This window comes from Mesorhizobium sp. WSM4814, assembly GCF_055811595.1.
The window spans coordinates 1-114,154 of record NZ_JBVVQT010000021.1; the positions used below are offsets into that span (position 1 = coordinate 1).

The 114,154-nt window shown below is 61.7% G+C and carries 104 protein-coding genes and 4 pseudogenes; 66 read left to right on the plus strand and 42 right to left on the minus strand.

The window, feature by feature from the left end; genetic code table 11:
* Positions 1 to 129 precede the first annotated feature (129 nt).
* Positions 130 to 1,173 (plus strand): DNA polymerase III subunit delta, encoded by a 1,044-nt coding sequence (holA, locus tag AC0L2V_RS25195; protein ID WP_473521497.1) that lies wholly within the window; start codon positions 130 to 132, stop codon positions 1,171 to 1,173.
* Between the two features lie 266 nt (positions 1,174 to 1,439).
* Here holA and AC0L2V_RS25200 read toward each other — a convergent pair whose 3' ends face one another.
* The 5 genes from AC0L2V_RS25200 to mnmE all read right to left on the minus strand — a co-directional run bounded on the left by AC0L2V_RS25200 (position 1,440) and on the right by mnmE (position 7,374).
* Positions 1,440 to 2,324, minus strand: coding sequence for a ParB/RepB/Spo0J family partition protein (locus tag AC0L2V_RS25200; RefSeq protein WP_473521498.1), 885 nt, complete (start codon positions 2,322 to 2,324; stop codon positions 1,440 to 1,442).
* Between the two features lie 35 nt (positions 2,325 to 2,359).
* Entirely contained in the window at positions 2,360 to 3,160 is an 801-nt protein-coding gene (locus AC0L2V_RS25205; protein ID WP_473521499.1) for a ParA family protein, read from the minus strand.
* A 36-nt stretch (positions 3,161 to 3,196) separates the two neighbouring features.
* Complete coding sequence (gene rsmG, locus AC0L2V_RS25210) at positions 3,197 to 3,832, minus strand: 16S rRNA (guanine(527)-N(7))-methyltransferase RsmG (RefSeq protein WP_473521500.1); 636 nt, start codon at positions 3,830 to 3,832, stop codon at positions 3,197 to 3,199.
* Entirely contained in the window at positions 3,829 to 5,703 is a 1,875-nt protein-coding gene (mnmG, locus tag AC0L2V_RS25215) for a tRNA uridine-5-carboxymethylaminomethyl(34) synthesis enzyme MnmG (RefSeq protein ID WP_473521501.1), read from the minus strand. Before mnmG ends, rsmG begins: the two co-directional genes overlap by 4 nt.
* A gap of 348 nt (positions 5,704 to 6,051) precedes the next feature.
* Positions 6,052 to 7,374 carry a tRNA uridine-5-carboxymethylaminomethyl(34) synthesis GTPase MnmE gene (gene mnmE / locus AC0L2V_RS25220; RefSeq protein ID WP_473521502.1) on the minus strand — a complete coding sequence of 441 codons (1,323 nt, stop codon included), beginning with the start codon at positions 7,372 to 7,374 and terminating at the stop codon, positions 6,052 to 6,054.
* 64 nt (positions 7,375 to 7,438) lie between these two features.
* On the opposite strand from mnmE, the gene AC0L2V_RS25225 reads away from it, so the two are divergent.
* Positions 7,439 to 9,457: a thioredoxin domain-containing protein gene (locus AC0L2V_RS25225; protein ID WP_473521503.1), complete on the plus strand. Its 2,019-nt coding sequence runs from the start codon at positions 7,439 to 7,441 to the stop codon at positions 9,455 to 9,457.
* A gap of 74 nt (positions 9,458 to 9,531) precedes the next feature.
* Here the strand turns inward: AC0L2V_RS25225 and rho are convergent, their stop codons facing one another.
* From rho to hemE, 3 genes are all read right to left on the minus strand, one after another.
* On the minus strand, positions 9,532 to 10,797 hold the full coding sequence (gene rho / locus AC0L2V_RS25230; RefSeq protein ID WP_027153631.1) for a transcription termination factor Rho: 1,266 nt from the start codon (positions 10,795 to 10,797) through the stop codon (positions 9,532 to 9,534).
* 382 nt (positions 10,798 to 11,179) lie between these two features.
* Positions 11,180 to 11,731: a protoporphyrinogen oxidase HemJ gene (hemJ, locus tag AC0L2V_RS25235; RefSeq protein ID WP_128176574.1), complete on the minus strand. Its 552-nt coding sequence runs from the start codon at positions 11,729 to 11,731 to the stop codon at positions 11,180 to 11,182.
* The gene (gene hemE, locus AC0L2V_RS25240) at positions 11,728 to 12,756 is read right to left on the minus strand and encodes a uroporphyrinogen decarboxylase (protein ID WP_473521504.1); all 1,029 of its coding nucleotides are present in this window, start codon (positions 12,754 to 12,756) and stop codon (positions 11,728 to 11,730) included. Before hemE ends, hemJ begins: the two co-directional genes overlap by 4 nt.
* Positions 12,757 to 13,159: 403 nt before the next feature.
* On the opposite strand from hemE, the gene AC0L2V_RS25245 reads away from it, so the two are divergent.
* From AC0L2V_RS25245 to dnaQ, 5 genes are all read left to right on the plus strand, one after another.
* Positions 13,160 to 13,981 (plus strand): pyruvate, water dikinase regulatory protein, encoded by an 822-nt coding sequence (locus tag AC0L2V_RS25245; RefSeq protein WP_023802686.1) that lies wholly within the window; start codon positions 13,160 to 13,162, stop codon positions 13,979 to 13,981.
* Positions 13,982 to 14,177: 196 nt separating this feature from the next.
* Entirely contained in the window at positions 14,178 to 14,777 is a 600-nt protein-coding gene (locus AC0L2V_RS25250; protein WP_473521505.1) for a Maf-like protein, read from the plus strand.
* Entirely contained in the window at positions 14,770 to 15,612 is an 843-nt protein-coding gene (locus AC0L2V_RS25255) for a shikimate dehydrogenase (protein ID WP_473521506.1), read from the plus strand. Before AC0L2V_RS25250 ends, AC0L2V_RS25255 begins: the two co-directional genes overlap by 8 nt.
* 6 nt (positions 15,613 to 15,618) lie before the next feature.
* Positions 15,619 to 16,221, plus strand: a complete 603-nt coding sequence (gene coaE / locus AC0L2V_RS25260) for a dephospho-CoA kinase (protein ID WP_473521507.1) — start codon at positions 15,619 to 15,621, stop codon at positions 16,219 to 16,221.
* 86 nt (positions 16,222 to 16,307) lie between these two features.
* A complete protein-coding gene (gene dnaQ / locus AC0L2V_RS25265; RefSeq protein WP_473521508.1) occupies positions 16,308 to 17,027 on the plus strand; it encodes a DNA polymerase III subunit epsilon in 720 nt (239 codons plus the stop codon).
* Between the two features lie 253 nt (positions 17,028 to 17,280).
* Here the strand turns inward: dnaQ and secB are convergent, their stop codons facing one another.
* Together secB and AC0L2V_RS25275 are read right to left on the minus strand one after the other, a co-directional pair.
* A complete protein-coding gene (gene secB, locus AC0L2V_RS25270; RefSeq protein WP_023802681.1) occupies positions 17,281 to 17,781 on the minus strand; it encodes a protein-export chaperone SecB in 501 nt (166 codons plus the stop codon).
* 141 nt (positions 17,782 to 17,922) lie between these two features.
* The gene (locus tag AC0L2V_RS25275; RefSeq protein ID WP_473521509.1) at positions 17,923 to 18,417 is read right to left on the minus strand and encodes an FxsA family protein; all 495 of its coding nucleotides are present in this window, start codon (positions 18,415 to 18,417) and stop codon (positions 17,923 to 17,925) included.
* A gap of 199 nt (positions 18,418 to 18,616) precedes the next feature.
* On the opposite strand from AC0L2V_RS25275, the gene AC0L2V_RS25280 reads away from it, so the two are divergent.
* The 4 genes from AC0L2V_RS25280 to AC0L2V_RS25295 are packed head-to-tail and all read left to right on the plus strand — an operon-like array spanning position 18,617 to position 21,414.
* Positions 18,617 to 19,318, plus strand: a complete 702-nt coding sequence (locus tag AC0L2V_RS25280; RefSeq protein WP_023802679.1) for a Tim44/TimA family putative adaptor protein — start codon at positions 18,617 to 18,619, stop codon at positions 19,316 to 19,318.
* A gap of 24 nt (positions 19,319 to 19,342) precedes the next feature.
* Entirely contained in the window at positions 19,343 to 20,479 is a 1,137-nt protein-coding gene (mltA, locus tag AC0L2V_RS25285) for a murein transglycosylase A (protein ID WP_473521510.1), read from the plus strand.
* Positions 20,476 to 21,006, plus strand: coding sequence for a Smr/MutS family protein (locus AC0L2V_RS25290; protein WP_473521511.1), 531 nt, complete (start codon positions 20,476 to 20,478; stop codon positions 21,004 to 21,006). The genes mltA and AC0L2V_RS25290 overlap by 4 nt, the downstream gene beginning before the upstream one ends.
* A 42-nt stretch (positions 21,007 to 21,048) precedes the next feature.
* The gene (locus AC0L2V_RS25295) at positions 21,049 to 21,414 is read left to right on the plus strand and encodes a helix-turn-helix domain-containing protein (protein ID WP_023802676.1); all 366 of its coding nucleotides are present in this window, start codon (positions 21,049 to 21,051) and stop codon (positions 21,412 to 21,414) included.
* 268 nt (positions 21,415 to 21,682) lie between these two features.
* On the opposite strand, the gene AC0L2V_RS25300 is transcribed toward AC0L2V_RS25295, so the two are convergent.
* The 3 genes from AC0L2V_RS25300 to AC0L2V_RS25310 all read right to left on the minus strand — a co-directional run bounded on the left by AC0L2V_RS25300 (position 21,683) and on the right by AC0L2V_RS25310 (position 24,365).
* Positions 21,683 to 22,300, minus strand: coding sequence for a transglutaminase-like cysteine peptidase (locus AC0L2V_RS25300; RefSeq protein WP_091592049.1), 618 nt, complete (start codon positions 22,298 to 22,300; stop codon positions 21,683 to 21,685).
* Positions 22,301 to 22,460: 160 nt separating this feature from the next.
* The gene (locus AC0L2V_RS25305; RefSeq protein ID WP_128171021.1) at positions 22,461 to 23,738 is read right to left on the minus strand and encodes a polyhydroxyalkanoate depolymerase; all 1,278 of its coding nucleotides are present in this window, start codon (positions 23,736 to 23,738) and stop codon (positions 22,461 to 22,463) included.
* Positions 23,739 to 24,005: 267 nt separating this feature from the next.
* A complete protein-coding gene (locus tag AC0L2V_RS25310) occupies positions 24,006 to 24,365 on the minus strand; it encodes a septal ring lytic transglycosylase RlpA family protein (protein WP_473521512.1) in 360 nt (119 codons plus the stop codon).
* A 305-nt stretch (positions 24,366 to 24,670) separates the two neighbouring features.
* Between AC0L2V_RS25310 and AC0L2V_RS25315 the strand changes: the two genes are divergently transcribed.
* The 9 genes from AC0L2V_RS25315 (at position 24,671) to AC0L2V_RS25355 (ending at position 35,662) form a co-directional block, all read left to right on the plus strand.
* Positions 24,671 to 24,856: a hypothetical protein gene (locus AC0L2V_RS25315; protein ID WP_023802672.1), complete on the plus strand. Its 186-nt coding sequence runs from the start codon at positions 24,671 to 24,673 to the stop codon at positions 24,854 to 24,856.
* Positions 24,857 to 25,315: 459 nt separating this feature from the next.
* A complete protein-coding gene (locus AC0L2V_RS25320; protein WP_023802671.1) occupies positions 25,316 to 25,768 on the plus strand; it encodes an RrF2 family transcriptional regulator in 453 nt (150 codons plus the stop codon).
* Positions 25,769 to 25,805: 37 nt separating this feature from the next.
* Positions 25,806 to 27,155 carry an FAD/NAD(P)-binding protein gene (locus AC0L2V_RS25325; RefSeq protein WP_473521513.1) on the plus strand — a complete coding sequence of 450 codons (1,350 nt, stop codon included), beginning with the start codon at positions 25,806 to 25,808 and terminating at the stop codon, positions 27,153 to 27,155.
* 192 nt (positions 27,156 to 27,347) lie between these two features.
* Complete coding sequence (locus AC0L2V_RS25330; RefSeq protein WP_473521514.1) at positions 27,348 to 28,775, plus strand: pyridoxal-phosphate dependent enzyme; 1,428 nt, start codon at positions 27,348 to 27,350, stop codon at positions 28,773 to 28,775.
* Positions 28,772 to 29,950, plus strand: a complete 1,179-nt coding sequence (locus tag AC0L2V_RS25335; RefSeq protein ID WP_473521515.1) for a cystathionine gamma-synthase — start codon at positions 28,772 to 28,774, stop codon at positions 29,948 to 29,950. The genes AC0L2V_RS25330 and AC0L2V_RS25335 overlap by 4 nt, the downstream gene beginning before the upstream one ends.
* A 184-nt stretch (positions 29,951 to 30,134) precedes the next feature.
* Entirely contained in the window at positions 30,135 to 31,112 is a 978-nt protein-coding gene (locus AC0L2V_RS25340; protein ID WP_473521516.1) for a GlxA family transcriptional regulator, read from the plus strand.
* A gap of 299 nt (positions 31,113 to 31,411) precedes the next feature.
* Positions 31,412 to 32,716, plus strand: a complete 1,305-nt coding sequence (locus AC0L2V_RS25345) for a M24 family metallopeptidase (protein ID WP_473521517.1) — start codon at positions 31,412 to 31,414, stop codon at positions 32,714 to 32,716.
* A gap of 85 nt (positions 32,717 to 32,801) precedes the next feature.
* Positions 32,802 to 33,482, plus strand: coding sequence for an isochorismatase family protein (locus tag AC0L2V_RS25350; RefSeq protein WP_473521518.1), 681 nt, complete (start codon positions 32,802 to 32,804; stop codon positions 33,480 to 33,482).
* A 539-nt stretch (positions 33,483 to 34,021) separates the two neighbouring features.
* Positions 34,022 to 35,662 carry an ABC transporter substrate-binding protein gene (locus AC0L2V_RS25355; protein ID WP_473521519.1) on the plus strand — a complete coding sequence of 547 codons (1,641 nt, stop codon included), beginning with the start codon at positions 34,022 to 34,024 and terminating at the stop codon, positions 35,660 to 35,662.
* 107 nt (positions 35,663 to 35,769) lie between these two features.
* Here AC0L2V_RS25355 and AC0L2V_RS25360 read toward each other — a convergent pair whose 3' ends face one another.
* Both AC0L2V_RS25360 and AC0L2V_RS25365 read right to left on the minus strand, forming a co-directional pair.
* Complete coding sequence (locus AC0L2V_RS25360; protein ID WP_473511803.1) at positions 35,770 to 37,308, minus strand: pyridoxal phosphate-dependent decarboxylase family protein; 1,539 nt, start codon at positions 37,306 to 37,308, stop codon at positions 35,770 to 35,772.
* Positions 37,309 to 37,330: 22 nt separating this feature from the next.
* Positions 37,331 to 38,419 (minus strand): PLP-dependent cysteine synthase family protein, encoded by a 1,089-nt coding sequence (locus AC0L2V_RS25365; RefSeq protein WP_473521520.1) that lies wholly within the window; start codon positions 38,417 to 38,419, stop codon positions 37,331 to 37,333.
* Positions 38,420 to 38,663: 244 nt separating this feature from the next.
* Here AC0L2V_RS25365 and AC0L2V_RS25370 point away from each other — a divergent pair, with 244 nt between their 5' ends.
* The gene (locus AC0L2V_RS25370) at positions 38,664 to 40,706 is read left to right on the plus strand and encodes a BTAD domain-containing putative transcriptional regulator (RefSeq protein WP_473521521.1); all 2,043 of its coding nucleotides are present in this window, start codon (positions 38,664 to 38,666) and stop codon (positions 40,704 to 40,706) included.
* 200 nt (positions 40,707 to 40,906) lie between these two features.
* Here the strand turns inward: AC0L2V_RS25370 and AC0L2V_RS25375 are convergent, their stop codons facing one another.
* From AC0L2V_RS25375 to AC0L2V_RS25395, 5 genes are all read right to left on the minus strand, one after another.
* Complete coding sequence (locus tag AC0L2V_RS25375; RefSeq protein WP_023803696.1) at positions 40,907 to 41,146, minus strand: hypothetical protein; 240 nt, start codon at positions 41,144 to 41,146, stop codon at positions 40,907 to 40,909.
* Positions 41,147 to 41,387: 241 nt separating this feature from the next.
* Positions 41,388 to 41,606: a hypothetical protein gene (locus AC0L2V_RS25380; protein WP_036263676.1), complete on the minus strand. Its 219-nt coding sequence runs from the start codon at positions 41,604 to 41,606 to the stop codon at positions 41,388 to 41,390.
* 166 nt (positions 41,607 to 41,772) lie between these two features.
* Positions 41,773 to 42,465, minus strand: coding sequence for a L,D-transpeptidase (locus tag AC0L2V_RS25385; protein WP_287065731.1), 693 nt, complete (start codon positions 42,463 to 42,465; stop codon positions 41,773 to 41,775).
* Positions 42,462 to 43,427 (minus strand): ABC transporter substrate-binding protein, encoded by a 966-nt coding sequence (locus tag AC0L2V_RS25390; protein ID WP_473521522.1) that lies wholly within the window; start codon positions 43,425 to 43,427, stop codon positions 42,462 to 42,464. The genes AC0L2V_RS25385 and AC0L2V_RS25390 overlap by 4 nt, the downstream gene beginning before the upstream one ends.
* A gap of 515 nt (positions 43,428 to 43,942) precedes the next feature.
* Complete coding sequence (locus tag AC0L2V_RS25395; protein WP_473521523.1) at positions 43,943 to 44,293, minus strand: hypothetical protein; 351 nt, start codon at positions 44,291 to 44,293, stop codon at positions 43,943 to 43,945.
* 93 nt (positions 44,294 to 44,386) lie between these two features.
* Here AC0L2V_RS25395 and AC0L2V_RS25400 point away from each other — a divergent pair, with 93 nt between their 5' ends.
* The 4 genes from AC0L2V_RS25400 to AC0L2V_RS25415 all read left to right on the plus strand — a co-directional run bounded on the left by AC0L2V_RS25400 (position 44,387) and on the right by AC0L2V_RS25415 (position 47,350).
* Positions 44,387 to 44,743 (plus strand): SAM domain-containing protein, encoded by a 357-nt coding sequence (locus AC0L2V_RS25400; RefSeq protein WP_473511797.1) that lies wholly within the window; start codon positions 44,387 to 44,389, stop codon positions 44,741 to 44,743.
* Between the two features lie 600 nt (positions 44,744 to 45,343).
* Positions 45,344 to 45,649, plus strand: a complete 306-nt coding sequence (locus AC0L2V_RS25405) for a DUF4238 domain-containing protein (RefSeq protein WP_473511795.1) — start codon at positions 45,344 to 45,346, stop codon at positions 45,647 to 45,649.
* Positions 45,649 to 46,299 carry a DUF4238 domain-containing protein gene (locus AC0L2V_RS25410; RefSeq protein WP_473511793.1) on the plus strand — a complete coding sequence of 217 codons (651 nt, stop codon included), beginning with the start codon at positions 45,649 to 45,651 and terminating at the stop codon, positions 46,297 to 46,299. The genes AC0L2V_RS25405 and AC0L2V_RS25410 overlap by 1 nt, the downstream gene beginning before the upstream one ends.
* A 307-nt stretch (positions 46,300 to 46,606) precedes the next feature.
* A complete protein-coding gene (locus AC0L2V_RS25415; RefSeq protein ID WP_473511792.1) occupies positions 46,607 to 47,350 on the plus strand; it encodes a hypothetical protein in 744 nt (247 codons plus the stop codon).
* 311 nt (positions 47,351 to 47,661) lie between these two features.
* Here AC0L2V_RS25415 and AC0L2V_RS25420 read toward each other — a convergent pair whose 3' ends face one another.
* On the minus strand, positions 47,662 to 48,141 hold the full coding sequence (locus AC0L2V_RS25420; protein WP_473521524.1) for a hypothetical protein: 480 nt from the start codon (positions 48,139 to 48,141) through the stop codon (positions 47,662 to 47,664).
* An 862-nt stretch (positions 48,142 to 49,003) separates the two neighbouring features.
* Here AC0L2V_RS25420 and AC0L2V_RS25425 point away from each other — a divergent pair.
* The 3 genes from AC0L2V_RS25425 (at position 49,004) to AC0L2V_RS25435 (ending at position 50,617) form a co-directional block, all read left to right on the plus strand.
* Complete coding sequence (locus tag AC0L2V_RS25425) at positions 49,004 to 49,189, plus strand: hypothetical protein (RefSeq protein ID WP_473511788.1); 186 nt, start codon at positions 49,004 to 49,006, stop codon at positions 49,187 to 49,189.
* A gap of 327 nt (positions 49,190 to 49,516) precedes the next feature.
* Complete coding sequence (locus tag AC0L2V_RS25430) at positions 49,517 to 49,675, plus strand: hypothetical protein (RefSeq protein WP_473511787.1); 159 nt, start codon at positions 49,517 to 49,519, stop codon at positions 49,673 to 49,675.
* 54 nt (positions 49,676 to 49,729) lie between these two features.
* A complete protein-coding gene (locus AC0L2V_RS25435) occupies positions 49,730 to 50,617 on the plus strand; it encodes a hypothetical protein (RefSeq protein ID WP_473521525.1) in 888 nt (295 codons plus the stop codon).
* A 448-nt stretch (positions 50,618 to 51,065) separates the two neighbouring features.
* On the opposite strand, the gene AC0L2V_RS25440 is transcribed toward AC0L2V_RS25435, so the two are convergent.
* Positions 51,066 to 51,836, minus strand: a complete 771-nt coding sequence (locus AC0L2V_RS25440; protein WP_473511784.1) for a helix-turn-helix transcriptional regulator — start codon at positions 51,834 to 51,836, stop codon at positions 51,066 to 51,068.
* A gap of 449 nt (positions 51,837 to 52,285) precedes the next feature.
* On the opposite strand from AC0L2V_RS25440, the gene AC0L2V_RS25445 reads away from it, so the two are divergent.
* Genes AC0L2V_RS25445 through AC0L2V_RS25480 form a run of 8 tightly spaced genes read left to right on the plus strand, consistent with a single transcriptional unit; the run spans position 52,286 to position 60,220 of the window.
* Positions 52,286 to 53,674 carry an extracellular solute-binding protein gene (locus AC0L2V_RS25445; protein ID WP_473511782.1) on the plus strand — a complete coding sequence of 463 codons (1,389 nt, stop codon included), beginning with the start codon at positions 52,286 to 52,288 and terminating at the stop codon, positions 53,672 to 53,674.
* A 54-nt stretch (positions 53,675 to 53,728) separates the two neighbouring features.
* Positions 53,729 to 54,658, plus strand: coding sequence for a carbohydrate ABC transporter permease (locus AC0L2V_RS25450; protein WP_473511780.1), 930 nt, complete (start codon positions 53,729 to 53,731; stop codon positions 54,656 to 54,658).
* A complete protein-coding gene (locus AC0L2V_RS25455; protein WP_473521526.1) occupies positions 54,655 to 55,473 on the plus strand; it encodes a carbohydrate ABC transporter permease in 819 nt (272 codons plus the stop codon). The genes AC0L2V_RS25450 and AC0L2V_RS25455 overlap by 4 nt, the downstream gene beginning before the upstream one ends.
* Before the next feature lie 18 nt (positions 55,474 to 55,491).
* Positions 55,492 to 56,547 carry an ABC transporter ATP-binding protein gene (locus AC0L2V_RS25460; protein ID WP_473511776.1) on the plus strand — a complete coding sequence of 352 codons (1,056 nt, stop codon included), beginning with the start codon at positions 55,492 to 55,494 and terminating at the stop codon, positions 56,545 to 56,547.
* Entirely contained in the window at positions 56,544 to 56,705 is a 162-nt protein-coding gene (locus AC0L2V_RS25465; protein ID WP_473511774.1) for a hypothetical protein, read from the plus strand. The genes AC0L2V_RS25460 and AC0L2V_RS25465 overlap by 4 nt, the downstream gene beginning before the upstream one ends.
* 25 nt (positions 56,706 to 56,730) lie before the next feature.
* Positions 56,731 to 58,998, plus strand: a complete 2,268-nt coding sequence (locus AC0L2V_RS25470; RefSeq protein WP_473511773.1) for a propanediol/glycerol family dehydratase large subunit — start codon at positions 56,731 to 56,733, stop codon at positions 58,996 to 58,998.
* Positions 58,995 to 59,414: a diol dehydratase small subunit gene (locus AC0L2V_RS25475; protein ID WP_473511772.1), complete on the plus strand. Its 420-nt coding sequence runs from the start codon at positions 58,995 to 58,997 to the stop codon at positions 59,412 to 59,414. Before AC0L2V_RS25470 ends, AC0L2V_RS25475 begins: the two co-directional genes overlap by 4 nt.
* A gap of 11 nt (positions 59,415 to 59,425) precedes the next feature.
* Complete coding sequence (locus AC0L2V_RS25480; protein WP_473521527.1) at positions 59,426 to 60,220, plus strand: SDR family NAD(P)-dependent oxidoreductase; 795 nt, start codon at positions 59,426 to 59,428, stop codon at positions 60,218 to 60,220.
* A 616-nt stretch (positions 60,221 to 60,836) separates the two neighbouring features.
* Here the strand turns inward: AC0L2V_RS25480 and AC0L2V_RS25485 are convergent.
* Positions 60,837 to 61,353, minus strand: a pseudogene (locus tag AC0L2V_RS25485) (S41 family peptidase); the annotation flags it as partial.
* A gap of 853 nt (positions 61,354 to 62,206) precedes the next feature.
* Positions 62,207 to 62,404: pseudogene (locus AC0L2V_RS25490) on the minus strand (IS630 family transposase); the annotation flags it as partial.
* Between the two features lie 370 nt (positions 62,405 to 62,774).
* Between AC0L2V_RS25490 and AC0L2V_RS25495 the strand changes: the two are divergent.
* Positions 62,775 to 63,107, plus strand: coding sequence for an nSTAND1 domain-containing NTPase (locus AC0L2V_RS25495; protein WP_473521554.1), 333 nt, complete (start codon positions 62,775 to 62,777; stop codon positions 63,105 to 63,107).
* Positions 63,108 to 63,228: 121 nt separating this feature from the next.
* On the opposite strand, the gene gmd is transcribed toward AC0L2V_RS25495, so the two are convergent.
* From gmd to AC0L2V_RS25540, 9 genes are all read right to left on the minus strand, one after another.
* Positions 63,229 to 64,299 carry a GDP-mannose 4,6-dehydratase gene (gmd, locus tag AC0L2V_RS25500; protein WP_473521528.1) on the minus strand — a complete coding sequence of 357 codons (1,071 nt, stop codon included), beginning with the start codon at positions 64,297 to 64,299 and terminating at the stop codon, positions 63,229 to 63,231.
* A gap of 146 nt (positions 64,300 to 64,445) precedes the next feature.
* Positions 64,446 to 64,583 (minus strand): hypothetical protein, encoded by a 138-nt coding sequence (locus AC0L2V_RS25505; protein ID WP_473521529.1) that lies wholly within the window; start codon positions 64,581 to 64,583, stop codon positions 64,446 to 64,448.
* A gap of 92 nt (positions 64,584 to 64,675) precedes the next feature.
* Positions 64,676 to 65,248: an FkbM family methyltransferase gene (locus tag AC0L2V_RS25510; RefSeq protein ID WP_473521530.1), complete on the minus strand. Its 573-nt coding sequence runs from the start codon at positions 65,246 to 65,248 to the stop codon at positions 64,676 to 64,678.
* Between the two features lie 498 nt (positions 65,249 to 65,746).
* Positions 65,747 to 67,084, minus strand: coding sequence for an NAD(P)H-dependent oxidoreductase (locus AC0L2V_RS25515; RefSeq protein ID WP_473521531.1), 1,338 nt, complete (start codon positions 67,082 to 67,084; stop codon positions 65,747 to 65,749).
* A gap of 45 nt (positions 67,085 to 67,129) precedes the next feature.
* Positions 67,130 to 67,663, minus strand: a complete 534-nt coding sequence (gene rfbC, locus AC0L2V_RS25520) for a dTDP-4-dehydrorhamnose 3,5-epimerase (RefSeq protein WP_473511760.1) — start codon at positions 67,661 to 67,663, stop codon at positions 67,130 to 67,132.
* A 102-nt stretch (positions 67,664 to 67,765) separates the two neighbouring features.
* A complete protein-coding gene (locus AC0L2V_RS25525) occupies positions 67,766 to 68,848 on the minus strand; it encodes a GHMP family kinase ATP-binding protein (protein WP_473511758.1) in 1,083 nt (360 codons plus the stop codon).
* A 33-nt stretch (positions 68,849 to 68,881) separates the two neighbouring features.
* On the minus strand, positions 68,882 to 69,937 hold the full coding sequence (locus AC0L2V_RS25530; protein WP_473511756.1) for an NAD-dependent epimerase/dehydratase family protein: 1,056 nt from the start codon (positions 69,935 to 69,937) through the stop codon (positions 68,882 to 68,884).
* The gene (locus AC0L2V_RS25535; RefSeq protein WP_473511754.1) at positions 69,930 to 71,198 is read right to left on the minus strand and encodes an HAD-IIIA family hydrolase; all 1,269 of its coding nucleotides are present in this window, start codon (positions 71,196 to 71,198) and stop codon (positions 69,930 to 69,932) included. The genes AC0L2V_RS25530 and AC0L2V_RS25535 overlap by 8 nt, the downstream gene beginning before the upstream one ends.
* Complete coding sequence (locus AC0L2V_RS25540) at positions 71,195 to 71,803, minus strand: SIS domain-containing protein (RefSeq protein ID WP_473511752.1); 609 nt, start codon at positions 71,801 to 71,803, stop codon at positions 71,195 to 71,197. Before AC0L2V_RS25540 ends, AC0L2V_RS25535 begins: the two co-directional genes overlap by 4 nt.
* Positions 71,804 to 71,982: 179 nt before the next feature.
* Between AC0L2V_RS25540 and AC0L2V_RS25545 the strand changes: the two are divergent.
* The 9 genes and pseudogenes from AC0L2V_RS25545 to AC0L2V_RS25585 all read left to right on the plus strand — a co-directional run.
* Positions 71,983 to 72,108, plus strand: a pseudogene (locus AC0L2V_RS25545) (bifunctional Delta(1)-pyrroline-2-carboxylate/Delta(1)-piperideine-2-carboxylate reductase); the annotation flags it as partial.
* Positions 72,109 to 72,278: 170 nt separating this feature from the next.
* The gene (locus AC0L2V_RS25550; protein WP_473511751.1) at positions 72,279 to 73,085 is read left to right on the plus strand and encodes a WecB/TagA/CpsF family glycosyltransferase; all 807 of its coding nucleotides are present in this window, start codon (positions 72,279 to 72,281) and stop codon (positions 73,083 to 73,085) included.
* Between the two features lie 163 nt (positions 73,086 to 73,248).
* Positions 73,249 to 74,568: an oligosaccharide flippase family protein gene (locus tag AC0L2V_RS25555; RefSeq protein ID WP_473521532.1), complete on the plus strand. Its 1,320-nt coding sequence runs from the start codon at positions 73,249 to 73,251 to the stop codon at positions 74,566 to 74,568.
* A gap of 11 nt (positions 74,569 to 74,579) precedes the next feature.
* Positions 74,580 to 76,349, plus strand: a complete 1,770-nt coding sequence (locus AC0L2V_RS25560) for a Wzz/FepE/Etk N-terminal domain-containing protein (RefSeq protein WP_473511748.1) — start codon at positions 74,580 to 74,582, stop codon at positions 76,347 to 76,349.
* Positions 76,346 to 77,656, plus strand: coding sequence for an O-antigen ligase family protein (locus tag AC0L2V_RS25565; RefSeq protein ID WP_473521533.1), 1,311 nt, complete (start codon positions 76,346 to 76,348; stop codon positions 77,654 to 77,656). Before AC0L2V_RS25560 ends, AC0L2V_RS25565 begins: the two co-directional genes overlap by 4 nt.
* 307 nt (positions 77,657 to 77,963) lie before the next feature.
* Positions 77,964 to 79,262 (plus strand): polysaccharide biosynthesis/export family protein, encoded by a 1,299-nt coding sequence (locus AC0L2V_RS25570; protein ID WP_473521534.1) that lies wholly within the window; start codon positions 77,964 to 77,966, stop codon positions 79,260 to 79,262.
* Positions 79,168 to 80,466, plus strand: a complete 1,299-nt coding sequence (locus AC0L2V_RS25575) for a glycosyltransferase family 4 protein (RefSeq protein WP_473511743.1) — start codon at positions 79,168 to 79,170, stop codon at positions 80,464 to 80,466. Before AC0L2V_RS25570 ends, AC0L2V_RS25575 begins: the two co-directional genes overlap by 95 nt.
* A 244-nt stretch (positions 80,467 to 80,710) precedes the next feature.
* The gene (locus AC0L2V_RS25580) at positions 80,711 to 81,898 is read left to right on the plus strand and encodes a glycosyltransferase family 4 protein (RefSeq protein ID WP_473521535.1); all 1,188 of its coding nucleotides are present in this window, start codon (positions 80,711 to 80,713) and stop codon (positions 81,896 to 81,898) included.
* Between the two features lie 14 nt (positions 81,899 to 81,912).
* On the plus strand, positions 81,913 to 82,317 hold the full coding sequence (locus tag AC0L2V_RS25585) for a recombinase family protein (RefSeq protein ID WP_473511740.1): 405 nt from the start codon (positions 81,913 to 81,915) through the stop codon (positions 82,315 to 82,317).
* Between the two features lie 34 nt (positions 82,318 to 82,351).
* On the opposite strand, the gene AC0L2V_RS25590 is transcribed toward AC0L2V_RS25585, so the two are convergent.
* Complete coding sequence (locus tag AC0L2V_RS25590) at positions 82,352 to 83,443, minus strand: hypothetical protein (RefSeq protein ID WP_473511739.1); 1,092 nt, start codon at positions 83,441 to 83,443, stop codon at positions 82,352 to 82,354.
* A gap of 332 nt (positions 83,444 to 83,775) precedes the next feature.
* On the opposite strand from AC0L2V_RS25590, the gene AC0L2V_RS25595 reads away from it, so the two are divergent.
* The 6 genes from AC0L2V_RS25595 to AC0L2V_RS25620 all read left to right on the plus strand — a co-directional run bounded on the left by AC0L2V_RS25595 (position 83,776) and on the right by AC0L2V_RS25620 (position 91,430).
* The gene (locus tag AC0L2V_RS25595) at positions 83,776 to 85,434 is read left to right on the plus strand and encodes a GMC family oxidoreductase (RefSeq protein ID WP_473511737.1); all 1,659 of its coding nucleotides are present in this window, start codon (positions 83,776 to 83,778) and stop codon (positions 85,432 to 85,434) included.
* A 34-nt stretch (positions 85,435 to 85,468) separates the two neighbouring features.
* Complete coding sequence (locus tag AC0L2V_RS25600) at positions 85,469 to 86,629, plus strand: glycosyltransferase (protein ID WP_473511735.1); 1,161 nt, start codon at positions 85,469 to 85,471, stop codon at positions 86,627 to 86,629.
* Between the two features lie 444 nt (positions 86,630 to 87,073).
* The gene (locus AC0L2V_RS25605; RefSeq protein ID WP_473511734.1) at positions 87,074 to 88,513 is read left to right on the plus strand and encodes an undecaprenyl-phosphate glucose phosphotransferase; all 1,440 of its coding nucleotides are present in this window, start codon (positions 87,074 to 87,076) and stop codon (positions 88,511 to 88,513) included.
* A gap of 389 nt (positions 88,514 to 88,902) precedes the next feature.
* Positions 88,903 to 90,075, plus strand: a complete 1,173-nt coding sequence (locus tag AC0L2V_RS25610) for a PqqD family peptide modification chaperone (protein ID WP_473511732.1) — start codon at positions 88,903 to 88,905, stop codon at positions 90,073 to 90,075.
* Positions 90,072 to 91,073 (plus strand): nucleotidyltransferase family protein, encoded by a 1,002-nt coding sequence (locus AC0L2V_RS25615; RefSeq protein WP_473511730.1) that lies wholly within the window; start codon positions 90,072 to 90,074, stop codon positions 91,071 to 91,073. Before AC0L2V_RS25610 ends, AC0L2V_RS25615 begins: the two co-directional genes overlap by 4 nt.
* 117 nt (positions 91,074 to 91,190) lie before the next feature.
* Complete coding sequence (locus AC0L2V_RS25620) at positions 91,191 to 91,430, plus strand: hypothetical protein (protein WP_473511728.1); 240 nt, start codon at positions 91,191 to 91,193, stop codon at positions 91,428 to 91,430.
* Positions 91,431 to 91,633: 203 nt separating this feature from the next.
* Here the strand turns inward: AC0L2V_RS25620 and AC0L2V_RS25625 are convergent, their stop codons facing one another.
* From AC0L2V_RS25625 to AC0L2V_RS25635, 3 genes are all read right to left on the minus strand, one after another.
* Positions 91,634 to 92,887 (minus strand): HlyD family type I secretion periplasmic adaptor subunit, encoded by a 1,254-nt coding sequence (locus tag AC0L2V_RS25625; RefSeq protein ID WP_473521555.1) that lies wholly within the window; start codon positions 92,885 to 92,887, stop codon positions 91,634 to 91,636.
* Positions 92,888 to 93,152: 265 nt separating this feature from the next.
* Positions 93,153 to 94,940, minus strand: coding sequence for a type I secretion system permease/ATPase (locus AC0L2V_RS25630; RefSeq protein ID WP_473511725.1), 1,788 nt, complete (start codon positions 94,938 to 94,940; stop codon positions 93,153 to 93,155).
* A gap of 217 nt (positions 94,941 to 95,157) precedes the next feature.
* Positions 95,158 to 96,321, minus strand: a complete 1,164-nt coding sequence (locus AC0L2V_RS25635; RefSeq protein WP_473511723.1) for a right-handed parallel beta-helix repeat-containing protein — start codon at positions 96,319 to 96,321, stop codon at positions 95,158 to 95,160.
* Positions 96,322 to 96,567: 246 nt separating this feature from the next.
* Here AC0L2V_RS25635 and AC0L2V_RS25640 point away from each other — a divergent pair, with 246 nt between their 5' ends.
* Entirely contained in the window at positions 96,568 to 96,795 is a 228-nt protein-coding gene (locus AC0L2V_RS25640; RefSeq protein ID WP_473511877.1) for a DegT/DnrJ/EryC1/StrS family aminotransferase, read from the plus strand.
* A gap of 106 nt (positions 96,796 to 96,901) precedes the next feature.
* Positions 96,902 to 97,132: pseudogene (locus tag AC0L2V_RS25645) on the plus strand (transposase); the annotation flags it as partial.
* 476 nt (positions 97,133 to 97,608) lie between these two features.
* Here the strand turns inward: AC0L2V_RS25645 and AC0L2V_RS25650 are convergent.
* The 3 genes from AC0L2V_RS25650 to AC0L2V_RS25660 all read right to left on the minus strand — a co-directional run bounded on the left by AC0L2V_RS25650 (position 97,609) and on the right by AC0L2V_RS25660 (position 99,637).
* A complete protein-coding gene (locus AC0L2V_RS25650; RefSeq protein WP_473511722.1) occupies positions 97,609 to 97,887 on the minus strand; it encodes a hypothetical protein in 279 nt (92 codons plus the stop codon).
* A gap of 183 nt (positions 97,888 to 98,070) precedes the next feature.
* Positions 98,071 to 98,832: a LuxR C-terminal-related transcriptional regulator gene (locus AC0L2V_RS25655; protein WP_473511720.1), complete on the minus strand. Its 762-nt coding sequence runs from the start codon at positions 98,830 to 98,832 to the stop codon at positions 98,071 to 98,073.
* Positions 98,833 to 99,496: 664 nt separating this feature from the next.
* Positions 99,497 to 99,637: a helix-turn-helix domain-containing protein gene (locus tag AC0L2V_RS25660; RefSeq protein ID WP_473511719.1), complete on the minus strand. Its 141-nt coding sequence runs from the start codon at positions 99,635 to 99,637 to the stop codon at positions 99,497 to 99,499.
* Between the two features lie 1,117 nt (positions 99,638 to 100,754).
* Here AC0L2V_RS25660 and AC0L2V_RS25665 point away from each other — a divergent pair.
* The 5 genes from AC0L2V_RS25665 to AC0L2V_RS25685 all read left to right on the plus strand — a co-directional run bounded on the left by AC0L2V_RS25665 (position 100,755) and on the right by AC0L2V_RS25685 (position 106,082).
* Entirely contained in the window at positions 100,755 to 101,738 is a 984-nt protein-coding gene (locus tag AC0L2V_RS25665) for a dienelactone hydrolase family protein (RefSeq protein WP_473521536.1), read from the plus strand.
* Between the two features lie 636 nt (positions 101,739 to 102,374).
* Positions 102,375 to 102,560, plus strand: a complete 186-nt coding sequence (locus AC0L2V_RS25670; RefSeq protein ID WP_473521537.1) for a hypothetical protein — start codon at positions 102,375 to 102,377, stop codon at positions 102,558 to 102,560.
* Between the two features lie 101 nt (positions 102,561 to 102,661).
* Complete coding sequence (locus AC0L2V_RS25675) at positions 102,662 to 102,925, plus strand: hypothetical protein (protein WP_473521538.1); 264 nt, start codon at positions 102,662 to 102,664, stop codon at positions 102,923 to 102,925.
* Positions 102,922 to 103,911 (plus strand): beta-barrel domain-containing protein, encoded by a 990-nt coding sequence (locus AC0L2V_RS25680; RefSeq protein ID WP_473521539.1) that lies wholly within the window; start codon positions 102,922 to 102,924, stop codon positions 103,909 to 103,911. The genes AC0L2V_RS25675 and AC0L2V_RS25680 overlap by 4 nt, the downstream gene beginning before the upstream one ends.
* Entirely contained in the window at positions 103,908 to 106,082 is a 2,175-nt protein-coding gene (locus tag AC0L2V_RS25685; protein ID WP_473521540.1) for a peptidase domain-containing ABC transporter, read from the plus strand. The genes AC0L2V_RS25680 and AC0L2V_RS25685 overlap by 4 nt, the downstream gene beginning before the upstream one ends.
* 283 nt (positions 106,083 to 106,365) lie before the next feature.
* On the opposite strand, the gene AC0L2V_RS25690 is transcribed toward AC0L2V_RS25685, so the two are convergent.
* Together AC0L2V_RS25690 and AC0L2V_RS25695 are read right to left on the minus strand one after the other, a co-directional pair.
* Positions 106,366 to 106,836, minus strand: coding sequence for an SRPBCC family protein (locus tag AC0L2V_RS25690; protein WP_473521541.1), 471 nt, complete (start codon positions 106,834 to 106,836; stop codon positions 106,366 to 106,368).
* Positions 106,833 to 107,111 carry an ArsR/SmtB family transcription factor gene (locus AC0L2V_RS25695; protein ID WP_473521542.1) on the minus strand — a complete coding sequence of 93 codons (279 nt, stop codon included), beginning with the start codon at positions 107,109 to 107,111 and terminating at the stop codon, positions 106,833 to 106,835. The genes AC0L2V_RS25690 and AC0L2V_RS25695 overlap by 4 nt, the downstream gene beginning before the upstream one ends.
* Positions 107,112 to 107,544: 433 nt before the next feature.
* Here AC0L2V_RS25695 and AC0L2V_RS25700 point away from each other — a divergent pair, with 433 nt between their 5' ends.
* The 7 genes from AC0L2V_RS25700 to AC0L2V_RS25730 all read left to right on the plus strand — a co-directional run bounded on the left by AC0L2V_RS25700 (position 107,545) and on the right by AC0L2V_RS25730 (position 113,962).
* Entirely contained in the window at positions 107,545 to 107,709 is a 165-nt protein-coding gene (locus tag AC0L2V_RS25700; RefSeq protein ID WP_473521543.1) for a hypothetical protein, read from the plus strand.
* Positions 107,710 to 107,730: 21 nt separating this feature from the next.
* Complete coding sequence (locus AC0L2V_RS25705) at positions 107,731 to 108,102, plus strand: dihydrofolate reductase family protein (protein WP_473521544.1); 372 nt, start codon at positions 107,731 to 107,733, stop codon at positions 108,100 to 108,102.
* A gap of 429 nt (positions 108,103 to 108,531) precedes the next feature.
* Positions 108,532 to 108,996: a hypothetical protein gene (locus AC0L2V_RS25710; protein ID WP_287139172.1), complete on the plus strand. Its 465-nt coding sequence runs from the start codon at positions 108,532 to 108,534 to the stop codon at positions 108,994 to 108,996.
* A gap of 676 nt (positions 108,997 to 109,672) precedes the next feature.
* Entirely contained in the window at positions 109,673 to 109,864 is a 192-nt protein-coding gene (locus AC0L2V_RS25715) for a hypothetical protein (RefSeq protein WP_473521545.1), read from the plus strand.
* A gap of 9 nt (positions 109,865 to 109,873) precedes the next feature.
* On the plus strand, positions 109,874 to 110,530 hold the full coding sequence (locus AC0L2V_RS25720; RefSeq protein ID WP_473521546.1) for an ABC transporter ATP-binding protein: 657 nt from the start codon (positions 109,874 to 109,876) through the stop codon (positions 110,528 to 110,530).
* Positions 110,527 to 112,926 (plus strand): FtsX-like permease family protein, encoded by a 2,400-nt coding sequence (locus AC0L2V_RS25725; protein WP_473521547.1) that lies wholly within the window; start codon positions 110,527 to 110,529, stop codon positions 112,924 to 112,926. Before AC0L2V_RS25720 ends, AC0L2V_RS25725 begins: the two co-directional genes overlap by 4 nt.
* Positions 112,916 to 113,962, plus strand: a complete 1,047-nt coding sequence (locus AC0L2V_RS25730; protein ID WP_473521548.1) for a lipocalin-like domain-containing protein — start codon at positions 112,916 to 112,918, stop codon at positions 113,960 to 113,962. Before AC0L2V_RS25725 ends, AC0L2V_RS25730 begins: the two co-directional genes overlap by 11 nt.
* Positions 113,963 to 114,154: the final 192 nt, after the last annotated feature.

Below are 114,154 nucleotides of genomic sequence, written 5' to 3' on the forward strand. Positions count from 1 at the left end.
TGGCGCTGCGCGCCAATCCACCGCCCGGGGCGAGTCACGGGCCTCGCCCGCCCTTCGGGCCCCACAAGGGGAGAAGGAAAGGGGCGACCACCGTTCACCCCGAACCCGCATCATGCTAACCCATAACCCATGGCACAGAAGAAAGGTTACGAGGTCGATTCGTGGTTGGCGCGGCCGGACCCGCGTGTCTCGATCGTCCTGCTCTACGGGCCCGACCGCGGGCTGGTCGCCGAGCGCGCCCGTGCCTTTGCCGGCAAGACCGGCCTGCCGCTCGACGATCCGTTCTCTGTGGTCAGGCTGGACGGTTCGGAAGTCGATCGCGACGAGGGCCGCCTGCTCGACGAGGCCCGCACCGTGCCGATGTTTTCGGACCGGCGCCTGCTCTGGGTGCGCAATGCGTCCGGCCAGAAGGCGCTTGCCGACGACGTCAAGGCGCTGACCGCGGAGCCGCCGCGTGACGCCATCATCTTGATCGAGGCCGGCGACCTGAAGAAGGGCGTCGGGCTGCGCGCCATTGTCGAGGCGGCGGACAATGCCATGGCGCTGCCGTGCTACGCCGACGAGGCGCGGGACATCGATACGGTCATCGACGACGAATTGCGCAAGGCCGGCATGTCGATGACGCTGGAAGCCCGCCAGGCGCTGCGCCGCAACCTCGGTGGTGACCGGCTGGCCTCGCGCGGCGAGATCGAAAAGCTGGTGCTTTATGCCCACGGCCAGAGCGAAATCGGCCTAGATGACGTCAAGGCGACGTCGGGCGACGTCTCTGGCCTGTCCTTCGACGACGCCGTCGATGCCTTGCTCGAGGGCAAGGTCGGCGACTTCGACATCGCCTTCACCCGTCACTGCCAGTCCGGCGGCCAGGCATTTCTGGTGCTGTCGTCGGCGATGCGGCAGCTGCAGGCGATCCAGGCAATGCGCGGCCTGATGGACGCCGGCGGCCGCAACGCCGCTTCGGTCGTCGCCGCGGCGCGCCCGCCGGTTTTTTTCGCGCGGCGCAAGCTGGTCGAAAAAGTTCTCGAACGCTGGAGCAGCGAGGCGCTCGGCCGCGCGCTCAACCGCCTGCAGACGGCGGTGCTGCAGACCCGGCGCCGGCCGGACCTCGCGGTCGCGCTGGCCCGACAGGCGCTGCTCGGCATCGCCGTGGAGAGCGCAAGACTGGCGCAAAGGTAATTTTTTTGAGGAGAGAGTTCCGCTTGGCGGAGCAAGCTATTTCCTGGTCGGCGCCGCCCCTCATTGCCCTGGCGGGCGTTTCTCCCCGTAAACGGGGAGAAAGAAGCTGATCGCAGCCTCGGCACTTTTTCTGCAACGTTGGTGATTGGCGAAGCCGTCGATGACAGCCCCCTCTCCCCGTCACTATACCGGGAGAGGATGCCGGCAGGCGGGTGAGGGGCAGCGCCAACGCTGGAGCTATACAGTCGCCGACCTTTGCCGGCTAACTACTGCTCCTGCTTCAGCCGCCGGCAGAGTTCGTCGAGCTGCTCCAGCGTCCGATAGGCGACGCTGATCACGCCGCCGCGCTCGTTGTGCTCGATCGTGACGAACATGCCGAGCGTGTCGGTCATGAACTTTTCCAGCGCCCGCGTATCAGCATCCTTTTGCACCGGTGCTGCAGGCTGTCGCTTCACGGTCGGCGCACCCGCCGGCATCTGCGCCAGCGCTTCGGCCTGGCGCACCGAGAGCCCGTCCTCGACGATGCGCTTGGCCAGGCCCGCCGGATCCTGCGCCGTCACCAATGTACGGGCATGGCCGGCCGACAGCGCGCCGTCGACCAGCATGTTGCGGATCACGTCCGGCAGCTTCAACAGCCGCAGCGTGTTGGCGACATGGCTGCGGCTCTTGCCGATCACCTGGCCGAGATCGGCCTGGGTGTAGCCGTGGTCGTCGATCAGCTGCTGGTAGCCCATCGCCTCCTCGACCGGATTGAGGTCGGTGCGCTGGACGTTTTCGATGATCGCCAGCTCGAGCGCGGTGCGATCGTTGACATCGCGCACGATGATCGGGATCTCGCTCAGCCCGGCGCGCTGCGCGGCGCGCCAGCGCCGCTCGCCGGCGATGATCTCGTAGCGGCCAGCTTGTGTCGGCGATGGCCGCGCCACCACCGGCTGCACCACGCCATGTTCGCGGATCGACTGGGCAAGATCGGTCAGGTCGGCGTCGCCGAAATGCCGGCGTGGATTCTTTGGGTTCGGGCTCAGGAACTCGATCGGCACCTTGCCGTCGGCATTCATGCCCGGCTTTTCCACTGCTGCCGGACGATCGATTTCGCCGATCAGCGCCGCCAGTCCCCGGCCCAGTCTTTTTCTCGAAAGGTCTTCGCTCATCGTCTGTCCAGATCGTTTCGGTATCAATTCGGCTTCTAAGCGGCGCGCAGTTTGCGCTCGCGGCGGATCACCTCGGAGGCAAGCTGCAGATAGGCCTGGCTGCCGGAGCATTTGAGGTCGTAGAGGATCGCCGGCTTGCCGTAGGACGGCGCCTCGGAGACACGCACATTGCGCGGGATGACGGTTTCATAGACCTTGTCGCCCATATGCGCCCGCACATCCTGCACCACCTGGTTGGCGAGGTTGTTGCGCCCGTCGAACATGGTCAGCACGATGCCCTGGATGGTCAGCTCGGGATTGATCGAGCGGCGGACCTGCTCGACCGTTTCCAGCAGCTGGCTCAGGCCTTCGAGCGCGAAGAATTCGCATTGCAGCGGCACCAGCACCGAATCGGCTGCCGCCATCGAGTTCAGCGTCAGCAGATTGAGCGACGGCGGGCAATCGATCAGCACATAGCCAAAATTCGCCGAGCGCTCGGCCGAGGCACGCAAGGCGTTGCGCAGCCGCAGCACCCGGTCTGGCGCCGAGGCGATCTCCATTTCGATGCCGAGCAGGTCGAGCGTCGACGGCACGATAGACAGTCCCGGCACCGCCGTCGGGATCGCCGCCGCCTCCAGATCGAGCTCGCCGGTCAGCACGTCATAGGAGGAAACGGTGCGGTCGCGCCGTTCGATGCCGAGACCGGTGCTGGCATTGCCTTGCGGGTCGAGATCGACGATCAGCACCCGCTCGCCGATCGCCGCCAGCGCCGTCGCCAGATTGATGGCCGTCGTCGTCTTGCCGACGCCGCCCTTCTGGTTGGCTACGGTGATGATTCGGGGGCCATTCTTCATCATGGGTCTATGCCAGAAATTCATGCCGAGGTCGCCGATCTAAGTCAGTTGGCGCAAATCAGACAGTTCGAGGATGACGCCATGAGCGTCGGTCGCGCTGGCATGTTCTACCAGATCGAACGACCATCGTTGAGCGCTTTCTGCCACTTCGGCACGGTAATCCCGGCCTTTGTGGAACAGGCCGCGCGCCCCGGCCGTCAGCCACGGCGCCGCCAGTTCGAGCAACACCGGAAGCGACGCCAGCGCTCTGGCCGTGACGATTTGCGGTGTTGAAACAAACGCATAGGCGTCGTCGATGCGCCGTGCGAAGACCCTGGCCGGTAGGTTGAACTGGCCGACGACCGCTTGCAGGAACGATGCCTTTTTCCGATTGCTTTCAACCAGGTCGATGCTGGCGCCGTCGCGCTCGGCAAGCAGGAACGCCAGCACCAGGCCGGGAAAACCGCCACCGGAGCCGAGATCGAGCCAGCGCTTCGCGTCTGGTTTGATTCGCGCCAGCTGCGCGCTGTCGAGGATGTGGCGGCGCCAGACGTCGCCCTGCGTCGACTGCGCCGCCAGGTTTATCCGGCGGTTCCATTTCTGAAAGACCGTCTCGAACTCTACCAGGCGTTCGAATGTTTCACGTGAAACCGGACCGGCAGCCGATTGCAGGCCCGCCCATGAGGCAGCGCTCACGCAACATTCCTTCGCGTGGCAGCCTCGGCGTTGCGGACATGCGCGACAATGATTGCCAGTGCCGCCGGCGTCATGCCTTCCATACGCTGTGCGTCGGCGATCGAGCGCGGCTGGCGCGACAGCATCTTTTGCTTCAGCTCGTTGGACAGGCCCGGAACGGAAGCAAAGTCGAGCGACGCCGGGATCAATCGGCTCTCCTCTTGCCTGATCTGCGTGACGTCGGCTTGCTGACGGTCGAGATAGACCGAATATTTCGCTTCCGTTTCAAGGCGCTCTGCCGTTTTGCTGTCAATGCCCGCAAACTGCGGGGCGATCCGGGCCAGCCAGGCGACGTCGACGCCGGGGTAGGCCAGCAATTCATAGGCCGAGCGGCGCACCCCGTCCCGGTTGATCTCCAGCCCATGACGCGCCGCTTCGTTCGGGGTCATGGTCGTGCCAAGCGCAAGGTCCCTCGCCTTTTCAAGGTTCTGCACGATATCGCTAAACCGTTGCATCCGCTCCTGCGAGGCAATCCCGAGCTTCATCGCCAGCGGCGTCAGCCGCTCATCGGCATTGTCGGCGCGCAGCGACAGCCGGAACTCGGCCCGCGAAGTGAACATCCGATACGGTTCGGCGATGCCACGGCTGGTCAGGTCGTCGACCATCACCCCGATATAGGCCTCGGTGCGGCTGAGCACGATCTGATCGCTTGCCGACGTTTTGCGCGCGGCGTTGAGGCCGGCCAACAACCCCTGCGCCCCGGCCTCCTCATAACCGGTGGTGCCGTTGATCTGCCCGGCCAGAAAAAGACCGGCAATACGCTTGGTTTCGAGCGTCGGCTTGAGCTCGCGCGGGTCGACATGGTCGTACTCGATGGCATAGCCGGGCTGCAGCATGGTGGCGCGTTCAAGGCCCGGAATGGTTTTTAGAATGTCGAGCTGCACGTCCTGCGGCAGCGAGGTCGAAATACCGTTCGGGTAGACGGTATCGTCGTCCAGCCCTTCCGGCTCGAGGAAAATCTGGTGGCCTTCGCGATCGCCGAATTTGACGATCTTGTCCTCGATCGACGGGCAGTAACGCGGCCCCACCCCTTCGATCGAGCCGGAATACATCGCCGACCGGCCCAGATTGGCGCGGATCAGCTCGTGCGTCGCTGCCGTCGTGCGCGTGATGCCGCAATGGATCTGCGGATTGTCGATGCGGTCGGTCATCAGCGAGAACGGCACCGGCTCATCATCCGCCGCCTGGCTCTCCAGCGACGCCCAATCGATCGTGCGTCCGTCCAGCCGCGGCGGCGTGCCGGTCTTCAGCCGCCCGAGCCGGAAGCCGGCGCGGCTCATCGTCGCCGACAGGCCGAGGCTGGCCTGCTCGTGCATGCGGCCGGCAACGATTTTCCTCTCGCCGATATGGATCAGCCCGCGCAGGAAAGTGCCGGTGGTCAGCACCACGGCGCCGCAGCCAAGCCGGCGGCCATCCGCCAGCAGCACCGCCGCCAGGCGCTCATTGGCGATTTTGAAATCCAGGACCTCGCCCTTGACCACGTCGAGGCCCGCCTGTTCGCGAATCGCCGCTTGCATGGCGAGCCGATAGAGTTTTCTGTCGGCTTGCGTCCGCGGCCCGCGAACTGCCGGGCCCTTGCGGCGGTTGAGCAGACGGAACTGGATGCCGGCCGCATCGGCGACGCGCCCCATCAGCCCGTCCATGGCATCGATCTCGCGAACCAGATGGCCCTTGCCGAGCCCGCCGATCGCCGGATTGCACGACATGACGCCGATCGTCTCGAAGCGCAGCGTCACCAGGGCAGTCTTCGCGCCAGCGCGCGCGGCAGCACTGGCCGCCTCGCAACCAGCATGGCCGCCGCCCACCACAACCACATCATAGTGATCGGTCATTTTTAGTGTTCCAGATTCAGGTTGACCGACACATGTCCCCGTCAGGGCGTGGTGTCAAGCCGGCACCTTTCTCTCCCCGTATAGTGACGGGGAGAAGCGGGCTAGCCGCAGCAACGACGGGACTTTGCAACGCTGGTGATTGGGGAAACCGTCGACGGTTGTGTCTTTCTCCCCGTCACTATGAGGGGAGAAATGCCCGGCAGGGCAATGAGGGGCAGCTCTAAGTCTGAAATTCGATCCCGACGGGGGACCGTGGATCGTTTCACGTGAAACAATGCCTTCGAGCTAATCGCCTGGTGTTTCACGTGAATCACCCAGAGCTGGCCGGCCCGCAATGTTTCACGTGAGTCATTTGCCGATGCAGAACTGCGCAAAGATGACGTCGAGCATGTCCTCGACATCGACCGCCCCAACGATGCGGCCAAGCCGATCAGCCGCCAGCCGCAATTCCTCTGCCCGCAATTCCTGCCCGCGTCCATCCTCTGCCGCTGCCGCCAGCAGGAAGCGCTTCGTCTCGTTGAGCAGTTCGACGTGGCGCAGCCGCGATGGCAGGATATCGCCGGCCTGGCCGACCTGCGCTGCGGCGCGACGGCCGATCTCGGCCAGCAATACCGCCAGCCCAGTGCCGTCCTTGGTCGAGATAACCGCGTCGTAGCGCGCCACAAGCGATTCATCCCGCAGCAAATCGGCCTTCGTCCCGATCCTCAAGGCCGGCACATCAGGTGGTATTGCGCCGATCGCCACCGGCTCCACCATATCCTCGAGCACCAGCAACAGATCGGCAGTGCCGGCCTTGCTCCTCGCCCTTTCGATACCGATCGCCTCGATCCTGCCGGGCGTTTCACGCAAACCGGCGGTATCCGTCACTCTTATGCGCATCCCCTCCACGTCCAGCACCACCTCGAGCAGATCGCGGGTGGTGCCGGGCTCCTCGGTGACGATCGCCGCATCGCGCCGGGCCAGTGCGTTGAACAGGCTTGATTTGCCGGCATTCGGCGCACCAAGAATGACGACCTCGAAGCCGTCACGGATGATTTCGGCCGCCCGGAAGCCTTGGACATGGCGCTCGATCTCGCCGATCATCGCGCGCACGTCCGACCAGACCGTCTCTGCAACGGAACCGGGCACATCGTCTTCGTCGGCAAAATCGATTTCTGCCTCGATCATCGCCCGCGCATGAATCAGCCGACGGCGCCAGGCGAGGTAGAGCTCGCTCTGCACGCCTTCGGCATTCTGGACGGCAAAGCGCCGCTGCGCCTCGGTCTCGGCATTGACGAGATCGGCCAGCGCCTCGGTCTCGACCAGATCGACCTTGCCATTGAGAAAGGCGCGGCGGGTGAACTCGCCCGGCTCGGCATGTCTGACGCCGTCGAAGCCGGCGATCACCTCCAGCATCTTCGCCACCACGGCCCGCCCGCCATGGACATGGAATTCGGCGACGTCCTCGCCGGTAAAGCTGTTTGGGCCGGCGAAGAAAACGACCAGCCCGCTGTCGAGCACCGATCCGTCCGGCGCCCTGAACTGGCGATAGGCGGCAACACGGTTCTTGACCTTGGGGCCAGCAATCGTTTCTAGGACGAATCGACTTTGCGGGCCGGAAATGCGGATCACGGCAACCCCGGCGGGCAGGCGGCCGCTCGACAGGGCAACAATGGAATTACCTGAAATCATTTGCCGACCCAGCACAACCGCCCTAGCTTCGCTTGTTCACCAACAGATTGCCGAGTTATCAACAGTGACGTTGCCCGCGAAAAACCTGCTTGCCGAAGAGGCCAGCCCCTATCTGCAGCAGCACAGCGGCAACCCCGTGCATTGGCGGGCGTGGTCGCCGGCATCGCTCGCCGAAGCAAGGGCGCTCGAGCGGCCGATCCTGCTCTCGGTCGGCTACGCCGCCTGCCACTGGTGCCATGTCATGGCGCACGAGAGTTTTGAGAACGCCGACGTCGCCGCCGTCATGAACCGTCTGTTCGTCAATATCAAGGTCGATCGCGAAGAGCGACCGGACATCGACCAGATCTATATGGCCGCATTGTCTGCGATGGGCGAGCAGGGCGGATGGCCGCTGACCATGTTTTTGACGCCGGACGGAAAACCTTTTTGGGGCGGCACCTATTTTCCGCGCGAGGCCCGTTACGGCCGCCCGGGTTTCGTCCAGGTGCTGGAGGCGGTCGACAAGGCGTGGCGGGAGAAGAAAGAAAGCGTTAGCCAAAGCGCCGACGGCCTGACCACGCATGTCGAGGCGCGGCTGGCCGGCAGCCATGCCAAGGCGGTGCTCGACCGCGACACGCTCGCGACACTCGCCAACGGCATCGACGGCATGATCGACAGGGATCTGGGCGGGCTGCGCGGCGCGCCCAAATTCCCCAATGCGCCGTTCATGCAGACGCTGTGGCTGTCCTGGCTGCGCGACGGCGCCACAGCCCACCGCGACGCTGTCCTGCTCAGCCTTGAAAAGATGCTGGCGGGCGGCATCTATGACCATGTCGGCGGCGGTCTTAGCCGCTATTCGACCGATGCCGAGTGGCTGGTGCCGCATTTCGAAAAGATGCTCTACGACAACGCGCAGCTCATCCGGCTGTGCAACTGGGCTTTTGCGGCGACCGACAATGAATTGTTCCGGATACGAATCGAAGACACGATCGACTGGCTGTTGCGCGAGATGCGCATCGATGGCGGTGCTTTCGCCGCCAGCCTCGACGCCGACAGCGAGGGTGAGGAGGGGTTGTTCTACACCTGGAGCAGGGATGAGATCGAAACTGCTCTCGGCGACGAGTCATCCCTCTTTTTTCATTACTTCACGCTTTCCGGCCCGCATGGCTGGGAGGGCAAGCCGATCATCCACCAGACTGCGGCCCAGCAAACACAAAGCGTCGCCGATCGCGACCGGCTCATTCCGCTCACAGAAAAACTGCTAGCAACCAGGGAGCAGCGCGTCAGGCCCGGGCGTGACGGCAAAATCCTGACCGACTGGAACGGCCTGGTGATCGCGGCTCTCGCCGAAGCCGGGCGCGCCGTCAAACGGATCGACTGGATCGAGGCGGCGGAACAGGCCCTTGCTGCCATTGCCAGCGCTGGCCGAGACGGCCGCCTGCCGCATTCGATGCTTGGCGCAAAGAAGCTTTTTCCGGCGCTGTCGAGCGATTACGCCGCCATGGCCAACGCCGCGATCTCGCTGTTCGAGGCTACCGGCACATCGAATTATGCCGAACTGGCCGGCCAATTCATCGCGCAGCTAGATCAATGGCATAGTGATGAGAACAACACCGGCTACTATCTGACCGCGTCGGACAGCAGCGACGTGCCGATCCGCATCAGGGGCGATGCCGACGAGGCCATCCCGTCAGCCACCGGCCAGATCATCGAGGCGATGGTTCGATTGTCGTCGCTTTCCGGCGATCTCGAATTGCAGGAAAAGACCTGGAAGATCGCCGAACACGCCGCCGGCCGTGCGGCGCATCAGGCCTATGGTCAGGCGGGGATCGTCAACGCCTGTGCCTTGGCGCTCGAGCCGTTGAAGCTGGTGCTGGTGGATGGTCCAGAGAATCCAAGGCTTATTCCGGTGGCGAATCGAAATCCTGACCCGCGTCGGATCGACACGATCGTGCCGGTCGGATCGGGGACAAATCTGCCGATGCTGCCAGGCGGCGTTCTGCCGCCAACGAGCAAGCCCGGCGCCTGGCTGTGCACGGGGCAGGTCTGCTTGCCGGTGATAACGGACGCCGACGAACTCGAGCGTCGGTTGCGGCGCGGATAGGAGAGGGATGCTGCGCCGATCCACCTTCTCCCACAGGAGGCCCACAGGGGAAGAAGGCAAGAGGCGCCAGCCCCTTACGTATTCATCGAATCGAAGAAATCCGCGTTGGTCTTGGTCTGCTTGAGCTTGTCGATGAGGAACTCGATGGCGTCGGTGGTGCCCATCGGCGCCAGGATGCGGCGCAGCACGAAGATTTTTTGCAGGTCCTGGCGGGCGACCAAAAGATCTTCCTTGCGGGTGCCGGACTTGAGGATGTCCATGGCCGGATAGATGCGCTTGTCCGCCACCTTGCGGTCGAGCACGATTTCCGAGTTGCCGGTGCCCTTGAACTCTTCGAAGATGACCTCGTCCATGCGGCTGCCGGTGTCGATCAGCGCGGTGGCGATGATGGTCAGCGAGCCGCCTTCCTCGATGTTGCGGGCGGCGCCGAAGAAGCGCTTCGGCCGCTGCAGAGCATTGGCGTCGACACCGCCGGTCAGCACCTTGCCGGATGACGGCACCACGGTGTTGTAGGCGCGGCCGAGGCGGGTGATCGAATCCAGCAGGATGACGACGTCGCGCCCGTGCTCGACCAGGCGCTTGGCCTTCTCGATCACCATTTCGGCGACCTGGACGTGGCGCACCGCCGGCTCGTCGAAGGTCGAGGAGACGACCTCGCCCTTCACCGAGCGCTGCATGTCGGTGACTTCTTCCGGCCGCTCGTCGATCAACAGCACGATCAGGTAGCATTCGGGATGATTGGTGGTGATCGAATGGGCAATGTTCTGCAACAGCACCGTCTTGCCGGTGCGCGGCTGCGCCACGATCAGGGCGCGCTGGCCTTTGCCGAGCGGCGCCACCAGGTCGATGACGCGGGCCGAGATGTCCTTCGAGGTCGGAACGTCCATTTCCATCTTCAGCCGCGAGGTCGGGTAAAGCGGCGTCAGATTGTCGAAATGGATCTTGTGGCGGATCTTTTCCGGGTCGTCGAAATTGATCGTGTTGACCTTGAGCAGCGCGAAATAGCGCTCGCCCTCCTTCGGGCTGCGGATCGGGCCCTCGACCGTGTCGCCGGTCTTCAGCGAGAACCGGCGGATCTGCGACGGCGAGATATAGATATCGTCCGGGCCTGGCAGGTAATTGGCATTGGCCGAGCGCAGGAAACCAAACCCGTCCTGCAGCACTTCGACGACGCCGTCACCGATGATCTCGATATCCTGGGTCGCCAGCCGCTTCAGGATCGCGAACATCAGTTCCTGCTTGCGCATCACACTGGCGTTCTCGACCTCGAGCGATTCGGCATAAGCGATCAGCTCTGGCGGTTTCTTGTTCTTGAACTCTGTGAGTTTCATTTCTTGCATCATTAGACGGACTCTGAGTGAGTAAGTATGGGGAAAATATCGGCGGGATGCGACAAATGCCGGGCGCGGCCGAAGCGATGAATGGGGCGGCGCATGACGGGAAGGAAGACCCGTCTTTTATCGTTGGTCGACTGAAAGAGCAAGCCGCTTGGAAGCGATCAATTGCGAATCTCGGCACCGGCCCTCAACCCCCTGCCGGGACCTTCTCCCCGTATAGTGACGGGGAGAAGGGGCTTGGCCGCAATCTTGGCGCACATACTGCAACCCTGGATATTGGCGAAGCCATCAACCACAGCGCGCCGCTCTCCCCGTCACTATACGGGGAGAGAATGCCGGCAGGCAGGTGAGGGGCAGCGCAAACGCCCGAAACAGACACAAATCGTCAAAACGGCTTCACGATGACCAGCACGACGATGACGATCATCAGCAATGTGGGGATCTCATTGACGATCCGCCAGTGCCGAGCCGGCTTTTCGTTGCGGTCCTCGGCGAATTTGCGTACCGCGCCGGCCAGATAGCCGTGAGCCGCCGAGAGGCCGAGCACCGCGGCGATCTTGGCATGCAGCCAGCCACCCTGAAAACCAAAGCCTTTCCAGGCCAGCCAGAGGCCGAACGCCCAGGTGATGATCATGGCTGGATTGATGATGCCGCGCAGCAGCCGGCGCTCCATCACCTTGAAGGTCTCCGACTGGACGGAGCCTTTTTCCGCATCGGCATGATAAACCAGCAGCCGCGGCAGATAGAGCATGCCCGCCATCCACGAGATGACGGCGATGACATGGATCGCCTTTGCCCAGGGATAGAAATCATCCGGCCCGAACAGGAACAGAAGCGCCGCCAGGACGAGGAAGATGACGATGGCGATCGCTGCTCGACGCATCGCTGCACCACCGCTGCTGCCCGCACCACTGTTGGCGTTGTTCATGTCGGTCATCGATGCGCCCGCACCAGTTTCACCATCGCCTCGACATGCGCGATCGGCGTTTCCGGCGTGATGCCGTGGCCGAGATTGAAGACCAGCGGCCCATCGCCCAGTGCTTTCAGGATTGCGTCGACACCGTCAGAAAGCGCCTTGCCGCCGGCCACCAGCCGCAACGGATCGAGATTGCCCTGCACAGCGCCATCGCGCTGCAGTTCCTTCGCCGTCGTCAACGGCACGGTCCAGTCGAGCCCCAGCCCGGTCACGCCGGTTTTTTGGCGATAGCTGCGGTAATGGGCGCCGGCGCCCTTGGGAAAGCCGATGATCGGAATGTCGGGATGGACGGCCCGGACCTGCCTGACGATCTCCGCCACCGGCCTGACGCAAAACGCCTCGAAAGAAACTTCGTCGAGCACGCCGGACCACGAGTCAAATATCTGCACCACATCGGCGCCGGCTTCGATCTGGCGGATCAAATAGGCAGCAGAGTGATCGGCGAGCACGCTCAGCAGCTGCAGAAAAGCCGCTGGCTCCCGATAGGCAAAAAGCCTGGCCGGAGCCTGATCTGAGGTTCCATGGCCGGCGATCATATAGGTCGCCACCGTCCACGGCGCGCCGCAGAAGCCGATCAGCGTCGTTTGATCAGGCAGTTTTGCCCGCAGCCGCCTGACCGTCTCATAGACCGGTTCGAGATTCACGTGAAACGTTCCGCCGTCGAGAGCGGCAATCTCCGTCGCCGAGATCGGCGTCAACAGCGGTCCACGGCCCTCTTCGAAGCGCACGTCGCGGCCCAGCGCATGCGGCACGACCAGGATATCGGAAAACAGGATCGATGCATCGAAGCCGAAGCGTTCGATCGGCTGCAGCGTCACTTCCACGGCAAGATCGGGATTATAGCAAAGATCGAGGAACGATCCGGCCCGCCTGCGTGTCTCGCGATATTCCGGCAGATAGCGGCCGGCCTGCCGCATCATCCAGAGCGGCGGCGGAGATACCGTCTTGCCTCTGAGCACGTCCAGCATGATGCGGTTTTCAGGCATTCAGCGCTCGCCTCTCCAGGCTTCTCTATAATTAAATATTCTATTTCTAGGAATCTTATGATTCTAAGAGTCTGTTGGTATCGGTGGTTGTCTTCTGTCCCGCCTTGCCCCGGAAAAGGCCAGCCAGCATATTGTCGCGTGCTTCTTCTGGCGGATAGGAGGAGTTTGGGGACAGTTGGAAATTTCCGACTGGGAACAATGCGTTACCGCCCGCCTGGAGAAAATGGCCCTGTGGATGAGGCCGAGTTGAAAAAGCCCGTCCCCGGATTTGTCCCCAGCCGCCCGACGAAGCCGGCAGCGCATCGAATTGTGGACAAACCGGCATCTGATACAGTCGCCCCGAACCGGCCGATCTTTCCGACCGACCTTATCCACATCGGCCCACAGCTTGGAACGTACCCCTGTGAACAAACCCCAGAGCTTCTTTCACCTTCACCTGATTTCCGATGCCACCGGTGAAACGCTGCTGGCGGCCGGGCGCGCGGCTTCGGCGCAATACAAGGATGCGCGCGCCATCGAGCATATCTACCCGCTCATCCGCACCGAGAAGCAGGTGACGAAAGTTTTCGAGGACATCGAGGAGGAGCCGGGCATCATCCTTTATACGGTCGTCGACCAGAAGCTCGCCCGCGGCATCGACGAGCGCTGCGCCGCCATGGGCCTGCCTTGCGTCTCCGTTCTGGAACCGGTGCTGACCGTGTTCCAGTCCTATCTCGGCACGCCGGCCGGCCGCCGCGTCGGCGCCCAGCATGTGCTGGACGCCGAATATTTCCGCCGCATCGACGCACTCAACTTCACCATGGAGCATGATGACGGCCAGCTGCCTGCCAATATGGATGATGCCGACATTGTGCTGGTCGGCATTTCGCGCACCTCGAAGACGCCGACCAGTATCTATCTCGCCAATCGCGGCATCAAGACCGCCAACATCCCGATCGTGATCGGCGTGCCGGTGCCGGAAAGCCTGGTCAACGCCACGAAGCCGCTGATCGTCGGGCTGATCGCCACCGCCGAGCGCATCTCGCAGGTGCGCCAGAACCGCATCCTCGGCAACACCAGTGCCTACGAGCCGACCGACTATGTCGACCGCGCGGCGATCAGCGAGGAACTTGCCTACGCCCGCCAGATCTGCACCCGGCACGGCTGGCCGATGATCGACGTCAGCCGCCGCTCGATCGAGGAGACGGCGGCGGCGATCGTTGCCCTGCGCGGAAAGACGCGCTAGGCTTCGGGCGCTTGTGCTGTGGGCGGTCCTTTCCTTCTCCCCTTGTGGGAGAAGGTGGCCTCGCGAAGCGAGGTCGGATGAGGGGTGTTCCAGCTTGGCACCGACGGCACTCCGTCCAACACCCCTCTTCCGTCTTGGCGCTGCGCGCCAATCCACCTTCTCCCAGAAGGGGAGAAGGAAAGATCAGGCGATAAAAATGGCCGAAAAAATCATCCTTGCCTCGGGCAGCCCGTTCCGCAAAGCGTTGCTTGTCCATGCCGGCGTGCCGGTCGAGGCGGTTCCGGCGGAAGTCGACGAGCGCGCCCTCGAAGCACCCTTGCAGGGCAGCAGTATCTCGCCAGAGGACGTCGCCCTGGTGCTGGCCGAGGCCAAGGCCACCGAGGTCAGCGAACGAAAGCCCGGCGCCCTGGTGCTCGGCTGCGACCAGACGCTGTCGCTCGGCGACGAAGTGTTTCATAAGCCGGCCGACATGGAAGCCGCCCGCCGCCATCTCCTGGCGCTGTCGGGCAGGACCCATCAACTCAACAGCGCCGTGGTGCTGGCCCGCGACGGCGCAGTTCTGTGGCGGCATGTCGGCGTCGCCAGCCTGACCATGCGAAAGCTCGATCCGGCCTTCATCGGCCGCCATCTGGCGCGGGTCGGCGCCAAGGCGCTGTCCAGCGTCGGCGCGTACCAGATCGAAGGCGAGGGCATCCAGCTGTTCGAAAGAGTAGAGGGCGACTATTTCACCATTGTCGGCCTGCCGCTTCTGCCTGTCCTGGCCAAGCTGCGCGAGTTCGGAGCCATCGATGGCTGAGGCCGCGAAAAAGGCCTTCGTCACCGGTCATCCGGTCGCGCATTCGCGGTCGCCGAAGATCCACGCCTACTGGCTGGCGAAATACGGCATCGACGGCAGCTACCGGGCGATCGACGTTGCGCCGGAGGCTTTTGCCGAATTCGTCGAAAAACTCGAGGCGAATGGCTATCGTGGCGGCAACGTCACCATCCCGCACAAGGAAGCCGCCTTCGCGCTGGCGGCGCGCCGCGACGACGCGGCCGAACAGATCGGCGCCGTCAACACGCTGTGGCTCGAGGGCGGAATTTTGTACGGCGGCAACACCGACGCCCATGGCTTTTCCGCCAATCTCGACGAGCATGCGACGGGCTGGGCCGCAAACGGCCCAGCGGTGGTGCTTGGCGCCGGCGGCGCCGCCCGCGCGGTCATCCATGCGCTCAAGCAGCGCGGCATCAGTGACATCCGCATCGTCAACCGGACGCTCGCCCGAGCCGAGGAGCTGCGCCACCGCTTCGGCGCCGGGGTCTCGGCCCACGGCACGGCGGCGACCCGCGAGCTGCTTGCCGATGCCGGCCTGCTGGTCAACACGTCAGCGCTTGGCATGCACGGCAATGAAGGCCTGTCCGCCAATCCGGCCAGGTTGCCGGACCATGCCATCGTCACCGACATTGTCTATGTGCCGCTGGAAACGCCGTTGCTGGCCGCCGCCAAGGCGCGCGGCCTGAAAGCCGTCGACGGGCTCGGCATGCTGCTGCACCAGGCGGTGCCTGGCTTCGAGCGCTGGTTCGGCATCAGGCCCGAGGTCACTGCCGAATTGCGGCAGATGATCGTCGCCGATCTCGGTGCCAGGGAGTAAAAAAACATGATCGTGCTCGGCCTCACCGGATCGATCGGCATGGGCAAGTCGACGACGGCCAGGATGTTTGCCGAGGCCGGCGTGCCTGTCCACGATTCGGACGAGGCGGTGCATCGCCTCTACGCCGGCAAGGCGGCTCCGCTGGTCGAGGCGGCGTTTCCCGGAACGACGAATTCCGGCTCGGTCGAACGCACCAGGCTGGCCGAGCGGGTGCTCGGCGATGCAGCCGCACTGAAACGGCTGGAAGCGATCATCCACCCGCTGGTCCGCGCCGACGCCGACGCCTTCCTGGCCAGGCACCGCGCCGCCGGCGCGCCGCTTGTCGTTCTCGACATCCCGCTGCTGTTCGAAACCGGCGGCCGCGACCGTGTCGACAAGGTCGTGGTCGTCACCGCGTCGCCCGACATCCAGCGCGCCCGCGTGCTGGCGCGGCCGGGCATGAGCGAGGAGAAACTGGCGTCGATTCTGGCCAGGCAGGTTCCCGACGCCGAAAAGCGTGAGCGCGCCGATTTCATCATCGACACCGGACAGGGTTTTGATGCAGCGCGAGCGGCGGTCAATGCGATCGTCGCGAAACTGGTCGGGGATAAAGCCGGCAAGCCTGCTTAACGGCGCTTGCGCCCGGCGTAATATGTTGCCAATTTGTTCCCATCATGATTCGGCTGGACTAACGCCGGACCCAACGGACTGATTCGATGCGCGAGATCATCTTCGATACGGAAACCACCGGCCTCGATTTCCGCGACGACCGCGTCATCGAGCTTGGCTGCATCGAGCTGGTCAACCGTTTCCCGACCGGCCGCACCTTCCACCACTATATCAATCCGCAGGGACGACCGATCCATGCCGAGGCACAGGCCGTTCATGGCATCAGCGCCGCCGACCTGATGGGCAAGCCGACCTTCAGCGACATCGCCGAGGAGTTCCTTGCCTTCATCGACGGCGCCAAGCTGGTCGCCCACAATGCAACTTTCGACATCGCTTTCCTCAATGTCGAATTCGGCCGGCTTGGCCACCCGGTCGTTGACCCCGGACTTGTCGTCGACACGCTGGCGCTGGCGCGCCGCAAGCATCCGATGGGGCCCAATTCGCTGGACGCGCTGTGCCGGCGCTACGGCATCGACAATGCCCGCCGCACCAAGCACGGCGCGCTGCTCGATTCGGAATTGCTGGCCGAGGTCTATATCGAGCTCATCGGCGGCAAGCAGGCGGCGCTCATCCTCGACAGCGCCACGGCGCCGGCCGGCGGCAGGAGAAACGTCGACGACATCGACATCAGCATCGCCGCGCGGCCGATAGCGCTGCCGTCTCGCCTGACCGAAGCAGAGCGCGCCGCGCACGCGAGCATGGTCGGCACATTAGGCGAAAAGGCGCTCTGGCTGCGCGTCGTCCGGGAAGCGAGTTCTGCGGCATAGTAATTTTTGGCGAGTGCGCCCGGTCGGCCCCCCTCTGGCCTGCCGGCCATCTCCCCCTCAAGGGGGGAGATCGGACTTCACACCGGCTTTCGCCAATCGCCAACCTTGCTGGAATGAGCGAAGACGCTTGGGCTGCCAATCTCCCCCCTTGAGGGGGAGATGTCCGGCAGGACAGAGGGGGTGCTGTCCCGCCGGTTCTCAACAAAAAGCCCGGCTTCGCGCCGGGCTTTTCAAACCTACCGAGATAGCCTTCTCAGCTCGCCTTGACCTTGCTGGCGGCCTGGTCCTCGGCCAGCTTCTGCTGGAACATCTGTGCGAAATCGATCGGATCGAGCATCAGCGGCGGGAAGCCGCCATTGCGCGTCGCCTCGGCGATGATCTGCCTGGCGAACGGGAACAGCAGCCGCGGGCATTCGATGAACAGCAGCGGCAGCATGTGCTCCTGCGGGAAGCCGCTGATGGCGAACACACCGCCATAGACCAGCTCGACGTTGAACAGCACTTCCTTGTCGAAGGACGCCTTGGCGTTCAGCGTCAGATTGACGTCGAACTGCTTATCCGAAAGCGGGTTGGCGTTGACATTGACGTTGATGGCGATGCCGGGAGCCTTGTCGCGGCCGCGCAGCGAGTTAGGCGCGCCGGGGCTTTCGAAGGAAAGGTCCTTCACATATTGGGCAAGCACGTTGAGCGAAGGCTGCGTCGCGTCGCCGTTGCCACTGGCCGCGCCGGTCGGCGCGTCGTCTTTGCTGGCCATAAGCCTTTGTCCTTTTGCCTCGGCAGCGTTGCTGACCGGATTGAAATCGGGCGTTCGCTACCATGGCCGGCATGACAAGACAAGGTTTGCGCGCTTTGCTTTCCCTTCTCCCACAAGGGGAGAAGGGAAAGCTGCGCCGGGCTACTCGTCCTTGAGGCGGCGCCAGGGGGAATTGGGATCGGGGCCGTGCTCGTCGCCGCGCGAATAGTCGCTGTCGTCGAGGTCGATGGTCTTGTCGCGTTGCCGGGCCCGGAATCCGCCGGTGCCGAAACTGGTGGCCATCACGATGCGGCCTTTCAGCCGGCGCCAGGCGAGATCGCGGACCGGCGGCAGCAGCAGCAGAATGGCTAAAATGTCAGTGATGAAGCCGGGAATGATGAGCAGGATCGCCGCCAGCACGGTCATGGCGCCATGCGCGAGCTGACGGCTTGGATCACGTCCGGCGTCCATTTCGGCACGGACCCGGGACATGACGCCGAACCCCTGGTATCGCAACAACAGCCCGCCGGCGATGCTCGAAGCCAGCACCAGGCCGACCGTCGCCAGGGCGCCGACCTGGCGGCCGACAACGACGAAACCGGCGATCTCCAGCAGCGGAAGCGCGAGGATGAACAGGGGAAGCAGCGAAATGCGCAAATCTTGACCGATCGTTTCGATGTTTTGCCGGCAGGCGGGCAATCGCCGCTGGCACTGAACCTTTTAGATAGGTATGGCTGCCTTTAATTTGAATGATTGCAGCTTGCGTTCTATATGCTTTGGATGTTGAACGCTATGCGACCGCAGCCATTGCCTGGCCGGGCGGTCCGGCCGGAGTAGGGATTGATTGGCGGAAGATATGGGATTCTTCGACTTCGGCACGATTTTCTTTCTGGTTGCGGCGGTTGTGATCTTTTTCCAGCTGCGCAATGTGCTCGGCCGCCGCACCGGCAGCGAGCGCCCGCCGTTCGATCCCTATACGGCGGGCCGCACCCGCGACGACGCCCAAAAACCCGAGAATGTGGTCTCGCTGCCGCGCAAGCGAGCGCCCGGAGAGCCGGCAATCGACGCCTATGCGGCGATCGACGCCTTCGCCAAGCCTGACACCGATCTCAACAAGGGCCTGCGCGCGATCAAGGACAATGATCCGGCATTCGACCCCAAGACCTTCGTCGACGGCGCCAAGATGGCCTATGAAATGATCGTCATGGCCTATGCCGATGGCGATCGCAAGACGCTGAAGAACCTGTTGTCGCGCGAGGTCTATGACGGCTTTGTCGCGGCGATCGGCGACCGCGAGGCGAAGTCGGAAAAGATCCAGTCCTCCTTCGTCGGCATCGACAAGGCGGATATCGTTTCCGCCGAGATGAAGGGCAGCGAGGCGCATATCACGCTGCGCATCGTCAGCGAACTGATTTCGGCAACGCGCGACAAGGCCGGCGCCGTCATCGACGGCGATCCCGAAACCGTCGCCGAGGTCAAGGACGTCTGGACCTTCGCCCGCGATACGCGCTCGCGCGACCCGAACTGGAAGCTCGTCGCCACCGAAGAAGAAGACTGAGCCCGGACCACGGCGGGGTCTGTCGTGTCGCTTTCTCAGGCGTTCCGCGAAACATCCTTTGACGATCTGCCCGGCTGGGACAAGGACGACCATCTGGCTGCGTTCGCCGCTTTCCGGCGTTCGGCTTTTCATGTCCTGGCGAAACCCTATCGCTCCGGCGGGCTCGGTGTCGACTTCAATGCCTTCACCGAGGCCTATGCTGCAGCCCGCACCGTTTCGCCAACCGACCGGCGCGAAGCCCGCGCCTTCTTCGAGCGGCATTTCATCCCGGTGCACATAGCGGCGGAAAGCGGCGGCGCCGGCTTCGTCACCGGCTTCTATGAACCGGTGGTCGACGCTTCGCCGCTGCGAACCGAACGATTTACGGTGCCGCTGCTGTCACGTCCGGCCGATCTCGTCGACATCGACGATGCCAACCGGCCGGTCGGCATGGATCCCTATCTCGCCTTCGGCCGCGCCACGCCGGACGGACCGGTCGAGTATTTCGACCGCGGCGAGATCGAGCGCGGCGCGCTCGTCAAGGGTTTGGCTGGCAAGGGTTTGGAAATTGCCTGGCTCGCCGACAAGGTCGATGCCTTCTTCATCCACGTACAGGGTTCTGCGCGGCTCACCATGACCGACGGCCGGCTTTGCCGCGTCACCTATGCCGCCAAATCCGGCCAGCGCTTTACCGGACCGGGCAAGATCCTGAGTGAGCTAGGCGAAATCCCGCTCGAAGCGGTGACCATGCAGTCGGTCCGCGCCTGGTTCAAGGCGCATCCGCAGCGCATCGACGAGATCCTGTGGCGCAACCGCTCCTATATTTTTTTCCGCGAGATTTCCGCCAGCGAGGCGGCGGCGGCCGACGACCCGGAACTCGGGCCGATCGCTGCCGCAAAGGTGCCGCTGACGCCGGGCCGCTCCGTCGCTGTCGACCGTCTGCTGCATACATTCGGCACGCCGTTCTACATCGATGGGCCGTCGCTGACCGCTTTCGACAACAAGCCGTTTCGGCGGCTGATGATCGCGCAGGACACCGGCTCGGCGATCACCGGCCAGGCGCGTGGCGATTTGTTCACTGGTACGGGAGATGCGGCCGGCGAGATCGCCGGCGTTGTCCGCAACCCCGCCGATTTCTACGCGCTGATCCCGCGTCGGCTTGTGCCGGGAGCGGGGCGATGACCCGGCGCATCGACAGGCTGAGCGAGGACGATCGGGTCCTGTGGAACCTGGTGGCGCGCACCGCCAAGCCGCTGAAGGGCAAGGCCGCCGTCGACATCCCGGATATTGGCCCGGACATCGCTGATGACACCAAGCCAATGCTGCGTGACCAGGCGATGGCTCCTGCTGCGGCCACGAAAGCCAGGACGCAGCATGTTTCGCATGCGCTCGACGAGCCGACGCTGGAAAAACTGTCGAAGGGCCGGCTGCCGATCGAAGGCCGCGTCGATCTGCACGGCCTGAGCCAGGACGAAGCCTATTCGCTTTTGTTCTCCTTCCTGCACCGGGCGCATGCCGGCGGCATCCGCTATGTGCTGGTGATCACCGGCAAGGGCTCCTCGTCCGGCGGCGACGGCATCTTGCGGCGCGCCGTGCCGGCCTGGCTGTCGACACCCGCATTCAGACCGCTGGTCTCCAGCCACGACCACGCCGCCCGCAAGCATGGCGGCTCGGGCGCGCTCTATATCCGCCTGCGGCGCACGCGCTGATGCGGATGCGCGCATGAGAATGCACCCGACGAGGATGGACTTGTGACCCCGTTCGGCGAAAAGCTTCGCGCCCTGCGCAGCGAACGCGGCGTCAGCCAAAAGGCCATGGCCAGGGCGATCGGCGTCAGCGCCGCCTATCTGTCGGCGCTGGAGCACGGCCGCCGCGGCGCGCCGACCTGGACGCTGATCCAGAAGATCATCGGCTATTTCAATGTCATCTGGGACGATGCCGAAGAACTGGCGCGGCTGGCCGAGACCTCGCACCCGCGGGTAAAACTCGACACGTCGGGCCTCAGCCCCGCCGCCACCGAGCTTGCCAATGTCCTGGCCGAAAACATCGAAAAACTAGACGAGGCGGAGCTTCGCCGCATCACCGCATCGATCCGCGCCGCGCTGGGGCGGACGTAGAGTTTGCCCGACTCGTGTGGAGGCGATCAATTGTCGATGTTGGCGCCGCCCCTCATTGCCCTGCCGGGCCTTTCTCCCCGTAAACGGGGAGAAAGAGGCTGATCGCGAACGTGGCCTGCAACGCCGGCGATTGGCGAAATCGTCAATGACAGCACCCCTCTCCCCGTCCCTATACGGGGAGAGGATGCCGGCAGGCAGGTGAGGGCAGCGCAAACGCCTGGAACAGGTAACGCGAAACGCAGCGATCCAGTGGTCGCTTGCAAAAACCTTACTGGACCGCGCCGACCAGAACCGGCTGGCCATCACGGATCGATACCCAGCGACCGGTATTGTCGATCGCCTGCCGCTTGAGGAAGCGGTAGCCGGTCCGGTCCCATGAGCGGACCTTTCCGTCGAGATTGTCGAGGACGTAGTCGCCCTTGCTCGTGCGCACCGTCAGCACGGCATGGCCCTCGCCGTCCGGCTTGCGCACGACGGTCATCAGAAGATTGGCATAGGACACGCCCAAGCGGTTCAATTCGCGGCGCTTTTCCAGGACATAGTCCTCACAGTCGCCAACGCCCCTGACGGGGTAGGCCCAGACCTCGTCCTTGCCGTAAATGTCGATGTCGCTTATCGGCTTGACGGCGTTGTTGACCCTGGCGTTGACGCTGAGAATCTTGCGCCAGAGCGCGCCTGTCATGGTGGCGGGGGCGAGATTGCCCGGGTGGATCGAGCATTCGGCCGGACTGGTCTTGCAGAAATCGTAATGGCCGATCGGCTGCGATGTCGGGCCGCCGGTTGCCATTGGCCCGGCCGCCGAAGCCGCCGTAGACCAACCTGTCGCAAGTGCCAGCCCTAACAGGGCGCACACGCGCAGCCCTCTCGCCATTGGTGAGGAAATCATTGTCCCCCTCGTCCCTTGTTGTTAATGAAACGTTAAGGGCGATCTACAGTCCCTGTCAATTATACCAACGGCCAGTTTTGCGATATGGTTACCCGCGCGGCCGAAAGCGCGGCTATTGTGCAACAGGTCGACTTGAAGGCCGCTGCCATCCGGGACATCTTTACTTTTTGGCGGTGCGAACCAGCTTCGGCCTCACCGCAACGCGGGTCTGGCGGCCATAGCTGGTGATGAAGTCGACGATGCGCGGCACGATTTCGGAGCGGAAGCGCGAGCCGTTGAAGACGCCGTAATGGCCGACCGCCGGCTGCATGTAGTGGGCGTGCCTGTCCGCGGGGATGTTGATGCAGAGGTCGTGCGCGGCCTGGGTCTGGCCGAGGCCGGAAATGTCGTCGTTCTCGCCCTCGACCGTGAACAGCGCAACATTGCGGATATCGGCGGGATCGATGGCGACGCCGCGATGCATCATTTCGCCCTTGGGCAGAGCATGGCGGACGAACACGGTGTCGACCGTCTGCAGGTAGAACTCCGCTGTCAGATCCATCACCGCCATATATTCGTCGTAGAAGTCGCGGTGCTTCTCGGCACTGTCGCCGTCATGCTTCACCAGATGCATGAAGAAGTCCTTGTGGGCGATGATGTGGCGGTCGAGATTCATGCTCATGAAGCCCGAAAGCTGCAGGAAGCCGGGATAGACCTCGCGGCCGAAGCCCGGCACCGGCCATGGCGCCTGCATGGTGACGTTGTCTCGGAACCAGTCGGTGCCCTTTTCCTCGGCCAGAAGGTTGACCGCAGTCGGATTGCGGCGGGTGTCGATCGGCCCACCCATCAGCGTCATCGTCGAGGGAACGAACGGGTCGCCCCGCGTTTCCATCAGCGCCACCGCCGCCAGCACCGGGACCGACGGCTGGCACACCGCCATGACATGGGTGTCGGGGCCCAGCGCATGCAGCATGTCGACGATGTAGTCGATATAGTCGTCGAGGTCGAAGCTGCCCTCGCTGATCGGCACCATGCGGGCGTCGACCCAATCGGTGATGTGAACGTCGGCATGCGGCAGCATCGCCTCGACCGTGCCGCGCAGCAGCGTCGCGTAGTGGCCGGACATCGGCGCCACGATCAGCAGCTTCGGATCAGGCCGGCGGCCGGCGGGAACCGCCCGCTCGAAACGGAGCAGATTGCAGAACGGCCGCGACCACACCGTCTTTTCGGTGACAGCGACGCTTTTCCAGTCGACGACGGTCCTGGTCAGGCCGAACTGCGGCTTGCTGTAGCGGCGCGTCGTGCGCTCGAACAATTCGGCCGTCGCCGCGACCGAACGGCCCCAGGACGTGTGCGCAAACGGATTGAGCGGATTGGTGTAGAACATCCGCACCGCATCGGCATAGACGCGGGCCGGCTGCACGGCGGCGTGGTTCAATTCGTAGAGCTGGTAGAACATCGAGAACTCCGCTGCTGCGACCGAAGGGACGACAGCAGTGCCGAGCCTTGAATCTCTCGCGCAAAGGTTAACAACAAACTGCTGCGATGCAATACGTCAATTGAATTGATTTATGCTTATACTTTTGTCTAAGGCGTTGAAAATCGGTTTTGAACGGCGGCAGCCGGCTTATTGTGCAACTGCGAAAGGTGCCGGAGAGAGAGCAAGGGCAATCGCTTCAGGTTTGCGCTGCCCCTCATCCGCCTGGCCGCAAAGCGGAGCGGCCATTCACACGCGGTCGGTGCACACAGCAGCATGGCCTGAGCTGATGAAGCCGAGCCGCCCCGCGGCGCCCTTCGACAGGTCGATCACCCGACCCTTGATAAACGGGCCGCGGTCGTTGATGCGCACGACGACGCTGCGGCCGTTTTTGCGGTTGGTGACCTTCAGCCTGGTGCCAAACGGCAAGGTGCGGTGCGCGGCGGTCAGCGCCGACGGGTTCATCCGCTCGCCGGAAGCGGTCTTCGAGGTCAGCGCGTACCAGGAGGCGCGGCCGCATTGCGCGGCGGCAGGGGAGGTGGATACGCCGACCATCAGGCCAGCCGCTATCGCCGCCGCGACAAGCGCGGTCCGGTTGGGTTTCTTCATCTGTGGCAAGGGGCTCCGTTTGACAGACCCGGCCGTTACGGATGGAATGTGGCACCAAATGCGGCAGTCGTCTGGCGGTTCCATGACAATAGTACACGTTTGGAGTCGGCGCGAAACAGTCTGTCATGGAATGTCGGGATTGCGCCGATGTATGTCTGGTGGTCTTCGCACCAGCACCGGGGCGTTTCCGGCAAGACCCGGCTTTATTATGCAAATAGATGTGACAGCGATCGGGTCGCTTCCTTTCGCCTTGCCATCGCGGTCATAGCGGAATTGGCGATCAACTTGGGAAAGGAATTCCGACGATGAGATTGATCAAGAATCTGCTGGCGCTGATTGTGCTCGCCATCGGTGCGCTGTGGTCGCTGCAGGGCATCGGCCTCGTCGGCGGCAGCTTCATGACCGGCCAGTCGCAATGGCTCTATATCGGCATCGTCACCGCGCTGGTTGGCCTGGGCGGGCTGGTGTGGGCGAACCGTTCGCTCCCCTGACACTCGAACGGCCCTGGCGACGTTTCGGTCGACCGGCGAATGCGCGGCCCGCCGCAAACACACATTTCCTGTTTTGCGCGCAGCTTCGGCAAATGAATGCTGCGAATGGCCGACGATTTGAAAACCGGTTCCTGTATCGCGGCTAAGTATAGTAGTCTTATCGACTTTACAGGAATTGGGAGAACGATGAGCGATGTCCATATCGCGGCGATCACCCGTATGAGTGCCGAGCGCCGGCTGTCGCCATTGGCGTGCCTCGCGGCTTCAGGAGTAAAGAACGTCCGGCAAGTCGTCGCAGCGGCTTGAAAATCAAGCAAAATCAATGGTGCCCGTCTTGTATATCATGTCACTAGAATTTACGTGTCTTGAAAGCCTGGACGCGGACGCGGTGGGGACGCACGCCAGGCGTTTCGCAACCGGTGGCCCTTCGCCATCGCATGACAGAGAAACGTTCGGTCTATGCTCACAAAAAAGGGCAAGTACGGCCTCAAGGCGCTCGTCCATCTGGCGCGGCTGCCGGTTGGTCAGCTCGCCTTCGTCGGCGATATCGCCGCCGGAAACAACATCCCGAAGAAATTTCTCGACGCCATCCTCGGCGAACTGCGCAATGCCGGTTTTGTCCAGAGCCGCAAGGGCAAGGAGGGCGGTTACCGCCTGGCGCGGCCGGCGGATGAAATCAAGATCGGCCACGTCGTGCGCGTGCTCGACGGGCCGCTTGCCCCAATTCCCTGCGCCAGCCGCACCCGGTATCAGCGCTGTGAAGACTGCAACGAGGCGACATGCCAAGTCCGACATCTGATGCTGGAGGTCCGGCAAGCGATCGCCGAGGTGCTGGATCAGCGCAGCCTCGCCGAGATGCGCGATATCGCCGGCGACGACGACCTTTCGGCTGCGTTGAAAATCCAGGCCTGAGCCGGAACGGACGGCTCCTCAGGCAATTGGTGCGCGCATGACCGGCCGCGCAAATTCGATTGTCCCAAGTTCGATCATTATCGTCGGCGGCGGCGCCAGCGGCGTCGTTCTTGCCGCGCATCTGTTGAAGTCGCCCAATCCCGATCTGCGTGTCACGCTGATCGAAAAGCGCCCGCATTTCGGCCAGGGCATCGCCTATTCCACGCTGCTGTCGGCGCATGTGCTGAATGTCAGCGCGGCCGGCATGAGCGCCCATGCCGACGACCCCGGCAATTTCTGGCGCTGGCTGCTTGAGCGCGGCCTGGCAACGCCAGAGCAGGCGCCGGTCTACGCACCGCGCAGCGTCTACGCCCGCTATCTGAAGGAACTGCTGGACGAGCTCGAGGCCCGCGAGACGGGGCGTCTTCGCCTGATCCGCGAGGAGAGCCTGTCGATCTCGCCGACCGGGTCCGGGGTCGAGGTGGCGCTGGCCAACGGTACCAGCGTCGTCGCCCACCTTGCCGTGCTGGCGACCGGACATGACGAGGAGCCAGGTGCCGGCCACGGCCATGCGATCAGGATGGGATCGGAGGCCGACACCGTGCTCGACGGGGAAGCCCGGGTCCTGGTGCTGGGCACGGGGTTGAGCATGGTCGATGCCTTCCTGTCGCTCGAACAACGCGGCCATCGCGGCGAGATTATTGCGGTGTCGCGGCGCGGCCTGCTGCCTTCGCCACACCGCAAGGGCAATCCGATCAAGCTCGACGTCGCCGACATTCCGCTCGGCACCCAGCTTTCCTATTTCGTCGGCTGGTTCCGCGACCTGATCCGGGAAAACCAGAAGGCCGGCATCGACTGGCGCGACGTCGTCGACGGTCTCAGGCCGTTTAACCAGAAGATCTGGCAGAACTGGCCGTCTTCGGCCAAGCGCCGCTTCGTCGAGCACACCAAGGCGTGGTGGGACATCCACCGCCATCGCATGGCGCCGGAAGTCCATGGCCGTGTCACCGAGGCAGTGCAGTCGGGCCGCATCCGGCTTGTCGCCGGGCGCGTCGTCGGCATCACGGCGGGCGACGAATTCAGCGTGCAGGTCCAGTCGCGCCACACGCAAAACATCGAGACGTTCGACGTCGCCCGCATCTACGATTGCACCGGCATCGCCAGGGACATCTCGACAACGTCGAACAGCGTGGTGCGGTCGCTGGTCGACCGCGGGCTGGCCCGGCCGGATCCGCTGCGCCTTGGCCTCGACGTATCGGACAATTGCGAGGTCATCGCCAGCGACGGCACCGTCTCGGCCAAGATCCTGGCGGTCGGGCCACTGACCCGCGGCACCTTCTTCGAGATCGACGCCATACCGGATATTCGCGTGCAATGTGCAAGGCTGGGGAAGCGGTTGCTGGGGTGAGGTCGGCGCTCTACGGCGGTGCTGTCCCGCGACCTTATCGTGATTGGCGTGACGGAGCGGCCCCACCGGAATCCCATTCCCCGTCTGGCCAATGGATTGGCACGATCTATCTTCTTTCAGACTGCAAACGGCTGGAAAAGAAGATAGGCTGACAGCCTGCCCAAGGCGGTCGCTTGACCATGGAGCATCAGCATGAGCGTGCACAAGATCGCCCTCCCGGACAGGGAAATGTCCCGCCTGCGTCCGCCCTATGCATCGGTTCTCGACCTGATCGGACAGACGCCGGTTGTCGAGCTGACCAAATTCGACATCGGCAAGTGCCGGCTGTTCATCAAGCTCGAAAGCCAGAATCCCGGCGGCTCGATCAAGGACCGCATTGCGCTGTCGATGATCGCCGACGCCGAAAAACAGGGCAAGCTGAAGCGCGGCGGCACCATTGTCGAGGCGACCGCCGGCAACACCGGCCTTGGCCTCGCCCAGGTCGGCATCCCCAAGGGCTACCGCATCGTCCTGGTCGTGCCCGACAAGATGTCGCGCGAAAAGATCCAGCATCTGCGGGCGCTCGGCGCAGAAGTGCGCATGACCCGTTCCGATGTCGGCAAGGGCCACGCCGAATATTATCAGGACATGGCCGAAAGGATCGCCGCCGAACTGCCCGGCGCCTTCTATGCCAACCAGTTCGCCAATCCGGCCAATCCGGACGCCCATGAAACCACGACCGGTCCGGAGATCTATTCGCAGCTCGACGGCGACGTCGATGCAGTGGTCGTCGGCGTCGGCTCCGGCGGCACGCTGACCGGGCTTGGCCGCTATTTCGCAAAAACCGCGCCGAAGACCGAGATGATCCTCGCCGATCCGGTCGGTTCGGTGCTGGCGCCCCTGATCAAGACCGGCAAGATGCAAGAGGCCGGCAGCTGGACGGTGGAGGGCATCGGCGAGGATTTCGTCCCGCCCAATGCCGATCTGTCGCTGGTCAAGAAGGCCTACTCGATCCCCGACAAGCAGAGCATGCTGGCGGTGCGCGACCTGCTCTCCAAGGAGGGCATCCTCGCCGGCTCGTCCTCCGGCACGCTGCTTTCGACAGCGCTGCGCTATTGCCGCGAGCAGACCGTGCCGAAGCGGGTCGTCACCTTCGTCTGCGACAGCGGCAACAAATATCTGTCGAAAGTGTTCGACGATTTCTGGCTGATCGAGCAGGGCCTCGCCGAGCACGAGCAGCATGGCGATTTGCGCGACCTGGTGATGCGCACGCACCGCACCGGCGACATCGTGTCTGTCGGCCCGGACGAAAGCCTGCTCAACGCCTATGGCCGCATGCGCCGTTCGGATGTCTCGCAGCTGCCGGTGCTGGACGACGGCAAGCTGGTCGGCATCGTCGACGAAAGCGATATCCTCGCCCACGTCGAAGGCCCTTATGACAGCCGCTGGGACCGTTTCAAGGCCCCGGTGCGCACGGCGATGACCGCCAATCTGCACACGCTGCAGGCCAGCCAGACGCTGGACGCGCTGCTGCCGGTGTTCGACCGCAACGAGGTCGCCATCGTCTTCGACGGCGACGAATTCATCGGCCTGATTACCCGCATCGACCTGATCAACCATCTGAGGCGCCGCGCAAGATGACCATCAAAGCCACCGTATCGGGCAGCAACCGCCTGGCCTTCTCGACGCGCACCATCCATGGCGGCCAGAGCCACGACCCGACGACCGGCGCGGTGATGGTGCCGATCTATGCGACCTCGACCTATGGCCAGCAGAGCCCGGGCGTGCACAAGGGTTTTGAATACGCCCGCAGCCAGAACCCGACCCGCTTTGCCTTCGAGCGCGCGGTGGCAGATCTCGAAAGCGGCGCAGCCGCCTTCGCTTTCGCCTCGGGGCTGGCGGCGATCGCCACGATCTTCGAACTGCTCGATTCCGGCGCCCATGTCGTCGCCACCGACGATATCTATGGCGGCACGTTCCGGCTGCTGGAGCGGGTGCGCAAGCGCTCGGCCAATTTGCAGGTCGACTTCGTCGACTTCACCGATCTGGCCGCGGTCGAAGCGGCGATCCGCCCGGAAACCAGGCTGCTCTGGGTCGAGACGCCGACCAATCCGCTGCTGCGCGTTGTCGATCTCGAAGCGGTCGCAGCCCTGGCCAGGCGCAAAGGCGTGCTCTCGGTCGCCGACAACACTTTTTGCAGCCCCTACCTGCAGCGGCCGCTGGAGCTCGGCATCGACATATCGGTGCATTCGACGACGAAATACCTCAACGGCCATTCCGACATGGTCGGCGGCGTCGCCGTGGTCGGCGACAACAAGGATCTCGCCGACCGGCTGAAATTCCTGCAGAACGCCATCGGCGCCATTTCCGGACCGTTCGACAGTTTCCTGGCGCTGCGCGGCCTCAAGACGCTGGCGCTGAGGATGGAGCGCCATTCGTCGAACGGCCAGAAGATCGCGCACTGGCTGGAAAGCCGCCCCGACATCCGCCGCGTCATCTATCCCGGTCTCCCCAGCCACCCGCAGCACGCCATCGCCAGGCGGCAGATGCACGCCTTCGGCGGCATGATCACGGTCGAGCTCGACCGCGACCTCGCCGGCACCAAACGCTTCCTCGAACACACGCAACTGTTCACGCTGGCCGAAAGCCTCGGCGGCGTCGAAAGCCTGATCGAGCACCCGGCGCTGATGACACATGGCTCGATCCCGGCCGGGAAGCGGGCCGAGATCGGGATTTCCGATTCGCTGGTGCGGTTGTCGGCCGGGATCGAGGATGGCGATGATCTGATTGCGGATCTGGATCAGGCGCTGGGGTGAGGGGAGCTTGGGGCACTCGCTTCTGCAATCGAAAACCGTTCAACCGATGTTGAGGCGATCAATCACCGATGCCGGCAGCGCAAACCTGAAGCGGTTGTTCTGGGACCTGTATGATAGCCGTTGACCTCCGCTGCATCTGGCGAAATTGTAACTTCCTGCAATTGCCGACAGGCCGGTTGAAGCCATGACCATTCGCGAGCGCCACCAACCGATTGCCACCGACACTCCGCTCACCTTCGCGGTCCTGGTCTTCCCCGGCTTTCCGATGATGGCGTTCAGTTCGGTGATCGAGCCGTTGCGCGCGGCCAACGTGCTGGCCAAGAAAGAATGCTACCGCTGGATCATCGTCGGCGCCGCTGAGGGCCCGGTCGCGGCCTCGAACGGGGTCGTCATCCAGCCCGGCTTTTTCGCCGGCGATGCGCCGAAGGTCGACCGCATCGTCGTCTGCTCGGGCGGCGATGCCGATCATCTCGTGGCTGAGGACGCGGTGAGCTGGATCCGCAGGAGCCAGCGCGGCGGCGCCCATATCGGCGCGGTGGCGGATGCTGCCTTCTTCCTGGCGCGGGCCGGCCTGCTCGACGGACATGCCTGCACCTTGCACTGGACCAGCCAGGCGGCCTTCACCGAGGCGTTTCCGGACATTGAGCTCAGGCGCGATCTCTATGTCATCGACCGCAAGCGCTTCACTTCGGCCGGCGGCGTCGGCAGCCTCGACATGATGCTGGAGATCATCACATCAGATTATGGCGCCGAACTCGCGGCCGGCGTCGCCGAATGGTTCGTGCACAGCCCGCTGCGCTCCAGCGTCGACCGCAAGCTGATGCCGCTGCGGCTGCGCACCGGCGTCCAGAACGAGCTGGTGCTGGCGGCCATCGCCATCATGGAGGATGCGGTGGAGGAGCGACTCGGCATGGCTGATCTGGCGGAAAAGCTCGGCGTCTCCTCCGACAAGCTCGAACGAAACTTTCGCTCCGAGCTCAGCGTCTCACCCAACGGCTATTACCGCCGCCTGCGGCTGAAGCGCGCCGCCGACCTTTTGGCGCATTCGACACTGATGGTGCGCGACGTGGCGCTCGCCTGCGGTTTTGCTTCGATGTCGAGCTTTGCGCGGGCGTTCCGGGAAGAGCATGGGCATGCGCCGAAGGTGATGCGGCGGCATTAGGGCGCTAACCAGGCCGCGCCGCGTTCCCGCCCACCCCCCTCTGGCCTGCCGGCTATCTCCCCCTCAAGGGGAGAGATTGGCAGCTTCGATGCTCCGCTCTTCCTGCGACGGTAGAAATTCTCGAAAGCGGTGATGACGGCCGATCTCCCCCTTGAGGGGGAGATGTCCGGCAGGACAGAGGGGGCGCCGTAGAGCGCCGCGGAACGACTTCAAGCGGTATCTCGCACAACATCTGCGGTATCCCGCACAAGCTCATCGCGGCGCACCGCTATGTTCAGGGCCTCTTCCAGGAGGCACCCGTGAGCATCGTCGTTTTCGACCCCGACAGCACTGAGGACGTCGACTTCAAGGACCGTATGCGCCACCCGGCGGCGGCCGATCCGGCCGGCGGCATGTGGCTGTCCGACACCGAGCCGTCCTTCATCGATGCGGACGCGCTGCGCAAAGGCCGGCTGGCGAAGCTGCGTGCCTGGATGCGCGAGGCCGGCTATGGCGGCGTCGTGCTGTTCGACCCCTACAACCAGCGCTACGCCACCGGCTCGCGCAACATGTTCGGCTACTTTCTGCGCAACTCGACGCGCTACTTCTTCATCCCGACCGAAGGGCCGGTCGTGCTGTTCGAATATCCACAGAGCTATCATGTCTCGATGGTGCTCGACACGATCGACGAGGCGCGGCCGTCCAGGCTGGTGTGGTCTTCGGTGTCGGGCCGCGACGACGAGACCGCCGGCCCGTTCGCCGACGAAATCACGGAGCTGCTCAAGGCGCATGGCGGCGGCTCGATGAAGCTCGGCCTCGACCGCTGCGGCCATCTGCAGGCGCTGGCGCTGGAAAAGCGCGGCTGCGAGGTCCGGGATTGCCAGGGCGAGATCCTCGCCGTGCGGGCGGTCAAGACGCCCGAAGAGGTAAAATGCCTGCAGGTATCGATGGCCGGCGCCGAGGCGGCCGTCTATGCGGTGCGCGAGGCGATCAAGCCCGGCGTGTCCGAGAACGACCTGTTCGCCATCATGTATCACGAGGTGATCCGCCAGGGCGGCGAGTTCATCGAAACCCGGCTCTTGACCTCGGGCCAGCGCACCAATCCGTGGTTCAACGAAGCCAGCGGCCGCAAGATCAGGCCCGGCGAACTCTTGGCGCTGGATACCGATACGATCGGCTGCTACGGCTATTATTCGGACTTCTCGCGCACCTTCCGCTGCGGCCCGGGCAAGCCGACGGATTATCAGAAATCGCTCTACCGCATGGCCCACGACCAGGTTCAGCACAATATCTCGATCGTCAGGCCGGGCATGGCGTTTCGCGAGATCGCCGAAAAGGCCTGGAAGATCCCGGACCGCTTCGTCGACCAGCGCTACACGTCTGTCATGCACGGCGTCGGCATGCATGGCGAGACGCCGTTCATCGCGCACGCCATGGACTACGAGACTTATGGCCGCGACGGGTTTGTCGCGCCCGGCATGGTGGTCAGCGTCGAGAGCTATATCGGCGAGAAAGGCGGACGCGAGGGCGTCAAGCTCGAGGACGAGATCCTGGTCACCGAAACCGGCACCGAGCTTCTGTCGCGCTTTCCCTATGAGGACGATTTTCTGGAGAAAGAAGTTTGATCCCGGCATCCACCACCAATCGAGGTGCGGTATCGCAAATCCTCGGGACTAACCGCAGCGCTCATGCTTTCGTTCAGGTGTCCGCATGAAGGGTCCGGTCTCGATCAAACGCGGCACGGTGGCCGCAGTGTTCGTCGACCTCCAGGAGGAGCATCGGCAGGACAAGCGTTACCTGGTCGAGGGTTTCGCCGACATCCTCGCCAACGTCCAGCGCCTGCAGGCGGCGGCACGGGCCAACGATGTGCTGCTCTACCATTCGGCCTATATCGTCGATCTCACCAGGGAGGCGCGGCGGTTCCATCCGGTCGATGCCAATGGCAGGTCGGCCTTCTCCGACAAGGACGATCCGCTGACGGCGATCTGTCCGGAAGTGGCGCCGGTCGCCGGCGAGATGATGCTGGTCAAAACCGAGGCCAGCGCCTTCGGTGCGGGCCCTGCCGCCGGCCGGCTAAAGGCCGAAGGCATCGAGTGGCTGGTCGTTGCCGGCGTATGGACCGAGGCCTGCATCGACGCCACCGTCAGGGATGCGGTGTCATCAGGCTTTCGCGTGCTGCTGGTCAAGGACGCCTGCGGCAGCGGCAGCACGGCGATGCACCAGACCGCCATCCTCAACCTTGCCAACCGGCTCTATGGCGGCGCCGTGACAACCACCGACGGCGCCTGCCGGCTGATGGCAGGCGAGACGGTCGATGCATGGCAGGTCGTGGGCTCGGTGCCTTTGCGCTTCACCTATGAAAACGCCGCCCGGCTATATGACGAACTCTGACGCTTTGCCGCGCCTGGTGGTACGAGGAGTCGCGCCCCGTCCACAGTTTCCTGCGCGCCCGCAATACCTTGCCGCGGGCCGGCGAAGCCTTCACCCGCATCGTCGCCGCCATCGCCACGCTCGGCAAGGGCGAGTGGTTGTAGGGAACCCGCGAATGCCCCCTCATCCGGCCGCTTCGCGGCCACCTTCTCCCCGAGGGGAGAAGAGATCGCCACGCCGGTGCCAGCCTCTTCTCCCCGCCGGGGAGAAGGTGGCCCGAAGGGCCGGATGAGGGGGCCTTACAAGCACCCCGCTTCCACCTCTGCGGAACAGCGCACAACGCCTGCGGAAACCCGAACACTTCCCCGCTGAATCCCGCACTATCATCGCCTATGGCCAAGGGGGCCCCCCGCGCCCCCCCCCCCCCCCCCCCCCCCCCCCCCCCCCCCCCCCCCCCCCCCCCCCCCCCCCCCCGCCCCCCCCCCGGCCGGCCGCGCGCCCGGCCCCCCCCCCCCCCCCCCGCCGCCCCCCCCCGGCCCCCCGACAGGGAGGATTCAACGATGAAGTTGATGCTGACCGACAGAGCGCTGCATCCGCAGGCCGAGCCCGTCGCCGACGGTTTTAAAAAAGGCAGCATGAACCGGCGCGAATATCTCGCCACCATGGCAGCACTCGGCGTCGGCGTCGCCGGCGCGCTGGCGCTGGGCGGCCTCGCGCCTTCACCGGCCAGGGCGCAGGAGCCGAAGCGCGGCGGCGTCTTGCGCGTCGCCATGAACGTCAAGGGCTGGAAGGACCCGCGCACCTTCGACGGCGTCGAAATGTCCAATGTTGCCCGCCACTGCAACGAGTATCTGGTGCGCTGGAACCGCGACTTCACCTTCGAGCCGTGGCTGCTCGAGAGTTGGGAGACCAGCGACGACGCCCGCGTGCTGACGCTGCACGTCCGCAAGGGCATCACCTGGTCGAACGGCGACACTTTCAACGCCGACGACGTCGTCCACAACCTGACGCGCTGGTGCGATGCGAGCGTTGCCGGCAATTCGGTCGCCGAGCGGATGGGGGCGCTGGTCGACGCCGCCACCAAGAAGCCGATCGACGGCGGCATCGAGCGTGTCGACGACTTTACCGTCCGGCTCAATCTGCCGAAGCCCGACATTTCGCTGATTGCCGGCATGACCGACTATCCGGCGCTGATCATGCACCGCAGTTACGACGGCGACGGCGATCCGCTGAAGGCCCTGGCGATCACCACTGGACCTTGCGAACTGGTGGCATGGGACGCCGAGGTCGGCGCCGAGGTCCGCCGCAAGGACAAGCCGTGGTGGAAGGGCGACTTCTGGCTCGACGGCATCCAATGGGTCGACTACGGCTCCGATCCCAATGCGATGTTTTCGGCCTTCGAATCGGGCGAGATCGACACCAACCACGAAACCGCCGCCGATACCGTCTCGCAGACCGACGCCATGGGTCTTAGCAATTCCGAGCTTGCCACCGGCTCGACCATCGTCGCCCGCTTCAACGTCGGCAATCCGCCCTATGGCGACATCAGGGTGCGGCGCGCCGCCCAGCTCGCCGTCGACAATGCCGCAATCCTGAAGATCGGCATGGACGACCGCGGCAAGCCGGCCGAGAACCATCATGTCGGCCCGATGCATGCCGAATACGCCGATATCGGCCCGGCCGTCCGCAATGTCGACGAAGCCAAGGCGCTGCTTGCCGAGGCCGGCAAGTCCGATCACGAATACGAGCTCATCTCCGTCGATGTCGACTGGCAGAAGAACACCGGCGACGCCATCGCTGCGCAGATGCGCGACGCCGGGCTGAAGGTCAAACGGACCGTGCTGCCGGCGGCGACGTTCTGGAACGACTGGAGCAAATATCCTTTCTCCTGCACCGAGTGGCTCGGCCGGCCGCTGGGCGTCCAGGTGCTGGCGCTGGCCTACAGATCGGGCGCTGCCTGGAACGAGACCGCCTACGCCAATCCGGAGTTCGACGCCTTGCTCGACAAGGCGCTGGCCACACCCGACGCCAGTGCGCGCAAGGAGATCATGGCCAAGATCGAGCAGAATCTGCGCGACTCCGGCATCATCATCCAGCCCTACTGGCGCTCGGTCTACCGGACGTTCCGCAAGGGCGTGCATGGCTGCGAGCAGCACCAGTCTCTGGAGCAGCATTTCGACAAGGTCTGGCTCGAGGCGTGATCGCGGGTCTTTCCTTCTCCCCTTGTGGGAGAAGGTGGATTGGCGCGCAGCGCCAAGACGGAAGAGGGGTGCTGGATGGAGTGCGGCGGTGCCAAGCTGGAACACCCTCATCCGGCCGCTTCGCGGCCACCTTCTCCCACAAGGGGAGAAGGCAGAGCCGCGCCACGCCTTGAAACCTCCCGTCCAAGCCGCACCGTCTCCCGCACCAGCAAATCCAGGTCGTCGCGCCGGGTGCGGTGGTTGTTGATCGCTGCCCTGAGGCAATGCTGGCCGTGCACCGTCGTATCCGAAAGGGCGGCGATGCCGTCTTCCTGCAGCCGCAGCATGATCTCGGTGTTGAGCGCCTTCTGCCGCTCTCCCGTCAGCCCGTCGCCACGGTAGCGAAAACAGACGATGTTGATGCTCGGTGGCGCGACGAGTTCCACCAGCGGTTCGGCCTCGATCAGCGCGCCGAGATAATGTCCTTGCGCGATGTTCTGGTCGATCAGGCGGCCGAATTTCTCGATGCCGTGCTGCTTCAGCGCCATCCACACCTTCAGCGCGCGAAAACCGCGTGACGTCTGCAGGCCAAAATCATGCAGCCACTGGCCCGAGGCGAGGCCGCGCGGCGTCGATTCGAGATATTCCGGCGTCACAGCGAACGTGCTGCGATGGGTCGCGGCGTCCCTGATCAGCACGCAGCCGACCTCGAAAGGGGCGTGCAGCCATTTGTGCGGGTCGAGCGCGATCGAGTCGGCGTGCTCGATGCCGGCAACGCGGTGGGAATTTTCCGGCGCGATGGCGATCAGCGCGCCGATGCAGCCGTCGACATGGAACCAGAGATCTTCCTGCGCCGCCAGCCTTGCCAGCGCCTGCAGATCATCGATCGCACCGGTATTCACGGTGCCGGCCGTGCCGATCACGCAGGCCGGCCGAAAACCCGCCTGGCGGTCCTCAGTGATCGCCGCCCGCAACGCGTCGATGTCGATCCGCAATCCGGCATCGGTCGGGATGCGGCGCAGCGCGCGGTTGCCGAGGCCGAGCGCCTCCATCGCCTTGCGATGGCAGGAGTGAAGCTGGTCCGAGCCATAGAAACGCAGCGGCTTGTCGATGGCGGCAACGCCATGCTCGCGCACGTCGATGCCAGCCCTGGCGTTGCGGGCCACGGTCAGGCCAATGATGTTGGCCATCGAGCCGCCGCTGACCAGCGTGCCGCTGGCTGATTGCGGAATGCCCATCATCTGCTTGCACCAGTCGACGACCTGGCTGTCCATCAGCGCGGCGGCATGGTTGCCGCCGCCGAGGTTGGAGCCCTGCACCGCCGCCAGGAAATCGCCGAGCGCCCCGGTGAAATTGCTCGACCCCATGTACCAGGACCAGAAGCGCGGATGGATGTTGCCCATCGGGTAGGCCATCACGTTGCGGGCGACCTCGCCATAGACCTGGGCCAGCGGTTGAGGCGATTGCGGCAGCGGCTCTGCGAAAAATTCTCTCACCTCCGCCGGCATGTCCTGCCACACCGGGCGTTGCCTGACATCGCGCAGATAGTCGACGGCGTCGTCGACGATCCGGTGTGACAGCGCCTGCACATCGGCCCAGTCGACCGGATCGAGCGTTTCTTCGGCAACCATACCGGCAGTGCCGGCGGCTTTCAGCATGGCGTCCATCCGCGTTGCTCCCGATGCGCAATTATTCGGCCGGGAACTGGCAGCCTGGCGTTGAGCGCGACAGCGCGATCTCCTCGGCGTCCATCTCGGCTTCGATGCCGTCGAACAGCGGCGTCGTCATATAGCGTTCGCCGGTGTCGGGAAGCATGCACAGGATCACCGAGCCGGGTGCAGCTTTTTCCGCAATCTGGCGTGCCACGGCAAAGGTCGCTCCGCCGGAGATGCCGGTGAAAATCCCTTCCTTTTGCGCCAGCGCCTTGGCCCATTTGATGCCCTCGGGCCCGGCAATCGGCACCACCTCGTCGTAGAGGCTGGCGTCGACCGCCTCCTGCAGGACGTTGGGAATGAAATCCGGCGTCCAGCCCTGGATCGGGTGCGGCTCGAAGGCCGGATGGCTGGCGGCGGGTGCGCCGTCGGCGCCGCGCTGCTGCGCCTTGCCGCTGCCGATGAGCTGGGCGTTGGCAGGTTCGGCCAGCACGATCCGGGTTTCGGGACGCTCGCGGCGCAGCACGCGCCCGACACCGACGACGGTGCCGCCGGTTCCGTAGCCGGTGACGAAGCAGTCGAGCCGCGATCCGGCGAAGTCGTTGATGATCTCGCGCGCCGTCGTCGCCTCGTGAATGGCGGCATTGGCGATGGTCTCGAACTGGCGGGCCAGGAACCAGCCATTCGCCTCGGCGAGTTCGACCGCCTTGTTGTACATGCCAAAACCCTTCTGGGCGCGCGGCGTCAGCACCACCTTGGCGCCCAGCATGCGCATCAGCTTGCGGCGCTCGACGGAGAAACTGTCGGCCATCGTCACCACCAGCGGATAGCCCTTCTGCGCGCAGACCATGGCCAGCCCGATGCCGGTGTTGCCGCTGGTCGCCTCGACGATGGTCTGGCCCGGTTTCAGGGCGCCGCTGCGCTCGCCCTCTTCGATGATGTTGAGCGCCAGCCGGTCCTTCACCGATGCCGCCGGATTGAAGAACTCGGCCTTCACATAGATCGTCACATGATCGGGGCCGAGATTGTTGATCCTGATCACCGGCGTGTCGCCGACCGTGTCGATAATGCTGTCGAACAGGCGGCCGCGCCCGGCCGTAGTCCTGATTTTCCGTTGCTGCAACATGTCTGCTCTCCCCTTATTGTTGTCGTCACGAGGTGTCGTCGTCACGAACCGGTTACAAACCGGCGGCTTGGGCGGCGAGGTTTCGAGACCTTGCCGCAGTACGGTTCCGGTGCCGCCAACGCGGCCCGGAACGGTGGCAATGCCGGCAACCGGCGCGGAAAATTCGTTGCCGGATGCACTCGATCGCTTTCGATGGTAAAGCAAAGGACAACTGGCCAGCGTGGGAGCAAGCGTGGAAACGCACGTGGAATCCGCTCGATCGAGCCTGGACGGCGCAGCGGCCGGGCTGTCCGTGCGGCTGCTCGGGCCGCTGACGGTCATCCGCGACGGCGCCCCCGTGCAACTGCCGGCATCGCGCAAGCTGCGCGCGCTCTTCACCTATCTGGCGCTCGCGCCGCATGCCGTCGGCCGCAGCCGTTTGTGCGAACTTTTGTGGGATGTGCCGAACGATCCCCGCGGCGAGCTTCGCTGGTGCCTCAGCAAGCTCAGGGGCATTTTTGACGAACCGGATCGCCACAGGATCGAAACATCAGGCGACACGGTCGCGCTCGATCTGAAGGGCATTTCCGTCGACGCCGTCGATGTCGCCTCGGCCGCCGCCAGCGGCATCGAGACGCTCGATCTTGGGCGGTTGCAGGCCCTGTCCAGCCTGTTTGTCGGCGATTTCCTCGACGGGCTGGAGATCGACCGCAGCCCGCATTTCAACAGCTGGCTTATCGCGCAACGCCGCCGCTTCAGCTCGTGGCACGCCGCCATTCTGGAACAGCTGGTCAGCAAGCTGCCGGCGGATGCCGACGAAATGTCCGCGCATCTGGAGACATGGCTGGAACTCAATCCGTTCGACGAGCGCGCGCACGTGGCTCTTCTGACAAGCCTGGCGCGACGCGGCCAGATCGCCGCCTGCGAGGACCATCTTGCCTCGGCGGCGCAGCTGTTTGCTTCGGAGGATCTGGATTTCGGACCCGTTCGTGAGGCATGGCGGACGATCCGCAGCGAACGACCTGCCGCGACGCTCCGGGCGCAGCCGGCGCTGTTGCCGGCAGCCGTGCAAGCGTCAATTGTGCTTCCCCATGCCGATACTGCTACGTCGAAGGCGTCGCTCGCGGTGATGCCGTTTATCGAGGAAGCCGGGATCGGCGGCCCTCGCGGCGGCCCCTTTCGCGGTGGATTGGCCGACGGCCTGACCCACGACATCATCACCCGTTTAGCCAAGCTCAGGGATTTCTTCGTCATCGCCCGCGGCTCAGTCTTTGCGCTGGCCGAAAAGAACATCGCGCCGGAAGATGCCGGCCGGCGACTCAACGTCGACTACGTCGCCACCGGGACGGTGCGCAGCCAGGCTGGCCGTGTCGCGGTCAGCGTCGAACTTGTCGAGGTGCGCACGGCCAGGATCGTCTGGGCCGACACCTTCGAACGCAGGCCCGACGACATCTTTGCCGTCCTCAACGACATCGGCGACAGCATCGTCTCGTCGATCTCGGCCGAGATCGAGATGGTCGAGCGCAACCGCGCCATGCTGAAAGCCCCCAGCTCGCTGAATGCCTGGGAGGCTTACCATCGCGGCCTCTGGCACATGTATCGCTTCACCCGCACGGAAAACGAGCAGGCCCGGCATTTCTTCGACATGGCCCTGAAGCTCGATCCGACCTTCGCCCGCGCCTATGCCGGCCTGTCCTTCACCCATTGGCAGAACGCCTTTCAGCGCTGGGGAGACCGCGACCAGGAAAGCGCGCTCGCCTTCGAGACCGCCGGCCAAAGTCTTCTGGTCGACGATCACAATCCGGCCGCGCACTGGGCCATGGGCCGGGCGCTGTGGTTACGCGGCGAGCAGGACGGCTCGCTCATCGAGCTGGAACGGGCCGTCGATCTCAGCCCCAACTTTGCGCTCGGCCACTACGCGCTTTCGTTTGTCCACTCGCAGTCGGGTGATCCGAACGCGGCGATCGGTTCATCCGATCACTCGCGCCATCTAAGTCCGTTCGATCCGCTGCTGTTCGGCATGCTCGGCGCCAGGGCGATGGCGCATGTCCGCCTCGGGCAGTTCGACGAGGCCGCCGAATGGGCGCTGAAGGCCGCCGCCCGTCCCAACGCGCATGCCATTATCCTGGCGATCGCGGCGCACTGCCTTGCGCTGGCGGGGCGGCTTGACGAGGCCCGCACTTTCGCGGCCGCCATCCGCAAGACGCTGCCGAACTACTGTGCCGACGATTTCATCGGCACCTTCCGCTTCGAGCCGGACGCCGCAGCCCTGTTCCGGCAAGGCGCTAGGCGCATCGGCTTGGGGTGAACCAACCCACGCGGCCCTGCCGGTGGAGAGCTTCCCTTCTCCCCTTGTGGGAGAAGGTGGATCGGCGCGCAGCGCCGAGACGGTTGAGGGGTGCTGGACGGATCACCGTGGTGCCAAGCTGGAACACCCCTCATCCGACCGAGCTTCGCTCGGCCACCTTCTCCCACAGGGGGAGAAGGGGGAGCATAGCTTGCCCGCAATTATATGCCGAGCATCGACTTGGCTTGGTTGAGCGCAGCCTCCGACCCTGCATGATCGCCGGCGGCGTGCAATTTCTCGCCTTGGGCGCGCAGTTCCTTGACTTTGTTCATGTCGGCCTCGGCCAGCGTCGCGGTCGGCAACGCCGCGTCGATCGCGGCCATGATGGTCGGGCATGAATTTGCAAAGGCTGCCGCAGGAACGACCGCCAGGAAAACCGCGAGCGAAATTGATCGTAACATGGACGTTTCTCCCTTGCCGGAACGCGCAATTTCGCCGACCGGCGCAGGAATGGTACAGCGAATGCCCGAACCTGCCAATCGCGATGATGCCCCTGGGTTGAGACACGCTGCCGTCGGCCGGGCTTTTTCTCCCAGTGTCTGAACCTCGCCGCGGCTGGTCGCCACCAATCGTCACCTCCGAAGCCGACGCCACGTTCGCGGCAATCGTCAGATCGCCGCAAAATCCTTCGACCAGAGCGGATCAGGTGGGCTGAACGGATTTGACATTGCCTTCGGTATCGACAAGGCAGCTTGTCTTCTTGCCGCTGGCATCGAGTTCGACCCGATAGGTTGTGGAATCGATCTTGCTCGACGAAACCGGAAGTATTTTGCTGCTGTCGGCACCGCTCGCCTTGGCGGCTGCGTCGGCGCAAAGCAGCTGAAGGTCGGCCGGGGCCGTCTCGACCTGGGTCCTGGACATCTGGTCCTGAGGCGGCGGCGGCGGCGTGCTGACGCAAGCGCTCAAGGCCCCCGCCAGGAACCCAATTGCTGTTGCCCGGATCGAAGTTCTCACTGCAGGTTTTGCCGACATTGCTTGTCCCTCTCCGAATGCCGCTTCACACACCCCGGCTTCACACACCCCGGCTTCAAACACCCTTGTAAAGTGCCGCCCCCTGCATGAGAACGATGACCTTGGCCCCAACCTTGACGCGCGATGCCAGGTCGGTGATGTCGTCGTTCCGCATCCGGATGCAGCCTGATGATACGTCGAGCCCGATCGTCCACGGCTCCGGCGTACCGTGTATCCGGTAGATCGTGTCCTGGTCGCGCTCATACAGATAGAGCGCCCTGGCGCCGAGCGGGTTGTCGGGCCCTCCCGGCATGCCTCCCGCATGTTTGACAGCATTCGGATCGCGAGCGACCATTTCGGCCGGCGGCGTCCAGGTCGGCCATTCCGCCATGCGGCCGACGCGCACGATTCCGGCCCATCCAAAGCCTTCCCGGCCGACGCCAATACCGTAGCGCATGGCGCGCTGGCCCGGCTGCACAAGGTAGAGAAAATGCTGGTTGCCGTCGATGATGATCGTACCGGGCGCTTCCGCGGTGCGGAACTTGACCATCTGCGGGCGAAACGCCTCTGGCACTTGATTATGCGCGGCATAGTATTTGCGCGCCTTGGCGCGGTCATAGTCCACCCATTTGCGGGTTTTCGGATCGAAAACCTGGGTTCCGGCAGCCAGCGCAGCCACCGCGACAAGACCGAGCGCTACCGCGACAATTGCCGTCAGGCAGCGCCGCTGGAGAGCGGTGCGTCCCGCGATCGTCAGCTTTCCGGTCATGGATTTGCCCACCCTTGCACCCGAGCGCCCTGCGCGGCGACCCATTGTTTGGCGTACTCGTAAGGATCCTGGCGCTCCACCTGGAGCGCATAACTCATCTTGGTGGCGTCCTCGGGCTTGAGGGCGACCCGTTCCAGGAACGCGACCACCTCAGGATATTTCTTGCGCAGCGAGGTGGCGTAAGCGATGTGGAAATGTGCCGTATCCCATGACACCGGCGCGCTGGACTTCGAGACCCAGAGCGGATCCTCGGAAGGCAGCACGATATTCCACTTTGCCGGGTCAAAAGGCGGCTCGGCAAGCCGGACAATTTCGTGCAGTTCAAACACGTGATGCGGCGCATAGCAGGCAAACACCATCGGATGAGCCGTGGCAACCGCGGCATCGACAGCCGCCATTCCGACATCCTCCGGCGTCTCCAGCAATGTCATTGTCTCGGCGTAGCCATAGCTGTTGGCGCGGACACGCTCGATCGCCGTCGAGGACCAACCCTCGGCGCCAATCCAGAGTTCTCCGCGTCCGTCCCGATCCGTGTCCAACGCGGCGGTTTTGCGCGGGTCGGTGAGATCCGAAATGTCGCGGATGCCAAATTTGTCGGCAGTTTCGCGGGTGGCGCATATGCCCTGCCATGCCGGCACACCGATGGGACTGATGGCTACCGTGCCGGCGCCGTCGACATACTTCTTCACCAGATTGTCCAGGTTGGGCAGCCAGATTTCGGGATGAATATCCACCTCGCCCGAATCGAGGCCGGCAAAGGCAATGAGCGTCCCCATCTCGCGCACATCGGCATCGAGCCCGAAATGTTGCTTCAGGCTGACCTTGAGAATGTTTGCCGTCGCCTGGCCCGACGGCCAGTTCGGCATTGCAATGACGAGATCAGCCGCGTGGACCGGAACCGCCAGCATCGTCAATGCCGCCAGCGACATTCTCCGCAGGCACCGCCGCAATCGGTTGTGCATTTCTATCCCCTCGTTTCGGTGCCGAAAAGAACCGGGACGGGAATAATCTGTCACGGCAAGCACCGGGTTGTGACAGCAGCCCAATGGTCTGACGGCAACTGCTGAAGGTGCAGCAGTGCATTCGCCAAGGAGAGCGCCGTCACATGCCGCCCCTGCACGCTACTCGATGACATTCCGTATGGGAAGATGCTCAAACACGGCCGCCGCGCGACAACCTCAGAGATGTCCGCAGGCATGCGCCTTAAGAACCAGGGGGCGTATCAGGACGCCTTGTTGGGTGAGGTCATTCGCAAGGCGACTGCTTTGTGTAGCAGCCGATGACCCGGAAACCTATGGTTTCCAGGAAATCAAGAGCTTACAAGATGATGGTGCCCAGAAGAGGACTCGAACCTCTAAATTTGGTGGCACCATAACCTGCTGATTTTGCTAATCAACTTAGCCACAGTCAATGACTCGACTATCACAGATTCTGTTACAAGCAAAGCGTTGGCATGTCGAATGGCCGAATAGAACGATTACTCTTCAAAACCGGTCGATTCAGACTTGAACTTGAGCTGCCGTGCGTTCTCCCGAACAAACCCGTCGCTGGCTACTGCGTCGTCCGTGAAGAACTCGGAATGCTTTGATTCCGTTTTACGATTTCCCCTGACTCCGGGTTTCAGATTGCCGAATTTCGTGGCTAGAGGCTGCGATTTCCGGCAAACTGGATGGGCTTGTTCTGCGTGATTCGAGGCGATGACGAAGCTGCGAGGGAAGCGAAAGCGATGCGACTGAAGGAACGGCGCGAGAGCGGCCAGACGGACCTGTTGCGATCCCGGCTCGACCACATCCTCAATATGGATCATGCGCTGGGTGAAGCTGGCCAAGACGATTGACTGGCGCTTCCTAGGGCGGCCACCGGCAGGGATGTTTTGGCTCCAGCGACAGTTTGAACGGTACGAAGCTGCGGGAGCGCTTCATTGGAGCGAGACAAAGAAAATCAACGATGTGGCGCCGTTGTGCTGGCGCTTCGCCCTACCGAGAACGCAATGATGGGTCTTGTTGAGAAAAGCCTGTGGCTCGATTGGTCAGCGGACCACGTACGATACTGGCCTACCGGTAAGTTTTGGTTTCCTGGCGGTGTGCATGTGACGCTCGATGGTGCCAAAGACGCTGCACTGCATGCTGAGCATTTTCAGCGGCTGCACCCTAGCTGGCAGATCCATGTATTTGACACCCACGCTCCGGATGTTCCGATTGTCATAGACTGGGCCGGCTGGCACGACGGCGCCGACAAGTTTGGCCGACGGAACCCTCCATTTCGGATGCGTGAATAAACAGACGGCGTCAGTAGCTAGGTGTGGACGACCGCCTGAGGATCCCATATTTTCCTGCTTGGTTTGTTCGTGTCCAACTTGAACCTACGTCTTCAACAACCGAACCGGAAGCCGACATAGGTCAGTCCCGGACGGAAGGTTGTGAAGGCTCCGTAGACGCGATTGCCAAACCAACGTCAGAACGAAGGGGCCGCACATACAGTTGTGTAAGGCTCGATTGCGCCGGTCCGACAGCGTAATGAACGACACGGCCGGATATCCGCTGGGGCTTCGGCTGTTCTCCTTCAATGAGGACGGGGAGAACCCGTCTCCCGCCTCTGCCAATAATGCCTTCGTCAGCCGATTCCCGGATATCCGAACCATGTTGGAGTATTTTCACAAGCGCGCGAGCTTGCGAGATACGGCACTCTATGCTCGTGATGAGGGTGCCCCCAGTCTAACGCGAGAGCAGCTGGACATCGGTCTTCGAGAGCACACGTTCCTAACGATCGGCCTGATCTGGGCGGCTAAGTCACCTACCACAAAGAACCAGAGCCGTTCGTCGTCCAGATCCTCGGCGCGATATCGGCAGCGATCGGTCTGCAAATATTACGGGCAATAATGGCAGAGAAGGCAAATCACCACTTCATCCCTCAGTTTTATCTGCGAAATTTCAGCGTTGGCTGTGACAAGCGGAAAGCCAAGGTCTTCTGCTACGATCAGTCGACGAGAAAGTCGTTCGAGACCTTGGTCCGGAACGTTGGCAGCCGGCGCCACTTCTTCCGCATCGATGTCAAGGGCTTCGACCCCAATCACATCGAAGACGGGATGGCTGAGATCGAGGATGAAATCTCAGGGCATCTCGCCGAGGCGATCGCCGCCAAGGGCTTCCCTTCTGACGCCCATTTTCCCCGGTCATGCTGCTGATGGCGAATGTGGCCGTGCGCAATCCACGCTTCAGGTCGATGAACGAAGAATTTCATCCCAAGATCGTCAACGGCATGATGGGTATGATGCTGAAACACAAGGATCGGTTCGAGGACTCGGTGAAGCAGGCTCGAGAGAACGGCGTCCCGATCCGGGATGACATCAACTACGAGGATATGAAGGCTTCCATTGATCGTGGCGGATACGAGATCGCGATCGATCAGACCTACCTAATCGGATTGGAGCTCCAGGCGGTCCAGCCGGCCCTCGAACAGCTGGCTCGCAGGAGCTGGTCTTTCGTCTCGGCCGAACCTGGCTACACCTATGCGACGTCCGACGATCCGGTAATCCTAAGTTGGGCTGACGGAAAGCCGAGGCCCTACTCGCCGGGGTTCGGCCTCCAAAATACGATCGTTATGTTCACGATCTCGCCTGAGCTCGCCTTGGTCGGGCTCTTCGTCAAACAGCCTGCGCAGCGAGATCATCGCCGCGACCAGGTCGCCGCACTGAATACGAGCATTGCTCGATATGCGACCAAGCAGCTCTATGCTCGCGACGGGTCGTTCGAGATCCACACCAGGACAGAGCCGTACGTCCGAAGCCGGGACCTTGGCGCGGCGTTGGAACGACAGGCGAGAGGTGGGGGCTGATGTCTGCTATGGGCGCATTGCCGCCCGGAACTTCGAGACCGACTGCCGCCAACTGCTTCCACGCGAGCGCACAAGATAGCGGACGCCGCTCGAGACAACGCCAGGATGTTATCTGCACCCTATTCCCAACAGGTCGTCGAGAAGTGTGTGACTACCAGAAGATCAGAATTGAGCGCGGTCCAACCGCGGATCCCAAGGTGTTGGCGCGATGAAACAGTTCGTGCTATTTGCTCGCGCCTACGCGGAGGAAGCATGGTCCGGCGCCTCATATCCATGCTCGCCAGCCACATCGAGTTACTGATTTCCGATGAAACAAGAACTTCCTGACGGCCTCGATGCACTACGGGCTGAGCTCAGCCTCTCTGATATAGTGGGACTTATAGAGCGAACGGCTCGCTGGGTTGCCGCCGACACTTTCCGCAAGCTTCCCGTCTGGTATCCGGAACACGCTCGTCGCGGCCTCTTCTACAACAGGAATTGGTCCGAACCCCGGTTCAACACCAATCGGCAGACCGGGAACAAGGTGCACAAGCAAGAGGGGAATCTTTACGCCAACCAGGCCCTGACGCAGGCGCTCGGGCTGCGCAAGGACGATCGCCCAAACTGGTCCTGTTGCCACATCTGGGGCATCGATGACGCGGCATATGGATCAACGAATGTAGTGGTGCAGGACGCTCGGTTCTTCTCGTGCGTCGCCAATATGGTCCTGCTCCCGACGCCGCTTAAGGCGTTCACGGACGTGATGCCCGAAGTGAAAGCCATGCTGCGAGCGTGCGCCTTCTTCACCTATGACTGGCGCTGCGACCACGAAGAGCTAGCCCCGGTCGATCTTAAAGCTGTGATCAAGGATCCCGCATATCCGAAGAGTTGGCCGAGGGCTTCGCGGGATGCAGCTCCCCCCGGCACCGTACCTTTAGACAGCGGAATCGCGCACGCCGCTGACCGCCGTCTGGCGGCGATCCGCCGAAATCTCGAGTCTGCGGGCCTGCATTATCCGCGCGAGCAGGTACGAGCCGCGCTGGCCTACTGGGGCCTCACCTTTAGGGGTTAGTGCCGGCGAACAGTTATGTGCTGCGTCACGGCCGCTGCTGCCTCAAGGGGCGCTATCGTCCGCCAGGACGACGCTCTTAGCCGCGCCGGCCGCATAGCGGATGCTGTCGCCGGCGATGTTGAGACCGCCATCAGCGTCCGATCCGAGCGGATTTGGGAGAATGTCGATTTTTGTCGCGCCGGTCTGTCCGACATTTCGACGTAGGCGACCACATACCGCTCGGCCGATCTTGACCGCGCAGCATCGCGCGCACGGCGAACCTCCGTCTCCCCCAGCTCGAATTGACAGGGTCCTCGGTACTTGTCTTTACATCAATGTCCCAAGTCTGCTTGTTGAAGCTGACGCAGAAGTCGTAACCGAGAGCATCGTTGCCTCGCGACCGTTGAATGGGCTAGCGCCCTCGGCTTGCAGAGCTGCGACGCCTCTTGCGCGCCTCCTCGCGGTGCGAGGTCGGCAAACGGCCCGCTCAGCAACTTCTTAGACAGGCCTTGGGTGATTTCCTCGGACAGCTTCAGCCAGTCGACCGCCAGCGGATCACGCAGCTTACCATTCAGGCGCACCGACCGCGCCTCGCTGTCTCGCAGCGCTCGCTCCCCACGCTCCTTCTGCGCTTCCGCCTCAATCTCCGTCTCGGCGATGCCAAGCTCTGCAGGGTCGAGGGTGCGGCCCATATCCAACGGCCAGATTCCCAGCCGCACGAACCAGATCAGGAGCTCGGCCTCGGCCCAGGCACGGCAGTCGAACGCACCAGCCCCATGCAGCCACCGCCGCAGCTCGGCCTCCGCCTGCACTGGGTCGCGCCCAGCCCGTGGATCTTCGCCGATTTCTGAACGCCCCACGCTCGCACCACCGGCTGCGCGCGCCGCGTCACCTTCTTAAGCATTGCCTCCGAGGATTTTCGTGGTGCGGCTGCAATAAGCAGCTTTACCCACCGCCTCTCACGGGGATCACGCTGAATTCCGTGCATCCATCGGATTCACCAGAGATTTCAAAAATCGGACCCGGGGACCCTGAGAATCCTTCCATCGGTCTTAATATAGAGCTCTAGCGGGCTCCGAATGGTGCGGTCGAGCTTGAATCAGGCCCCAAAAGAGTTGGAAATTAACTAGTCCAGTTAATCTTAACAGGAGTGTCCGTCTCATCGTAACAAACGCTTATCAGATCTATTTCCATTTGGCAGCTAGCCGCATTTTCTTCTGGTTCTTCTTGGTGTTTATCAACTCTCACTCGCTGACGCGATGGATGTCGGATCGGCAGAGATCCTTATCCAGAACCCTCGGCAGTCACACCCGGCTCGGGAAGACGTCTATGCTTCGGAAGTGCTGAATCGTGTCGTTCTTCTATGAATTGTTTGCGGCAAACATTTCGACCCTTTGCGGAACTCTCCAGCAATCAAAGAGAACTATGCCTTCCGAGAGCTGATCAGGTCGGAAGACTATCGCCGAAAGCTACGCGGTCTACTAAGATTGGACGACCAGCAAATTTTGCCACCGAGGCTTCTCGCGTTGATGGTGGAGCTTCAGGAGGAGCTTGAGCGGCGAGGATAGAATTGGCTGACGAGAACATCAGCTGCACTGAGGTGCCAAACATTCCTGATCTCTAACGGAACCATTCCGTGACCCGCGAGTTGCGGCCCAGTCGGAACTCCTGCAGATGGCAAAGCGCGACAGAGACGGGCATAAGACCCTTGCCGAGGCCGTTCGGGAGTTGATCGGTACCGAAGACAATCGTCGCCACGTGAACAAGCTGTTTGGGCTGAAGGTCGAACCAGAACTGACGCCAACCCTCGCTTCATTGCTTGGGGCGATCGGTAAGGCCAGTCGGGACGAAATCCCTTAGCTGCATACTCATTGCGTATTGGCTCTACCTCGGCTCAGGGTGCGAATTTTGCTAGGGACGGCCCGACAGTCTATCGGGTGGCTATCGGGCCGCCGCGCCTAGCCGGCGGGCGGGGGGGCGTTGGGGTCGCCGGCTGGGCGAAATGTATGCCACTACATGCATCATTGCTAATTTAGTAAAAAGATCATGGTCCGTTCTCCTAGCCATCGAATCGGATGAGCCTAGACTCGAACCTGTGCGCAAACGAGTGACTACCGGTGCTGGCCGGCTACAATTTATTCCTCCGATGATGCCTACCTTGGTCGCCCCAAGATGACGACTGGATGCATGAGACAATTCGACGGCTACCGCTGCCAGATCATCATCGACGCCGGCAGTGCGCGGATTTTCACCCGCCGCGGTCTCGACTGGACATCGAAGTACCGCGATCTGGTCGAGGCAGCCAAAGCTCTCAACGTTAGAGAACGCCATCATCGACCAACATGATACATAATTGGTTGCCGGGGACATGGCGTCGCCCCCGTTTTGGTGGAGAAGCCGATGTATCCCGTTGGTATCCGTTCCGCTTTCCTGGCGGTGGCCCTGTCGCTTGGCGCGATGCCAGCCGTCGCCGAGCAGCGCATTGCTGTACGTGAGGTGTTGCCCGCCAACCCGGCCTCCGAACTGCTTGCCAGACAGATGCAGCATCTGGTCGGCTCCGAACTCGCAATGCTGGTCGAGAAAGCGCAGGCCGAAGGAAGCTGCGAGGCCGTCATCGTCGATGTCGGCAGCACGATAACCGAGGCTCGCGCCGCCGAAAAGAAGCTCATGGATGAAGGTTATGCCCCAAGGAACCTCGTGATCGAGGAGCTGCGCGTCGATACGTTCATCGACGGCGTGGTCGGCATCGGTGACGGCGACGTGACCTGGATCATGCAGGTCACCGATGGCGACGGGAAATTGATTTCCGACGACAAGGGATTTCTCGGCGAGGACAAGGTGGCGGAGGCGGCCGAGGCGATAGCCAGGAGTCTGTTCGACAAGCTTTGCAAGAAGACGGCCTATCGAGCGAAGGGCGGATACGATGATCTGACCATCGATCACACAGTGTGCGACCTGACCAAGCCATTCGAATTGCCAGGCACCGGGGCATCGGCGGGGATCCTCTTTTCGTTAGCCCCCAAAGGCGACGGCGGCAGTTTCACGGTTGGCGGCCTGGCCGCCGGCGTGCCCTGGTCGGGTGCCGGCAACTACATGGTCTCGCTCGATGGTGGCGGAGGCGCGATGGCGCTCACCGGGGCGTGGAAGATCACCACGCCGGTTGGCGTGTTCGGCGATAGCGGCACGATCAAGCTGACGCTGACGAAGGCCGAGGGTTGCGCCACTGAAGAGAAGAAGGCAGCGCCGGCTGCCAAGACGCCGCCAGCACAAAAGAAAAAGAAGGGGTGAAGTGCCCCCCGGCCAGTGGAAGACGACCTCGCGACGTTCCCACCAGGGCCCCAATATGAAACGACCGCACTGCCACGAGGTCACCGGGCCCGTCTTGGCTAAGCTCCACTCGCGCGGCAGGCGTCGACCTCAAGGAGGTGGACGAGGTGATCCGGGCCGGGGGTTAACCGCGGGGCACGGGCAGCGTCGATGGGTCAGATCCGCTCAGGGCCATAAGTCGTCGTCGGGCGACTCTGATGCGTGAACGGATACTATGCTCCATCTCATTCCCGAAAGCCGCCCGTCAGCTGACGGCCCCGTCCGTCTGCTAGTGCCGCAAGGCCGTCGTACGAAAGCGCCCATTCCGCCAGCAGAGGCCAACGTTCCCTTCATCCAAGAGCGGATGTTGGAGCATCCATTTTCCTGGCTCATCGATCGGCCGCGAAATAGCGGCGCCAGCCGCACCAGCCTACCCAGACTTGACCGGCCAAGAGGTGGTCGCCGGCGCCTTGATGAAGATTGCAAATAGTTCGCGCTGAGAGGATATGCGCATCTTGGCATAGATATTCTTGCGGTGGATGCGGACCGTTCCGGCTGAGATGCCCAGCAGGTTGTCGGTCGACTCGGAGGAGTGACCTTCAAGAACGAGGCCGACGACCTGCAGTTCTCGTGGCGTCAGCGGCGGCATGCCGCGTGCCTCCAATGCATCCTGCACGGTGCGCCGCATCACTGCCTTGTCGTCTTCAACCGGCGTCGCGGTCTTGAGCCTTTCGTCGGTGCGCCAGTGCATCTCAACGATACGCCGGACCAAGGGCTCGACGATACGCAGTGTGCGCAGGTCGTGCGCGGTGAAATTCTGGCGGCTGGGCGCGCGCATCAGCGACGTCGCTACGGTCCACCCGTCCTTGCCGGGGGTGAAAAAGGCGATCTCGTCGACCGGTCCGGTCTGCACATAATAGGACTTGTAGTATTCGCTCTTGTAGAACTGGTCGGGCGCAAGGTCGGACAGCCGGTAAACTCCCGACCGCGTGCCGTTCGCCGTCGCCTTATAGAACGGATCGAGTAGGTAAGGCCCGATCTCGTATTCCCGAACGTGGATGTCGAACTGCTTCGGGGCGAATGTGTGGTGGACGCACAGCGGCTTGCCCGGGCCGCTATAGGCGAAACTCACCGTGTAGTCGAATGGTGCGAGACGATGGATGGTTTTGGCGAACGCGTCGGGGAACTGGTGCGATCCCACCTGCAGAGAAGTTTGCCGAGGGCGTCGAACCATTCGGGATGCGACAGCAGTCGCCTGCCTGACGCTGTCTCAGAGGCTTCGTCCCTCACCGTCGCTCCTATCCCGAAAGGCATATGCGTTTTGGATTACACTGTAAGGGAAATATCCCATGATCGGCATGCTCTTATAGGCTTTCTCTAGTTTGTGGAATATGCCTTCTTTGTACCAAGTGCTACGCAGGCAGGCGTCGATAGCATATACTGACGCCCTGCGGTCTTGCGGACTGAGGCCTCTCGGACAAGTCGAGCGATTCCGCGCGCAGTGGTGGAGGACTTGAATGGCGGATCGCCGCCAACACGCCACAGATCTCACGGGCGGCCCGGGCACGGCCCGATCCCCCGGCGGACCAGCGTTCAAGCCCAGCCAAGTTGGAAAGCACCGCAACGATAATCATCCAAAGGGGAATCTCGATGTTTGAAGATAGTTCACGCCTACGCATGCTGATAACGGCGCCGGCGCTCGCGGCATTCGCGGCGCTCGGCATTGCCGGACAGGCCGGTGCCTGGACGCTGGAGGAAGCGGCGGCGCCGTATAAGGGCGCCACGATCCGCACTATCGGCGAGGCGCTGCCACCGCTCGAGGCGATGAAGAAGCTGGCGCCCGAGTTCGAGAAGCGCACCGGCATCACGGTCGAGATCGAGATGTATGAGGCGTCCGAGACCGCCAGCAAGGTGATGCTCGACCTCAACTCAAAGCGCGGCCGCTACGACTTTATCCTCCAGCAGCACCGCAATGTCGGCAAGTTCGTCACCAACGGCCATGTCGAGCCGATCGAGCAGTTTATGACCTCGGCGACGCTGCGCGACCCCGAGTTCAAGCCGGAGAAACAGCTGTACCAAGGTCTCTGGAAGGAAATCTCTTGGTACGGGGGTAAGGCCTATGGCTTCCCGTTCACCGCGCTCACAATGTACGCTTGGTATCGGTCCGATCTCCTGACCGACGCCAAGGAGATGGACGGCTTTAAGGCCAAGTACGGCTACGACCTCGGCCCGGCGCAGGACTGGAAGCAGTATCGCGACATCGCCGAATGGTTCAACCGCCCTGACCAGGGTCTCTACGGCACCGCACTTCAGGGCAAGCGCCACGAAGCGCTGTGGTACGAGTGGCTGAACTTCCTCTACTCCTTCGGCGGCGACATGTTGGAGGTGAAGTCGGGCTCCGAATGCGGCCCGGTCATCGTCAACAGCCCACAGGCCATTACCGCTACTGAATACTACAAGAGCCTGATGGCCTTCTCGCCACCGGACACGCTCAACTACTTCTGGGACGACGTCATGGCGTTGATGCAGCAGGGCAAGGTCGCCGAGCTCATCATGTGGAACGACGCGACCTACGCCGTCGCCGTCGATGAGAATGTGTCGACGGTCGTCGGCAAGATGGGTTTCGACATCGTGCCGCAGGGGGAAGGCGGCAAGGTCGCTCAGGTGGAGGGCTGGTCATACCTCATTCCAACGGCGTCCAAGAACAAGGAGGCCGCATACCTCTTCATCCAGTGGATGCTGGAGTACGAACAGCAGCTCAGCCAACATCTGAATGGCGGCGCTTCCGCAAGGCCAGATGTTTATGCATCCGCCGAGGTGCAGAAGCTGCCGTATGCCAAGGCATCGATGGCGTCCAATGAGGTGGCCAAGCCGAAGCCTACCATCCCGCAGGCGAGCGAGATGACCGACATCCTGGTCCGCGAATTGTCCTCCTATCTCGCCGGCGAGAAGGAAGCAAAGGCGGCGCTCGATGAGTCGGCCAAGGAGATCTCGGCGCTGCTCGGGGCCTGCGCACCGATGAAATATCCGGTGCAGTGAGGGCTGCTATCCTAATCCCGTGGGGACAACCCCCGGGAGAACGCCGGGCATATCATGACCAAAGGCACTCGATCTTCGCGCGGACAGTTCCTGCTCGACCGCGGCGCATCTATGCCCCTGATCCTGCCGGCGGCGCTGCTCGTCCTCGTCTTCCTCGTGGGGCCTTTTTATTACATGGTCTACACGGCCATGACCGACCTGAGTTTCGCCAATCCGGACCAGAAGGGCGTATTCATCGGCTTCGACAATTTTCGCAGGCTTGTGCGTGAGGATGCAATCTTCTGGGGCTCCTTCTGGCGTACCATCCGCTTCGTCCTGGTCGCGGTGTCGATCGAGTTCCTGCTCGGCTTCGTGCTGGCATGGCTGATCTGGCGCTACATCGAGCGGCAGCGCCTGCTGACGACGCTGCTGCTGGTGCCGATGATGCTAGCTCCTGTCGCTGTCGGGCTGATCTGGCGCCTGCTGCTGCAGGGCGACTTCGGCATGGCGACGCATTATCTGCGGGCCGTTGGCCTGCTGTCGCAATCCAGCGCCGTCTTCTCGTCGCCCGGCCTCGTCATGCCCACCATCATCGCCATCGACGTCTGGCAGTGGACGCCTTTCGTGACGCTGATCATCCTGGCCGGGCTGATGAGCTTGCCGCGCTCGCCCTTCGAGGCAGCGACAATGGACGGTGCCGGGCCGTGGCGGCAGTTCACCGACATCCTATTGCCGCTGATGCGCCCGATCATCGCGTTGGTGCTTCTGCTGCGCGGCATCGATGCCTTCAAAGAGTTCGACAAGGTCTTCATCATGACCGGCGGCGGCCCCGGTACCGTTTCGGAACTGCTCTCGATCTACGCCTACCGCGTCAACTTCAAGACCTGGAACCTCGGCTACGGCGCCGCGGTCTCGTTCATGGTCTACCTGGTCGTGCTGATCATGTGCTCGGTCTTTTACAAGGCCGTGTACTGGAAGTCGGCGGACCAAGAGGCTCGGCCATGAGCAAATCCTGGAAGATCCTCGCGATCGGAATCCTCGCCTGCGTACTGGTGCTTGCGCTCACGCCGTACGTCTGGATCTTGCTGACGTCCTTCAAGGGCCGCCTCGATATCCTCTCGACGCAGCCGACCTGGTTCTTCATGCCGACCTTCGCCAATTATCCGGCGGTTTTCATCGAGAAGGAATATCTCCCCCTCGTCTTCAATTCGCTGGTCATCTCTCTGGGATCGACTGCGCTGTCGATCCTGATCGGCGCGCCGGCCGCCTATGTGTTCGCGCGCACGGATTTCGCCGGCAAGGAAGACCTGTTTTTCTTCTTCCTGACGACGCGCATGGCGCCGCCGATCGCGATCGCGGTGCCGCTCTTCCTGTTCTTCACGACAATCGGCCTGACCGACACGATCTACGCCGTGGTGATTGCCCATACGAGCTTCAATCTGTCGCTGGTCGTCTGGATGATGCGCGGCTTCTTCGCCGAGATACCGAAGGAGATCGACGAGGCGGCGATGATGGACGGGCGCTCGAAGCTCGGAGCATTCGTGCGCGTCATCGTGCCGCTGGCCGCGCCCGGACTCGCGGCAACGGCGGTGCTCTGCTTCATCATGTCGTGGAACGAGTTCCTCTACGCCTTCATCCTCGTGGCGTTCGAGGGGCGGCCGCTGACGGTCGGCATTCCCGGCCTGATCACGCCACACGGCACCCTGTGGGGGCAGGTCGCCGCGGTGGCAGTGGTCGCCACCCTGCCGATCATCGTCTTCACATTTCTCGTCCAGAGGCACCTCGTGCGCGGCCTGACCTTCGGCGCGGTGAAGGGCTAAGGACCAGCGGATCATCCAATGGCAGTCTCGTTCAAGGAAGTGACGAAGCGGTTTGCGGACGGCACCGTCGCGCTCGATCGGCTCGATCTCGACTTCGATCTCGGCGAATTCATCGTGCTGCTTGGGCCCTCGGGCTCTGGCAAAACAACTGCGTGCCGCCTGCTCGCCGGGCTGGAGCAGCCGTCGAGCGGCCGCATCGAGATCGAAGGTAGGGACGTGACCAACGTGCCGCCGCGCTTCCGCGGCATCGGCATGGTGTTCCAGAACTACGCACTCTACAGCCACAAGACCGTCTTCGAGAACATCGCCTATCCCCTGCGTATCCGCAAAGTGGCCGCCGCGGAAATCGAGCGTTCGGTGAAGGACATGGCCGAGCTTCTGCGCATCGCCCACTATCTGCAGCGCAAGCCGGCGCAGCTCTCCGGCGGCCAGGCGCAACGTGTCGCCGTAGCGCGCGCGCTGGTCTGGCAACCGGCGATCTGCCTCATGGACGAACCGCTTTCCAACTTGGACGCGCTGCTGCGCCTGCATATGCGCACCGAGCTCAACCGCCTGCATCGCAAGCTCGACAAAACCTTCGTCTTCGTCACGCACGACCAGGAGGAGGCGATGACGCTGGCGACGCGCATCGCCGTGCTGAAGGAGGGCCGGCTGGTGCAGTTCGACGAGCCGAAGACGATCTACCGCCGGCCCGCCAACCGCTTCGTCGCCGAGTTCATGGGCCGCCCGGCGATGAACACGATCGGCGGAGTGGTCAAAGGCGGCATATTCAAGGCTGGCGCGGTGGCTTGCGCGGTCGATCGCCCCGACGGGCCGGTCACGCTCGGCATCCGGCCGGAGCAGATCGAATTCATGGCGTCGAATGCACCGGCAGCCATGACGCTCACCGTGGACGTGAAAGAAGCGATCGAACCCGACACGCTGCTGGTCTTCCAAAACGCGGGCGGGCAGGCAATCACGCTGCGGACGCAGACGAATTGCGATGCGATCGAGCCGGGACAGCCGGTGAGCGTCTCCTTCCCGAAGCAGGCGCTGCACTATTTCGACGCCGCCACGGGAAAGAGGGTCGAGTGACCGCCGCCAGCTTTGTCCCGCTCATCCTGACAGCGATCGTCTGGCTCGGCTTCTGGCGCGTCAACCGCATGAAGCGCTGGTTCACGATCGGCGAGGTGATCTTTTGGGACGTGATCGTGCTCATCCTCATCCAGCTTGTGTGGCTGCGATGGTTCTGAGCGCTCGACATATGGGAGGGACGCAATGACTTCGCCCCCGCGCTGGCGCCGCTTCGACGAATGGGACACGCGGCCGCTGCGGCACGACCGCTTTGCCGCGGAGGATCCGGAAGCGGGCTTTGCCACCTTTCACAGCCCGTGGGACCCCGCGCCGTCGGCGCGAGTCGAGAACGGACGCGTGGTCGAGATCGACGGTAAGCCGGAAGCCGACTTCGACATCCTCGATTCCTTCATCGCCGCACATCATCTCGATCTCGACGTAATCGACGAGGCGATGGCGATCGATTCGGGCGAAGTCGCCCGCATGCTGGTCGACATCAACGTGCCGCGCGAAAGGCTCGAGCGGCTGGCTCGCGGCATGACGCCGGCGAAGCTGGCTTCCGTCGTGTCGCACTTGTCGTCACTGGAGATCACCTTCGCCTATTCCAAAATGCGGCAGCGCCGCACGCCGGGAAACCAGGCGCACGTCACCAACGCTAAGGATGATCCTCTGCAGCTTGCAGCAGACGCCGCCGTTGCCGTGGCGCTCGGCTTCGACGAGATCGAGACGACGATGCGCGTTGCGTCGAACTCCTGGGCCAACGCCGTCGCCTGCGCCGTCGGCGCGTCGGTTGGGCGTGGCGGCGTGCTGTTCCAGTGCTCGATCGAGGAAGCGGAAGAGCTGCGCATCGGCATGGCTGGCTTCACTTCCTATGCCGAGACGGTATCGGTTTATGGCACGGAAGCTGCGTTCGTCGATGGCGACGACACACCCTGGTCCAAGGCTTTCCTCACCGCCGCCTACGCCTCGCGCGGCATCAAGGCACGCTGCACGTCTGGCGCATCCTCCGAGCTGCTGATGGGGTTTCACGAACATCAGTCCGTTCTCTACCTGGAAGCCCGTTGCCTCTGCCTGCAGCGCGCCATGGGCGTACAGGGAACGCAGAACGGCGGCATCGACGGCGCGCCGTTGACCGTCTCGATGGCGGGGGGCATGCGCGAGCTCATGGCCGAAAACCTCATCGCCGTCTGGCTCGGCCTTGAATGCGCCTCCGGCAACGACACCCGCGTCAGCGAGTCCGAGATCCGGGTTGGCGCCAAGATCACGCCCTTCCTCATGGCCGGCTCCGACCTGTTGTGTTCCGGCATGGGATCGATCCGCAAATACGACAATTCGTTCAACCCATCCCTGTTCAACGGCGAGGACGTCGAGGACTTCCTCGCTCTGCAGCGTGACCTCGAGGCGGATGGTGGGCTGACACCCATAGAGGAGAGCAATATCCGCGAGCTCCGCATGCAAGGGATCAAGGCGCTGGCCGCCGTCTTCCAGGAGCTTGGCCTCGCCGAAGTGCCGGAAGCCTGGATGCTCTCCGTTGCCGCCGCCTCGGGCTCGCTCGATACCGAAACCTTCTCGACCGGCGATGTCACGCGCATCAGCGAAGCGATTCGCGATCGCGGACTAACAGCGGTGGATGTGGTGCGGGCGCTGCACAAACGGGGCTTCGGGCGCGAGGCCGAGAACCTATTGCTGATGCTTCGCCAGCGCATCTCCGGCGACTATCTGCAGACGTCGGCCATCCTGCGCGACGGCAAGGTCATCAGCGCGCTCAACGATCCCAACGACTACCGGGGACCGGGCAGCGGATATCGGATGTCCGAAGCTAGATGGGAAGCGGTCCGAGGCGTGCGCGACGTTCAGACACGCGAGAAGGTGCTGGAGAGCGAGCGTCGCGTCGACCCGACCTCGGAGCCATGGCTGATTCCAGGCGGCGAGGCCGGCAAAGGCACGGATCCGCGCGAGGTGGTGATTGGCCTCAGCCCCGCATTCGGCAACGAGCTCACGCAAACGACCGCCGGCCACGACTTGATCGACGTGGTGCTGGCCCTGACCGATGGTGTGAGCGAGGGCGGCGGCGTGCCGCGCCTCGTTCGCATCCGACATACCGCCGACACGTCCTTCCTCGGCCTCACCGCGGCGCGCCTCTCCGGCTCGGGTTATGCCATCGGCATCCAGGCCAAGGGCACCGCAGTCATCCACCGCGCCGACCGGCTGCCGCACATGAACATCGAACTGTTTTCGAATGCACCGATCACGACGCTCGACCACTACCGCGCAATGGGCCGCAACGCCGCGCTCCACGCGCTGGGGCTCGTGCCGGAACCCGTCATCGTGCCGACCGAAGGTCAGGCGCTCGGCGCCCGCTACCATGTGCGCGTCGCCATGCTCTACGCGATAGAGATTGGGCTGGTAGTGCCGGATGCCCCTCCGCTCGATGTCACGTTTGCAATCGGACAAGGAGGGTTTCGACCGTGACATCCCCTCTCGACCTCTATCCCATCTCCGAGAATGCGCCCGATCAGGCGGTGTCGGCGTCAGGCATGCCGCTTGCCGACTTGACGCTCGACGCAGTGACTTCGGAACGGATCGGTGCCGAAGACATCCGGATTTCGGCCGGCGTGCTCAGACTTCAGGCATCGATCGCCCGCGATGCGGGCCGCGACCGGCTTGCGCTCAATCTCGAACGCGCCGCCGACCTCGTCTCCGTCCCGCAAGACCTCATCCTGGACACCTATGAAATGTTGCGGCCGGGCCGGATTCCCGAAGCCCAACTGCTGAAAGAGCGCGCCGAGCTGCTGCGTCGCGAATACGGCGCCCACGCCATCGCGGCGCTGATCGACGAAGCGGTCGCCGTTTACGAGCGCCGCAATCTGTTTCGCCGCCGGTACTAGGGGAGAACCAAATGATACTTCAGGGGCGGACCGCCATCGTCACCGGTGCCGGCTCCGGCATCGGCCGGGCCGGATCGGAAGCCATGGCGCGCGAGGGCGCGACGGTCATCGTCACCGACCGCGATCTCGATGCCGCGCGCGGCACGGTCGACTCCATCGCCGCCGCCGGCGGGCGCGGCGAGGCAATCCGTGTCGACGTCACCGACGATGCAGCCGTCGTCGGCGTCATCCAGGACGTGGCCGAGCGATATGGGCGCATCGACATCTTGCACAATCATGCCGGTGTGCAGGTCGCGGGCAGCGTCGAGGAGATCGACGGCGCCGGTTTCGATCGCTCTTGGGCGGTCAACGTGCATGCCCAGTTCGTCGCCTGCCAAGCAGTCCTACCGGTCATGAAGAGACAGCGCGGCGGCGTCATCCTCAACACGTCGTCGAACTCCGGCGTCTTCCTCGACAGAGCGATGACCGCATACATCACCAGCAAGGCTGCATCGATCACCATGACCCGCCAGATCGCACTGGATGTCGCGCGCTACGGCATCCGCATCAATTCGCTCTGCCCCGGCTGGGTCGATACGCCGTTCAACGATCCCTACACGGACCAACTCGGCGGCCGCAAAGCGCTGGAGCACGCGATCGCCAACATCGTCCCGATGGGCCGCTTTGCAACGACCGACGAGATCGCCGAGGTCATTCTGTTCATGGTGTCCGACAAGTCGTCCTACATGACCGGCCATGCACTGGTCGCTGACGGAGGCGAGTCACTCGCGGGTGGGACGAATTCGGGCCAATCTATCATCCGTTGAGCCTATGCAGCGCGTTTTTCGTTGTTCGAACTTGACGTCTGCTTCACACATCAATTTGGCGGAACGCTGACAGTGCGCAATCGGCCCCGTTCGGTCATAGCGCTCGCGAACCGGAACAGGGCGACGCAGTGCCGCGATCTGCGCTGCACGTAGGCCTATCCGAAAAGCAAGAGCCAATCTGGCTGCCTCGGCATTGGGTACCGCGATTGGGAATTCGATCACATTTCCTTCATCTGGGCCGCGACCCTCGCCGTTGGTAGGCTCATTCTCGACGGCAGAAATCCAGGATCGCTTGCACCTCTCCATTTTGGGGATCTGCTACGAACAGTAGATGTCGTGCATTTATGGGAACCGCTCTTGAAGCCGTGACAGTAGGCGGGGTTCCCCTCGGCATTTTCTTCGGCTTTATTTTCTACGGGCTACGCTCTGGGCAACAACTACTTTCCATAAGCGTCGACGCCTTAGGCTCGCCGAAAGTACCCGCGCGATTCGCCCGCACATCGTTGAAGGTCGACCCGTACCCTTAGAACCGAACCAAGTTCGCCTAGACAAGGTTGCCCGACTAACGTCGCGGCAAACAAAACATCACAAGGACCAGGCAAGCGAAGACACGCCGCTATTGGTTGTTGATGGCGCTATCCGGGTTGGGTGGGAACGCCGCATGGGTCCTCTCGCCGCGCAAAAGCTGCTCGGCATAGATCAGCTGCAGGTCGTCGTTCGAATCCGGCGGCACATTGGCCGCGGAACCCAAGCCCTCCTCGTTTTCTTCGGCGCCCTTGATATGGCCTTGAAGGTGGACCCACCACGCGACACATCTCGACCCCGCAACTTTTCCGGCAGCGGCTGCTCGACCCTTATGTCGGGCGTGATGCCCTTGGCCTGGATCGATTTGCCAGCCGGCGTGTAGTAGAGCTCCGTCGTCAGGCGCAACGCGCCACCGTCGCCAAGCGGAATAATCGTCTGCACCGAACCCTTGCCGAATGCGTGCCGAGCACCGTCGCCCGGCGATGATCCTGCAAGGCCGCAGCCACGATTTCCGAGGCGCTGGCTGAGCCGCCATTGACGAGCACGATCAGCGACTTGCCGCCGATCAGGTCCCCAAAGCTCGAGTTGAAGCGAGTGATGTGCTTGGGGGCCTAGCCCCGCGTCGAGTTAGCCATGACTGTGAACAATGTCGAATATGGGCTTTGCAACGTGCTGTAGGTGGGTTGGTACCTGCCGGCTTTCAGGTCGCATCGTTTGTGGTCCTTCGTCCGGCATTTTGAATGGACAGCACGATGTCGTCCTCGCGCATGCGGCGCATGAGTTCGTGACGCAAAATGGTCTAAAGCCTCTCAGGTCGGCCGATGCTGTCGTCGATCAGCTCCCGGATCTGCTTTCGGCGATGTCGGACCATCATGCGCATCGCCGCCAGAGCGCTTTCGATTGGGCCGCTGCCGAGACGATAAGCCGGTCGGCCATGATCAAGGTGGGATACCGAAACAGCAAGTCTTGCAGCCAATGTTCGTCATAAGCATGCTGCGGCAGAGCATTCGAACCTGGCGCTTGGCCTGAGACAGGCGATGGGTTTCGTATTAGAGATCAGCGGTCCAGTGATTCGGTAACTGTCGAATTGAAGTCAGAAAATAATAAAGCACTCATTTGAAGATCTCCATCTTAACATTTCGTCATGAAGGTGGAAGTCATAATTGAAGCATTCCGAAATATCGTTTCGAAAACACCCCGATAAGTTCATGACAATTTATAGATGGACTTGCGCTCGTTGTGTTGGAGCAGTCAACTCGAATTGTCGGCGTCAATTTCTTCCGGCGAGCGAATTGGCTGCTAAGAGCTGTTTCGAAAGTCGCTCCGGCGAGTCATATGGTGGTGGTTTCGAGAGCCGGAGCGCAGCGGACATTTGGGTCCGTTAGCACCGGAAGCGCAGAAAACGCCATCATGGTCGTCGGAGCAGAATTTACAAACAGGCTCTTAGCCAAGCACACTGCGTCCAAGGAGCCGCGCCCCAAGCAGCATTGGCCCCGTCATGCCGCCCAGCCGCAGGCCGGCCGTGAAGGTGGTGATCTTCCAATGGCCGTGAGGAACGGCCGCCCGGCATCGTTCGCCGCTCAGGCTGCGTCCACGCATCCGCGCCATCTTTGTGGATGCCGCGGTCTCATCGATGAAGATCAGCCTGTCGGGGTCGAGAGAGGGCAACCTGCAGCCAGTGCTCGACCATTTCCGCACAGGCTTCAGGGGGCACCCAGCTTACATGTGCGTCAGTTTAGGAGCCCAACGCCAACTTCCGAGAGATGGCTGATGATCGGGCGTGGCGAGGAACAGTGTGTTCTTCAAAGAGTTTCGATGTCTCTGGTCATCATAGGTGACGTCGAGATCTCCGCGCTACCGGCGGACATGGCGCCGACCACCAGGCCGTTGACTTAGTGCTCGATGTGCAAGGCTGGGAACGGCTCAAGCAGGGCCTCAAACGGGCGGGTCTTGATGCCAAAGCTTCGGCTTTCCGCCCGGCCGATGGCCATATCCGGGATTCGAGCCTCTGACCGAGGAAGACGCTGCCATCTTCTTCGACCGCGACACTCAGGTTCTTCGCGCTCTGGACCGGCTGCGGCTGATGCGCGATGCCGGCGCAGAGCGGGCGCTCGTGGTTCTGGGCGCTTCAGGAGCCGGCAAGTCGTCGTTCCTGCGAGCGGGGTTGTGGCCGCGCCTACGCCGGATGACTTCGTTTCGATCAGCAAGTTGTCGAGCAGGAAATCGGCCGGATAGCGATCGTTGGCGAGAATCCGCCGACCTTTGCGGCTGCAAGGACCACGGCGTGGGGCCTGGTTTCTGTCATCCAGCGATGCACAGCGTCCTGATCTCGAAGGTCGAGAACGTCGCGCGGAACCATTAGGACTCGCAGTTTTCCTCCTCCAATCGCCGCGCCACAGCCGAGCCGACCATGCCCGGTGGCCAGTCACGAATATCCGTTTTGCGTCGACCCGATAAGTGTAGTCCATGAGGGCTGGCCCTCTCTAGACGCTACTGTCCATGTGCCAGCTCTCTCGCTCCAGACGTTTCAGATCGGCGGCCACCATTTCCGCCACGAGGTCGCTGAACGTCGTCTTAGGCGACCAGCCGAGCTTTGAGCGGGCTTTCGCCGGATTTCCCATCAGGAGATCGACGTCCGTCGGACGGAAATGGCGTGGGTCGACTCGGACGAGGATCTCTCCTGTCTTGCTATCCCGGCCGATCTCGTCCACCCCCTTACCTTCCCAGACGATGACGCGGCCGACTGCCCGAAAGGCACGTTCCACGAACTCGCGCACCGAATGGGTTTCGCCCGTAGCGAGGACGAAGTCGTCAGGCTCCGCGTGCAGAAGAATCCGCCACATGCCCTCCACATAGTCGCGAGCATGCCCCCAGTCGCGTTTCGCGTCCAGATTTCCAAGATAGAGGGTGGACTGAAAGCCTCGCTCGATACCTGCAACCGCACGTGTGATCTTGCGGGTCACAAACGTCTCGCCGCGCGTGGGGCCTTCATGATTAAACAGTATGCCATTGGAAGCGAACATTCCGTACGCTTCACGGTAAGTGATCGTGATCCAATAGGCATAGAGTTTGGCCGCCGCATAGGGAGAGCGCGGGTAGAACGGCGTCTTCTCCGTCTGGGGCACCTCCTGGACTTTGCCGAACAGCTCGGAGGTTGACGCTTGATAAAAGCGCACCCGCTCTTCCATCTTCAGGATGCGTATGGCTTCAAGCAGCCTGAGTGTGCCAAGGGCATCGGCGTTGCCGGTATATTCCGGCGTCTCGAAGCTTACCTGGACATGGCTTTGAGCCGCAAGATTGTAGATTTCGGTAGGGCGCGTCTGCTGAATGATACGAATGAGATTGGTCGCATCGGTCAGGTCGGCGTAGTGGAGAAAGAAGCGTGCGTCCGGTTCGTGCGGATCGACGTAGATGTCGTCGATGCGTTCGGTATTGAAGGAGGAGGATCTGCGTTTCAGTCCGTGGACAGTATAGCCTTTCTCCAGCAGCAGTCTGGCAAGATAGGCACCGTCCTGACCAGTCACACCAGTTATGAGCGCAATGCGATCTGTCATCGTGTCCCATCCAATCGTTGAGGGCTGTGGTGGCGCCGTCGACCGACGGTCCGCCCCCACACTCCTCAAATGAAAGGCGAAAGCGCTTTGTTCGACTAGAGTGTCATTGTGGGAGGCACACCAGCAAACGGAGGTAATCCCATCGCTCAATGCCCGTCCCAGCTACTTCCCGTCTCCGCGAGCTGCTTGCCGCCCATGCTGCCGTCGGCAATGCCGAACATGTGGGTCGTCTGACCAGTGCGGCGCGGGCCATGCCGGCTGAAATGTTCGCGTCCAGCCTGCATCTCGGGTCACCTGGCAAGCGTGGCGTCGGGGCGCTTGATGCCGACGATCCCCGCCACCGACGGCGGGTTGTCGAAAGTTCTCGTAAGGCTTGTTATCGCGTCAGCAAAAATGACAATTCGTGGCCCGCAGGAGAAACATGGAACAGGGTGTACCCCTGGCCCTTTATCGCTTCTACTGTTCGGTAGGTTTGCTTCACCGGAGTGCGGTGCCACCAGTGGTGAAACTCGACGAGAATCTGTCTCGGTAAGACATCAGATCCAAGCACCTGTGGAAGGACGTCGTGCTCTGCCCCCTCAACGTCGAGTTTCAGCACATCGATAGTTGCCAGTCCGAGCATATCCAGGATAGTAGAGTAACACCTCACGTTGCAGATAATGCTCTTGCCTGTAACCATCTTCGTGGAAAAATTGCTGCGCGTATCATCTTCGGACACAGCAAACGTCTGCTCCCCGTCGAAATTAGATATTCCCAGCGGGTAGATCCGCACAGTGGGGGGTAATTCCTGAGCGGCAATCCAGTCAAGACTGGCCGGAGTCGGATCAAACCCAAAGACCTTTGCGCCGAATACTTTGCTGATTTCCTGATCAAATGAAATGTCGTCCCCTAAGCCAAAGGAAAGAACAATAGGGGAGGGAGTTCCTAGAAGAGGCTCGACCGCAACCACCCAACCTCCATATACGGAGCCGAGTTTTTGTGTAGGAACAGAGCATTCGGGCCGGAGAAGATGATCGAAGCCTAAGGCCGCTCTTACAACGCGCTTACAATACCGGAGCCAATCTGGATTGTACATCAATAGTGCCTTTGGCTTATTCGTAGTAGCTGTTCCGCTTGACTGCGCCGTCCTCACCATGTCCAAAATGGACAAGAGCGCCAGATGGGTTCAGTCTTGCCTAACGCGGAGGGGCTATCGCCCTGAAAATTTTACACCAATTCCCTCCCGCGAGCAGAGTGTCATTGTGGCAGGCACTCCAGCAAAAGGAGGTAATCCCCATCGCTCGGCGTTCGTAACAGATGCTGCGGGAGCGTGCCTTGGCGGCCAAGGCGAGACTACCCAGGCAAAGCGCGGCGGCATGCTTCAGGTAATGGAAGTCGGATAGCGTTCGCGCCATCGGTTCGGCCATCTCGAACCTCCTCGGGCTCGGTCTGCGCAACATCCCGCTATCTAAGTGGTTGTAAGAACCTCGCGCTGCGGTGACGCGGCAGAGCTGCCGAAGAAGACAAGATCCTGCGCCCGGCGCAGTCCGTCGCACAGCCGCCCTATCGGAAGCTCGATGTCGTCATAGCCGAGCACCTCGTCGCGCTTGACGTCGCGCAGCAGTCGGCAGCCCTCGGCGAGCCCGATCGGCACAAGCCGCTCGGCGTGCACCGTCGGCGCGTTCTCGCAGAGGCCATAGGTCATGTAATGTCCGAGTCCATCGAGGATCTCTCCGGCACTAAGGTCCCGCTTGGCGGCGGCCACAACGTCAACGGTCGGCGCGCCCAGGGGCGCAATCGCAGCATCGCGGAAGATCGCGGCCCTCGCCACCGTGAAGGGCACCTCGAAATGACACAGATGATAAGGCCAATAGAAACAGTAGAGCGGCCCGGGGCCCATCTTGTAGAGTGACAGATAATGTTTCTCGAGGGCATTCTCTGTGGTGCCAAGAACGAAGACGCCGGGGTTGGGCATGGCGCCGACACAATAATCAACTATCCCCGGCCCCTCGAGGAGCTGATTGAGCGGATACCAGCCGACCGCCTCCTGGATCGGGGTCCCGGGCTCGACCACAGGCCCGTACATGCCGCGCTTGGCCACCAGCATGCCTGTGGCGTTGGCGACGATGGCGTTCTCGAATGAGATCTTCGTGCCGTCCGCGAAGGAGGTGACCATCGGGGCCTTCATCCCCCACTTCTTGGCAAATCCCTCCTGGGTCGTCGGATTTCGGTATGGATCGTGCAGGCCCTTGATGTTCCCGCAAAGCACGGGACGTATGCCCAGGCCCCTGACCCAACGGTAGAGGTTCATGATGACGCCCGGCTGATCCCCCTCCACATTGGTGAGGACCACGCCTGCCTGGTCGGCATACACTTTCAGGATTGGGCCGATCGTGCCGTCGAGTTCGGCATTCATCAGGGCGACATGCTTGCCGTGCCGGATCGCGCACATTGTGACTTGGGCAGCGAACTCGATCGCGCCTGTCGCCTCGACGACGATGTCGATGCCTTCGGCCTCGCAAATGTGCATCGGGTCCGCCGTGATCGCGCGGCGGCCGCGGGCCACGAGATCCTCAAGCGCTTTGGTGCTGGTCGCCTCCGTCACATCGTCCGCGCCTGCAGCGGCATAGGCCTCTCGCGCCTTTTCCACGTGTCTGTTGGAAATGGCTACGAGTTCCATGCCCGGAACATATCGCAGCATCTGCATCGCGATGCCTCGGGCCATGAAACCGGCCCCCACCATACCCACGCGAATTGGACGCCCCTCAGCCTGGAGCAACTCCAACTCCCTGTCGACGATGAACATTTGCGTCTCCTCTGTAGCGCTCCGCAAGTTCGTCGCCGAGAAAGGTTATTCGGCGTAGTCTGGCCAAGTCCGGTCCTTATCTGAGATCACCGCCGGCTCATCCACTGGCCACTTCACGGCGAAAGCAGAATCGTTCCAACGAACACCGCGTTCGGCTGCCGGTGCATAGAATTCGGAGACGAGATACGTGGCCTCGGTGTGGTCCTCAATGGTGAGAAAGGCGTTCGCGCAGCCCTTCGGTATCACCAGCATCCGTTGGTTCGCCGCGGAAAGTTCCACAGTGAGGTGCTGCTTATAGGTGAATGACTCGGGCCGCAGGTCGATCAGCACGTCGTACAGGCTGCCCCGGATGCAGCGAAGCATCTTGTCCTCGCCATGGGGAGCCAGCTGGTAGTGGAAGCCGCGCAGTGTATGCTTGTGCCTGTTGTATGAAATATTCATCTGCACGACATGATCCGGAAGCCCCTGCTCGGCAAATTCCCGCGAACACCAGCCGCGTGCGAAAAAGCCCCGCTCGTCTTCGAATTTCTGCAGTTCCACCAGGGTGGCGCCGGGAATATCGGTCTTTGTGAAAAGCATCGTAGATCCATTGATCAAATGAGTGTAACGTCGGGTCGCACCTCCGACGCTCTCCTGATGGGTGCTCGCGCCGGCGATCCGCTTGTGCGATCGGGGACGGCATTAGACTTGCGCCGGATGCAAGAGCCGCGAGCCGTGGACTTCATAGCCGATAGGCACATAGGCTAGGTGTGAAAGTGCGCGTCTTACGCTTTCTCGGCGTTCCGGCTTGACCGCGAACATAAGGAACCCGCCGCCGCCGGCGCCGCACAGCTTGCCGCCTTCCGCACCTGCGTCCCTGGCGAGGTCGTAGTGGCCATTGATCGCCGCGTTACTCACGCGGGACGCCAAACTCCGCTTCATCTCCCACCCTGCGTGAAGGACGGCACCGAAGCGTTCTATGTCGATGATGGGCTCCGAAAAGATCTCCTGAAGCATGAAGGCATCGTCCCGCATCCGCCTGAGCGTATCGAGATTGCTTGACGTGTTCGCCTTCTGCTCTGCCAGCACGGAACTGGCCGGTCGCTGATGCGATGTCCAGAACATCATCAGGTTGCTGAAGAGATGTTCGACGGCGCCATTGCGCACCCGCTGCGGCTCGACCGTTACCGCGCCGCCAGGCTGGAAGCGGAACAGGTTCATGCCCCCGAACGCGGCGGCATACTGGTCCTGCTTGCCAATCGGCTCCTTGAGGATGTGCATCTCGATGTGACATGCCTCTTCGGCGAGTTGGCCAGGGGTGACACGTTCTCCCCGGAATGCATGCAGGGCGTTGAGCAGCCCCACCGTGAACGAGCTCGACCCCCCCATGCCCGTCGAGGCCGGCATGTCTCCGACCGTCGAGATGTAAATCGGCGGTTCGATCTCCAGGAAACGCAGGCATTCGCGGGCGATGTTGTTCTTGATCTCCCCAATCGTGTTTACCTGCTCTGTCTGTGAATAGTTCAAGCGGATAGGTTCATTAAAGATCTCGCTGTGACGCTTGACGGTGACATAGATGTATTTGTCCACTGCCGCGCTGAAGACCGCGCCGCAATCGAGATTGTAGAAATCGGGCAGGTCGGTACCGCCGCCCGCAAAACTGACGCGCAAAGGAGTGCGCGTCAGGACGAGAGACGGTAGACGCTGTGCAGCGCGGTCGATGATGGTCGGAAGATTCAGTCCTGAGCGGCGCCCCACGGCTTTGGTATCGTCTAGCTGTTCCATATTTTGCCCTCACGAAAATCAACGGAATGAAAATTAGGCAACACGCGGCTGTGCGGTTCGCCAGCGCAGCTGACCATCGAGCATCCCCGCCTTGAGCAAATGATCGAGCCAGCGCAGCCGCGTGAAGCGCTTGTCGGTAAAGTCTTCAAATCTAAGTGCGATCGAGCGGAACGCCTCGTAAAGCTCCTGCGCTCCCTTTCGCGCCGTCGACTGAAACTCGAAATCCGGGAAAGTCCGTGAGAACTTGCTGAAGTCCGCCTTGTAGGTCCTTTGGTCCGCGCCTGGCTTCGGTGTCATTGTGAGCTGCGCGCCGGGGACGGCCTCAACGGCGATCTCTGCTATCTCGCGCACCTGAAGATTGAGGCTTTCAACACCCATGTTGAACGCCTCATTGTGGACGTCCTGTAGCGGCGCCTCCAGCATCAATTTGAAATAACGCGCGACATCCTGGACATGAACCACGGGCCGCCATGGCGTGCCATCGCTATGGACTTCGACACGTCCAGTCGTGAAGGCGCTGCCCATGAAATTGTTCAGCACGGTGTCGAAGCGCATTCGCGGCGAGAGACCATAGACGGTGCCGTTGCGGCAATAGACGGGCGAGAACCGGTCGTCCGCCAGCGCGCGCAGCGCTTCTTCGGCAACAGCCTTCGATCTTGCGTACTCTGTTTGCGGCGCCAGCGGGGCGGTTTCGTCGACGACGGCGGCATTCGACATGCCATACATGATGCAGGAGGAGGAAAATAGGAACCGCCGGATGCCGGCCGCTTTGGCCATCGTGGCCAGACGAACTGTCCCTTGCGCATTGATCTGCCTCGTCCAATCCGCGTTGAGATTTCCGATCGGGTCGTTCGAGAGTGCCGCCAGATGGATCACTGCGTCAAAGCCCTGGAGATCCGGGGGTTCGATGGCGCGCAGATCCTTTGTGATCTCGGGCACACTGGTATTGTCGGCTCCCAGGGTGCACGCATGAAAATATCCCATGTCCAGCCCGACCACCTCATAGCCCGCCGTCTGCAACACGGGCACCATGACAGAACCGAGATATCCATTGTGTCCGGTGACGAGAACGCGTGTTGGTTCATTCATGTCTGCCCTGCTCCGCTTTCGAAAGGAGTTGACGGGTGAGGTCCAGAAGCGAGCATTGCTCGCTTACTTGCGCATATAGGCAGTCCGCGGCTTCGGCCGCTTGACGGTCACGATCGTCATCGCCGACAAAGAGTGTGCGTGTGAGGTCGAGATCAAAGTCGCGCTGTGCCTGATACAGCATGCCGGGTTTGGGCTTGCGGCAGTCGCAGCCGTCGTCCCAGCCGTGTGGGCAGTGGTAGATCTCCGCGATCTTGCCGCCGACGGCTTCGGACTCGGCGCACATGCGCTGGTGAAGCGCCTCGAGATCAGCGGCGGTCATCGCTCCGCGCGCTATCCCTGCCTGGTTCGAGATGACGACTATGCGGTAGCCGGCCTCGTTCAGAAGGGCCAACGCCTGCTTTGCACCCGGAACCCACTCCCACTGGTCCCATGAACAAACATATTGAGCCCGTGGCGGTCTGCAGTTGAGTACGCCGTCCCTATCTACGAGCATGGTTTTTTCGCGCCTCATAAAGCGCTCCGTCGCGGGTAGACGCTCGATCGAGCCCACGCTGTAATAGCGGTGGTCGCTCACGAAGCCGGCGAGGCGATGCTGCTTCGCGAGCGGCGTGTAGATGGCCTCCTCGAAGAGGGTGTCCTCGTGGGGCAGGAGTTCGAGGGCGAGATCGGTCAGTATGGCATAGCTGATCTCGACTCCCTGCAGCCCGGGCGTGGTGCGGAGCCGGTCGAAGACGGTCACATTGTCGTCCGCATCAAGGATCACGCTGCCGCGTGAAAAGCCGTCCTTGTTGCTGTAGACCGTGATCATTCCAGGCTTGCCGGCCGCACAGAAGCGTTGCCACAGCCGCTCCATGCGCATCGGCCAGTAATTGTCACAATACAGCAGCAGGAAGCAGGGATCTATGAGGTGACGGGCATTTGATACCCGGCTGCTGGTGAGGTCGTCGGGACGGGTGACGGCATATTCGATACTGAGGCCCAACCTGCTGCCGTCGCCGAAGTGGTCCATCACCACATGGGGCAAATACCCGAGTAGAAGAAGAACTCTTTCGAACCCCTCCTGCCGCAGCTGTTCGATCTGGTATTCCAAAAAAGGGCGGCCGAGCACCGGCACCATTGGTTTCGGGCGGTCGAGTGTGATCGGCCGCATGCGCGTGCCACGCCCGCCGGCCAGGATGACCGCCTGGCGCGGCCGGCTGTAGGTGCGGCCCTCGACATCTGCCTTTTGCAAGCAGGGAGAGCTCGGCAGGACAATATTCATTGACCGCGCTCCGGTCGGTCGGCGACGAGGTATCGCGTGATGGCATGACAGATCGCGGCGTGGGCGTCCTCGACGAGTTCGTAGGTGCCTTTTTCAGACCGCACCCATACTGACTGATCGACGAGCTCTTTAAGCGTGCCGCCGTCAAAACCGACAATGCCGATCGTGGCTACCTTCCTTTCGCGAGCGAGTTCGACTGCCCGCACGAGATTAAGCGAGTTCCCGCTGGCTGAAATCACTATGAGCACGTCACCCGGCTTGGCGAAGTTCTCCATCTGGCCAGCAAAGATACGCTCGTAGCCTTCGTCATTGCCGAGCGCCGTCATCCAGGAGACGTTGTCTGTCAGGCCCATGACCCGGATTGGCTGCCTTCCCGAGCGCTTCGTGGCCTTACCGAGGTCATTGACCCAGTGGGAGGCGGTCGCTGCGCTGCCGCCGTTGCCGGCGACGAAGACTGTGCCGCCCGCATCGCGTACGGCGCGCAGCATCTGTATCGCCTCCTGCACGGCATCCGTATCGATCTGCGCCAATGCGATGCACAGCGATGCCAGATAATCCTGCGTGAATTCTTTAGGCTGCAACCAGAGGGCATCATCCGCGAACATTTGCGACGTCCCACCACTCCCTGATATCGCGAGCTCTGTCATGCCACCCTCGACGGCTGCAATAGGTGAGCCATCATCACAGCGTGCGAGCACTTCGAGTTCAATTGCTATTCCGAACGGGAAGCTGGTGGGCGGCGCCCATCGGACGTACCTAAAAGGAATATCCCTTGTTCTCTCCGTTTGCGGCCGGCACGTCGGCAGGCGGCCATATCGGCGTCAAGATCGTCACGGTGTCACCCGACAACAATGCCGTAGGCAAACCCGCGGTAACGGGGCTTTACCTCCTGCTCAACGGCGCGACGGGCTGCGCATTTCATGCGCTCTTTCGGCACCACGGAGAGAACAAAGGATATTCCTTTTAGCTACCTCCGGTGAGCGCGCCGCCCGCCAGCTTCCCGTTCGGAATAGCAATTGAACTCGAAGTGCTCGCACGCTGTGATGATGGCTCATCTATTGCAGCAATCGAGGCTGTGGCATGACAGAGCTCGCGATTGATCAGGGACACGCGATCGATCAGGGACAATTGCGCGAGCAAGTGCTTGGGGTACCCGTGCACGCCCTGGGTTTGGCGCAGGCAGTCAACTGTGTCTTCGACTGGGCCCTACGGCGGGAGAGCCGAACGGTTTTCCTGTGCAATGTCCACAGTGTCGTCACCGCCCGCCGCAATCGCGCCCATGCTGAAGCGATGGATAGCGCCGACCTTGTCGCGCCGGATGGAGCGCCGGTGGCCTGGATGCTGAGGCGGCAGGGACACGCGGATCAGCCGCGCATCAGCGGACCGGACCTGATGTGGATTTGTTGCCGTAGGGCATCGGAACTTGGCACGGCAATGTTCCTGTACGGCGGCAGCCCGGGCACCCTCCAGCGTCTCGAAGGGTGCATTCGAACCGAGTTTGCCGCCATAAACATCGTGGGCTCTTACTCACCTCCGCGCCGCCCTCTGTCGGCCGAGGAAGATGAGGCAGTGGTCAGAATGATCAATCAGTCCGGTGCGAGGATCGTGTGGGTGGGCCTCGGATGTCCCAAGCAGGAAAGCTGGATGCAGGGGCATCGCGGCCGGATCAATGCGGTCATGTTGGGGGTAGGAGCAGCTTTCGATTTCCACGCCGGAGACGTCAAGCGGGCGCCGCAATGGATGCAGAAGAGCGGGCTGGAATGGCTGCACCGGCTCTTCCAGGATCCCCGCCGCCTGGCGAGCAGGTATCTCGTGACGAACAGCCTGTTCATCCTGGCTTTGCTGCAGGCGTTGCTGCTTCCCAGGCGCAGACTTCGTGACGGTTAGAGGGAGGCGGAACCAGTGAACACGCTTGGACCGCCGTGTTGCTGATCTGCGCCAACTCCTTCACGGGCGGCTGTTCTTCGGCGCTGCTGCTGGGAGGCGGCGCTGCTCATATCTGGACGGTGTGGTTTGCTTTGCCTCGACAGGCACCTGACTGGAGGCTACCATGACTCTGAGCAAACAGGCCGCCAGTCTGGCTGTCCTGCATGTCACCGACGTCCTGCAGCCGCTGATCATCTTGCCCTATGCCGGGCGTGTCCTCGGACCTATGAGTTTCGGGCAATACGCGTATGCGCTCGCCATCGGACAACTCGCTGCCTCCGTCGTGGCCTATGGATTTCATTGGACCGCGCAGCGCAGGGTTGCTTCCCTTCGATACGAGCCGGCGGCGATCGCGTCACTCGTTGCTCAGGTCATGGCCACCAAGGCAGTGCTGTTCGTTGCCGTATGCCTGGTTGGCCTTGTGCTGGCAGGCGACGTCCTGGCGCTCAGTAGGCCGACATTCCTGTGCGCGATGCTCTCGGCCGCCGGCAGCATTATTTTTCCGGCCTGGCTCTTCGTCGGCCTGGAACGTGCCTGGCAGGCGGCCGTCGCGGTGGTTGTTGCTCGCGTTCTGGCGCTCGCCTGCTTCGTCGCCATGGTCGCATCACCTGACCAGGTCACGCTCGCCGTTGCCATCCAGAGCGCAGTTCCCGTCGTCAGTGGCGTCATCTGCTTACCTTTCATCCTTCCGATTGGGTTCGGCGGCTTCAGGTCCGTGACGCTTTCGACGATTGGAATGCAGCTGCGCAATGGCTGGAGGGGATGCCTCTTCTTAGCCGTGGAGACTGCCCTCTTCACCCTCCCCGTCGCCCTTGTCGGGCATTTCGAAGGTTATGTCGCAGCCGGACAATATTCTGTCGCCGAAAAATTCCTATTAGCCGCGCGGGTATTTTTCAAGTTGCTTATGGATACCTTCATACCAAGGGTTTCATACTATGCTCATGTCGACCCGGCTGCCGGGATACGACTGATAAGGATATCACTATTCACCGTGGCAGGCGGAGCGGCGATGAGTATTGGAATGTACTTTGTCGCCCCATATATAATATTGATCCTCTTCGGAGATGAATTTTCAGGGGCGATACCTATCGTGCGCGCAATGGCAATTATACCATTGCTGATGAACATAAATACATTCACAGCAAATATATTCATGTTTAGTTACGGCTATGAAAATGAATGGGCCGTCCTTAACGTATCCGGTCTGCTAGTATTCCTGGTGGCCACATATTTTTTGTCTTTCGTCGTGGGGGAGCAAGCCATTGTTTATGCGCTGGTGGCGAAGGAAGTCGTCGTGCTGGTGGTTTCAGCCGGCTTCTTCCTCATTGGCGGAGCGGCCGCCCTTCGCACGGCGGCGGCTTGCGACGCAGGCCGGGTGCGAGGGTATCCGCCGGCGTCCCAATCCGCGCCGTTGGAGCACAACGCCGATCGTTTCCGGTCGTAGGAGAGCATAGTATGTTCGCCACTGATCATTTTGTCCTTCAGCCGTCGGGGTCGCCTCATCAGCCGATCCCCCGTAAGGATCGCGACGAGCTGACCGCGAAAGACATCTTGAGATTTGTTCGAAGCAGTTGGCGCCTTTGCCTCCTCTGGATAGTTGTGAGCCTTGGTGTCGGCGGCGCATATGCGGCCCTTTCGCCTGGATATTACACCGCCTATGCGACAATCCTCCTTTCATCTCCGCCCGCTTCGCAACCGGGCGAAGCTGAGGCAGATGAGCGGGTCTATGTAGAGAGCCAGATACAGGTCATTCAGTCGGACGAGGTCGTCGGACGCGTTGTTGACCACACTGGCTTAGCGGAAGACGAAGAGTTTGTGATGGATGACAGCTTGCGCGCGCGGGTCTCCAGCTATGTGCGGAGCCAATTGGCGTCTCTCTTCGGCACCGAACTGCCGACGGCGGAGCCAAATATTCGGCATGAAGCGATGGTCCTTGTGAGGCGCGCGTTTTCCGTTCATCAGCTGGGTTCCTCCCGCGCCGTCGAGATCGGGGTCACCTCTTCCGATCCTCAGTTCTCGGCCATGCTCGCGAACGCGATCGCCGGCGGTTACATCGGAAGTCAGCGCGAACGCCAGCAGGCGGCTCGCGCGGAAGAAACATCTGATCTGCACAAGCGGCTGGCGGAACTTCGGGAAAAGGCTTTTGTGACCGAATCACCGAAGAAACTCCCATCGGACCCTGAATCTGCGGAGAGGGCAAGAGTCCTTTTCCGCGAGCAGCAGAGCGCGGCCGAGGTTTATCGCTCGCTTTACAATGCCCTTCTGCAGCGGACCCACTCCGATTTTAGCGCCTCGTCGCTGATCCCGAGCGCAAGGGTCATCACTGCGGCCGAACCGCCTCGCCAACGCAGTTGGCCGCCAACGGTCCTGATGGTAGCGCTCTCCGCTATGGCCGGTGGGGTTGCCGGCGTTGGTCATGCATTGATCAGGCAGGCAATGAACCACCGCCTGATGACGGTCGAGGATGTGCACAGGTCGACCGGCCTCGATCGGATTGTAGGGATCGCCAGGATTCCCCGCCGCAGGTGGAATGCCGTGGGGCCATGCGAGCAGTCTTTGCAGCCCGTCTACTCAAAGGACGCTTCCGAGCTTCACAGCTCGCTGAGCAAGATTGCCACCCGGATGCGCGGAGTTCAGGGCCGCCAAGTGAGCAAGGTTGCCACCCGGATGCGCGGAGTTCAGGGCCGCCAAGGCGGATTTGTAATCGGCGTTGCTTCACCCCTCGGCAAGTCCGGAAGCTCCACGGTGGCGGTTCATCTCGCAAGGGTCATTGCGGCGACCGGGCAAAAGACACTGCTCGTTGATGCCAATTGGCAAAAGCCATCAATGGACCAGCCAATGCTGAACGCGGAGCCAGCTCGCAAGCTCGCCAGGGCGTTTGCCACCATTCCCGCGGATCAGGAAGGGCTGGAAGTTCTGGTTCTCAGGCCCACGGGGTCAATCTCCGACTTGAATGCCTCGCTCTCCATCTCCGCTGCACTCCAGCATCTGCAGCAAGAATACAGTTGTATAGTGGTTGATTTTCACAGCACCGACCGCACCGCTGATCTGGAAGCGGCCATGGGCGTCATCAGCGAGGTCCTCCTGGTGCTGAAGGCACGCCGCACTTTCGCGGACCACCTCGAGGGAATCCTGCGCATCATCCCTGCAGAGAAACTCTCGGCAGTAATTTTGACCAGGATCAACCGTGCGGCTTTCAGTCCTAGCCGGGAATACAGGCCATGACCTCGCCAGCGACATTGTCACGCAGGAAGGGTTCAGAGCCGGTCGACCTCGTTTGCAGCCATTCCCCTGACGTGCTCGACTACACCCTCTTTCTCTCCGGCATTTGGCTGGCCTGCGCCCTCGCAATATCCCTGCGCCTGCTTGGCCCTTTCTTCATAGTGATCCCGGTCGGTTTCTGTCTGGCCTATGCCGTGCTGCGGCAGACGGTGCCGCCTCGTCTGCTGGCGGTCTACACCGCCTTCTGCCTCTTCATTGCCCTGCTGTCCAGATACGGGCTGATGCCGGATTCCTGGCAGGTTCACTTCCTTCAAGAAGCAGTCATAAGGCAAATCGTCCCGATTGTAGGATTCTTCGCCGTCGCATGGGCATCCAAGGCTTATTTCCGCCGCAGGCTGATGAGCGGCAATGCTTTTTTTGGTGCACCCGTTTTCCTGTTCCTGTCTCTCGTTGTCGCGCCGGCGGTGATGTTTCAGCAGGACGTGCAATATCAGGGCGCATCTCCGCAAGCCACGATACCGATTCTTTATGGTTCGCTGATCAATAACATGGTCATTGCCATGTTTTTCATTGCAGGCGGTATTTTTCTGACGAACGACTGGCGCCGATACGGCGGCATTTTGCTCTTATTGGGAATAGCCCTCGCCAGCCCCTTGGCTCAGTTCAAGGTGCTCGCGGTCACGATCATCGTGATTCTAATTGGCGTGCCCGGCCGTTTGATGGCCGCAGCTCTGGCGACCGCACTGACTTCGGCCTGTGCCGTCGGGCTGAACTTCATACCTCAAACCTTTGCTCTGGACCCGAACTCCGGGATCCGACTCGAGTTCATTTCGGACGCACTCGCATCCCTTGCGGATACATACGGATTTGGCATCGGATTTGGGAAGGAATCGGTCCGATGGCGATATGAGTTTCCCGGGTTCGAGGATATTACCTTTCTTCCCGACACCAGGAATATTACGCATGCCAAAATGCTTGAGATACTCTCGACAGGAATTCACAATTCGTTCTTTCAAGCCATATTGCGGACGGGAGTCATTGGTTTCATTTTGATCGTGTCTGCCATTTTGGTGGCCTTCCCGCCAAATCGACTGCCACGCGGTGTTCGCAATCATGCGTCCACAGTCTTCATCACGATTTTCCTCGCCATGTTCGTCAATCCAGTCCTGGAGAGCCCTGTACAGGTTGTGGGAGTTGGTTTCTCATACGGCTATTTGATTGCACTTCGCGCCAGCGTTCCGGCCTTGGCTGTGGAACCCCCTCCAGTTGAACCGGGTCGAACGCAGCATTGCGCTTGTTCAAACATCTGACGGAACATGGATGGGGCCCACCCGACATCGGCGGGCTATCGGTCTCGGTAGAAAGGGGATCGCGTTGTACCGATTTTGGCGCGGCAGGAGCAGGAGAGCCGTCCGCTGATATGCCCGCTCATGCGGCGGCGCCGTGCCGCTTCCATGAGGAGTGCCTCGAAAGAGCCAGCGAGCCAGCCATTTTGCCTCGGCCTCGGCTATGCCTCCTCTGGTAGCATAGGGCCATCCACTGCGCAGGTTCGCCCGCGCCGGAGAAACCCGTGCTAAGTCGCCCGTAAGATACGGGGGCAACCCGTTGGGGGAACCCATGAAGCTGTTGAGATCCTTGTTGTCGGCGCTGTCGATGACCATGGCTTCGACCCGCCTCGCTTCGTTCGCTGGCGCCGTCGCTCTGATTCCGACAGCGGCACTTGCCGACTACACGCTACAGCCCGGAGATACGCTGGAAGTGTCGGTCCCTGGTATTCCGGATTTCAGGCAGCGATTGCTGATCGGAGTGGACGGCGAAGTGAACTTGGCGCTGGTTGGAGCGGTTCAAGTCAGCGGCCTTTCCATTCAAGAAGCGCAGGAAATGATCGCTGGCAGTCTCGCCAGCAAGCAGTATCAGCGGGGGACCGCGGACGGCCGTGAAGTAACGCACCTGATCCAGACCGACCAGGTCTTCGTTTCGCTTGCCGAATACCGGCCCATCTATGTTTATGGTGATGTGGCCAAGCCGGGAGAATACATCTTCCGGCCGGGTATGACCGTCCGACAGGCTGTGGCGGTTGCGGGTGGCTACAGCGCTGCCCAGGTTCGCATCGCCAATCCGCTCATGGAAGCGGCCGATTTCCGTTCCGAGTACAAGGCCCTATGGGCGCAATTCGCAACGGAACAGGCTCGCATTTGGCGCCTTCGCACCGAACTCGGCGAAGAAGTCGAACATGTCAAGAACGTGCCGGTGCCTGAGGCGCTCGCCGAACAATTGAAGCAAACGGCAACAGCGCATATCGAAGCTCGCCTGTCAGACAGTGAAAAGGACAAGGAGCTTCTGCGACGTGCTGTCGAGGAGACTAACCTGCAACTGGGACTCCTGTCTGAAAAGAAGAAGAAGGACGAAGAGGGAAGCCAGGCCGACGCCGACGATTACGAGAGCGTCAGGTCGCTGTTTCAGAAGGGCCTGGCGCCGACCACGCGCCTATCTGAAGCCCGTCGAGCGGTGCTTATGTCATCAACCCAACTGCTCGATACGATCGTCCAGGCATCGAACATCGAGCGCCAGCGCGGCGAATATGTCAGACAGATGAACAAGATCGACAGTGAACGACAAATCGCGGCCTTGGGAGAGCTACAGGAGGCCTATATGAATCTGGCCCAGATCTCGGCGCGTCTTGAGGGTACCGCGCAGAAGCTGGCGCTTACAGGCCAAGCGCAATCCACCTTGCTGATAGCCGCGGGTCGGCCCGAGATAACAGTCCATAGAAAGCGAGAGCAGGGCGCCGAGACGCTCCCCGGCAGCGAAGATCTCGGGCTTGCGCCCGGCGACGTTGTGGAGGTCGTTCTGCCAAAGGTCGACTTTTCCGGAGCCGTCGCGTCGTCGCCACGGGCGTCCGGGATGCCGAATTGAGATTCGGACGGGGCGGACTGCGATGCGCATCTTAATGGTTCATAATTTCTACCAGATAAGGGCCGGAGAGGACAGCGTGGTTCGGGAGGAGCTCGCGTGCCTCGAGCAGAATGGGGTCGAGGTCGAGCTGTTCTCCGCCACGAATGACGATATCGTGCGGGTCGCGCGGAAGATTTCTACCGCCCTGGGGGTTGTCTACAACTCTCATTCACGGCGGGCACTGTCCCGAAAATTGGCGGAATTTTCACCGGATGTCGTCCATATCCACAATTTCTTTCCTCTCCTGAGCCCCTCGATCCTGGATGCGTGCCGCGAGGCCGGCGTGCCATCAGTAATGACCTTGCACAATTTCAGGATTCTCTGTCCCAGTGCCTTGCTTTATCCCGATGAGAGGCTTCGGGAGCGAAGTCTCCGCCACGCCTGCTGGTGGACTGTTCCGAAGAAGGTTTACAGGAATTCCCTGGCGGGCACGCTCGCCCTTGCCGCAATGGTCGAGTTTCACAAGAGAGCCGGCACCTGGTCCCGCAAGGTCGAGCGCTTCATTGCCCTCACCGACTGGGCCAGGCGCAAGCTTGTGGAAGGCGGCCTGCCGGCCGAACGCATCGTCGTCAAGCCCAACGCTGTTGCCAGGCCGCCGATCTTCGGTGACCTTCGTCGCAATGGAGGGCTGTTCGTCGGGCGACTGGATGAGCACCACAAGGGAGTGGCCACGCTGCTCGAGGCGTGGAAGGAGATCGACTATCCGCTGCGGATCATCGGCGACGGGCCGTTGGCTCCGCTTGTCGAGCAATCTGCGTGCGAGCGCGTGGAATATCTCGGGCGTCAGTCGCGCGAGACGGTGCTGAAGGAGATGCAGACTGCAGCATTCCTGCTCTTTCCGTCGAAAGGGTATGAATTGTTTCCCATGACAGTCATCGAGGCCTTCGCAAGCCGGCTGCCGGTCATCTGCTCGGATCTGCCGTGGATCAAAGGGGTCGTGGAGCCAGACGTCACCGGCCTTGTCGTTCCTGTCGGCAATGCCGGCGCGTTGGCCGATCAGGTGCGCTGGGCGCTTTCAAACCGATCTGCCTTGGAGGAAGTGGCAGGCCGGGCCTATGCCGCCTATCAGGAGCAGTACACGCCCGAAGCAAACTTCAATCGGCTGATGGCCATCTATGAACCCCTGGTCAGGCGCCCGATCCGGGCCTTCGCGGCGGTGTCGTGAGGTGGGCCGGAACATGCGCCGGCAGGAACAGACCAGGGCTGCCCATAGGGCAGACCAAGCTTCACGCGTCAACGAGCGCAGTGCGGGCCGGGGTACTCCCCATTTTTCGTTTATCGATTGCCCCGAGGATCGATCCTGCCGCCTCGCATACTTCGGAGAGGTCCTCTTTTGCTTCCATTGCTGAAACACGGTGCAACGGGAGGCTGCGGCCGCCCGCAGGCACCTATTGTGACGGTTTGATCGAATGCGCATTGTCTTGACCCGGCGCGAACCTTTGGATTCACCTGATGGTGTGAGCATCTTCATTGTGGCACTTGCCCAGGCGTTGCTCGAACTGGGGCACCAGGTGCAGATCGTGGTCGGCACCTTCGAAAGCCCCGCAAAATTTCAGCGACTTCTTTCGCCTCGCCTCGATTTGCCGATAATCGGATTGAGCCGCACGCCTTTGACCGGACCGGCCTCAGTCGCGGCATGGCTGCGGGCGATCGGTATCATCAATCGGTTCCGGCCGGACCTTGTCATCCACAGCGAGACGGTGCCGCTACCGCTGCGTGGCACAATCGTCCAGATCGTTCACGATCTCGAGAGACGGAAAGGGGGGCTTGCGGCAGCATGGCGAGCCATTCGACGCGCGAGCATGCGGCGCTGCCACTACGTCGTCGCCTCCACGACCGAGCTTCAGGAGGAACTGGTGCTAGATCTTGGCCTGCCAAGGGACCAAATCCTGAAAATTCCCAAATGCATCGATCGCCAGTCATATGCGTCTCGTGGGCTGGCAGAGCGCGAGCGGGCAATCCTCCATGCCGGCACCTCGCCCTACAAGGTGCCGGAGGCGACGATCCGGGCATTCGGCGCCCTCAACGACCCTTCCGTACGGCTCTACGTGACGGGTGACATCACAAGACCGGTGCGGGAGGCGGTCAATGCTCTTCCTGAACCGATAAGGCGGCACGTAGTCCTTCTCGGCATGGCAGAGGGAGCACGCGTTCGCGAGCTACACAGCCGCGTTCGCGTCGCCGCTTTCCCCACGCGCTATACGGTTCCTGTCGCCTCAGCAACGGTGATGGAGGCGATCGCCAGCGGCACACCCATCGTCGGGACTTCAAGGCTCAGCCGGGATCTCCTCGCGGATGGCGTGAATGGGGCAGTGGTCGAACCACAGCCCGAGGCGATGGCCGCAACGCTAAAGGCGGTGCTGGACGATGATGACCTTTGGTCGCGTTTGTCGGCGGGTGCCCGCGAGAGGGTTAGACAGTTCGATGCTCGCGGCGTTGCAAAGCAATATCTGGAGCTCGCGAACCCCTCCGGATTGCGGTCCAACATCGGAATCTCGGTGAAGGGGGAGGAAGACAAAGGGACTGACGAACCGCGGCTCACAGATCGTCAGCGGCTTGTCGGTTCCCTTGTATCCCATTCCCTGAAAGCTTCTTAGGGTTGGGGAATGCAATGATTATCGGCTACTGTCGTATCAACACCTTCGAACCCGCTGCCAGGCTGGAGGCGCAAAAGCTTTATCTTGCCCGCTTGGGAGCCGAGAACTTCTTCTGCGAGAAGACTAGCATATTCGGTTCGACGCCGGAGCTGGAGAGGGCGATCGCCTGTGCCAAGAAAGGAGACGTGATTGCGGTCACGAAGCCGTACCGTGTTGCGCGCACAACCCGCGAAGTGCTGGCGCTCATCGAAAGGCTTGGCACCAAGGATGTCGGTCTTCGCATCGTCGACACACCTCTCGATACGAGCACGACGACGGGACGCATGATTCTTGCATCAGCGCCTCTCTGGACGCTTGGGATGTCCCCGTCGCGGTCAATGCTGTCAGACCTGCTTCTCTTTTGGCGTCGTCGTCGGTAGGGCCTCGTCGGATTCGACGCACCAGCGCACTCTCTCACTGCCAGTTGAAGGCAAGCCGCAATGGCGGTCTGGGATCAAATGCCTTGCGCTCGATGGACCAACCGGCATGCACGGCCGCCCTTTGCCAGATGATGTTGCGGGGATTGGCGAGCGCGTAGACGCAGCAGTCCCTAACACTGTGCTTTTCAGCGCCTTCTGATATCCGGGTATGGAACGACAGGCCGTTGGATGTCGGGGCGTCCCTGCCGTCCCGTGGCCCATTGTAGGTGTCCCGGCTCCGGCAGCGGTTGAACGAGCAACCGCCACTGCCGACCTTACCCTGCGGAACGGCCGAGAAGGCGCCGTTGCCCTGTTTAACGGCATCGACGTCATCGACCCGGCAATTGAAGCTTCCCTCCAGCATGACGCCAGCGCCCGTGGGGCTGTTGTTGTAGAAGACGAGTCCACGTCGAATTGTACAGCGATCCGAGTGAAACGCGGAAATATTGTCCTCGGTCCAGGAGGTGGGCCCGTTCTCGGCCGAGAATTCTTCCAGGCTTGTATCCGGAGAGCGGTTGAACTGCACATTCTGTCCACGGGGGAACGGCCCGCGCGCGTCGTGGAGTTCGAGGAAGCTCATCTGGGTGCCTGGACAGTCGAAAACATAGATATTGGACGAGCCGCGGGACGCCTTGACACGGATGATGATCGCATCGAGGCAGCTTTCCAGCTCTATGTTGTTGCGGTTCTTGCTTGGTCCGGTCCCCGAGGGGGGAACGCCGAAATGATCGATCTCGAGATCCTGCAGGCGTATTCCGGCGGCTCCCCGGGCGTATATCCCGCTGCCCATGGCATGACGAATGCGGCAGTTGCGGACGATGACGCCCTGATGGAGTGCCGTGATCCCGTTGTCATGGGGGGCGTAAATGTCAAGATTTTCAATGATCTGCCCATCCGCACGCGTGAGCACGGGTCCGCTTGGACGCAGAAAGGAGACGGCACCCCCGAACCATTTACCGCCCGATCCCCCCTGGGCCGGATGCACCGCTGCACCGACGACACCCGAGGCCGGCAGCGCCAGCAGCCCGGCAAGGAGACGGCGCCGGTTAAGGCGCGGGGATTCAAGAGACTGCCGGCCGCGCGACATGGAATCTATCAGCAGTTCGGGTGCTAAACGTCGACTCGGCTTGTGCCGAGACGTCGAGGTGGCCAACGAGATGCAGATAAACCCAACCTCTCGGCAAAGCGGCTTCTTCGGCTAGGTTGTCAGGCATCCCCATTTCCCCTGTGCGCCAGCGGCGTAGGTTCCCGAAGAATGCACTTCGGCGGCAGGCTTATGCCCGCACAGGACTCCGCACACCATCTCTCCATTCCGCCCGCCGCGAAAGCCCTTCATAAGGCTTAATTCCGATGGGCAAAGTGCCATCTGCCGGATTCCCTGCCATTCTCCGAAGCTGGTAATAAGCGGAGCGCGAGGCGATGTCGGTTGAACCGGACGTCTTTGACTACGTGATCGTTGGAGCCGGGGCGGGAGGCTGCGTCTTGGCCAATCGTCTGGCGGCTGACGGGACCAATACGATCTGCCTGCTCGAGGCGGGGCCGCCCGACAGCAGCATCCTTCTGCACATTCCGGCGGGACTCTACAAGACATCCTCGAATCCGAAATATGCCTGGCAGTTCGAAACGGAGCCTAGTCCAGGGACGGCCAACCGTTCTATTCCGATGTCGCAGGGCAAGACACTAGGCGGTTCGACCGCAATTAACGGCATGAACTACAACCGCGGCGCGGCTGCGGACTTCGACGAGTGGGCCCTCCAGGGCAATCGAGGCTGGGGCTACGCCGACGTGCTGCCCTATTTCAAGAGAACCGAGCGGAGGCTTGGGACATGCGATCCCTTCTACCGCGGGACGGACGGACTGCTTCCAGTTACAGACTGCGATTGGCGACATCCAGTATGTGATGCATTCATCGAGGCCGCGCTCAATGCCGGTATCCCGCGTAATCCCGACTACAATTCAGAAAGCCAGGCCGGCGTGGGCTACTATCAGCGCTATATCGACAACGGATGGCGCGTGAGCGCAGCGCGGGCTTTCCTACGGCCGATCGCCAGAAAGAAGAACTTGGACGTCCGCACGAACGCGCAGGCCACTGCCGTCCTGTTCGAGGGCAAGCGTGCCATCGGCGTTCGATATGCACGAGGAGGGCCGAGTCATCCCACGAGCTGTGTGAAGGCCCGTCGGGAGGTGATCCTCTCCGCTGGCGCGGCGAACTCACCAAAGCTGCTGCAGCTGTCAGGCGTCGGTGCTGCGAGTATGCTCTCCGGCCTTGGAATTCCGGTCGTGCACGAATTGCCCGGTGTCGGTGCAAATGTTCAGGACCATTACATCGTCCACCTGATCGCCCGGGTGGAGGGCATCGAAACGGTCAGCGGAAACGGCGTCGCCCTCCTGCGCGAGGCAGCGAAATGGATGCTGGGCCGCCCGAACTTTCTCGCCGTCAGCCCGTCGCTCGTCTACGGGTTCGCCAACTCGCGGGATCTTCACTCTACCCCCGACATCCAGCTTGACCTTGCCCTGGGCAATTATACCGATCACGGCGCGCGGCGGTTTCCGGTCATCAAGCTTGGTTACTATCAGTTGCGGCCGAAGAGCATCGGACACGTGCGGGCGGTCTCGGCAGATCCGTTTCAAGCTCCGCTCATCCAGCCCAACTATCTCGCCGATGATCAGGACCGACAGGTCGTTATCAACGGCATGAGGACTGTGCAGCAGCTGTTTCGGGCCCCCGAGCTAAGGCGCTACAACTGCACGGAAGAGCTTCCCGGCCCGAAAATAACGGACGACGCCGACCGGCTCCAGTTTGCCCGCGAAATCGGGCTGACCGCCTATCATTTGTGCGGATCGTGCCGGATGGGCCCATCCGACAGTGTTGAATCTGTCGTGGACCACCAGTTGCGGGTCCACGGCCTCAAGGGCCTGCGGGTCGTTGATGCTTCCATCATGCCCTCCGTTCCCTCGGCCAACACTTCGGCCGCTGTCTTTATGATCGCGGAAAAGGCAGCAGACATGATCCTGGGTCGGCAACCCCTCCCGGCACTGGAGCACCATGCGCCGGGCCAACCTGCGGCGGCCGAATAGTTGAAAGTCGAACGACAACTGCCGGGAGAATTCCTTGAAGAGACGTACACTGGTTGCCTCTGAATTCAATGCGAAGGACCGGGCTCACTTTGCGTTGGCGTATGAGTTTTGCCGCATCGTGGCCGAATGCGAGAATGCCGATCTGATCGCCCCCGGCATCGACAACTACCTGACGAGACACTTTCACGCCATCTTGCCAAAACACGATCCTCACAACGTCCAGCGTGACTTCAACAGACTGACGAGCGCGATTCGCAAAGGGCTAGGCTTGAGGAACGCACCAACCATGGAGCATGTTCGGCTCACCCAAGACTATGACCTTTTCTTCTTCGTCGCTTGGAGCCCGCAAAGTCTTGTTGAATTGTCTCGGATCCACGACTGGCGCGGCCGCTGCAAAGTTGCTGTCGCGTATCTGTTCGAACTCTGGTCGAGCACGCTCGAAGAGGACCGCCAATATCTGAAGCTCCTGGACCAGTTCGACCACGTGTTCCTGTTGCACAGCGCGTGCATACCGCGCTTGCCTCAATACACCCGCACGCCCTGTTCCTTTCTTGCCACGGCTGTCGACGGCCTCATTGCAACGCCGTACCTGTCGCCGGTCAAACGCGTGATCGACGTATACTCGATCGGCAACCGAGCCGCGAAGATACACGGACAGCTTCTGAAGCTGGCCGAAGAGCGGGACTTCTTCTATCTCTACGACACGCTCGCAAGCACAGATTCCCGGGTCAGGGACTGGCATGAGCATCGGTTGCTGCTCGCCAATATCATCAGGCGCACGCGCTACTTCATGGCTTTCAGTCCAGCGGCACTTGCAAACTCCAAGTCCGTCACGGTTGCCGGCGAGCAGGTGCTGCCTGCCCGTTTCTTCGAAGGGGCCGCGGGCGGCGCCGTCATGCTTGGGACCGCGCCGCAATGCGCCGAATTCGGCGAGCACTTTGACTGGCAAGACGCGGTGATCGAGGTATCACCAGACTCGAGCAGTGTCGCAGACGTAATTGGCGAACTCGACGCAAACCCCCGCCGCACAGAATTGTTGCGCCGAACAAACGCGGTCCGTTGCCTAGAGATGCACGATTGGGTTTATCGTTGGGAGCACATCCTTGTCACGATCGGAATGGAGTCATTCCCGCGACTCCATATTCGCAAGTCCCTGCTGCGACAGATCGCCGCCGATGCGATGGCGCTCGCCTAGACGATCGGGCCCGAAAGAGGGAACCGCTTTCGGGTTCGGTGCTCAAACCGTGCTCAAACAATGAGAAAGAGCGGCAGTTCCGAAGCGGTTGCTTCCGTCGGAGCGTCCGCCGCTCCAGTGCTGCGCTCGAGAGAATTTCATTTCGAGCTACTCCGAAGAGCTAACAGGCGCCGGAAGCGGTCAAGGAGAAGGTCGTGTGTCCACCGGCTCTGCCCTTTGGGGTTAGAGCTTATGCCGAATTGGATTCGCACAGTGTGGCTGCCATTCTCTTAACTCCGAGAACCGAGTGCTACCGCAACCACGGCAATCGAACTTCGCGTGAAGGGGCAATGACCGCAGGCGGCGGATGCAGTCACGCTGGGCATTTCGGCAATTTTTCAGCCGAGGAGGGGGCGGTCGTCACGACATGGTGGATGGATGCGGCTTTGAACGCAGGTGAACGTCATGGCACTTCTTCATGAAGATCCCCGTGCGGGCGTCACGTCAAACGCACCGCGGTGGAACGTCAAGGGCAATGTTCTTTTGCAGTCGTTTCCGCTTCTCGAGGCAATGTCCGTCGTGCTGCTCAGCATCGTCTCGGGAATGGTATATGATCTTGTGAGTTTCGGACATTTCGGCGAGTACGGCCGGAACTTCGGGCTCGGTGTTGTTGTAGCCGCCCTTTTTTCGACTTCCGCATATGCGCGCGGGCTATATCTGAGTTCCGAGCTGCGGTCGCTGGCCTCTCAGATCAAGGAGGTCGTGCTGATCTGGACGGCGGTCTTTCTTTGCCTGTCGGTCGTGGCGCTTGCACTCAAGGTGGGAGACATGTTTTCGCGCCAAGCCATCATGCTGTTCTTCGTGACGGGAGTTGGCGGCATCATCTTCGTGCGCTTGGGCGCCGGACGACTGTTTGCCTCCTTGACCAGGTCGGACATGCTTGCCAAACCGCAAGTAGTGATCGTAACGCAATCGGACGTGCGCGTGCCAAGTGGCGTAGTCCAGGCCATCGAGGCTTCCGGATGCGACGTCTGCCAAACGATTACATTGCCGGCGGCATCCAGCGAGGGCTCGCTCCTTGGGTGTATGGATAAGCTCATTGAACATGTGCGTCGGCGTTCTGTCGACGAGATAGTCCTTGCTGTCAGTTGGGCTGACATATCCCTGATTGAGAAAATCACGGCTCACCTTTGCGTGGTTCCGGTACCCGTAAGGCTCCTTCCGGACCACGTCGTTAGCGCGCTCTTGAAGCGACCTGTCGTCAACCGGGGGGGGACGAGGGCGATAGAACTGCAACGCGCGCCCCTAACGGCGCCTCAGCTGCTTACGAAGCGGCTCTTCGACGTTGTGCTGACCACTGCCGCCCTTCCATTTCTTCTGCCCCCTCTGGCCGTTGTAGCGGCGCTGATTGCGCTCGAATCCAGGGGGCCGGTGCTCTTCTGTCAGCGTCGGGCCGGGTTCAATGGCCGCACGTTCAAGATCTATAAGTTCCGAACGATGACGATCCTGGAGGACGGGCCTGTTGTCCCTCAAGCCTGCAGGGGCGATCCCCGCGTCACCCGCGTTGGGCGCATATTGAGAAGGTTCAGCATCGACGAGATTCCGCAGCTGTGGAACGTGCTGAAGGGCGACATGTCGTTGATAGGCCCGCGGCCGCACGCGCTGGCGCATGACAGCGAATACAGCCAGATCATTTCTCTCTATCCGGCTCGGCACAAGGTGAAGCCGGGGATCACCGGCTGGGCACAAATAAATGGCTGCCGCGGCGCGACACCGCATGTATACATGATGATCAAGCGTGTCGAACACGATATGTGGTACGTCAACAACTGGTCGGTCTGGCTCGACGTAAAGATCCTGCTTCTGACCATCCCCCGCATCTGGACGGGGCGAAACGCCTTCTAGCCCAACTTTGCCGCTTCGACGCCGCTGGAGGCGATTTTGTGTGGCAAGTGATTGATTTGCAAGGAGTAGCGGCTGGCAGACGACCCCATCAATTAACTGCCAAGCGACACCTCACTCGGAAAGAGCGAACCTCTTCTTCGACGCTATCAGTTGAATGCCACTTTGGGTGGAGATGTGCGGCTCTACTACCAAAGGCGCAGATCGGTGCGAAATACAGCGACCGCTCGACCTGCGACTTCAAGCAAAAGTGCCCGCACGGCAAGGCGTTGGCAACGTACCGCTATGGGAGCGGAGAGGAATGCTATGACTCGAGCGATTGACGAAGATCGTGTCTCTCTGGTCGTTAGTTCCACTCGAATCGAACGATCTCAACGCCCAGACAAACGAGGATGACGGCTTCTGTGAGTCCGCAACAAACCCGAACTACTAACCGAACTGCAGGGCCTCCCCTTGTCGAGTATGCTACGGCGAGGTTAGTTCCCCAAGGGCGGCTTGCATGCATCAAGGGGCAAAATGTCCTGCTCAGTTCAACGCAGGGGGTAGTTTTTGCGCTCAATGACACTGCGGCTGATATCTGGCGCTCGCTCGAAGAAGGCGTGCCGGTCGAGGCTATCTTGGGCGAGATGGCAGCCCGTGGCGTTGATCGGCAAGAGGCCTATGGCTATGTCGAGGCTGCCCTTCAAGACTGGGAACGGCTCGGCCTAATCCAGCCTGCTCCACCGCCGTGCCCAACCGCAGCTCATCAATATATCTGCCAGGTCGTTGCTGTTCCAGGCGTGTGTGTGCGCATACTGTATCCGGCGGCCGTCGCCTTTCCGGCTGCAACCGTATTTCAGCATCTCGAAGTTCGAAACAGGGCCGTCGACGTTCTATTCCATCTGGTTGAGCGTAGGGAGCGGATCCACCTGTTCCGGGATGGCCACTGGACTGATTCCTGTGGTCGAGACGAGATACCCATTATGGTCAAAGGGCAACTGCTGGCCGAAGTGCTTGGGCACAGTGAATATGAACTCGCCCTCCATGCGGCGGCGCTTTTCAAGAACGGCCGCACGCTCCTCCTTTGTGGTAACCCCGGCTCGGGTAAGACGACGCTGACCTTGGCGCTGGTCCACGCGGGGTTTGGCTTCGCCGCAGACGATGTGACACTTCTCGACTCGGCCGGACACGGTATCGGCCTTGCTTTTGCGCCTGCAGTCAAATCGGGATCATGGTCCATTCTCGGACAACATTTCCCCGAACTCGGCAGGTCTCCGGTTTACCGGCGCCCCGATCGCAGACGCGTGCGCTTTCTTGTGCCTAAGGATCATGTCCCTCCCGTTCCCCGGCCCGTGGGCTGGGTGGTCTTGCTCTGTCGGACGCAGGATGCCAAACCTTCCCTGCGGGTGATTGACCCGAGCGACATCCTGGGTGGCTTGCTGAACGGCGCCTTTGCGCGGAATAAAGAGCTAAGCAGCACCGCGTTCGACGTTCTTTGCCAAGTCATCCGATCGGCACAGGGCTTTTGCCTGACCTATGCCAAATTGGATGACGCGTTGGAACTGCTGAAGGAGGCGTGCCGATGAAGCCCACCAGGGATGCGCTCGAGGCCCTGATCGCGGGACTTAGCGGCCGCCCGGTGGTAACGGCCGACTGGCAGGCGGTAATTGCACTCGCCAACCACACTCTGCTTACGCCCGTCTTGTTCGCCACTCTTGCGCACACGGGCCAGCTTGACCGGCTCCCCGAAGACGTGGGCCAGTATCTTCAGTTCATTTACCGCTGCAACCGGGAACGCAATTTGCGCTTGCGCAGGCAGCTGAATGAAGCCGTTGCTGCCCTCAATCAGGGGGGCGTCGTTCCGGTCCTGCTAAAGGGGGCCGTTCCCTTGTTCCTTTCGTCGAGCGGCAGGGTTCCCGACAGGATCATGTGCGATCTCGACTTGGCTGTGGAAACGGCCAAAGAAGGGGCTGCCCGGGCTTGCCTTGCCAAGCTTGGCTATGCCGAAGTGACGGTCGCTGGTGGCATGGCGCGCCCGCAAGACGTCGGTCTCCTGGAGCTCCGGCCGTACCGGGAGATTGACCGCGAGTCCCCGAGGCTTGCCCGCCGTCACGGCCTTAGGGCGAAAATCCCCGCCCCACAGTCGCGGGCCCTCCACTGGATCATGCATGATCTCATCAAGGAGGCGGACTACTGGCGCGGAAGGATCGACTTTCGCCATCTTTATGATCTGGCACGGCTGGCGGAACAGCATAAGCTGGATTGGGCGGTGCTCCGAACATCCTTGCCCGACCAGAGAGCGCGGAACGCGTTCGATACTCAACTCTTGACATTGAGTCACTTCTTTGGCGTCAGAGCACCGGCGCAATATGTGCGGCGCCCATTGGTTCGCTTTCAACACTGGCGGCGTGTCTTCCCCTTGTATCATCCCGTCCTCGGCTTTCCATTGCGCCTGGTCGGCAATTCGCTGTGGGGTATGTGGCGACTTCTACATGGCGATGGGTTGGGCCGACGGAGTCCGCTCGACTTTGGACGCCGCGCCACTAGCATCCTCCTTGACGGCGATCTCGGGTCAAAAGTGTAGTAATACTTAATTTCCTGAATTGTATCTTGAATTGTACCTTGATAGCCGGTTGTCTTCACGGGTCGCATATGATAGATTGTGTGGTTAGAGTTGTCGCGCTAGCCAGGAGTACGTTTGATGAAGAGCGAGAAATATTCCAACGGAAATACAGATAAACTTGTCCCGGAAGAACAGGCACGTCGTGAATTTCTAAAGAATGCCGGGCGTTTTGCTATTGTAACACCTCCATCCATTGCTCTGTTGCTTGGCACGAGCTTGAACTCGCAAGCTATTGCCAAATCGCATGGCGCACGTCCCGGACATGGATGGGGCGGCAAGAAACGCTTCCACTCTGGTCCTCCTGGCCGCAAGCATTAGAATGGTTTACTTGGTCGTTCTGTCCGATCATAGATGACGTGTAGTCCGGAACGCCTAAGTCGGTTGGAGGCGGCCGTGAAGCGCTTCGCCCGATCTTTGCCCAGCGGTCATCCATCCTGCCATATTGCCGCGTCTCTGCGGTCTACCCTGACCCCGCCTAAGGGAAGGGTTTGACCGCAGGATGCCAGCAGCCCGGCAAAGGCTCAGTTTTCGCGCATGCCGAGACGGAACGCGTCCGTCAGAGGTTGCGTCAAGTAGGACAGCACGGTCCGCTCGCCGGTAGCAACGATCACCTCCGCCGGCATGCCGGGCCTAAGTTTCTCGCGGACCTGTTCGGGGAACTGAGAGACCTGCACGGAAACTTTCAATTCGTAGTAGGGCTCACGCGTCACCTCGTCATGGAGCGCGTCTGCGGCAACGGTCTGCACCTCGCCGATCGCGACTGGCGTCGAGCGAGCCTTGAACGAAGGCAGTCGGATCTCGGCAGGAAGGCCCTCGGCAACATTGTTGATGTCGACCGGCGACATCTTCGCCGAGACGATCAGAGTGTCGTCATCAGGGACGATCTCCATCAAGGTTTCGCCGGGGCGAACCACGGCTCCTATCGTGTGTACCTTAAAGCCGACAACGCGCCCGGACCGCGGTGCGCGTATTTCGGTGCGGTTAAGCACGTCATCTGCAACGTGCAGCTTTTCGCCGGCGTCGGTGAGCTTGGCACTGGTCTCGGCAAACTGTGCCGAGACCTCTTCGATGGCCTCGCGCCCGACTTGCTCGATCTGGAGTCGCGCCTCGCCGATAGTGTGGCGCTCGCCCGCTATTTCGGCAAGGAAGGCACCAAGCTGACCTTGGAGATCGGCCTGCTGCCGTTTGAGCGCGGTCAGCCGCGTGCCCAGAATGATGCCCTTATGGGCTAAGGGCGCCAGCATATCGTGCTCTTCTGTGATACTCTCGATCTGCAAACGGACAGCTTCGCTTTGGGATTGCATGGCCTCGATCTTCCGTTCGGACTGGGCGATGCGCTCCTGCAAAATGGGAACCTCGTTCGTACGGGCCAAGCGGCGCTTGTTGAACAGTCGCAACTGGTCTTCCATCGCGCGCTGGGCGAGGGGGGCGCTCCCTAGCGTGAGTTCGCGCGGGAAAGTGACCATTTCGGCTCCGTCCAGTTCCGCCTGCAGCCGTGCCTTCTCGGCAAGCAGCGAGAAGACAGCGGACCTCGCGATTTCGCCCTGCGCCTGCGCCTCGGTGAGATCAAGGCGCACGAGCACCTGACCCTCGGTCACATGTGCGTTGGGTGAGACGAGAATGTCACGCACGATACCGCCCGCAAGGTGCTGAACCGCCTTGCGGTCGGTTTCGACCACAACTGTACCCGAAGCGACCACCGCGCTATCGAGGCTGGCCAGCGAGGCCCACCCGCCGAGGATGCCGAAGGTCAGCACGACGATACCAAAGCCCATCCGCGCGGGCTTGCGCCAGTCGCCGGAGAGGTTTGCGTGCGCCGGCTTGTGGTCTGAGCCGGCAAAATCTAACGGCGCGAAAATCTGCGGGAAGCTAGCTCGAGTCACCCGTCCTGCACGCAAGAGCGCGGAAAGTGTCGGCCCCACCGCGCTTATACAAGCGGAGGCAGGGGTCGAGCGGGCCGTCCGCGTCGGGAGCCCGCGAACCCGTGTTATGATTGCAGTCCTTCTCGAGGTGTCAGGCATCATCATTGGTTTCGACTCGTTATGCATCGACGCGTGTCCGGCGGAGGAGCGCTGGATCTGACGCCGGCGGTCCGGCGCGCCCTCCATCCCAGACGGGCCGCCGCGGTGCCGGCGCTACGTTCGGGCCGACGAGCGACGGCAGCAACTGGTCACGACTGCCCATCTGCGCTATTCGTCCTTCCTGCATGATGATCATTCGATCCACCGCCGACAGGAGGTTCGGCCTGTGGGTCACGATCACAACGGTCTTTCCGTCTTTCCGCAACCCTTCGATTGCCCGGATCAGTGCGCGATTGCCATCGCTGTCCAAATTGGCATCAGGCTCATCGAGCACGACGAAGCTCGGCTCGCCAAACAGGGCGCGCGCGAGACCGACCCGCTGCCGCTGCCCACCCGACAGTCCGACCCCATCCTCCCCGATGTCGGTCATATACCCTTTGGGGAGGCGCTGGATCATCTCGTGCGCAGAGGCGAGTGTTGCCGCCTCGGTCACCTGCGCATCGACCGCGTCAGCTCGGAAGCGCGCAATGTTGTCGCGCACGGAACCGGAGAACAGCTCAATATCCTGGGGCAGGTAGCCGAGCGCGGTGCCGAGTTGGTCCGGATCGTAATGGCGCAAATCGTTGCCATCGAGTCGCACGCATCCCTGCGCCGGCGGCGACGCACCCACAAGCGCACGCGCGAGCGAGGATTTGCCCGAGCCCGATAAACCAACGAGGGCGACGACCTCTCCCGCCTTCAGCGTGAACGTCGCGCCCATGACGACCGGCGTGTTCGTACCGGGGGCGAGGACGAAAAGGTTCTCGACGGAAACCGTACCCCTGACGTCAGGCAGACGCACGCGTCCGGCAATGGGCGGGTTCTCCTGGAATATGCGTTCCAGGCGCGCATGGGCGCTGCGCGCGGACACGATACTTTTCCATTGCGCCACCATGATCTCAATCGGGGCAAGCGCCCGACCCATGATAAGCGACGCCGCAAACAGGACGCCCCCGGAGATTTCCTGGTTAATAGCCAGGTACGCACCGATGCCCATCATGGCCGTTTGAATGGCCATGCGCAGAAACTTGGACAATGCAAGAAGTGTGCCGCCGCGCTCGCCCGCGCTGACGGAGTAACCTAGCGCTTCCTCGCGGATTCCGGTGCACCATGACCGGATAGCGGGCCCCATCCCGAGCCCCCGAATTGCCTCTGCATTGCGCAGCGAGGAGCCCAGCCTGTCGATCGCGCGAGTGTTCGTGAGCGAGGCTCGCAAGAGCAAGCCCTTCGTCGCTCGCTCATTTACGAGTGCGATCGTCACTATCGCCACCGCGCCGACGAGGGCCACAAGGCCGATCAACGGGTGAAGCAGGAAGCAGATCACGATGTAGATCGGAGCCCAGGGCGCGTCCATCAGCGCCATGATGACGCCGCCCGAAAGAATGTCGCGCATGAGGTCGAGATCGCGCAGGGTCTGTGCGTGATTCGATCCGCGGGCACGCAGCGCCGAGGAAAGCGCCGCCTCGAAGGCGGGACCAGACAAGAGCCGGTCGAACCGCACGCCAGCCTGCTGGAGGATACGAGCCCGATAATGTTCGAGGGTCCCATAGGTCATCAGCAACACGCCCACGATCACCGAAATAATGACGAGCGTGACGGCATTACGGCTCGTTAGGACGCGATCATAAATTTGCATCGTGTAGAGCGGAGACACGAACATGAGAAGATTGATGAAGAGCGAGAGCCCGCCGGCCGCGCAGAGGCCCGGACGGATCTCGCGCAAGGCCACCGCCAGCGGCGAGGGCACGTGCAAGGAGAAATTTGTCATCTATTATCGGAATCCAGTGAAGCGGTCGCAGGGCGCTCTAACCTGGCCATTTTCAGGCCTCTGTTCACGAGCGAGGAAGGCGGCAGGGCAGGCGAGGTCTCATGCAAAAATCCCCCGACGGAACCACCCGCCGAGTTGGTCCGAGCGCGAGCCCTGCCCCATCTCACCGTGCTGAAGTGTGGCGCAACCGTCTGCTGCAGCCGGTTGCGCCGCCTGTTCAGACTGCGTAGTCCCAGGCGAACTGGTTATCGATGTGTGCCATTGGGGTGGCGGCGGCATCCTCGTGCACGTCGGCTACGACCGCCTTTGACTTGTCCCAAATGATGTTGTTGGGATTGCCAGGGTTGGTGTAGCTCGAGTTCAGGACGCTGACCCCGCCGGAGCTGACATTCCAGATCAGTCCATTCGACGAGGAAGCCCCGCGGCCTTGGTCGGCGTTGATACCGTCGAACGACCTCGTATCGTCGAAGGTCACATCGCTCGCGTAGGACGAGAACGCGCCATTGCCCTGATGGATGGCGTCAACGTTCTGCACCCTGCCGCCGGTCGATCCGTTCTCGAACATCACACCGACGCCGGTCACGGAGTTGTTACCGTCGATCACCCCGTTAGAGATCGTCGTATTCGGGCTGCCATAGACTGAGACGATGTCCTCAGGATGCGAACTGCCGGCTTCGTTGACGGCATAGAAGTCGGTCAGCGAACTATTGCCCGAGTTGTTGAACTGGACGAACTGACCGCGCGGCATCGGGCCATGGAAGTTGTAGCCATCGACGTTCGAAAGATCCGCGCCGGGCGAGTTCAGGAGATAGATGCCGGTCGAGCCTTCCCGCACCGTGGTGTTTTGAACGGTCAGGTTCGCGGCGTTTTCTGCGTTGATGTTGTTGATGTTCGGGCTCGTCTCGGCGTCGATTCCCGCCGGCGGGTCGGCGTTGATGACCTCGGTGTTCTCGATGGTGACGCCGGTTGCGCCCGACACCGTCACCCCGTCGCCCTCGACGTGATGAATACGACAATTGCGCAGGATGACATTGTCGTGCGTAATCGTGACCGCGTCCCCGTTGGTGACGTAGATGTCAAGATTTTCAATCACCTGGCCATCGTACTCCGATTGGATCGGTGTGGTGGTGTGGGTAAGACCCTGCGCCGGCTGTGTGGATGCCGTCGGCGCGGAAGCGGTGGAAGTGGGAGCCTCGGGCGTCACGGTCGATGTCGGGCTCGACGCGGCTGTCTCCGTCGGCGCGGAAGCGGTGGAAGTGGGAGCCTCGGTCGTCACGGTCGATGTCGGCCTCGCCGCAACTGTCTCCATCCTCTCGCGAAAGTTGTTCAACCATTCCGAGTGTTTCCACTGTATTCCATTTTCAGAATTCATCAACTTCATGTGCTTCTCCAGTTAAAATATGAATTCACTATAAGTATCACTAAGGACACCTATCGACGATAGACGATATTTTATCGTCTTAACGAAACTCCGCTTGTACAACCAGAAATTTCGTCCGGTAATATAAAGCTAACCTTCATGTCCAGAATACGGCGTGGATAGGGCTATACTGAGACTCTCCCGGGCGATCGGCGCTGCGTTCAAGCCTGCACCTACGTTGGATTGTAATCGTCACCTAGTACTCGGATCACGCGTGACTCTACCCCCGAGCAGCAGGAGACAAGGTCATGCATGCTAGTCGGCCAACACAGCATGAGCGTTACCGACACAGTCCGGCACGGCTCGAGACAGGTGATCTACGAGGGCTTTCCTGAACTCGGCTACAATTACCGCCTGACTGACCTGCAGGCTGCCATCGGCGTGAGCAACGTTCTCGCACTCTTCACGCGGCGGAGGCAGCTTGCGGCGCAATAAGGTAAGCACCTTCGCGACATCGCAGACTGGAAACGCCTGCCGAGCCTTGCTGGACTCGCAGCAACTGGCAAAGCTATTGTAGAAATTCCCCACTGGTTCGACCAGCGGGGCCATCTGCCCCCGGAAGGGATAGGGCGCGGGCCTTGTCCTGCCCTATTGCGATACCGAGGCGATGCGGGAGGACCTCGCCGAGATCAGCCGGAGCGTCGACGACGGCGCGTGTGCGGTGCTCATCCTCGATCAGGCCGGATGGCATGTGACTCCGAAACCGAAGGTGCCGGACAACATCACTTTGATGTTCCTGGCGCCGCGCTCACCGGAACTGAACCCACTCGAACTTTGACCGACTTGGCACCAATCGCCAATTTGTCATCGTCTAAATCAGAGGTGCGCCGCGTTGCGCCGTTGCACCTTCGACCATCACGCCATTGGGAGCGGCGTTCCGCGCGATGCGAACCATCTCAGCAGTTGTTGCCTTATTTGTGTTCGGATCAATGAGAAGTAGAGGTCTCATTTTCGTCTCCTTTGCCCGGGCACAGATGAGCAGTCCGCCGCACTTCAATGGACGTGATCATCTTCGCCGATGTGGTTTGACCCTTCCCTCGGGGATAGGCGACCGCGATCGCGCTATTCGAGAGCGAGCAACCGTTCAGGGTTGGTCTCGATCATCGTATGGATTTCTTCAGGTGTGAAACTCGGGTCCAGCAACGAGTTGGCGCGTGGAGTCGGAGGATCTCCGTTGCGGGTCCTGGCACGATCGGCAGCATTGCCAAGCTGACCTTGGACTCGGATCGATTGCCTCGGAACGGTCGCTCAATCTGCAGTGTAAGCAGGCTCGGGGAAGGTATATCTGCCAACCCATCTTATGGCCTCCTCTATCGTATCGAAATTCTTGTGCTCCCCGCTTAGCAGCCCGAAGCCCGACTCGAGAAACCATTTGCCTTTCGTCGAGTAGGCTTCCTCGTCGATCTGGGTGAGGACCGCCACCAGTTGGTCGTATTTCCACACCAGAACCCCCGATTCTCCGCCCTCGACGGTTCCGATCCGCACTTCGCTGAACGAAAATCCAGAAGTAATTTTTGCTTTGCCCACTTTGATAAAGCCCTCAATTTCAAAATGGTAGTAACACTGGTGAGGTCCACCTCATGCGCCCCTGCGATGCCGTCTCCACCGCTCGCTACCATCGCCGGGGATGATTTGAGCGTATGGTTCTTGATAGCGGAGGCTCATATCAGGGCGAAGCTTTGGCAAAAGCCAATACACCAGCCCGAATGATTATATATTGTAAGACGGTTGAGTTGCCATCTTTTCGCTTCCCGACGGGGCATTGCCAGATGCGGGAGTAAGCATGCCATGGTTCATCGCCCAAACTGCAGCCTGTGTACGGTTGCGGACCCGGATCTTTCGGAGGATGGCCTTGACGTGTACCTTCACCGTAGCTTCGGCAATGTCGATCTCGCGCGCGATGGCTTTGTTAGACTCCCCTTCGATTAAGCGGCGTAGAATACAGTTTTCCCGATTTGACAAAATTGATAGTTCTTGATCCTCATGCTCCACGTTAACAACCACCTTTGTTAACTCATCAGCTACCGTATCAGGTTTCAGATCATGCCTTATTTCTTGAATAGTCGTTAAAGTTTCGGCAGGTAACACCGTCTGCCCTAGCATAACCAATTCGAGAGCTTTGATGAAGGTGTCGTAAGCAGCGACTTTTCTCAAATACCCGTCTGCCCCCGCACGAAAAGCTGAAACTATATCGGTCGATCGACAGCGATCGGCTAGCGCGACGACATGGCTGGTCGGATAAATCGCTTTGAATTCTGCAATTTGTGCGAATTCAGTATCCGCATCAGTACCGCCGACATCTATGATGAGCAAGATGGACCGGTGCTGGGCTAGCGGCTTCTGCAGAAGATCGTGAACACAAGCCGCAGAGAAAAGGACACGAAACTTTGTCGCATCCAGGATTCGACTAAGGCCTTCTCGGAGTAACTCGCTCGGCCCGACAAGTACTGTTGTAAAGGATTTTATTGTCATCATTGCCTCCCGCTTCGGCGCGGTTGAGGTACACGCGTCGAGTAGAGCACTCCACGCCTCAACCGATGCCTCGGTTTGAGTCTCTTGCAGTTCCTCACTCCCTCTTGGCGAGAACAGGTTGGGCAATATACGGTCTATTTATAAGTAGTCACTAACATAGGTTGCTTTTTCGGTAAATTCGCCGCAAACCGACGTCAAGCTAGAACCCCAGGGCGGCAATCTGCCTTAAGACGTAGGGATGGCACGGCTTAGCCATCTCAAGCCGCTGGTAGTCGAACGGACGATCGGGTAGTGCCCGCGGCGATTGCAACGATAGAGGAGGATTCCTGAAGGTGGAGGTTGGCTCTGCCGCAGTGTGTCAGGCACCTGCACTTATTCGGCAGCACGCTCTCGTCGCGCGATAGGCCGTGTCGCCGTCGGTCATGATGATCGGACCTTTTTGCATATTGCTCAACACGAACGAGGTTGAGTTTCGTTCGGCCCGTCCTTCACCGCAAGCCGGATGCGGGTACCGTGTGGTCGAGATAATATCACTGCCCCGCCAGGCCGCGCACGACCAGTCGTCCGGAAACATTTGGCTGGAACTGTTCCAGCGACGGCCGAGGGTCGTCTTCCAGCAGAGAATTTGCTAATGGCCCATGCGTTGCCGCTCTAGTAGACGCCGTTACCGGAGATACTCGTTGTCGAATCCGGCTATTTCGACCAACTTCTTGCGGTTGATCACCTGTACATGGCCGCCCTTGAACGAGACGAGATTGGCCTTTCGGAGTTCCCTCAACGTTCGGTTGACGTGAACGGTGGTCATTCCGCGGATGTCAGTAAGTCGTATTGCGTAAGGGGAGACTCATATCTTCCATAGGCCGACAAGCCAACCAGCAGTAGCGCTCGACAATTGAGCTAGCGAGCCGGCCGCCAGTCCGCGATTTGCCATCTCGGCCTGCTCCGATTTGGATTCCCTGCTAGCTGCTAAACAATTCCCTGTTAGTACGTGTAGGGAATTTGGCGCTAAAACATTGAATCTGCGCAGCGATTTCTTATGGGAAATTGGGTCAGGCCCTCAAAACCTCGAAATTCGCTGTTTTTCGGCGCCTATCAAGGAAAATTAGGCAGAGACTGGTTCGCCAGAGACTGCGACCACCACCAAAATCTTTCAATATCAGTAACTTACGGCCACCTTCGCTCTGAAAGTGGGCCAATCGAGCTTCGCTATCTTCGCAGCGCTTAGTTCGATTTTTTTCGCATAAGGGATCCAAGGGCAGGGGAAGGCGATCTTGTGCCTGTTTTCTATCGTCTAATCTAGCTCCTGTTCGTCGTCAGGTTGCGTACAGCCACACATAGCGCGGCTACTGCGAGGCTGGAAGGGCGAAGGGCGGCAACGACGTGCGAATAGGATGGTTGAGTGTATGATCGAGAATGCCGTAGCTGCAGTCTAGCGTGAAATCCCCAGCATCGGTGATCCATCGGTCATTGCAGCGGCGATGAACCGGAAATCATGACCCTGATCGGACCTTTCGGGACCTATTTTCCCTCCAGAAACCCGACATTCGGTCCAGCCGGCGCTCATGACCGAAAGACGACTGACCTCTACCGCGAGGTGGACGGCAGCTTTGCGCCCAATGTCAGCCGTAGAGATCAACTTTGTCTCTGCCTGGAAGCAGACATCGCCGGCGACGGCACCGGAGGTCACGGTTGCGCCATTTGCTGACCTTCATGGCGCTGCTCCAAACCTGCCGTTCGCGCTACGACCTGATGCGACCCAAAAGCCGACTGTCGCTCGGGGCCCTATGCAAGCACCCAAACCGGAGTTAGAGACGGCGCCCTTGCCCACCGAGTTCAGGGCCGGAGCTGACGTGGGAACTGAGATCCCTTCGTTTGCGGCGTAATGTGTTAGTGTGGGCACTACGAGCCCGGAGGTGCCTGCTATGGGACGCTTTCTCGCTGTTGTCACCAGCCTGTTGCTGGTGGCGCTGTTCGCTTCACCCGTTCTCACCGAAGAGACGCGGCCAAAGTTCCCACGAGATGAAATCCTGAGCGTGCCGTCTCTAACCCTGACGGACGAGCAGTTCCTGCGCGGCGACACCGCGAACGGCGTTCCCGTGACGCTCACGGGCGAGCTTCGGTTTCCGAATTGGGACGAGCGTCTGCCGGCTGTCGTGCTGCTCCACGGCTCCGACGGTGCCAAGAGCGGCTCGGCCTTCCAATGGGCTGCATTTCTCAACAAAATGGGAATCGCCACGCTGCGCCTCGACAGTTTTGGCGGGCGCGACGTAGACCGAGTGGCGATGGACCAGTCTCAACTAAGTCTGTTCGCGCAGATCTACGACGCCTATCGGGCTGTCGATGTGCTCGCGGCCCACCCGCGCATCGATCCGTCACGCATTGCTGTGATGGGCTTCTCGCGTGGAGGCTTCGCGGCGCTTTACACAAGCATGAGGCGTTTCCAAGACCTTCACGGGCCGACGGGAGCGCGTATCGCTGCACATCTCCCCTTCTACCCGCTTTGCGTCATTCAGTTTGTCGGTGAGCTCGAAATTGCAGACGCACCAATCCGCGAATTCCACGGCGCGGCGGACGACTGGACCCCGGCCGCACCCTGCCGAGACTACATCGCGCGGCTTCGCGCGACCGGCAAGGATGTTCATATGACAGAATTTTCGGGTGCACTTCATTCCTTCGATGAGCGCGGCACCGCACCGGGCTATGTTATTCATAGCGCACAAACCTCGCGGAAGTGCCGGCGCCGCGAAGAGGACGGGAAGATAATCAACGTCGAGACAGACAGGCCCTTCACATACAACGACTCTTGCGTGGAACTCGGTCCGACGGTGGGATACGACAAAGGGGCGACTGAGGCGGCACAAGCTGCGGTAAGGGAGTTCTTTAGTGGACTATTCCACCTCAACTGATATGCCGCAGTCGCCGCGCCACCTGCCGCAACGCACTGTAAAAAGGGATGGCGACTTTGGCGAGAATGCTCTGTTCGCACGCGACGGCGCAACGGCCGCTTTCCACCCGATTGAGACGTAGAACGCTCCATCGCGGTATTATCCGAGCCCATGCGCCGGCCGGCTCGGTCGCGCCACTTCGCGACATTCGGGCAATTCTCAAAAGCTGCCCTTCACGCAACGACTCGAATAGACCCGGAGCGGTCGAAGATTAGTCACGCCCCTCCCGAAATCCCAGCCGAGAGACTCCCGGATGGTGACTTCAGGAATCCGCCTTCCAAGCACGTGAACGTTGAAGTCCTCACCGAGCGGGAAGCGCCACCAACCGACTGCCTTCTTACACAACAGAGCAGAAGCGGTTGCTCACATGGGCTCACGGCACAGTTCTGAGCAGATTTGCTCGACGTTCCCTCACACGCGTGGGTTTAAGTTATTCCTTTCGGCAATTATAAGTATTCAAGGGTATCTTTGTCAAAACCCCGCAGTAAAAATAATTCGTAATCTAGAAGGAACCTCCTTGATCTGGACCGGTTTTCCGAGTCCGTAGCGGGGAAATCTCAGTGTTCCCCGCGGCTCATGCCCCAAAGGAGAAAAACCATGAATAACGAACTCGAGCTACGCGAACTTCGCGACGACGAACTGGACTTGGTTTCCGCTGGGACCCATAGGCTTCATCACGGGTCGTTTATCAATGCTACCGTCGTCGTCAGGGACATCGAAGTGCACGATATTAACGTTTCAGCGAACGCGCTTAGTAGCGGCGTGGTGGTTGAGCAACGCTGAGCAACGGCGTGGCATTCCCACAGATGGACCAAGCACGTTGCCCTTCCCGTCATTGACGGGAGGGGCCTCCTACAAGTTTTTCCGAAGAGGTGCTGACGCCGTTGAAACCCGAGCGGGCCCTGTTCCGACCCGAGGCGGTCGAACATCAGAGATTGCAACGCCAGTGGGGCCACGTGGCCTTGCTTCAGCCGCCGTCGATCAAGATTATGGCCTGGGGCGGAGTGGCAATTGTCGGCGCGATTTTTATATTCCTTATCCTCGCACCATATGCCCGCAAAGAAACCGTCATTGGCTATCTCACCCCGACCGAGGGAATGGCGCGGGTGTTCGCGGCGCAGCCGGGTGTGATTCGGGCGTCCATGTGAGCGAGGGTGAGGTCGTCGAGCAGGGAAAGCCGCTCCTTACTATCGATACGGGCCAGATCTCAGGGAGCGGCGAGGACGTGAATGCGGCCGTCCTAAGGGCGATGCAGAGCCAGCGCGGTCTTATACAGGATCAAATCAGCGGCGAGGAGCGCCGCGCACGCACTGAATCGGATCGCTTGAGAGCAGTTATCCGCGGACAGGAGGCGGAGATTTCCTTCCTGAAAGACCAGGTCGACATTCACGAGCAACGAATCCGGCTTGCCGAGACGATGATCCAACCTGCCGCAGACCTTAGCGCCAAAGGCTTAATGCCCCGGGACGAGCATGTTCGAAGGCAGGAGGCGTTGCTCGAGCAACGTCAAAGCTTGAACGCTCTCCGCCAGCAGATTTCCGTGCGCCAGAGCCAGATCACTGAGACCCGTTACACGCTTGATCAGGTACCGATAAGTGCCAGTGAGCGCACCCAGGAGCTTCGGCGTAATCTCGAAGCGCTCGAACAGCAGATCGCCGAGGTCGAAGGACGACGCTCCTATGTGGTTCGCGCACCGCGATCCGGCCGCGTTTCCGCCCTGTATGCCACTGAAGGCCAGGTAGCAGACCCGCGTCTGCTGCAGATGGTGATTGCCCCTCCGACCGCCGTGCTCGAGGCAGAGTTGTTCGTCCCAACCCGAGCGATCGGTTTCGTGCGTATCGGCCAACCCGTACGAATTCTCTACGAGGCCTTCCCGTACCAAAGTTTCGGCACCTACAAGGCGCGCACGGTTCGGGTCGCCCACACGGTACTGACAAAGGCGGACGTGGCAGTGCCTCTTCCTATCGAGGAACCTGTCTATCGGGTCACGGCAGCACTCGATCGTCCTGACATCGACGCCTATGGCCAGAAGGTGCCACTTCAGCCAGGCATGGTGTTGAAGGCCGATATAATTCTCGAGGAGCGGTCACTGATGACGTGGCTCATCGACCCCTTGCTCAGTGCCCGTCGATGAGTGCGGTGGCAATTCCGCTACGTGGCCGGTCCCGCCTGCCGGTCATAGTTCAGGCCGAAGCCGCCGAATGCGGCCTAGCCTGCCTAGCCATGATTGCCAGTTACCATGGGCACCAGACCGACCTGAACGCGCTCAGGCGACGCTTTCCAGTGTCCCTGAAAGGCGTCACTCTGCGCGGGCTGATCCAACTCGCAGCCAATTTGCATCTGTCATGCCGGGCAGTGCGGCTTGAACTTGGGCAACTAAACCAACTCCGGTTTCCAGCTGTCCTGCACTGGGATCTTAATCACTTCGTCGTTCTAAAGTCCGTCTCCCGGCGCGGCCTCGTCGTGCACGATCCGGCCTCGGGAGTCCAAAGCTACTCGTTTGAGGAGGCATCCGCGCACCTCAGCGGCGTTGCCGTCGAGATTACCCCCGCGGAAGAATTCGCGCGTGCCGACGAGCGCACCCGTCTACCGTTCAGGGCCTTCTGGGGCCACATTCAAGGCGCGCCGCATGCGGTCGCGCAAATTCTCGCGCTCTCGGTGGTGTTGGAACTGCTGGTGATCGCTGCTCCGTTCTACATGCAGCTTACCATAGACGAAGTCATCGCCCGTGGTGACGTAGACCTTCTCGTGGTTCTCGCCTTGGGCTTTGGCCTTCTGGCCGCATTATCAGTGCTGTCTACAGCCCTTCGTTCGCACATCGTGCTGCTTTTGCAGAACACTTTGCATTTCCACATGGGTGCCCGACTCTTCGGCCATCTCGTGCGCCTGCCGCTATCGTTCTTTGAGAAGCGTCACATAGGTGACGTGCTCTCGCGGTTCGGTTCATTAGAGCCAATCCGCAACATCATGGCAGAAGGCTTGATCATTGGCTTCGTGGACGGCCTGATGGCAGTCGCTACTCTCGTCATGATTTTCGTCTACAGCCCGCTACTCGCCTTTGTTGTGGTGGGTGCGGTGGTGCTCTATGCGGCAGTTCGTTTGGCGCTCTACCCCGTTCTGCGCAGCCGCAGCGAAACTGCGATCCAGACGAGAGCGCAGGAGAACTCGACGTTCATCGAGACGGCGCGCTCGGTCCAGAGCCTAAAACTTTTCAATCGCGAGGAAGAGCGTGAGGGTCAATGGCTCAATCGTTTCGCGGATGTCGTCAATGCAAACGTGCGCCTTGGAAAGGCGCGGATCACCTTCAAAACCCTGAACGACACGATCTTTGGACTGGAGAACGTTCTTATCGTATTTCTCGGGGCCAAGTTGGTGTTGGGGGGCAGTTTAACGGTGGGCATGCTCTTCGCCTTCATCGCGTATAAGCGACACTTCAGCGAGAAAATGATCCTCCTTGTCGAGAAGGCTATCGAGTTCCGACTTCTGAACCTGCACCTTGAGCGCCTTGCAGATATTGCGCTGACGCCTCCGGAACGAGGCCAAGAAATCCCCCTGGTTCAGGATAGACTTATCAAGGGCAGTATAGAGCTCCGTGACGTCTGCTTCCGCTATGCTGAGACCGAGCCACTGGTCCTGGAGAATGTCAGTCTAACCATCGAACCAGGAGCCTTCGTCACCATCATGGGGCCATCGGGAGGCGGCAAGACTACCTTGGTGAAAGTCATTCTGGGCCTTCTGGAGCCCACCACTGGCGAGGTGCTGGCTGATGGGATTTCCCTGCATGTGATTGGCGTTCGTACCTATCGAGAGCAGGTCGGTGCGGTCATGCAGGACGACCAGCTCCTGTCCGGATCGATCGCCGACAATATCTCCTTCTTCGATCCCGCGTTCGACCACGATCATATGGTGGAATGCGCCAGGATGGCCCGGATCCACGATGAGATCTCGGCCATGCCTATGGCATACAATACGCTAATCGGCGATATGGGGAGTTCTCTTTCCGGCGGCCAGAAGCAACGTGTCCTACTGGCACGCGCTTTGTACAAGCGACCGAAGATGCTGGTACTAGACGAGGGCACCGCGCATCTCGATGTCGAAAATGAACGACGCATCAACGCGAGCTTGACGGACCTCGCGATCACGAGGATCAGCGTGGCACACCGGCCAGAGATGATGGCAGGCGCGGATCGGATCATCGAGATTGCCCGCACCGTACGCGACCGCCCTTGGTCGAGACGCTCGAGGTCGACCTCGCCAAAATCGAAGGCGAGTGGTCCTCCGAGGCGCCGGCGCAGATCTGCTTGAAAACATCCACCAGGCTCGCTATCGCTGCCCATCAGTGCCCATCACCGCCCCTCAGTGCCCACCTGAACTGCCCAGTTGCTGTTTTCGGCTGGCGCGGTAAGCATGGCAATCGGCGCAGTCGCGCCATAACCTGTCATTCGCGGCGCTTCTCCAAACCTGCCCTTCGCGCAATGGCTCGAGCCGACCCCTTGCCGTCATTCGCGACAGCCGCAATGAATGACTTGATTGAGCCCCATCTCGGTCTTTCCGGGATGGGTCGCACTTTGCGGTCTTCAGGACAGATTTATTCCAGATGCTCCACGAAGGCCGCCAACTGGTCGATCGTTGTGCCCCAACCCTTCTGAAAGCCCATTTCTTCGTGCTTGCGGCTGTCAGCGGCGTTCTTGTGCATCACGCGGGCTGAATAGTGGGTGCCGTTACCTTCGGCTGCAAATGTGATGATCGCTGTCAGTGCCAGCCAGGGTTCTGTCGGCCGCCAGCCCTCGGCGAGAGTCGTCGTCCACACCAGACGCTGCTCAGGAACAATGTCGAGGAAACAGGCTTCGACATGGGGCTTGAAGTCTCCGTCGCCCTGGCGCATCCGCGTCTCGAAGCCACCTCCAGGGCGCAGATCCAACTTGACGACCTTGCACTCGATTGGATGGGGTATCCACCACCTCGCCAGATGTTCGGGCTTGCTCCACGCCTTCCAGACCTTGCTCGGCGCGGCATTGATGAGGCGCGAGATGGATAGCTCATTGTTAACGGCGGTCATTCGTCATCGTCCTCTGTCATTTGGTTTTCCACATAGGTGGCAAGCCGATCGGCGCCTGCCTGCCAGAGTGCACGTTGCTCAGAAAGCCATGTCTCTGCTTCCGACAAGCGCTTGGGCCGTATCCGGCAAGTTCGAACACGGCCGCTCTTTTCGGTCGCTATCAACCCGCTTTCCTCAAGCACGCGTAGATGCTTCAGGAATGCAGGGAGACCCATGTCGAAGGGTTCAGCGAGTTCCTTGACCGGGGCCGGCCCCTTCATCAAACGACTGATCACCGCCCTTCTGGTCGAGTCCGCGAGCGCGTGAAATGCAGTGTCCAAAGAGAAGCTACAGTTTTCCATGTGGTGAACTATAGCATTCAGTTCACCACTTGGCAAACAATAAGGCTGTCGGTGACAACGGGCCCGGGGCGCGGTCCGACTCGCTCTGACGTTTCATCGTCAATGTCCATTTGTCCGCATCCCGGCCATTCCGTGAGTTCGCGTGGAGCGTCGACTCACCACCCAGGCCGGACCTTGCCGAGCCTCATCAGGCAATCTGAAGTCGGAACGCACCAACCGCCCACGTGCGCCATTTCGCGACATTCATGGCCCGTCCCAAAAGCTGCGGTTCGCGCAACGGCTCGAGTCGACCCCATAGCGGAAGTTGAACATCAACCGCGAGCAATAGCCCTACGTCTTTTCGAGCGAATGGTTTTAGGCTCGTCGCATGGGACTATTGACCTTCAGCATAAACGTCACCCTGGACGGCTGCGTCGACCATGAGGAGGGAATCGCTGACGACGAGACGCACGCGTTCTTCACCCGCCTTATGGACGAGGGCGGGGCGATGCTGTGGGGCCGCATCACCTACGATATGATGGAGAGCTACTGACCGGCGGTCGCTCGCGGCGACGTGGAGGCGCCGCCGGCAATACGCGAGTGGGCGGTCAAGCTGGACGCCAAACCGAAGTACGTGGTGTCGTCGACGCGAACGGACTTCCCGTGGGCCAACAGCCACCACATCGCCGACGACCTGCGAACAGGCGTACAGAGGCTCAAGGACGCGACTCCGGCCGGCGTGCTCCTCGGTAGCGGCAAACTCGCAACCGAGCTGGACCGGCTGGATATGATCGACGAATATCAGCTCCTCGTCCATCCCAGGATCGCCGGCCACGGCCCTACCCTGTACCAGGGCGGGCTGCCCAGTGCGCGACGGCTCGAGCTGGTCTCGGCGAAGCCGCTCCGCAGCGGCGCGGTCGCTATGCACTATCGGCGCGATCGCTGACTCGGAGCAGCCTCAACGCGCCCAGCTCGGGGGGCTTGCGCCTCGCAGGAGCGCCGCCGATTAACAGTAGGCTTTGGTCGCCTGGCGGCCTGGCGCTGAAGCGCGCATCGCCTTGATCGCGCCATAACCTGTCATTCGCGGCGCTTCTCCAAACCTTCCCTTTGCGCAACGGCCCAAGCCGACCCAACGCATCGTTCGGTCATGCCACAAGATCCGCATCGGGCGGAAGACCAGTTTTTTTGCCTGTCCCCAAACTAGGGTCTTCAACAGCCAGATCAAAGGGCTGTAGTTGAATTCGCGAATTCGACGCCCGAATACACGCGCCGACATGTTGCTTAGACGTGTTTCGCGGACTTATACTGGATGTTTGGCGAGCCTGCCCCGGCACGCAGCCGGGGTGGCAGCCCGGCTCTACGGTGGAGGTTTACCATGAAAATTACATCGCTAGTGGCTCTCTTTACGCTGTGCTCGGTTCCCGTAATTGCAGCAGACTTCCCGAAAAGTGGAGAGGCGGAATACGATACTTACTACGTATTCGAGACCGTGGCCAAAGTGGACAGCGGCGTTGGCACAGGGGGAATAGACGAATTCACCGGTCTCACGCGTAACGTCAAAGGGGATGGCCCGTTCCATGACATGTCGGTGCACTGCCTTGGGCACTGGACGATGATCAAGGATGATTTTAACTTCGATGGCAGTTGTGTCGAAACCGACAAGGACGGCGACAACGTCTTCACAACGTTCGATAACCAGAACCACTACATCGTCGGGGGTACAGGAAAGTACAAAGGAATTACTGGAAAGGCCCCCTATACCCCGGTTCAGCTACACGAAACAGTTGGCGGTCGAATCGGACGCGTGGTCAACCATAAGGCGTCTTGGGAGATCAAGTAGGCCTGAGTTTCGGACACTGACCCTGGGCGGCCCGGGTACGGGGCTCTGCGCCCGCGCCCGGATCGTCGCCTTCTACCGCGCTCGCCTCGTCGACCAGCCGCAGCTAGGGAAACTGGGCGCTGCAATTCTTGGCATGAACTATAGAGCTCGGTGTTCAGGCGGACCGGATAGGGTGGGACACCCAAGCTTCGGCGGAAGCAAGCGCAGACGACATCAAGCGTTAGTAGTTGGACGGCCGCTTCGTTAGGGCGTGTTCGATGTTTGTTCGCCCAAAGTCGCATAAGAGTGCATTGTGGAGGGCATAGCATCGTCGATCCGGTGGTTAAGCCGTGGGTCGAATCTCATCCTTCCCCAGACGCACGAACGATCTGTCACCGGCCTGCGAAAACGCCTTCGTGCACTCCCTGTCCTGCCCTGTCTATTGGGTAGAACCCGCGAAGACTTATCTTTTCCAGACTATGCGGGGAGGCCGGAGTTCAGCGATGGCGGTTGATTGAACATCACCCGCAGGGACATTCGTTAAGGTGGCCGCAGGCTCCCCGATGGCCCTCGCCTGGCCGGGAAAGACGCTCGCCGCCACGCCCGCCCGCTGACGCGCACCATCCCTTCCACCGGCGAGGCGATTTCGGCGGTCGGGCTTGGCACCTGGATCACTTTCAAGGTTGGCGACGACTCGGTGCTGCGCGATGAATGCGCCGACGTGATCGCCGCCTTCTTCGAAGTGGGCGAGAAGACAAAGCCTGGTGGCTGGTTCTACGCGACAATTGTCGGCTTCCCGCTTGAAACCAGCTGCGGTCTTGCAGGGCAGCAGCGCTTCCTCTGGGGAATTATCAACTGCAGCGCTTTTCCTTTTCGCCACAGACTGTAGCTGTGGTGCATGCTGCTTTCGATCGAAGATCTGCTGAAATCCTATCCCGGCCCGGAAGGCCCGGTGCCGGTCCTGCGGGGCGTGTCACTTTCGCTCGACGCCGGCGAGACGCTGGCGCTGACCGGCGAATCCGGTTCGGGCAAGAGCACGCTGCTCCACCTCGTGGCAGGACTGGACGCTGCCGACGGCGGGCGCGTCGGGCTTGATGGGCAGGAGGTCACCGCGCTCGATGACAGTGGTCGCGCCCGGCTCAGGCGAAGCACGGTGGGCATCATCTTCCAGCAGTTCAATCTCATCCCCTCCCTGGACGTCGCCGCCAATATCGCCTTTCAGGCACGTCTGATCGGCACGCCGGAACCGCAGGGGCTTTCACGATTGGCCCACGCACTGGGCCTGGAGCCGCAACTGCGGAAATACCCCGATCAGTTGTCCGGCGGCCAGCAGCAGCGCGTGGCGATCGCCCGCGCGCTCGCGGCGCGGCCGAAGCTGATCCTCGCGGATGAGCCGACCGGCAACCTCGACGAGGCGACGGCGGACGGGGTAATGGAGCAATTCCTCGCGCTCGTGGCGGAGACCGGCGCAGCGCTCCTGATGGTCACCCACTCCCCGCGTCTTGCGGCACGTCTCGGGCGCCGGGCGCATCTCAGCCAGGGCCGCCTTGCATGACCGGCGCTGTCCTCGAGGCACTGGCTTCGCACTGGCGACGCAACCGGCTTCAATTGCTGACGCTGGTGCTCGGCCTCGCGCTGGCGACGGCCCTCTGGTCAGGCGTGCAGGCGATCAACGCCGAGGCACGCGCGAGCTATGATGCAGCTGCCGCTACGCTGGCCGAAGGCCAGTTCCACCAGCTGATGCCGCGCGAGGGGGATTCCATGCCTCAGGCGCTTTTCGTCGCGTTGCGCCGTGCCGGCTGGCTGGTCAGTCCGGTGGTGGAGGGAAGGCTGCGCGTCGGCGGCACCGCCGTGAGGCTGGTCGGCGTCGATCCGCTGACCGCGCCGCCAAGTTCCGCTGCAAGCGAAGCACTGGCCCGCACCGACCTCAACCGCTTCTTGCGCGCGGAAATGCTGGTCGCCAGCCCGGAAATGGCCGCGCTCCTTGAGGCGAACATGCCCAACCCGGTTCTGGTCGATCAGGCGGTCGCGCCGGGCAGCGTGCTCGCCGATATCGGCGTCGTCCAGAAGTTGCTTGGCCGCGCCGGGCGCATCAGCCGCCTGATCGTCCTGCCGGAGCAGCCCTTGCGGCAACAGCCGCTGGCGGATATCGCACCGGACCTCGTACTCCAGCGTGCGGACGGTGCGACCGATGTCGGCCGGCTCACCGACAGCTTCCATCTCAACCTCACGGCGTTTGGCTTCCTCAGCTTCGCGGTAGGCATCTTCATCCTCCACGGTGCGATCGGCCTTGCTTTCGAGCAGCGACGTGGCGTGATCCGCACCCTGCGCGCCCTCGGCGTGCCGCTCCGCCGCCTGGTCGTCCTGATGATCGCCGAGCTTGTCGTGCTGGCGACGCTTGCCGGCGCGCTCGGCATCGCGCTCGGCTATCTCATCGCAGCGCTCCTGCTGCCGGACGTGGCCGCGACGATACGGGGCCTCTATGGCGCCGACGTTGCAGGCACGCTGCAGATCCGCCCGGCATGGTGGCTTTCGGGAATCGCCATGGCGCTCGGCGGCGCATTGCTCGCCGCCGCGAGCGCGTTGTGGCGGCTGGCGCGGATGCCGGTCCTTGCGAGCGCCGGCGGCCGCGCCTGGGCGCTGGGCTCGGGACGGACGCGAACGCTCCAGGCTTCAGCCGCGGGCGTGCTGCTCGCGGCGGCGGGCGTGTTGGCCGTCACTAGGGGCGGACTGGCCGCCGGCTTCGCGCTGCTTGCCTGTCTACTGCTTGGCGCAGCACTTGCACTGCCGCCTTGCCTGGCGGCAATCCTTCGTCTTGGCGAAGCACAAGCCGTTCGCGCCATGGCGCAATGGTTCTGGGCCGATACGCGTCAGCAACTGCCCGGCCTCGGGCTTGCACTGATGGCCCTGCTGCTAGCCATGGCTGCGAATGTCGGCGTTTCCACCATGGTCTCGAGCTTCCGCCTGACCTTTGTCGGCTTCCTCAACCAGCGCCTGTCAGCCGAACTGTACGTCGATGCGGACGCGGTCACGGACCGGGCGGCTCTGGAACGTTTTCTCGAGGCGCACGCTGACGCCGTGCTGCCGATCATGTCGGTCGAAGCGACGCTCGCCGGCTTGCCGGCGGAGATTTTCGGGGTGCGTGTCGGCTACACCTACCGTGAAAACTGGCGCTTCCTCGACGCAATCCCCGCCGTCTGGGACGAGATCGAAGCGGGCAGGGCGGTCGTAATCAACGAGCAGCTCTCGCGCCGCGCCGCGCTGCACGTCGGCCACACGCTGGCGCTCGGCCCCGGGCTGTCGCTGCCGGTCGCGGGCGTCGTCGGCGATTACGGAAATCCCATCGGCCAGGCCATCGTCGGCGAGGCGCTGTTTCGCCAGACGTTCCCGGCCATCGAGCCGAGCCGCTATGGCGTTCGCACCGGCAATCCTCAGGGCCTGCGCCGGGCGCTCACGGAGGCGTTCGACGTTCCACCCGCGCGCATCATCGACCAGGCGGCGATCAAGGCGTTCTCGCTGTCGGTGTTCGAGCGCACCTTCTCCGTGACTGATGCGCTGAACGTGCTGACGCTGGCGGTTGCCGCGTTTGCAATCCTGATGAGCCTGCTCACGCTGGCGGCGATGCGACTGCCGCAGATGGCGCCCGTATGGGCGATGGGGATCACCCAGCGCCGGCTTGCCGGGCTAGAAATCCTGCGTACCGTCCTGCTTGCCGCGATCACGGCCGTGTTGGCCTTGCCGCTGGGCCTGGCGCTCGCCTGGGTCTTGCTTGCCATTGTCAATGTCGAGGCGTTCGGCTGGCGCCTGCCGATGTACCTGTTTCCAGTCGAATACATCCGCCTGATGCTCTTCGCGCTCGCCGCCGCGCTGCTCGCCGCGCTCTGGCCAGCGTGGCGGCTGTCGCGCATGGAGCCGACCGGGCTGCTGAGGATATTCGCCAATGAACGCTAGGGCGCTCATGTTCCTGCTGCTGGGTGTCGGCAATGCCTTCGCCCAGGGCTTTGCCGGGCTCGGCACAGACGCCGAAGGCTTCGCCGTTCCGAAACCGGGCAAACGGTTCGAGTTCCCGCAGGATCATGGAGCCCATCCGGACTCCCGGATCGAGTGGTGGTATCTGACCGCGAACCTCACCGGGCCCGACGGCGCGGACTACGGCCTGCAATGGACGCTGTTCCGCTCGGCGCTCGCGCCGGGCGAGGCCGAGGGATGGGAGAGCCCGCAGGTGTGGTTCGGCCATGCCGCTGTGACCAGCGCCGCGACCCACCTCTCCACAGAGCGTTTCGCGCGCGGCGGCATCGGCCAGGCGGGTGTGATTGCCAAGCCCTTCGCGGCCTGGATCGACGCCTGGCAGATGGAGGGCGACAGCCTGGACCGACTTCAGCTCAGCGCGACCGGCAATGACTTCGCCTACGACATCGCGATGCATGCCGAAGGCCCGCTCGTCTTCCACGGCGCCGGCGGCTACTCGGTCAAGTCGGCGAAAGGGCAGGCGAGCTACTACTATTCCCAGCCCTTTTTCTCAGTTGAGGGAAAGATTAGTCTGCCGGAAGGTGAGATCCGGGTGCGCGGCACCGCGTGGCTCGATCGCGAATGGTCGTCGCAGCCGCTGGCGGACGACCAAAACGGTTGGGATTGGTTCTCGCTTTCCTTTGACACAGGCGAGAAGCTGATGGGTTTCCGCCTGCGCGATGCCGCTGACAGCGGCTTCACCTCCGCCACCTGGATCGCGGCGGACGGTGCCGTGACGCCCTACGGCGACGGCAAGCTCGTTGCGACCCCGCTGGAGACGAGCTGGGTGGAGGGGCGCGAAATTCCTACGCGCTGGCGTCTCGTTTTGCCCGACCGTGCGCTCGACGTCACCGTCGGCGCGCTCAACTCTCAGGCCTGGATGGGTCTCAGCATCCCCTATTGGGAAGGTCCGGTGCGGGTGGCCGGCACACACCCTGGCAAGGGCTATCTCGAGATGACGGGCTACCAACGGCGATGACCGTGGACACCGGCTGTGCCTGCGCGTCAGATCGTCATGAACAACTCCCGGGATAATCGGCTCATAGGTCCAGACAAGCTGTTCGAAACGCTCACGGGGGGATAGGCGTTTGAGCATTCGTTCCGGACCTTAAAAGGAGACTGGTATGGATGTCTTGGCCATCATTCGACGGAGCTTGTGGTGCTTCGCATC

Bases quoted from the DNA above. Each gene is read 5' to 3' on its own strand.
- AC0L2V_RS25425 (WP_473511788.1), top strand. From the start codon at position 49,004: ATGGCAAAGCGCGACAGAGACGGGCATAAGACCCTTGCCGAGGCCGTT.
- AC0L2V_RS25405 (WP_473511795.1), top strand. From the start codon at position 45,344: ATGGCAGAGAAGGCAAATCACCACTTCATCCCTCAGTTTTATCTGCGA.
- AC0L2V_RS25560 (WP_473511748.1), top strand. From the start codon at position 74,580: ATGTTCGCCACTGATCATTTTGTCCTTCAGCCGTCGGGGTCGCCTCAT.
- AC0L2V_RS25200 (WP_473521498.1), bottom strand. From the start codon at position 2,324: ATGAGCGAAGACCTTTCGAGAAAAAGACTGGGCCGGGGACTGGCGGCG.
- AC0L2V_RS25415 (WP_473511792.1), top strand. From the start codon at position 46,607: ATGAAACAAGAACTTCCTGACGGCCTCGATGCACTACGGGCTGAGCTC.
- AC0L2V_RS25685 (WP_473521540.1), top strand. From the start codon at position 103,908: ATGAGTGCGGTGGCAATTCCGCTACGTGGCCGGTCCCGCCTGCCGGTC.
- AC0L2V_RS25530 (WP_473511756.1), bottom strand. From the start codon at position 69,937: ATGAATGAACCAACACGCGTTCTCGTCACCGGACACAATGGATATCTC.
- AC0L2V_RS25335 (WP_473521515.1), top strand. From the start codon at position 28,772: ATGACCATCAAAGCCACCGTATCGGGCAGCAACCGCCTGGCCTTCTCG.
- AC0L2V_RS25410 (WP_473511793.1), top strand. From the start codon at position 45,649: ATGGCGAATGTGGCCGTGCGCAATCCACGCTTCAGGTCGATGAACGAA.
- AC0L2V_RS25315 (WP_023802672.1), top strand. From the start codon at position 24,671: ATGAGATTGATCAAGAATCTGCTGGCGCTGATTGTGCTCGCCATCGGT.
- AC0L2V_RS25655 (WP_473511720.1), bottom strand. From the start codon at position 98,832: ATGACAATAAAATCCTTTACAACAGTACTTGTCGGGCCGAGCGAGTTA.
- AC0L2V_RS25305 (WP_128171021.1), bottom strand. From the start codon at position 23,738: ATGTTCTACCAGCTCTACGAATTGAACCACGCCGCCGTGCAGCCGGCC.
- AC0L2V_RS25385 (WP_287065731.1), bottom strand. From the start codon at position 42,465: ATGACCGGAAAGCTGACGATCGCGGGACGCACCGCTCTCCAGCGGCGC.
- AC0L2V_RS25470 (WP_473511773.1), top strand. From the start codon at position 56,731: ATGACTTCGCCCCCGCGCTGGCGCCGCTTCGACGAATGGGACACGCGG.
- AC0L2V_RS25320 (WP_023802671.1), top strand. From the start codon at position 25,316: ATGCTCACAAAAAAGGGCAAGTACGGCCTCAAGGCGCTCGTCCATCTG.
- dnaQ (WP_473521508.1), top strand. From the start codon at position 16,308: ATGCGCGAGATCATCTTCGATACGGAAACCACCGGCCTCGATTTCCGC.
- AC0L2V_RS25525 (WP_473511758.1), bottom strand. From the start codon at position 68,848: ATGGAACAGCTAGACGATACCAAAGCCGTGGGGCGCCGCTCAGGACTG.
- rfbC (WP_473511760.1), bottom strand. From the start codon at position 67,663: ATGCTTTTCACAAAGACCGATATTCCCGGCGCCACCCTGGTGGAACTG.
- AC0L2V_RS25595 (WP_473511737.1), top strand. From the start codon at position 83,776: ATGTCGGTTGAACCGGACGTCTTTGACTACGTGATCGTTGGAGCCGGG.
- AC0L2V_RS25615 (WP_473511730.1), top strand. From the start codon at position 90,072: ATGAAGCCCACCAGGGATGCGCTCGAGGCCCTGATCGCGGGACTTAGC.
- AC0L2V_RS25550 (WP_473511751.1), top strand. From the start codon at position 72,279: ATGACAGAGCTCGCGATTGATCAGGGACACGCGATCGATCAGGGACAA.
- AC0L2V_RS25480 (WP_473521527.1), top strand. From the start codon at position 59,426: ATGATACTTCAGGGGCGGACCGCCATCGTCACCGGTGCCGGCTCCGGC.
- AC0L2V_RS25445 (WP_473511782.1), top strand. From the start codon at position 52,286: ATGTTTGAAGATAGTTCACGCCTACGCATGCTGATAACGGCGCCGGCG.
- AC0L2V_RS25605 (WP_473511734.1), top strand. From the start codon at position 87,074: ATGGCACTTCTTCATGAAGATCCCCGTGCGGGCGTCACGTCAAACGCA.
- AC0L2V_RS25585 (WP_473511740.1), top strand. From the start codon at position 81,913: ATGATTATCGGCTACTGTCGTATCAACACCTTCGAACCCGCTGCCAGG.
- hemJ (WP_128176574.1), bottom strand. From the start codon at position 11,731: ATGACCGACATGAACAACGCCAACAGTGGTGCGGGCAGCAGCGGTGGT.
- AC0L2V_RS25325 (WP_473521513.1), top strand. From the start codon at position 25,806: ATGACCGGCCGCGCAAATTCGATTGTCCCAAGTTCGATCATTATCGTC.
- AC0L2V_RS25590 (WP_473511739.1), bottom strand. From the start codon at position 83,443: ATGTCGCGCGGCCGGCAGTCTCTTGAATCCCCGCGCCTTAACCGGCGC.
- AC0L2V_RS25455 (WP_473521526.1), top strand. From the start codon at position 54,655: ATGAGCAAATCCTGGAAGATCCTCGCGATCGGAATCCTCGCCTGCGTA.
- AC0L2V_RS25375 (WP_023803696.1), bottom strand. From the start codon at position 41,146: ATGTTACGATCAATTTCGCTCGCGGTTTTCCTGGCGGTCGTTCCTGCG.
- AC0L2V_RS25450 (WP_473511780.1), top strand. From the start codon at position 53,729: ATGACCAAAGGCACTCGATCTTCGCGCGGACAGTTCCTGCTCGACCGC.
- AC0L2V_RS25690 (WP_473521541.1), bottom strand. From the start codon at position 106,836: ATGACCGCCGTTAACAATGAGCTATCCATCTCGCGCCTCATCAATGCC.
- AC0L2V_RS25535 (WP_473511754.1), bottom strand. From the start codon at position 71,198: ATGAATATTGTCCTGCCGAGCTCTCCCTGCTTGCAAAAGGCAGATGTC.
- AC0L2V_RS25280 (WP_023802679.1), top strand. From the start codon at position 18,617: ATGGGATTCTTCGACTTCGGCACGATTTTCTTTCTGGTTGCGGCGGTT.
- AC0L2V_RS25460 (WP_473511776.1), top strand. From the start codon at position 55,492: ATGGCAGTCTCGTTCAAGGAAGTGACGAAGCGGTTTGCGGACGGCACC.
- AC0L2V_RS25290 (WP_473521511.1), top strand. From the start codon at position 20,476: ATGACCCGGCGCATCGACAGGCTGAGCGAGGACGATCGGGTCCTGTGG.
- mnmE (WP_473521502.1), bottom strand. From the start codon at position 7,374: ATGATTTCAGGTAATTCCATTGTTGCCCTGTCGAGCGGCCGCCTGCCC.
- AC0L2V_RS25620 (WP_473511728.1), top strand. From the start codon at position 91,191: ATGAAGAGCGAGAAATATTCCAACGGAAATACAGATAAACTTGTCCCG.
- AC0L2V_RS25580 (WP_473521535.1), top strand. From the start codon at position 80,711: ATGCGCATTGTCTTGACCCGGCGCGAACCTTTGGATTCACCTGATGGT.
- AC0L2V_RS25660 (WP_473511719.1), bottom strand. From the start codon at position 99,637: ATGACCACCGTTCACGTCAACCGAACGTTGAGGGAACTCCGAAAGGCC.
- AC0L2V_RS25250 (WP_473521505.1), top strand. From the start codon at position 14,178: ATGGCCGAAAAAATCATCCTTGCCTCGGGCAGCCCGTTCCGCAAAGCG.
- AC0L2V_RS25635 (WP_473511723.1), bottom strand. From the start codon at position 96,321: ATGAAGTTGATGAATTCTGAAAATGGAATACAGTGGAAACACTCGGAA.
- secB (WP_023802681.1), bottom strand. From the start codon at position 17,781: ATGGCCAGCAAAGACGACGCGCCGACCGGCGCGGCCAGTGGCAACGGC.
- AC0L2V_RS25365 (WP_473521520.1), bottom strand. From the start codon at position 38,419: ATGTTGCAGCAACGGAAAATCAGGACTACGGCCGGGCGCGGCCGCCTG.
- AC0L2V_RS25665 (WP_473521536.1), top strand. From the start codon at position 100,755: ATGGGACGCTTTCTCGCTGTTGTCACCAGCCTGTTGCTGGTGGCGCTG.
- AC0L2V_RS25730 (WP_473521548.1), top strand. From the start codon at position 112,916: ATGAACGCTAGGGCGCTCATGTTCCTGCTGCTGGGTGTCGGCAATGCC.
- AC0L2V_RS25360 (WP_473511803.1), bottom strand. From the start codon at position 37,308: ATGGACGCCATGCTGAAAGCCGCCGGCACTGCCGGTATGGTTGCCGAA.
- AC0L2V_RS25540 (WP_473511752.1), bottom strand. From the start codon at position 71,803: ATGTTCGCGGATGATGCCCTCTGGTTGCAGCCTAAAGAATTCACGCAG.
- AC0L2V_RS25570 (WP_473521534.1), top strand. From the start codon at position 77,964: ATGAAGCTGTTGAGATCCTTGTTGTCGGCGCTGTCGATGACCATGGCT.
- AC0L2V_RS25625 (WP_473521555.1), bottom strand. From the start codon at position 92,887: ATGGGCTTTGGTATCGTCGTGCTGACCTTCGGCATCCTCGGCGGGTGG.
- AC0L2V_RS25565 (WP_473521533.1), top strand. From the start codon at position 76,346: ATGACCTCGCCAGCGACATTGTCACGCAGGAAGGGTTCAGAGCCGGTC.
- AC0L2V_RS25630 (WP_473511725.1), bottom strand. From the start codon at position 94,940: ATGACAAATTTCTCCTTGCACGTGCCCTCGCCGCTGGCGGTGGCCTTG.
- hemE (WP_473521504.1), bottom strand. From the start codon at position 12,756: ATGCCTGAAAACCGCATCATGCTGGACGTGCTCAGAGGCAAGACGGTA.
- AC0L2V_RS25720 (WP_473521546.1), top strand. From the start codon at position 109,874: ATGCTGCTTTCGATCGAAGATCTGCTGAAATCCTATCCCGGCCCGGAA.
- gmd (WP_473521528.1), bottom strand. From the start codon at position 64,299: ATGACAGATCGCATTGCGCTCATAACTGGTGTGACTGGTCAGGACGGT.
- rho (WP_027153631.1), bottom strand. From the start codon at position 10,797: ATGCAAGAAATGAAACTCACAGAGTTCAAGAACAAGAAACCGCCAGAG.
- AC0L2V_RS25390 (WP_473521522.1), bottom strand. From the start codon at position 43,427: ATGCACAACCGATTGCGGCGGTGCCTGCGGAGAATGTCGCTGGCGGCA.
- AC0L2V_RS25515 (WP_473521531.1), bottom strand. From the start codon at position 67,084: ATGTTCATCGTCGACAGGGAGTTGGAGTTGCTCCAGGCTGAGGGGCGT.
- AC0L2V_RS25505 (WP_473521529.1), bottom strand. From the start codon at position 64,583: ATGCAGGCTGGACGCGAACATTTCAGCCGGCATGGCCCGCGCCGCACT.
- AC0L2V_RS25340 (WP_473521516.1), top strand. From the start codon at position 30,135: ATGACCATTCGCGAGCGCCACCAACCGATTGCCACCGACACTCCGCTC.
- AC0L2V_RS25710 (WP_287139172.1), top strand. From the start codon at position 108,532: ATGAAAATTACATCGCTAGTGGCTCTCTTTACGCTGTGCTCGGTTCCC.
- AC0L2V_RS25435 (WP_473521525.1), top strand. From the start codon at position 49,730: ATGTATCCCGTTGGTATCCGTTCCGCTTTCCTGGCGGTGGCCCTGTCG.
- AC0L2V_RS25205 (WP_473521499.1), bottom strand. From the start codon at position 3,160: ATGATGAAGAATGGCCCCCGAATCATCACCGTAGCCAACCAGAAGGGC.
- AC0L2V_RS25380 (WP_036263676.1), bottom strand. From the start codon at position 41,606: ATGTCCAGGACCCAGGTCGAGACGGCCCCGGCCGACCTTCAGCTGCTT.
- AC0L2V_RS25430 (WP_473511787.1), top strand. From the start codon at position 49,517: ATGAGACAATTCGACGGCTACCGCTGCCAGATCATCATCGACGCCGGC.
- AC0L2V_RS25670 (WP_473521537.1), top strand. From the start codon at position 102,375: ATGAATAACGAACTCGAGCTACGCGAACTTCGCGACGACGAACTGGAC.
- AC0L2V_RS25355 (WP_473521519.1), top strand. From the start codon at position 34,022: ATGAAGTTGATGCTGACCGACAGAGCGCTGCATCCGCAGGCCGAGCCC.
- AC0L2V_RS25255 (WP_473521506.1), top strand. From the start codon at position 14,770: ATGGCTGAGGCCGCGAAAAAGGCCTTCGTCACCGGTCATCCGGTCGCG.
- AC0L2V_RS25610 (WP_473511732.1), top strand. From the start codon at position 88,903: ATGACGGCTTCTGTGAGTCCGCAACAAACCCGAACTACTAACCGAACT.
- AC0L2V_RS25725 (WP_473521547.1), top strand. From the start codon at position 110,527: ATGACCGGCGCTGTCCTCGAGGCACTGGCTTCGCACTGGCGACGCAAC.
- AC0L2V_RS25300 (WP_091592049.1), bottom strand. From the start codon at position 22,300: ATGATTTCCTCACCAATGGCGAGAGGGCTGCGCGTGTGCGCCCTGTTA.
- holA (WP_473521497.1), top strand. From the start codon at position 130: ATGGCACAGAAGAAAGGTTACGAGGTCGATTCGTGGTTGGCGCGGCCG.
- AC0L2V_RS25555 (WP_473521532.1), top strand. From the start codon at position 73,249: ATGACTCTGAGCAAACAGGCCGCCAGTCTGGCTGTCCTGCATGTCACC.
- AC0L2V_RS25310 (WP_473521512.1), bottom strand. From the start codon at position 24,365: ATGAAGAAACCCAACCGGACCGCGCTTGTCGCGGCGGCGATAGCGGCT.
- mnmG (WP_473521501.1), bottom strand. From the start codon at position 5,703: ATGACCGATCACTATGATGTGGTTGTGGTGGGCGGCGGCCATGCTGGT.
- AC0L2V_RS25700 (WP_473521543.1), top strand. From the start codon at position 107,545: ATGGGACTATTGACCTTCAGCATAAACGTCACCCTGGACGGCTGCGTC.
- AC0L2V_RS25350 (WP_473521518.1), top strand. From the start codon at position 32,802: ATGAAGGGTCCGGTCTCGATCAAACGCGGCACGGTGGCCGCAGTGTTC.
- AC0L2V_RS25330 (WP_473521514.1), top strand. From the start codon at position 27,348: ATGAGCGTGCACAAGATCGCCCTCCCGGACAGGGAAATGTCCCGCCTG.
- coaE (WP_473521507.1), top strand. From the start codon at position 15,619: ATGATCGTGCTCGGCCTCACCGGATCGATCGGCATGGGCAAGTCGACG.